The sequence below is a fragment of the Micromonospora sp. CA-269861 genome (assembly GCF_050948505.1).
Classification (GTDB): domain Bacteria; phylum Actinomycetota; class Actinomycetes; order Mycobacteriales; family Micromonosporaceae; genus Micromonospora.
The window spans coordinates 1,426,735-1,542,077 of sequence record NZ_CP192014.1 but is presented as its reverse complement, the minus strand read 5'-3'; the positions used below and the strand labels follow the sequence as shown (position 1 = coordinate 1,542,077).

Sequence of the window (115,343 nt, the reverse complement as noted above, 5' to 3'; positions counted from 1 at the left end):
GAGCACGGACCAGCGCGTCCCGCTCGGCCCCGGCTACCAGGTGCCGCTGGCAGCCCAGATCCGCCGCGAGGCCGGCGTGCCGACCGGCGCGGTGGGCCTGATCGTGGAACCCGAGCACGCCGAGCAGATCGTCGCCACCGGCGAGGCCGACCTGGTGCTGCTGGGCCGGGAGCTGCTGCGCGACCCGTACTGGCCGCGCCGGGCCGCCGCGAAGCTCGGCGTCGCCTACTCCGGGCCCGCCCAGTACGCCCGCGCCTCCTGATCCCGGGCCGGTCGGGTGGCCGCCGCGTGCGCGGCCGCCCGACCGTCGGTCAACCGGCCAGGTGCGACCAGTCGCCCTCCAGGTCCTGCCAGGTGCCCTGGGCCGCCACAGTGCCGCCGAGCAGCACCACCACGTGGTCGGCCCGGACCAACGCGGCACGCTTCGCTGTCGAGCCGACCACTGTCACCCCGTGGCCCCGCAACGCCTGCCACAGCGCCAGCTCGGTGGTGACGTCCAGCGCCGACGACACGTCGTCGGCGACGAGCAGTTCGGTACGCGGGGCCAGCGCCCGAGCCAGCGCCAACCGCTGCAACTGCCCGCCGGAGAGCCGGGTGCCCTTGTGCCCGATGAGCAGGCCCAACCCGCCACCGGCGGCGGCCAGGTCGTGGTCGAGCTGGGCGGTGCTGACCGCCCCGGCCGCGTCCACCTGGTGCCCGAGCGCGATGTTGTCGGCCACCGTGCCGGAGAGCACCCGGGGCAACTGACCGACGTAGCCGACCTGGTTGGGACGCAGGAACAACTCCGGCTCGGTGACCGGGTCACCGTTCCAGGCCAGCTCGCCGGTGTGGTGCACGATCCCGGCCAGCGCCCGCAGCAACGAGGACTTGCCCGACCCCACCGGCCCGACGACAAGCACCAACTGCCCGCGCTGCACGGTCAGGTCCACGTCGCGGACGGCCACCGTGCCGTCGGAGTGCACCACCCCGAAGCCGCGCAGCTCCAGCCGGCGCAGCGGATGCCGGGGCGGCATGGTCGGCGCGGGCGCGGTCCCGGCGGTCAGGTCGACCTCCGGCACCCCCGCGGAGTACGTGCTCACCCCGGCCATCGCCGCGGTGCGCCGGGTCCAGACCCGCGCCGAGGGCAGCTGCGAGATCAACGACGCGGTCGTCCAGGCGAACCAGCGCGCCGCGCCCAGCGTGGAGACGGCCACCAGCACCGCCCCGGCGGAGAGCGACCCGTTCAGGTAGAGCGCCCACGCGCCGATCGGCAGCAACCCGCTGGCCATCGACGGGGTGGAGCGCGCCCACACCTGCACCGAGATCTCCCGCCGCTGCCGGTCGCTGCGCAGCACGTCCAGACCCGCCAGGTGGCGCAGCACCGCCGTGGTCGCGCCGGCGAGCTTCACCGTCCGCGCCGCGGAGAGCGCGGAGACCAGCGCCGTGGCGAACGCGGCCCGCGCCGCCACCGTGGCCCGGGCGGCACGCTCCAGCTTCGGCCCGAACAACGTCGCGGCCAGCCCGGAGACGACCATCGTGCCGAGGAAGAACAGCCCCGGTACGACGCTGCCGGTGACCGCCGTCATGGCGACCACGAGCACCAGCGCCACGGCCTGGTCCAGCACGTTGTCGGCGAGCTGGACCACCCGCTCGGTGTCCCCACCCTGTGCCACCACCTCGGCCGGGGTGTGTGAGCTGACCCGGCGCGGCCCGGTCTGGCCGTGCACCAGGCGAAGGCCGATCCGCAGCATCTGCCGCACCCACCACTGGGGGAACCAGACGTGGGTGTAGAACGGCAGTGGAAGGGTGACCAGCAGCCCGGCGACGATCCCCACCGCCGGCAGGTACGGGTTGCCGGTCCCGTCGACCAGATCCGCCCAGAGCCAGGGCAGCACCGGGCCATCCAGCCCGAGCAGGCTGAGCCCGAGGAACAGCACGATCGCGGCCGCGCCGTACCGGGGATCGTTGGTGCAGAGTCGGAAGATCTCCCGCAGCGTCCGGGCCGGCGGCACCGGCGGCAGTGGCGGCGGGTCGGCGCGGGTCGGCCCGACCGGTACGGCCGGCGCGGCCGGTTCGACCCAGGCGGCCGGCGCGGCCGGCGCGGCCGGCTCGACCCGTGCGGGCACCGGCTCGCTCGGCCAGGCGTCGGCCGGGCCGGGGCCGACCAGCAGGTCGGTGCCGACGCCGGTGCGACCGGCCGGCGCCGCAGTGGCGTACGCGGCCGCGTGGCTGGTCGCCAACAGTTCGGCGAAACGCGTCGACGTCTCCAGCGGACCGGCCTCGACCACCGCACCGTCGGCCAGGACGACCACCTCGTCACAGCGGCGTACTGAGGAGAGTCGGTGCGCGATGACGATGCCGATCCGGTCGCGCAGCAGTCGCTCGGTGGCCCGCTGCACCCGCGCCTCGGTGACCGGGTCCAGGCGTGCGGTGGCCTCGTCGAGGATCACCACATGCGGCTCCCGGACCAGGATCCGGGCGAACGCCACCAGCTGCTCCTGACCGGCGGAGAGCACATGCCCGCCCTCCCCCAGGCGGGTCGTCAACCCGTCCGGCAACTCGGCGATCCACCCGGCCAGGCCCAGCTCGTCGAGGGCCCGAGCCGCCGCGTCGAGCAGCTCCGGGTCGAAGAGCGCGACGTTCTCGGCGAGCGTGCCGGCCAGGATCTCGGTGCGCTGCGGCACCAGCGCCACCCAACGGCGCAACTGCTCGACGTCGAGGTCGCACAGGTCGGTGCCGCCGAGGAAGACAGTGCCCGGCGGCACGTCGACCGCCCGGGTGAGCACCTTCGCCAACGTCGACTTGCCCGAACCGGTCCGTCCGATCAGCGCGTACGAACGACCGCGCGCGAAGGTGAGGCTGAGCCCGCGCAGCGCGGCCCCCCGGCCACCCTCCCCGTACCCGAATGTCAGGTCCCGGATGCGCAGGTCACCCTCGCTCGGGCTGGCCCCGCCGACCGGTTCCTGCCGGGCCCTGGAGAGCAACTGCACCCGAGCCCACGCGCCGAGCGCCTCCTGAATCTCCGGCACCATCCGGCTGACGTGTTCCGCTGTCGCCCCGAAGGCCAGGGCGAGCAGCCAGATGGCGGTGAGCCGGGCAGCGTCGATCCGATCGGTGGCCAACGCCCAGGCCCCGCCGAGCACCACCACGCCGATACCAGCCCGGATCGTCGCGGTGGCCACAGTCGCCACCCGGGCGGACAGCACCCAGACCACACTGCCCCGGGACAGCACGGCAGCGGCCCGCCGGGCGTACAACCGCAGCACGTACGGCCGAGCCAGACTGGTGCGAACGTCGTCCTGGCCGTGCACCGCCTCCTCCATCACGGCGGCCAGGTCGGACCACGCCTCCTCCTCGGCCATCCGGGCCGGGCCGATCCACGCCGTGGGCCGGCGCAGGCCGACCGCGAGGACCACCGTGAGCAGCACCATCGCGACCCCGGCCGGCCACCACACGGCCAGCGCCACGACCATCGACAACAAGCCGACGCAGAGTCCCTGGGCGAGCCGGGTGCCCTGGTTACGAATTGCCGACGCCACCTGATAGACGTCCCCGTCGATCCGGTCCAGCAGCTCGCCAACCGGGGTGGTCTCCAGGGTGGGCAGATCCTGCCCGAGAGCGACGCGGCAGAGCCGGCGACGCACATCGGCGGACCAGTCGGCGGTCAGGCCGGCCATCAGCAGACTCACCGCGAGGTCGCTGAGGACCACGGCCACCAGAGCCGCGGCCAGCACCACGAAGAAGCCAGCCGAACGATGCACCAGCACCGCCCCGGCCAGCGCCGACGCGCCCGCCTGCCCCGCGGCGCCCAACACGATCAAAACGGCCACGATCGTCATACGACGGGTCGAGGTGCCCCACAGATCACGGAGCAGGCGCATGGAAAGTCCTCCGGGACGTGGGTGGCGGAGACCTCAGCCTGCCGGCACCAACCCGCCAACTCAACCGATTTTCCGGCCCTGAGCAGGGCTTCCGTCAGTTCGGCCAGGAGTACCTGACAACCGCTCGGCGCACCCCGTCCGACTGTCGACCAACCTCGGCAACCCGTCCCACACCCACACCTGCCGCACCGCCCGTCGCCCCCCGGCGCGTTGCAGGACACGCGGCACGTCAGCGGGCGTCTGTCCGATCAAGCGTTACTTCGCCGCAGCGCGCCGCGATCGAACTTCTTGATCGACTCGGGTTTCATGACATCGGGGTGTCCGGGCGTCCGGGATGCCCCGACTTCCGTGAACCCGAGTGGATCACCCGGGGTGCGGGGCGATTGGGTGTCGTGGCCCGGTGTGGGGTGGGTGGTTTGTCGGGTTGTGGGTGCTGGTGGGTGGTGACCGGGCGCACTCGTGGGCCGGAATCATGGCCGGGTCGGGGTCGTTACATACCCTGACGATCGCAGCACCACCGACCGCCGCCCTGGTCCTTCGGGGCTGGTCGCGTAGGTGGGAATGCCAGCCACCGCCCGGTCGTTGCAGTCCCCACGACCAACCGCAGGCACCGCCGCGATGTGGGTGCCCGGCAGGTGGGCCTCCCCGGAATGACTTAGGCCCCCCGGGTCGTTACAAGTCCCCACGGACGACCGCCCGTCACCGCCTCGATGAGGGTGCCGGCAGGTGGGCCACCCCGGAATGACCCCGGCCCCCCGGTCGTTACACGTGGACCCGGCGCCACGAGCCCCCCGCTCGCAGGCCGCCGACCTTGAAGACTTCTCCCCTGTTGTTTGTGCAGCGCCGGACGAGGTGCTCACACCCGTCGCCGCCGTTTCCCCGATCGGTGCGTCGCGGGTGTCCTACCCCCGAAGGAGCTTCCCCCATGAACACGATCATCCGTAAGAGCATGCTGTCCGTTGCTGGTCTCGCGTTCGCCGGCGGTGTGTTCGCCGGTCCGATCGCCGCCCACGCCAACCCGGTGGATGCCAAGCCCGTCGCGGTGGCCGTGCAGTCGGCGGCGCCGAAGCCGCAGGGCGACCAGTCCCGCATCAGCCTCAACGACGAGCAGACCGCCAACGTCAAGGCGATCATCGCCGCCACGAAGAAGGCCGGCCTGCCCGAGCGCGCCGCGGTCATCTCGATCGCGACGAGCCTGCAGGAGTCGAAGCTGGAGAACCTCGGCCACCTCGGCGACATGAACGACCATGACTCGCTGGGCCTGTTCCAGCAGCGCCCGAGCTCGGGTTGGGGTACGCCGGAGCAGATCACCGACCCCGAGTACTCCACGACCGCGTTCCTGAAGGGCCTGAAGCAGGTTGACGGGTGGCAGGACATGCCGCTGACCGACGCCGCCCAGACCGTGCAGGTCTCGGCGTACCCGGACGCCTACGCCCAGTGGGAGCAGCAGGCCACCGACCTGGTCGCCCAGCACTGGAACAGCTGACCCACACCAGAACAGCACCACAGCACCCGCACGCCAGCACCACCGCACAGCACAGCAGCACCGCAACCAGCACCACCGCACAGCACCACCCGCACGCCAGCACCACCGCACAGCACAGCAGCACCGCACGACCCGACCGCTGGCCGGCACCCGCAACTCGGGGTGCCGGCCAGCGGCATCTCCCTCGCCGTGCGGGCGAGCGCATGGATGCGGTCCGCTGGCCCCAATTCAGCGCCGCCGGGTGCCTGGCGGAAGCGGATGGCACGGTTCGGCGGGTGGTTGCCCGCAGATCTTGGACAGTTTCCGTTCCCCGCTAACGGAAACTGTCCAAGATCTCGCGGGGATGCTCGGGCCAACTCGTCAGAAGAGGACTGTGGCCAGGGTGCCGATCGGTTGGAAGCCGCAGCGCTCGTAGACGCGGCGGGCCGGGAGGTTGAAATCGTTGACGTACAGGCTGACGGTGGGTGCCACCCGCAGCAGCGCGTCGCGGACCACGGCTGCCATGGCGGCGGTGGCGATTCCCCGGCCTCGCCACTCCGGGGCCACCCAGACGCCCTGGATCTGCGCCGTCCGCTTGGTCACCACGGCCAGTTCCGCCTTGAACACGACCTTGCCGTCGATGATGCGGGCGTACGCGCGGCCACTCCGAACGAGGTCGTTGACTCGCCGGCGGTAGCTGCGGCCACCGTCCTCGACCAGCGGGGAGACGCCGACCTCTTCGGTGTACATGGCGACCGCCGCCGGGAAGAGCCGGTCGACCTCGCCGGAGCGGACCTGGCGGACCTCCGGGTCGGCCGGTACGGGTGGCAGCGTGTCGGTGACCAGCAGTGGCTGATTGGGGCGGACGTCTCGCGCTGGCCCCCAGGTGCCGGAGAGGCGGTCCCACAGCCCGAGGACTGCATCGGCCCGGCCGACGATGGAGGAGCAGAGCCGCTCCTCGCCCGCGAGCAGGTCGGCGAAGGCGGCCACCGCGGCATCGCTGGCCAGCACCGGGGTCAGGTTGCCGCCGAGCCAGCAGAGTGATTCGAGGTTGCGACGGGCTCCGTACCCCAGGATTCTGCCCTCGGCCCGCCACCAGGAGAGTCCGCGCGCGGCGATCCGCTCGGCGACCTGCGCGCCCGCGAACGGGTCATGGTCGAGCAGTCGCTCGACCGCGCGGCGCTCCGATTCCCCCAGTTGGCGTACCGGCACCGTCAGCACGACTATCAGCCTGCCAGATCGACCCCCCGCTCCGCCGGTCGAGTGCCGAGGCCGGCACCTGTTCTGCGAACCCGCTGATCGGCCTGGTCCGTCCGGCCCACCGGACGACCGGGGGCACCAGGGCCCCGAGCAGGAGGAACAGGGCACCGAGCACAAGCCAGCCGGGTACGCCCCAGCCGAGCGCGAGGGTGGTCACCACCACCGGCGCGAGCATCTTGCCCAGTTCGTAGCCCATGCCGTACGCCCCCTGGTACTGCCCCTGGGCGTCCGCCGGTGCCAGCCCGAAGGAGATCCCCCAACCGGCGGCGGAGTGCCACAGTTCCCCGGTGACGTGCGCGACAGCCCCGAGGCCGAGCAGGCCCATCGCGCCGGCGGTGGGCAGCGCGCCGCTGGCGGCGAAGAGTACGCAGGCCAGGGCGATGGCCACGCCCGCTCGACGGGCGGCGCGGGCGGCTGCGGGGAGGGTGGCGGCGGTACGCGCGGCGCGTACCTGGAGGAGAACCACCAGCACGGTGTTGACAAGCGTCAACGCGGAGATCATCCAGGCGGGGGCCCGGGTGTGGCCGGCGATCCACAGCGGCAGGGCGATGGTGAGCAGGCTGAAGTGCATCGACATCAGCCCGTCGACGAGGGTGAAGGCGAGGAACGGGCGATCGCGTAGGGCGACCAGCCGAGGGCCGTGCGTCGGGGCGGCGACCGGGGCGACGGCGGGCAGCCGGAGGAAGACCACCGCTGCGGCCAGTGACGCCGCCGCCGCGGCCAGGATCAACGCGACGTACCCGGTTCGGGTGTCGGCGGCGATGGCGAAGCCGCCCAGGACGGCACCGACGGAGATCCCGACGTTGGTGGTGGCGCGCAGGTAGGCGCGGGTGCGGACCCGCTGGTCGGCCGGGATCGCTCCGGCGATCAGCGCGCCCCAGGCGCCGCGCTCGACCGCGTCGGCGAGCGCGGTGACGGCTCCCACCAGCACGAACGTCGGGAACGACCGGACGGCGATCAGGCCGACGGTCAGGGTGCCGGCGGCGAACAGCGCGCCGACCTGCACGCCGCGTGGGCCGACGCGGTCGGCCAGGTAGCCGCTCGGCGTGCTGGCCAGCACGCCGACCAGGGCCGAGATGGTCAGCCCGATGCCCACCTGCGTGGCCGACAGGCCGACCGACCGGGTGAGGAAGAGCGCGCTGGCGACCAGCCAGAGGCCTCGCCCGACGGTCTTGACCAGGGTGCCGAGGGTGAGGACCCGGGCCGGACCCGGCGGGGGAAGCAGGCGCATGCCCGACACCTTAGCAAGACGTACGTACGGTTTGGTAGATCGGGGTTGTCGGCGATGCATTGCCGATATATCGTTGATGCATCAGCGATAGTCCTACGAGAGGAAGAACCCGATGAGGTTCCACCGACAGCACCACCCGATGCACGAGGCCCGCATGCGGGGGTTCGGCTTCCCGCCGGTCCCGCCCGGTCCGCACGGTCACGGCCACGAGCACGGCGGCCCCTGGGGCGGCCGAGGCCGTGGACGGGGTCGGGGCCGACGCCCCAACGTTCGAGCCTCCGTCCTGGCCCTGCTCACCGAGCGGCCGATGCACGGCTACGAGATGATCCAGGAGATCGACTCCCGCACCGGCGGTGCGTGGCGGCCGAGCCCGGGCTCGATCTACCCGACCCTCCAGCTACTGGAGGACGAGGGCGTGATCGTCGCCAGCACCGAGGAGTCCGGGGGTGGGCGGAAGCGGTTCACTGTCACCGAGGCCGGTCAGGCGGAGGCCACCGAGGCCGCGCAGACCCCGCCGTGGGCGGACGTCGCCCAGGGCTCGGTGAGCAGCTGGCACGACATCCGTGACTCCGGCGCGCAGGCGATGAACGCCCTGCGCCAGGTGATGATGAACGGCACCGACGACCAGCGCGAGCGGGCCGCCCAGGTGCTCGACGAGACCCGGCGCAAGCTGTACGCGATCCTCGCCGAATCCGAGTGAGGCCGGGCCGCGCCAAGCCCACAGCGCCACAGCGCCACAGCGCCACAGCGCCACAGCGCCACAGCGCCACAGCGCCACAGCGCCACAGCGCGAAAAGACCACGAACGCACAGCGGCCGTTCCCCGCACGGGGAACGGCCGCTTCTCCAGATGGAGAATCAGTGCACGGTGACGGTCGGGCCGGTGACCAGCCCGCGCAGCTCCTCGGGGAGTTCGGCACCCATCTCGTCGGCGATCCGCAGCGCCTCCTCGATCAGCGTCTCGACGATCTGCGCCTCGGGCACGGTCTTGACGACCTGCCCCTTGACGAAGATCTGGCCCTTGCCGTTGCCGGAGGCGACGCCGAGGTCGGCTTCCCGGGCCTCGCCCGGACCGTTGACGACGCAGCCCATGACGGCGACGCGCAGCGGCACCGGCAGCCCTTCCAGGCCGGCGGTGACCTCCTCGGCGAGCTTGTAGACGTCCACCTGGGCGCGCCCGCAGGACGGGCAGGAGACGATCTCCAGACCCCGCTCGCGCAGGCCGAGGGACTCCAGGATCTGGTTGCCGACCTTGATCTCCTCGACCGGCGGGGCGGACAGCGACACCCGGATCGTGTCGCCGATCCCCTCGGCCAGCAGCGCACCGAAGGCGACCGCCGACTTGATGGTGCCCTGGAACGCCGGCCCGGCCTCGGTGACGCCGAGGTGCAGCGGGTAGTCGCACTGCTCGGCGAGCTGCCGGTACGCGCGGATCATCACGACCGGGTCGTTGTGCTTGACCGAGATCTTGATGTCGCGGAAGCCGTGCTCCTCGAACAGCGAGCACTCCCACAGCGCCGACTCGACGAGCGCCTCGGCGGTGGCCTTGCCGTACTTGCTCAGCAGGCGCTTGTCCAGCGACCCGGCGTTGACGCCGATCCGGATCGGCACCCCCGCCGCCCCGGCAGCGCGGGCGATCTCCTTGACCTTGTCGTCGAACTGCCGGATGTTGCCCGGGTTGACCCGGACCGCCGCGCAGCCGGCGTCGATCGCCGCGAAGACGTACTTGGGCTGGAAGTGGATGTCGGCGATCACCGGGATCTGCGACTTCTTGGCGATCGCGGGCAGCGCCTCGACGTCGTCCTGGGACGGCACCGCCACCCGGACGATCTGGCAGCCGGACGCGGTCAGCTCGGCGATCTGCTGGAGGGTCGCGTTGATGTCGGAGGTGAGGGTCGTGGTCATCGACTGCACGGACACCGGCGCGCCACCACCAACCGGGACCGAACCGACCATGATCTGGCGGCTGGCCCGACGGGGAGCGAGCGGCGGGGGCGGCACGGCGGGCATACCGAGACTGATAGCTGTCACTTCAGGCACTCACCTTGAGAAGAGCGTGATGGGGTTGACGACGTCCGCGGCGATGGTGAGCAGCGTGAACGCGCCACCGATCAGGATCACCGCGTACGTGAAGGGCATCAGTTTGAGGTAGTCCACCCGGCCGGGGTCGGCCCGGCCGATCCGCGCGTAGACCCAGGAGCGGACCCGTTCGAACCAGGCGATGGCGATGTGGCCGCCGTCCACCGGGAGCAGCGGCAGCAGGTTGAACACGCCGATGAAGAAGTTCAGCGACACGAAGAGCATGAAGAAGACCAGCCAGGCGTTGTTCTCCACCGCCTCGCCGCCGAGTCGACTGGCGCCGACCACGCTGATCGGGGTGTCGACGTCCCGCTCGCCGCCGGTGAGGGCGGTCCACAGGGCGGGGACCTTCTGCGGGAGCCGCTGGAGCGCCTGCACGGTGCCGACGGCCAGTTGACCGGTGAAGTCGGCGGTGGCGCCGAAGGCGCCGACCGGGCCGTACGTCACGCGGGTGGGCGTGCTGGGGACGAGCCCGACGCCGAGCGCGGCCACCGGTGCGGCGGTGCCGGTCGGGTTGTCCAACGGCGGACGCTGGGTCTGCGCGAGCACCGTGCTGGTGGTGCCCGGCTGCCCGTCGCGGACGTAGGCGATCTGCGCGGTGTCGCCCGGCTTGAGCCCCCGCAGCGTGGTGAGCAGGTCGCCGTAGGAGTTGATCGCGGTGCCGTTGATCGACGTGATCCGGTCGCCGTTCTTCAACTGCGCCTGGGCGGCCGGGCTGGCCGCGTCGGCCGAGGTGCACGCCCGCACCGCGTTCTCCGGGACCACGCACTCACTGAGCTGGATGACGGCGGGCTCCTGGCGGGCCTGCGCGTCGGTGGTCGGGAAGTCGGGGTTGGGCAGGCCGGCGGAGACGGCGAGGATCCAGATCGTGATCAGGGCGAGCGCGAAGTGCGTGATCGACCCGGCGGCCATCACGATCGTCCGCTTCCAGACCGGGTAGCGCCACATCACGCGCGACTCGTCACCCGGCTCGACGTCGTCGTCCTGCGGCGTCATCCCGACGATCTTGCAGAAGCCGCCGAGGGGGATGCCCTTGAGGCCGTACTCGGTCTCACCCCGGCGGAACGACCAGATGGTGGGGCCGAAGCCGACGAAGAACTTCGTGACCTTCATCCCGAACGCCTTGGCGGTCAGCAGGTGACCCGCCTCGTGCAGGCTCACCGAGATGAGAATGGCCAGGGCGAAGAGGACCACCCCGAGCAGGTACGACATCAAGCTCCTTCCACCGAACCCGCGATGATCTCCTGCGCGTGCGCGCGCGCCCACGACTCGGCCGTGAGCACGTCCTCGACGGTACCTGGTTCGTCGAAGTCCGGAGCCTCCTCCAACACGCGTTCGAGGGTGTCGACGATGCCGAGGAACGGCAGTCGGCCCGCCACGAACGCCTCCACGCACTCCTCGTTGGCCGCGTTGTAGATCGCCGGGCGGCAGCGCCCGGTCTCCCCGGCGGCCTTGGCCAGGGCGACGGCCGGGAACGCCTCGTCGTCGAGCGGCGCGAACTCCCAGGTGTGCGAGGCCGTCCAGTCGACAGCGGCGGCAGCGCCGGGAACCCGGTCCGGCCAGCCCAAAGCGACAGCGATCGGCAGCCGCATGTCCGGTGGGCTGGCCTGGGCGATGGTCGAGCCGTCGACGAACTCGACCATCGAGTGGATCACCGACGTCGGGTGCACCATCACGGTGATGTCGGCGTAGGGCACGTCGAACAGCTCGTGCGCCTCGATCACCTCAAGGGCCTTGTTGACCATGGTGGCCGAGTTGATCGTGATGACCTTCCCCATGTTCCAGGTCGGGTGCGCGAGGGCCTGCTCGGGTGTGACCTGCGTCAACTCGTCGCGGCGTCGGCCCCGGAACGGGCCGCCACTGGCGGTGACGATCAGCCGGCGCACCTCCGGGCGCGAGCCGGAGCGCAGGCACTGCGCGAGCGCCGTGTGCTCCGAGTCGACCGGCACGATCTGCCCCGGCCGCGTCACCGCGGCCCTGAGCAGCGGGCCGCCGGCCACGAGCGACTCCTTGTTGGCCAAGGCGAGGGTACGACCAGCACCCAGCGCGGCCAGCGTAGGAGCGAGGCCCAGCGAGCCGACCACCCCGTTGAGCACGATGTCGCACGGCCACTGGGCCAGCTCGGTCATGGCGTCCGGGCCAGCCACGATCTTGGGAAGCTTGAAGTCACCGGTGGCCCACCCGCGCCGGCTCGCCTCGGCGTAGAACGCGAGTTGCAGGTCCTGCGCGGCGGACGCCTTGGCCACCCCGACCGCCTCGACGCCCAGTTCGAGGGCCTGCGCGGCGAGCAGCTCGACGTTGCCGCCGCCGGCGCCCACGGCGACCACCCGGAACCGGTCCGGGTTGCGCCGGACGATGTCGATGGCCTGGGTACCGATCGAGCCGGTGGACCCGAGCAGAACAAGGTCGCGGGGGGAAGTCACCCGACCATTCTTCCCCACCCCCGCTGCACGCCCGCTGGGAGCCTCAGCCCTCCAGCTCGGCCGGCTCCTCCTCGTCCAGCAACTCGGCCGGGTCGATGGAGAATTCGAACGGCTCCCGCATCGCGAAGGTGCTGCCCGCCGCGGCGGCGGCCAGCGGCCGGTACTCCCCGTCGGACAGCTCGAACAGCGCCATGGTCGGCACCCGGTTACGCAGGTCAACCCGGAGGAAGAACGGCACCCCGACAGCGGCGTACTCCCTGGGCCGGTCGGTCACGCCCTTGCGCCGATTACCCGGCGAAACAATCTCCCCCAACAACACGGCATGCTCGATGCTCATCGCCGTTCGCCCGCCGCCGGGAACCTTCAGCACGGCGATGTCCGGAATGAAGAGGTCGTCATCCGAGACGACGTCCACCTGATCATCGAACGTCGTTCCGCAACGGAAGCACATCGTTCGTGCAGATCTTGGACAGTTTCCGTTAGGACGTAACGGAAACTGTCCAAGATCTGCGGGCCGCAGCGAAAGTCGGTCAGCGGTGCCGGCGGCCTGACGCACACGACGGACCGTGCGCCGTAGTGCTCTGTACGGAAGTCGGGGTGTCCGCAGCGTGCGGACACCCCGACTTCACCTAGATCGTGTCGATCAGGGGGTGATGACGAACTGCGAGCCCGGCTGGATGACGATGTTGCCGTCGGCCGAGTTCGTGATTGTCACGTTGGTGAGGACGGCGTTGCCGCGCGCGCCGCTCATCGCGAGGATGCCGGCACCGTTGTTGGACTTGTCGATCCGCACGTTGGTGATGGCGACGTTCGGCATGTTGCCGCCGCCGTTCTTGAACTGGATGCCGTCGTACGTGGAGTCGATGATGTCGGTGTCGCGGATCGTGACCCCGACGATGTCCCTGGTGGCCGGGAAGAGGGTGATGGCACCGAACTCCTGGTCCTCGTTCCAGAAGGCGCCGCCGGTGCGGTAGAGGCCGTTGTTGGCGATCAGCGTCGTGCCGGAGAACGGCAGCGGGTCGTGGTCGGTCGCCAGCATGATGCCCGGGTAGTTGGCGGTGTCGTAGATCAGGTTGTTCTCGATCGAGTTGTCGTAGCCGCCGTAGATGGCGATGCCGTTGGCCCGCCAGGGCAGCTGGATGGTGTTGTTGACGAAGTGGTTGTCGTGGGCGATGTCGACGTTGCGGTCCTTGACGTACGGGTTGGCCCAGACGGCGAGCGCGTCGTCACCCGTGGTGCGGAAGGACGAGTTGAACACCCGCGAGTTGCGCGTGCCGTTGCTGAAGTTGATGCCGTCGGCGTACGTGTTGCGGATCCGCATGCCGCTGAAGTCCAGCCCGTCGGCAGGCCCCCACAGGTCGGGGATGTTGTCGTAGTCGCGACCCACCCAGACGCCCACGTTGGCGTGCTCGATCCAGACGTTGCTGATCTTCGTGCCGGTGCCGAAGCGACCGTTCAGACCGACGCCGCCCTCGGCGTTGCCGTCACCGCCGCGGATCCGGCCCGAGCCGAAGATGGCGATGTCGGAGATCTGGGTGTTCTTGTCGATGTCGAAGCCGAAGTTGCCCTCGTGCGGGTGGTTGATGCCGCCCACCACGTTCTGCGGCTCGGTCAGCGTGTAGAGCTGCGAGTGCCACATGCCGGCGCCCCGGATCGTGACGTTGCTGATGCCGACCTGGTTGTGCATGCCCCGGTTCAGCGGGTCGTCGGTCAGGATCTTCTGCTCCTGCCGCCACTGCCCGGCGGGGATCCAGACGCAGCTGATGACACCGTTCTGGTCGTCGGTCACCGCCCGCTGGATGGCGGCGGTGTCGTCGAGCCCGTCGTTCGGGACCGCACCGTACGAGGTGATCGAGGTGCAACCGGCCGGCTGGCTCGCCGCCGGCGCCACCTGCTCCAGATCGATCATGTCGATGACGTAGAAGGAGGCGGTGTCACCCGAGTCGCGCTGCAACTTGAACCGGGTGCCGGCCGGGTAGGACTGTGCCAGCAGCGCGTTCGACTCGTCGAAGAGCCGTCGGGCGTCGGCCTGCGGGGTGTTGGTCAGCGCCTCCGGCCCGTCGGTGTTTCCGTAGAGCCAGCTGTGCTTCGACGACAGGGTCAACTTCCGGGAGAAGACGTCGTTGACGTAGAGGCTGATGGTCGCCTCGATGCCGCCGCCACCCGGCGCGTCCGGGATGGAGTTGCGCACCACTATGGAGTTGGCCTGGTTGGCCGAGGTGAACTCGACGAACTGGCCGGTGCTGGTGAGCCGTACCGACTTGCGCCCGGAGGACTCGCTGGCGAAGTTGGTGTGCCCGAAGGTGCGCAGCGGGTCGGTCTCCAGCAGCGTGCCCTGGTAACGGCCGGCCTCCGCCTCGTAGGAGACGTACGGGACGGCAGCCCCACGGCCCACCACGATCGACTGGCTGAACGCGTTGTTGGTCTCGTTGGTCTCGGTGACCACGTTGGTCGCGTCGGCGGTGGCGGTGATGGTGGCGCCGCCGCTGGTGGCGGTCCAGCTACCGCTGACCGCCACGGTGACCGTCGCGCCGGCGGCGATCGAGGCGGTGTTGGTGTTGAGCGTGGTGCTGCCCGCCACCAGCCGGGTGACAGTTGTCGCGCCGGTCGCGGTGGTGCCCCGGTTGCGGACCGTCACGGTGAAGGTGACGGACGCCCCGACGGCCGGGTTCGGCGGGTTCGAGGCGATGCTGAGCACCTGGAGGTCGGGGCCCGGGGCCTGCGCCACCACCAGCGGCGATGCCGCCGTGAAGCTGTTGTTGCCGTTGTTCTGCTCGAAGATCGTGTTCGCCGGGTCGACCACCGCCGAGACGGCGTAGCTGCCCATCGGCCGCGTACCGGCGTTGAACGACACGGTGGTCGAGGCGCCCGCGGCGAGCGCGCCCACCGAGGCGCTGCCGGCGACCGCGCCGGCCAGGCTGAAGTTCACAGTGGTCGCACCGGCGGCGGCGGAGCCGATGTTCTGCACCACTGCCGAGAGCGTGACCGGCGAGACCTCACTGGGCGACGACGGTGACCAGGTCACTGAGCTGACGACCAGGTCCGGGTTGGGCGCCGGGGTGCCGCACACCTCAAGCTCGGCGACCTGGCCGGACGGGGCACCGGTGTTGCCGGTGAACCGCAACTGCACGTCCGCGGTGGTCGCGCTGACCGGGATGGTCACCACGTTGGTGCCCTGGACGAACTGGTAGGCCGCCGCCGACACCAGGCTGGTGTACGAGGACGACGCCTGGTCGCGGCCGAGGACCTGGATGGTCTGGGTACGGGTGCCCCAGGCCGGGTCCGGGTTGAGCTTCACGGTGACGCCGGAGATGGAGTGGTTCGCGCCCAGCGCCACGGTCAGGTTCTGCGGGTAGCTCGCCGCGCCCTCCCAGTAGGTGGTGAGCTGCCCGTCGTTCGCCTTGTCCGGGGTGAAGCTGAAGGTGGAGCCGCTCGCCGTCATGCTCTTGCCCTGCGCCACGTTGGTGCAGGCGGGCGGGTTGCTGCCGGTCCGGGTGACGGTGTTGCTGTTGCCGGACAGGTTGCCGGCGCCGTCGCGGGCGCGGACGTAGTACGACACGGTCGCCGTCGCCGGTTGGGTGTCCTGGTAGGTGAGGACGGTGCCCAACGTCGCGATCAGGCTGCCGCCCCGGTAGACGTTGTAGCCGGCGAGCCCGCTGCCACCGGAGTCGGTGGAGGCCCCCCAGTTGAGCGTGATCGTGCTGCCCGACGTGCTGTGCGACAGCGTCCCCGGGACGCTCGGCGCGGTGGTGTCACCACTGCCGGTCCGGGTCACCGTGTTGCTGTTGCCGGAGACGTTGCCAGCGACGTCGCGCGCCCGGACGTAGTAGGACACGGTGGCGGTGGCCGGCTGGCTGTCGTTGAAGGTGGTCACGTTGCCGACGGACTGGAGGAACGCGCCGTTGCGGTAGACGTCGTAGCCGGCGATGCCGCTGCCGCCCGCGTTGTCCGTCGACGCGACCCAGTTGAGGCTGATGGTGGTGCCGGACTGGGTGTACGAGAGGTTGCCCGGAACGCTCGGCGCGGTGGTGTCGGGGGTGGTGCCGCCGCTGCCGTACACCTCCAGCTCGGAGAGCTGCCCGGCCGGCCAACCGCTGTTGGCGGTGATGGTGATCCGGACGTAGCGGGTGGAGGCCGAGCTGAAGTTGATCGTGACGGTGCTGCCGCTCGCCGGGTTGAAGGTGTACGTCTGCGACCCGACCAGATCGGTGAAGGACGAACCGTTGGCGCTGCCCCGCACGCTCAGCGTCTGCGTCCGGGTCCCCCAACCGGAGGTCGGCAGCTTCAGCACGACCTGGTTGACGCTCTGCGACGAGCCGAGATCGACCTGCACCCACTGCGGGAACGCGTTGTTGACGCTCTCCCAGTAGCTGCCCGCGTTGCCGTCGACGACCTTCGACGAGTCGTAGACGTCGGCGTGGCCGCTCTCCTGGGTGGGACGGCCCTGGGCGAGGTTGGTGGCCGCCGGGGCGAAGCCGCTGCTCGGTGCGGCCGCCGGGGCGGCGGGTCGGGCGGCGGCGGCCGGGTTCGCGACGGCGGTCGCCCCGGCCGTGGCGATCAGCGCGGCGGCGGCCGTGGCCGCCACCATCCTGAACAGATTCGTTCGTCTCATCACTGTCCTTGTCGTCGGGGGACGGTTGCCGCGGTGGCTGGACCACGGGGTGGGGGTGCGGCGGTGCAGCGCCGGCCGATGCGCGAGGGCCGGGGTCGAGAGAGACGGCTGGTACGGGCGGCGCGGGGGCACCGCTCGTCCTGGAACACAGATGGGTACGACCATCAACGGGCCTCCCGAGGAGGCCCGTTGAATCTTCCGAGAGCATGCGCAGAACCCTGCACACCTTTGTCGAGTTCTTGCGTTACTTTGCCCAAAGGTTACTGACGTGCTACCGGAAGCGTCAACACTTCGACCGCCATGACTATTGACGGACTTATCTGCCCAGACGCGGGGGAAGGTGCCACCTCCTGACGACCGGAGGCGGCACCTTCCCCATGGCTGTACGGATCTTGCGTCAGGTCGTGCGGGAACGATCAGGCATCTGGTGCCGTCAGGACGAAGGTCTCCAGCAGCTCCCCGCCGTACCAGTCGGTGCGCTGACCCACATGGACCATGCCCAGCCTCCGAGCGACAGCCATCGACGGCTCGTTGCCCGGCGACACGACCGCGTAGATCTCCCGGGTGCCGGTGGCCAACTCCCGGGCCAGCAGCACACGAGCGGCCTCGGTGGCGTAACCGTGACCCCACGAATCCGGGTGCAGGTGCCAACCCGTCTCGATGTCCGAGGTACGCACCGCCTCGTCCCGACCCGGCAGCGGCTTGAGCAGCGCCGTGCCCACCACCTGGCCGGTCTCACGTACCTCGACCGCCCAGGTGCCGTACCGGCCACCGTCGTCGGCGTGCCGCTCCTGCCAGATCCGCAGCCGCTCGACCGCCTGGGCCGGGTCGGTCATCGGCAGACCCGGCGAGGCGCCCAGCCAACGGGTGATCTCCGGGCGGCGGTAGATGTCGTAGATCCGGGCCAGATCGGCCGGATCGTCGGTCCAATCACGCAGGATCAGGCGTTCGGTGGTGAGAACAGTCATGACCGGCGATCTTAGGAGTGACGACCGCGACGACAGGGAAGGAGGACCCGATGGGCAACGGATGGCAGCGCGCGAAACGGATCACCAGTGCCGCGTTCCGTCCGGTGCGCGGACGGGACCTGTCGCTGCACGCCGCCGCGATCACCTTCTACGGGGCCATCGCCGTGGTGCCGGTCGCCCTGCTGGCCATCTGGCTCACCGCACTGGTGGCCGGGGCCGACCGGGTACGCCGGCTCACCTCGTACGCCGTGGAGGCCCTGCCCACCGCGATCGGCGCGCCCCGTGCGGTGGACGCGCTCGTCGAAGCCGGGGTCGGGTTGACCCCGCTGCTGGCGCTGGCCTCCCTGCTACCCGCCTCGCTGTACGGCGAGGGCCTACGTCGGGCATTCGTCTCGGTGGCCGCGCCCCGCACCGACGAGCACCTGGTCGGCTGGCGGGGACGACTCCTGCTGCTGCCACTGCTCGCGCCGGCCCCCGCGCTGCTGCTGTCGATCCTGCTGGCGCTCCCGCTCACCACCCGGCTCGTACGCCAGGGTGGTTGGCTCGGCGTGCTCGGCGTGGTGCTGTCGTTCCTGGCGGTCTGGCTGGTGCTCACGCCGGTGCTGGTGTGGGTGTTCCGGGTCGTCGGGCCGGCCTCACCGGACTGGCTCTCCACCCTCGGCATCGGGTCGTTCACCGCGGCGAACCTCTCCGGCTTCCTGCACGGCTTCGTGCTCTTCGCCTCGCTCCCGCTGGATCTGGGCGTACCCTTCGGCGGCTTCGACGACATCGGCGCGGGCGTGGCCGTCCTCCTCTGGCTCTACCTGTTCCACGTGATCGTCCTGGCCGGCTACTCCGCCACCCTGGCCCTCTCCCGCTGGCGCACCACCCCCACACCCCACCCGTGACCCCGGTCGATCATGAAGTTATTGCCACGACACGCCGTGGAGAGTGGCAATAACTTCATGATCAACGCGGGCTGGGGGGGTTAGGGGGTGGCGAGGGCTTCGGTGGGGGTCAGGCGGGCGGCTCGGATGGACGGGTAGACGCCGGCGATCACGCCGACCAGCAGGGCGCCGGCGATTCCGCCGAGCACCGCTGTCGACGGGATGGTGGGTGGCCAGCCCTGATAGCTGGCGTAGCCGACCGTCGCGAGCACCCCGAGGGCTGCCCCGGCGGCGCCGCCGAGCACGCTGAGCAGCACCGACTCGGTGAGGAACTGCACCCGGATCTGGCCCCTGTTCGCGCCGAGCGCCCGGCGCAGGCCGATCTCCCGGCGGCGCTCCAGCACCGAGATGACCATCGTGTTGGCCACGCCGATCCCGCCGACCAGCAGGGCGACCGCCGCCAACCCGAGGAACAGCGCGGAGAAGCTGCTCTCGGTGGCCCGTTTCGCGGCGAGCGCGTCGGAGGGGCGGCTGACCTGGACCAGCCCGGGCAACTGCGGGTTGAGGGTGGCCGGCAGCACGGCGCGGACGTCCTCCAACGCGTCCTCCCTGGCCCGCAGGTAGACGACGGTGGGATGACCGTCGAAGCCGAGCATGGCCTCGGCGGCGTCCCACCCGACAAGCACCGAGCGGTCCAGATCCGGGGAGAGCGGCAACGGGTCCAGGATGCCGATCACGGTGAACCAGCGCTCGCCGATGACCACCTGGGGTGGTTGCCGGGGGTCCACCGTGGCGAAACCGAGCCGGCTCGCCGCGACGTAGCCGAGGACGGCGGTCGGCAGCCGCGCGGTCCCGGCGTCGAGGGCGCGGCCGCTGCGGATCCGGCCGTTGACCGTCCCCAACAGGTCCGGCCGGGACGCGAGCACGCTGAGCCCGGACGTGTCGTACCTGTCCAGTAGGTCGTTGCGGCGTACGGCGGTGTGGGTGTTCGCCACGGCGCTCGCCGCGTGGACCGGCCCGATCCGCGACGCCATGGCAGCGGCGTCCTCGGGCAGGAGGACCGGCGGGTTCTGGTCCGGCACGGGCTCGGCCCGCAGCAGGTTGGTGCCGAGGGCGGAGAGCTGGTCCATCAGGTCGCGCTGGCTGGACGCGGGGATGCCCACCACGACGACCAACGTGGCGATGCCGATGGAGATGCCCAGAGCGGAGAGGACGGCCCGCATCCGACGCGTGGTCAGCCCGAGCAGACCGAGCCGGAGTACGTCGGTCGGGGCGAGCCGGGTCGACCGGGTGTCACCCGGGGACACGCTCATGTCCTGCTCCCGGCGATGGTGTCGGCGACGATCCGGCCGTCGCGGATCTCCACCTGTCGAGGCGTACGGGCGGCGAGATCGCGATCATGGGTGATCACGGCGATGGTGGTCCCCTCCGCGTTGAGGTTCGTGAGCAGGGCCAGCACCGCCTCCCCGTTGACCGTGTCGAGGGCGCCGGTCGGCTCGTCGGCCAACACCAGCGCGGGCTCGTTGACGAGTGCCCGGGCGATCGCCACCCGCTGCCGCTCCCCGCCGGAGAGCTGCTGCGGCAGGTGGTCGACCCGGTGCGCCAGGCCGACCCGGGCCAACGCCTCGATCGCGGTACGGCGACGGCGACGGCGGGGCACCCCGGCGTAGAGCAGGCCGGTGGCGACGTTCTCGGCGGCGTCCAGCCCGTCGGTGAGGTGGAACTGCTGGAAGACGAAGCCGAGCCAGCGGCCCCGCAGCGCGGAGAGCCGACGGTCGGTGAGGGCGGTGACCTCCTGCCCGGCGACGCGTACGCGGCCGCTGGTCGGCAGGTCGAGGGTGCCCATGATGTTCAGCAGGGTGGACTTGCCGGACCCGGATGGCCCGACGATGGCGAGCATCTCGCCAGCGCGCACGGTCAGTGAGACGTCGTCCAGCGCGGTCACCCCGCCGGGATACGTCCTGCTGACCCCCTCGACGTTCAGCACCGGCTCGGCGGTCACGAGGCCGTCACCACGTCGAGGCCCTCGGTCACACCGGTGCCGCTGACCTCGACCAGACCCCTGGCGAACATCCCGGTCTCCACCGCGATCAGCCCGCCATCGGGCAGTTGCAGCGCATGCCCGCCCTCGCGCAGTGCCACCAGCGCGCCGACCGGCACCGCGAGCACGTCCTTGTGGACGGCGGTGGTGAACCGGACCTGCACCGCGGCCGCGTCGAGCTTGGCCACGTCCGCCGCCCGGGTCGGCGCGACGAGGACGTCCACAGTCGGTGGGCTGCCCTGCCCGGTGCCGCCGTCCGGTCCACCGCCGCGCACCGTCTGGGAGATCGAGGCGACAGTGGCCGGGATCTCGGAGCTGTCGGGGAGGGCGACGACCACGGCGGCACCCACCGTGATGGCACCGACCTCGGTGGCCCCGACCGGTACGGTGACCAGCTTGACCTTCTCGGTGACGGCCAGCAGCTCACCGGCGACCGGGTCACCTGGCAGCGTCTTCACCGCGCTGACCCGCGCCGGCCCGGTCAGCACCGCGACCTGCCCAACCCCGATGGTGCCGGTGGGGTCCAGGCCGACGGCCTTCTGCCACTTCTTGATCGCGGCGACGAGGCTCTTCGTGAGCAGGGCCTGACCCGTGCCGATCTTCGTGCCGTCGGTGCCCCGCGACGGCTGCGAGCCGGTCTGGTAGCCCAGCGCCTTCAGGTTGTCCGACACGATCCGTACGTCGCTGCCCACCAGACCGGGCTTGTCGAGGGTGCGGAAGAGTGGGGTCCCGCCGAACAGCACCGGCACCGGTCGGTCGTTGACCCAGTAGAGCGGCTTGCCCCGGGCCACCGGGTCGCCCACCTTCGGCAGGCGGGTGACGACGCCCTCCCCGGCGCCCTTCACCAGCCGCTCCGGGCCGAAGCCGAGCGTCCCGTCGAGCGAACGGGTGTCCGACAGGTCGGCCCGGGCCACCGTCGTCGTGGTCAGCGGCGGCGGGGCACTCGCGACGTCACCGTCGGCGTGACGCCGCAGGGCCAGCACCCCGACGCCGGCACCGACGGCGACCACCAGGGTCACCGTCGCCACCACGATCGCGGTACGCCGGGTGGTACGCCGACCAGGATCGTCGGTGGGTTTACTTCTTGGCACCGAAGATCTCCATCGTGCATCCCCGCTCGGCCTTCTCCATCGCGGGACCCTCGAGTCCGTTGGTCGGGTCGGCGACCCCGTCGTCGTAGGTCCAGCCGGAGCCGTCCGGCAGTGAGTGGATCTTCAGGCCGCGCCCGCGCAGGCACTGGACGTAGTCGTTCCACTGGCTCACGTAGTTCGGGTTCTTCTCCCGATCCAGCTCCGGCGGCTGGAGCGGCAGCTTGTTCGCGCACGCCACGTACGCCGCCTTCGGCTCCCCGCTCTGGTCGAGGGACAGGCCGGTGCCGTCCCCGACCGGGCCGGGTTGTGACCGGCCCTCGTTCAACTTCACGCCGTTCTCATGCAGGCAGATGTTGTACGCCCCCCAGAGCCGCGTCTCCTCCTCGTCGGTCATGTCCAGGCGTAGCTGCGGCCGACCGTTGGCGGCACCTCCGGCGGGGGTGGCGCTCGCCGGGGCGGACGGGGTGGTGAGCGACGCGACGTCACCGCTGGCGGTGCCCTTGTCGGTGCGTGACGCGCCGCCGCCGCAGCCGGCGAGAGCGAGAGCGAGAGCGAGAAGGGTGACCGTGGCGAGTCCGACGGCGACCCGATGGGTTGAGGTGGTCATGGCGTGCAGCTTCACGCCCACCTGTCAGAGACCTGTAAGGAACCGGTCGTCATCCGGTAGTCCCTGCTCAGCGGCACCGCCTGAGCCCGCACGGGCCACGTACAGTCGCTGCCGTGTGTGCGTACGTGCTGGTGGCCGAGGACGACCAGAAGCAGGCGGAGTTGGCGCGCCGATACCTGGAACGCGAGGGGCACGAGGTGGTCGTGGTGGCCGACGGTCGGGCCGCCCTGGAGCAGATCCGTCAGCGGCCCCCGGCGCTGCTGGTCCTCGACGTGATGATGCCGAAGGTCGACGGCCTGGACGTCTGTCGCATCCTGCGCCGAGAGTCCGACCTGCCGGTGCTCATGCTGACCGCCCGGTCGACCGAGGACGACCTGCTGCTCGGCCTCGACCTGGGCGCCGACGACTACATGACGAAGCCGTACAGCCCACGTGAGCTGGTCGCCCGCGCCCGCAGCCTGCTGCGTCGGGTCCAGCGGACGCACACGGACCCGGTGCTGCGGGTCGGCGCCGTGCACGTCGACCCGGTGCGCCACGAGGTACGCAGCGACGGACGCCTCATCGACTGCACACCTGGCGAGTTCCAACTGCTCCAGGCGATGGCCGCCCAGCCCGCCCGCGCGTTCACCCGGGACCAGTTGCTGGGCTACCTGCACGGGTTCGACAGGTACATCACCAACCGGACCGTCGACGTGCACGTCATGAACCTGCGCCGGAAGATCGAGCCGAACCCGCGCAAGCCGGCGCGGCTGGTGACCGTGTACGGCGTCGGGTACAAGCTCGTCGAAGAGTCACCCCGTGTCGCGTGAGGTTCCGCTGCGCCGCAGCCTGCTGCTGCGGCTGCTGGCGCTGGCCGTCCTCATCGCCATCGGCTCGATCGCGGCGACCGCGTGGTTGGCCGTCCGCACCACCACCGGGGCGATCCGGCAGGAGCAGGGGCAGGCGCTCGCCGACGACGCGCGCATCTACGACACGCTCCTCGCGTACGCGGCGACCCACCCCAACTGGGACGGGGTCGACGCCGCCCTCCGGCCGCTCGCGCGGGACGTCGGCCGGCGGATCGCCCTGACCACCGACAGCGGTGCCCCGATCGCGGACTCGGCACCCGACGCGGGCCCGTTGCCGACGACGTCGTCGGCGATCGTCGACGCGCTCGCCGTCGACACCGCCCTGACGCCGGGCACCGCCCCGCCGAGCAGCGGTGACGGCGGCACCAGCCGCATCGACGCGCGCACCACCGGGCCGTACCTGCTCCCGCCCGAGGAGCGCACGGCGCTGCGGGGCAGGGCGGCCGAGGCGGTCCAGTGTCTGCGGCTGCGGGCGCAGATCGACGCCACAGTCGTGGACGGGCCCACCGGCCGCCCACGGATCGAGACCCCCGGCGCCGACCTCGACAGCGCCGTCTGCGCCCAACTGAGGGACGACCTCGCGACCCGCACCGCCACCGAGGGCAAGGCCCTCGCCCAGCTCAACGCCCTGGTGAACACCTGCCTGGCGCGGCGACGCCTGCCCGCCGTACAGGTCGACCTGGACTGGACGTGGACGAGGCAGCCGGCGGCCAGCGCACCCGACTCCCGGACCGCGGCCGCCGTCGACCAGGAGCACAACCGTGCGATCAGCGCGTGCGTCGGCACCAGTCGACGCGAACAACTCCTCCCGTACGTCGCCCCGGCCGCGACCCTCTTCGTCACCGACCCGGGCGGTCGCCCCTCGACCACCTTCGACCTCTCCCCCGCCAACCAGACCCGCATCGTCGCGGTCGCCGGTCTCGTCCTGCTGGTGACGATCGGTTTCACAGTCCTCGCCGGCATCCGGCTGACCCGCCCGCTGCACGCCCTGACCGGTGCGGCCCAGCGGATGCGCGACGGCGACGGCTCCGCCCGGGTCCGGGTGACCGGCCGCGACGAGATCGCCCGGCTGGCCGAGGTCTTCAACGCCATGGCCGAACGGCGTGAACGGCTGGAGCAACTGCGCCGGGCCATGGTCAGCGACATAGCCCACGAGATGCGTACGCCGGTGAGCAACATCCGGGGCTGGCTCGAAGCGGTCGAGGACGGCGTCGCGGCCCCCGACCGCAGGCTGCTCTCCTCACTGCTGGAGGAAGCGACCCTGCTCCAGCACGTGATCACCGACCTGCAGGACCTCGCCGAGGCCGACGCGGGCGCGCTGCGGCTGCACCGCGAACAGGTCTACCTCACCGACCTGCTCGCCCAGGTCGCGGAGGCGCACCGCGCCCAGGCCGACCGGGTCGGCGTGACCATCGCGGTACGCACCGAGGCCGACCCGCAGGTCGACGCCGACCCGGTGCGGCTGCGCCAGGCCGTCGGCAACCTGGTGGCCAACGCGGTACGGCACACCCCGTCGGGCGGGCGCGTGACGATCAGCGCCAGCGCGACCGACACCGAGGTCGTCGTCTCCGTGACCGACACCGGCAGCGGTATCAGCGCCGAGGACCTGCCCCGGGTCTTCGACCGCTTCTGGCGGGCCGAGAAGTCCCGGAGTCGGCAGACCGGCGGCAGCGGCCTGGGCCTCGCCATCGTGCGCCAGCTCACCGAGGCCCACGGCGGCACCGTCAGCGCCATCAGCACCCCCGCCCGGGGCTCCACCTTCACCCTCCACCTACCCCCACCCGCCCCCGGCGAAAGGGGTGACCTGTACGGCGGGGCGGACTAGGCTGCCGCGGCATGAGCAGTGAGATTCCGGCCCGCGCCGACGTCGTGATCGTCGGTGCCGGGCACAACGGTCTGGTCTCCGCGGTCCTGCTGGCCCGCGCCGGCCTGGACGTCCTCGTGTTGGAGGCCGCCGACGTGATCGGCGGGGCCACCCGTACCGAGAACCCGTTCCCGAAGGTGCCGGGGCTGCGCCACTCCACCGGCTCGTACCTGCTCGGGCTGATGCCCCCGGAGCTGCTCGCCACGCTCGACGTACGGATCCCGGTGCTGCGCCGCGACCCGCACTACTTCCTCCCCACCCCGGGCGGCCTCGGCTCGCCGTACCTGCTCTTCGGCAGTGACACCGCCGCCACACGGGCGCAGCTCGCCGAGTTCTTCTCCCCCGCCGACGTGGCCGCCGACGACGCCATGCAGGCCGAACTGGCCGCGCTGCGCGAAGACCTCGCCCCGGCCTGGCTGGCCGAGCCGCTGAGCGTCCAGGAGACCGCCGAGCGGCACGTCCGCCCGGCGCTGCGGCAGGTCTTCGTCGACCTCGTGCAGGGCTCCGTCGCCGACTACCTGGCCCGGTTCGAGTTCCGCTCCGAGCTGCTGGTCAGCATGTACGCGGTCACCGACGGCCTGTCCGGGCTCAACGCCGGCCCGGACGACCCCGGCACCGGCCACAACTTCCTCGTGCACAACATGTGTCGACTGCCCGGCTCCGGCGGCACCTGGATGATCGCCGAGGGTGGGATGGGTACGGTCTCCCGGACGTTCGCCGAGGCCGCGCGCGCCGCCGGAGCAACCATCCGCACCGGTACGCCGGTGCGCGCGGTGACAGTGGACGGCGGCGCGGCCAGCGGAGTCGTGCTGGCCGACGGTCGGGAGGTCGCCGCCCGGGTGGTGCTCGGCGCGTGTGACCCGTACCGGCTGATGGACCTGTTGCCCGACGGCGCGCTCCCGGCGGCACTCGGCGAACGGATGGCGGCGGTCCGCCGGCCCGGCACCACCCTCAAGCTCAACCTGGCGCTCACCGGGCTGCCACGGTTCTCCTGCCTGCCGGATGGCACGCCGAGCCCATTTGGCTCGACCATCCACCTGCTGCCCGGGTCGGCGTCGCTGGTCGGCGGGGCGGAGGCCGCACCGATGACAGCGCTGCGCGCGATGTGGGCGGACGTGCAGGCCGGGCTGCTGCCGGCGGAGCCCACCATCGAGTGGTACCTGCACACCACTGTCGATCCGTCGCTCTCCGACGCCGCCGGGCACCACTCGTCGGCGCTCTTCGTCCAGTCCGTCCCCTACGAGCTGGCCGGCAGCACCTGGGACGCGGAGCTGCCCGGCTACGTCGACCGGCTCATCGGGATCGTCGAGCGGTACGCCCCCGGCACCGCCGACCTGATCGCCGACGCGGTGCCCCTGCCGCCGCCCGGCATCGAGGAGCACTTCGGCATCACCGGCGGGCACATCCACCACGTCGACAACACTGTCTCGTTCACCGACCGGATGCCCTACGCCACCGGCGTCGACGGCGTGTACGCGGGCAGCGCCGGCTGCCACCCGGCCGGCAGCGTCATCGGCGCGGCCGGCCACAACGCCGCCCGCCGGGTCCTCAGCGATCTGGGGCGCTGATCGGCCCCGCGTTGGGCGGGGTGGAGGGCCGGAGGTCACCCGGACCCCCGATCAGGTAGAAGCCGACCAGCAGCAGGTACGCGCACAGGCTCAGGATGGGGTTGACGAAGACGATGGCGAAGGCGGCCAGGTAGAACAAGGGCTTCAGCACTATCCGCCGTGCGATGGTCCGGGCCAGCCGCGGATCCAGGTCGGGGTGGAGCAGTCCGCGCCGACGAGCCCACCACCACGTCAGGTTGACGAAGATCGCCTCACCGAGCACGGTGCCGACGTAGAGAGCGGCGGTCAACCGCTGCTCGGTCGGACTGCCCCGCAGATTGTCCGACAGCAGATCGGCGGTGAACGGGATCGTGGCGATGAAGAGCAACACGAGCAGGTTGAGGACCAGCAGCATCTGGTCAACGCGGACCACGTACCGCCACAGGTTGTGGTGGGCGAGCCACACCTGCCCGGCGATCGCGAAGGTGATCACGTACGCCAGGTAGGACGGCCAGGCGTGGGCCAGGGCGTCCGGAAGCTCTCGACCACTCTCCCTGGCCGGACCGGTCTGGAGCAGTTCGACGGCCATCACCGTCAGCACGACCCCGAAGACCCCGTCGCTGAACGTCTCCACGCGGGCAGCGTCCCGGGTCTTCTCCCGCCCACGCCCGTACCGGTAACCACTCACCCGCGGGCACCCCTCCCGGAGGCGGCCTTCCCTGCGGGCGCCCCTCCCGCGATCTTGCACTTTCCGTCGCGGTTCTGGGGTGATTGTCCCGCTTTGCCGCTACCGGAAGTGCAAGATCGTGGGTTGGTGGGGTCAGATCACGGCTTCGCCCGCCGGGGCGGGGGTCTCCGCGTCCACTCGGTGGGCTCGCACCTTGTGCCCGACGCTGGTGAGGCAGCGGCCGCTGGGCAGGTCGAAGCGCCAACCGTGCAGCTGGCAGGTGAGCTGGTCACCGTCGACGATGCCGAAGCGGGTCAGGTCCGCCTTCAGGTGCGGACACCGCCGCTGCACCACCCAGTCGCCCAACGTGATGTCCTCGGCGTCGGTGCTGCGCTCGTGCTCGTCGTACCAGCCCTCGGCGTACTGGAGCCGCTCCTCGGAGAGGCACTTGAAGAACGCATAGACGAACTCGTTGTACTGGCCGATCCGGGCCGCCGAGAACCGGCAGGACAGGAAGAGCGAGTTGACCCAGTCCACCTCGTCGATGAAGAGCAGGTGCTCGATCAGCGACCGCTCGGTCCGGAACCGGTAGCGCACCTTCTCGTCCGCGTACGACCGGACCTCCTTGCCGGGGAAGTCCACCACGATCGACTCGACGCTCTCGCCGTCGTAGCCGACCAGGTCGAAGCGGACCGGGCCACCGACCCCCTTGGCGAGGTAGATCGACTCGTCGAGCAGGGGCTCGATCCGACGCTTCATCTCGCCGAGCACGTCCACCTCGGGGTGCCGCCAGGACGCCTTCTCCGCCTCGATGATCGGGCGCTTGCGCTCCCGCATCTCCTCCAGGTGAGCGACCTTGTTCGCGAAGAACTCCTCCACCGGCACCGGGTGGGTGGTGCTCGCACCCTCGGTGGTGACCTCGGCGACGCTGCCCGGCAGCAGCACGATCCCGTTGGTGCCGCCGACCTTGGCGTACTCCGACAGGAAGACGGACTGGTCGGGGAAGATGTTGCCCTCGTCGCCGTGGATGTCGTTGAACTGCCACAGGGCGTCGTCGAGGAAGCACGGGGGGCCGGCGATCGGGAAGACGTGCGACGCCTTCAGGTCGTCGATGTAGCGCCAGGTCCGGTCGAACTGCCGGTCACGCTTCTGCTTGCCGAAGGCGGTCTTCGCCGCCTGCGGCAGCTCGTAGACCATCGGATACCAGATCGCGCCGGAGAACTGGAGCAGGTGCGCGTGTACGTGCCCCAGCTCCGCGAAGACGCTCAGGTCGGTGGGGCGGGCGTCGTTCTGGTTGAGCAGCCGCACACCCTCGTACTCGACCCAGAGCGAGGAGTCGCCGATCGGCCCGTCGGTCGGGCTGGTCAACGCCTGAATCATGATCTTCAGGCCGCCGGGCAGCTCCACCACCTGCTCGTTGGGCGCCTTCAGGAACTGGGTGAAGCCCAGCGCCCGGAACTCGTCCTCCATCTCCGAGGTGGGGAACTCGGGGAGCAGGACCGTGGCGTCCTTCGAGACGAAGTCGCGCAGGTGCTTCGCGTCGAAGTGGTCCCGGTGCAGGTGGGAGACGTACAGGTAGTCGACCTGCCCCAGGCTCTCCCAGTCCAGCAGTGAGTTGTCCGGGAACGGGAACCACGACGCGAAGTAGGCCGGGTTGACCCACGGGTCGCACAGGATGCTGCCCGCGGCCGTGTCGATCCGCATGCTGGCGTGCCCGGTTCCGGTCACTCGCACCGCACAGTCCCCCTCAAACAGACAATCAGGTGTACGCCAAACGCTACCGGAGCGAGTCTGACCGCCGCCCCGCGACGCCGGTAGTGCCGTTCAGCCGAGGTGGGCAGTGGCCGATGGCCAGGAAACCCCCACCCCACCGCACCGCGTACGAGGCGTGCCAGACTAACCAAAGATCCGATCGCGAGGGAAGGACCGACAGTGGCAGGAAGCGAGCCGGTAACGTCGCCAGACCAGCACAAGCCCGGGCACCGCAAGGCCGGGCAGATCGGCGCCGTGCTGTCCGCACTGGCGCTGCTGGCGATGATCTGCGGCAACCACGAGGGCAAGGTCGAGGACATCTGGCTGATCGGCCTGGCCGCGCTGCTGCTGATCATTGTGATCGGCGATGTCGTGCTGCGGCGCAGCGGTCTGCGCTCCTGACCCGACCCCACCGCCGGACGACCGGCCGACGTACGCCGAGGGCCCGCCCCCACCCCGGGGACGGGCCCTCGTCCGTACGCGTCGGGGTCAGCGCCCGAAGAGGATGTCCTGCACGTCCTTGAGCGCGGCGTCGACCTCGGCCTCGAAGTAGCCACCCGGCACCAGGCCGAACCGGAGCGTGTCCAGGTCCTTCGGGTCGACAGGCATCGGGTTGCGGCGCTGCATGCCACCGAGCAGGGTGTCGAAGAACCGGTCCACCTGGTCGGGGTCGTACCCGCTGCCGAACCTGCGCACCTGGAAGCTACGGCGGATTTGGTCCACCCGGTACAGGTCGCTGCCGGGCGGACCGGCCATCGGCGGGCCGGCCATCGGGGGACCACCCATGGGCGGGCCACCCATCGGCGGACCGGCCACGGCGGGCGGGCCGGCCATCGGCGGACCACCCATGCCCTGTTGCGGCAGCGGAGGCGGACCGGCCGGGCCACGGCGCATGTCGCGCAGGTCCCGCTCCGGCATCCGGATCTCGGCAGTCATGTCGGCGCGACCGTGCCGCCCCGCCTCGAAGCCGTCGAAGCGCGGCTCCTCCGGCGGCGGCGGATAACCGCCGGGCGCGCGCTGGTCGTCGGGGCCGTACCCGCCGCGCTGATCATCCGGGCCGTACCCACCGGGTGCGCGCTGGTCGTCCGGGCCGTACCCACTGGGGCCGGCGGGCAGGCCGCGCTGCGGCATGCCGTGGCCACCCATCGGGCCGGGACCCATCGGGCCACCGGGACCCATCGGGGGCCGGCCGGGCCACGTGGCGCGTCGTAACCACCGCCGCGGGGGCGTCGTACCCACCGGCGAAGGCGCCGGTCGGCTCGTCGTAGCGGCCGTAGGGCGGGCCGGCCTGCGCGGGCATGGGCCGGGGCGGCATCGGCTGCGGGACCATGCCCCGGTCGTCGCGCATCGGCGGACCCATCCGGTCCGGTGGGCCCATCCGGTCACCCATCCGGGGGTCGCCACCACGCCCGGCGTTGTTGCGCTCCTCCAGCTCGGCCAGCTGCCGCTCGACCCGATCCAGGTGCAGGTCGACCTGCCACTCGTCGTAGCCGTTGAAGCGGACCCGGAAGACGACGTCATGAACCTCCTGGGAGGCCACTGGGGCGCCGACCTGTCGGCCGTCGAGCGTCGCCTCGACCCGGTCGAGGAAGGCATCCACCTCGTCGACCTTGTATCCCCGGCGGAGCGCCTTGCGCCGGAAACGCTGACCCTGACTCGCCACTATGTCTCCTGGTCTCGTTCGCCACGCCCGGTCACGCCGGTGCCTCTCCGGCGCGGTCGGTGTTGGTGTCGTTGTCCTCGGCGGCGGCGAGCTGGCCACACGCGCCGTCGATCTCGCGACCTCGGGTGTCCCGAACGGTGGTGGACACCCCGGCGTCGCGCAACCGCCGGACGAACTCCCGCTCGACCGGCTTCGGGCTCGCGTCCCAGCGACTGCCCGGCGTCGGATTGAGCGGAATGAGGTTCACGTGGGCCAATTTGCCGGCCAGCAGCCGCCCGAGCAGGTCTGCTCGCCACGGCTGGTCGTTCACGTCCTTGATCATCGCGTACTCGATCGACACGCGACGGCCCGTCCGGGCGGCGTAGTCCCACGCTGCGTCCAGCACCTCGGCTACCTTCCAGCGCTGGTTGACCGGCACGAGTTCGTCGCGCAGATCATCATCGGGCGCGTGCAACGACAGCGCAAGGGTCACTGAGAGGTCTTCGCTGGCCAGTCGGTGGATGGCCGGAACCAGGCCGACCGTGGAAACGGTGATGTGCCGCTGGGACAGGCCGAGCCCCTCCGGAGCCGGGCTGACCAGCCGACGGATCGCCGCGATCACCCGGTTGTAGTTGGCCAGCGGCTCGCCCATGCCCATGAAGACGACGCGCGACAGCCGCGGCGGGGAACCCGCGACCACGCCGGACGCCGCCACCCCGGCCATGTACACGGCCTGGTCGACGATCTCCCCCGTCGACAGGTTGCGGGTCAGCCCGGCCTGGCCGGTGGCGCAGAACGGACAGGCCATGCCGCAACCCGCCTGGCTGGAGATGCAGACGGTCACCCGGTCGGGGTAGCCCATCAGCACGCTCTCCACCAGCGCACCGTCGTGCAGCCGCCAGAGCGCCTTGCGGGTCGCGCCGTCGTCGCAGGCCAGCTCACGCACCGGGGTGAGCAGGGTCGGCATCAACTGGTCGGCCAGCCGCTCCCGGGTCGCCGCGGGCAGATCGGTCATCGCCTGCGGGTCGCGGACCAGCCGCCCGAAGTAGTGGTTGGAGACCTGCTTGGCGCGGAAGGCCGGCTCCCCCAGCCCGGTGACCAACGCCTGGCGGCCGGCCAGGTCCAGGTCAGCGAGGTGCTGAGGGGGCATGGAGGCCCGGCGCGCGGCGGGGGCGACCGAGAGGGCGGGGATCAGTGGCAAGCTCGTCATGGCTGGTCCAGTGTGTCACGCCTTCGGCGACGGGTGCCGGTCCGGAGGTGTCGAACGGGCCGCGACCGCCGGAGCCGGATGACCAGGTAGTCGTGATTCATACCTCAGCTCACCACCGGCACGAGGACCGCCAACAGCAGGTAGGCCGTCGGCACCGCGAACAGGATCGAGTCCAGTCGGTCCATCAGACCGCCGTGGCCGGGCAGCAGGTTGCTCATGTCCTTCACGCCGAGATCCCGCTTGATCATCGACTCGGCCAGGTCGCCGAGGACCGCCGCGCAGGAGACGGCCACCCCGAACAGCGCACCCCACCAGGGGGCCACCTCGAACATCAGCCACAGCAGCAACGCGCTGCCCAGGGCCGCCGCGGTGACCGAGCCGGCGAAGCCCTCCCAGGACTTCTTCGGGCTGATCGACGGGGCCATCGGGTGTTTGCCGAAGGAGACGCCGGCCGCGTACCCGCCGGTGTCGGAGAGGACCACCCCGATCAGGGTGGCCAGGATGCGCAGGTACCCGTCCTCGGGGGCCGCCGCCAACAACGCCGCGAAACCGGCGAGGAACGGCACGTAGACGGCGATCAGGGTGGCAGCGGTGAGATCCCGCTGGAAGCCGGCCGGCCCGTCACCCAGCCGCCAGATCATGGTGCCCAGCACGGTGACCAGCAGCCCCAGGCTGAGCGCGTCCGGGCCGGCGAACCAGGCCAGACCCACGGTCAGCACACCCCCGCCGATCAGCGGCACCAGCGGCGGGTGCGCCCCGCTGCGTCGGACCGCGCGGGCCATCTCCCAGATGCCGACGGCCACCGCGGCGGCGATCACCGGCAGGAACGCCAACGGGTAGACGACGAGCGGCACCACGATCAGCGCGCCGAGGCCGAGCCCGACCCCGATCGCCGCGGGAAGGTTGCGCCCGGCCCGCCCGGTGCCCACCTGCTGGGTGGCCGGTCGGTCGATGCTGGCCCGACGTCGCCCCTTCGTCCGTCGACCGGTCGTCGGCGCCTCGTCCGGCGCCACCTCGGCCCGGACGGGCTCCAGCAGCTCGGTCGGGTACCCCGGGTCGTCGAATCGGTCAGGACGGCCGTCGAGGCGGCTCGGCTCGTCAAAGCGCCCACGGTCCGGGCCGTCGTAACGGGGCGGCCCGTCGCCGGCGGCAGGACGGTCCAGGTACCGGTCAGCGCGACCCCGGTCGTCGTACCGGTCCGGCTGGTTGCGGTCGTCCACGTGCCGGTCACGGTCGTCGAAACGATCACGCCGGTCGCGGTCGTCGAAGCGGTCGTCCGGACGGACCGGGCGGCCACGCTCGTCGTACGGGTCGGCGGGGTGCGGGTCGGCGTACGGCCGGGCGTGCGGGTCGGCGTACAGCTCAGGGCCGGCGGCCGGACGGCGGCTCCACTGGCCGGCCTCCAGCTCCTGGTCGGGCCAGGGCAGCGCCACGGGGCGCTCCGGCCGGTCCCAGCCGCGAGGCTCGCTGCCGTAGGGGTCGGGGTGGGACATCACGCACCGCGACGCGGCACGAGAACCACCACATGACGCAAGACCACAAGCATCCCCTACACGTGCGATGTTCCTCCGATTGACCGCCCCGACGGTCGGTCGATCCCCGGTGTTCACCACCCGGTGGCCGGGAATCCTGCCGAGCCTACTGCACACACCGGACCGGCACGGCGGACGAGGCACGCCGACGGACGCCACCCTCGCCGCCAGGCCGCCGACCAGCAACACACACCCATCCGGTACGGCACACCGGCGGCGTCCTCACCTCGGCCACCTTGATGCCGGGGCGCGCGGATCCCCTGCCGACCTACAGCACGAGGCCCGTTCCCGATGTCGGGAACGGGCCTCGAAGCAGGGTTCACACCTCGAGCAGCTCGGTTTCCTTGTGCTTCACCAGGTCGTCGATGCTGGCCACGTACCGCTGGGTCAGGTCGTCGAGTTCCTTCTCGGCGCGGCGGCCGTCGTCCTCGCCCGCCTCGCCGTCCTTGACGATCCGGTCCAGCTCCTCCTTGCCACGGCGGCGGACGTTGCGGATAGCCACCTTGGCCTCCTCGCCCTTGTGCCGAGCCACCTTGATCATGTCGCGGCGGCGCTCCTCGGTCATCTGCGGGAGCAGGATGCGCAGCTGGTTGCCCTCGTTGTTCGGGTTCACCCCGAGGTCCGAGTCGCGGATCGCCTTCTCCATCGCATTGATCTGCGAGTTGTCGTACGGCTTGATGATGGCCATCCGCGGCTCGGGAACCGCGATGGACGCCATCTGGGTCAGCGGCGTGGGCGTGCCGTAGTAGTCGATGATGACCTTGGAGAACATGGCGGCGTTGGCGCGACCGGTACGGATGGCGCCGAACTCCTCCTTGGCGTGCTCAACCGCACGCTCCATCTTCTCCTCGGCCTCGAGGAGGGTGTCGTCGATCACCGGTCTCCTCGCCTCCTTCTGTGCTCGTCGTGGGCTCTGCTGAAAGTCGTCAGACCGCTGCTGTCGCCGCCGTCGGCGGAACTCAGGCGGTGATCAGGGTGCCGATCTTGTCGCCACCCACCGCGCGGATGATGGTGTCGTCACCCTGCGCGCCGAAGACCAGCATCGGCAGGCCGTTCTCCATGCAGAGGCTGAACGCCGCCGCGTCGGCCACCCGCAGGTTGCGGCGCAGCACCTCGGAGAAGGTGATCGAGTCGAGCTTGCTGGCGGTGGGGTCGATCCGGGGGTCGGCGGTGTAGACGCCGTCCACGCCGTTCTTGCTCATCAGCACCACGTCGGCCCGGATCTCCAGCGCCCGCTGGGCGGCCACCGTGTCGGTGGAGAAGTACGGCATCCCGGCGCCGGCGCCGAAGATGACCACGCGGCCCTTCTCCAGGTGCCGGATGGCCCGCAACGGGATGTACGGCTCGGCGACCTGGGCCATCGTGATGGCGCTCTGCACCCGGGTCTCGATGCCCTCCTTCTCCAGGAAGTCCTGGAGCGCGAGGCAGTTCATCACGGTGCCGAGCATGCCCATGTAGTCGGCGCGGGCCCGGTCCATCCCACGCTTCTGCAGCTCCGCGCCGCGGAAGAAGTTGCCGCCGCCGACCACCACGGAGACCTGCACGCCGCGGCGGACCACTGTGGCGATCTGCCGGGCGATGGCCTGGACGACGTCCGGGTCGACGCCGATCGCGCCGCCACCGAAGACCTCACCGGAGAGCTTCAGCACCACCCGGCGGGCACGCCCGGGCGGCGGTGCCGTCGGATCGTCCAGCTCCAGCGTCCGGTCACTCACAACCTGCGTCATCCGCCCCGCCCTTCCCCACGCGCACGCCCCGTGCGGCGCGTACCGCGAACCTGCCGCTGCTGACCCTATGTGACGAGGAGGCCGCGGTGCCTGTCACGTACACCGGCGGCCTCCTCGTTGACGTCTTCTGCCCACGGGCGCGCGCGGCGCCCGACGGCGGCTCAGGCCTGGCCGACCTCGAACCGCACGAAGCGGGTGACCTCGATGCCGGCCTCGGCCAGCAGCTGCTTCACCGACTTCTTGTTGTCAGAGACGGACGACTGCTCGATCAGGACGAAGTCCTTGAAGAAGGAGTTGACCCGACCCTCGACGATCTTCGGCAGGGCCGCCTCGGGCTTGTTCTCCTCGCGGGCGGTCTGCTCGGCGATGCGCCGCTCGGACTCGACGACCTCAGCCGGAACCTCGTCCCGGGTGAGGTACTTCGGCCGCATCGCGGCGATCTGCATGGCCACACCACGGGCGTCGGCGTCGCCGGCCTCGTCGCTCTTGCCGGTGTACGACACCAGCACGCCGACGGCCGGAGGCAGGTCCTGGGCCTTGCGGTGCAGGTAGACAGCGGTGGTGCCCTCGACCCGGGCGAACCGGTTGAGCACCAGCTTCTCGCCGATCTTGGCGGACTGCTCCTGGATCAGGTCCGCGACGACCTTGCCGTCGAGCTCGGTGGCGAGCAGCTCCTCGGCGGAGTTCACGCCGGCGCGCTCACCGTGCTCGACCAGCTGCTGGCCCAGCGCGATGAACGACTCGGTCTTGGCGACGAAGTCGGTCTCGCAGTTCAGCTCCAGCAGGGCCTTGCCGGAGTGGGCGACCAGGCCGTTCGCGGCCGTACGGCCGGCCCGCTTGCCAACGTCCTTGGCGCCCTTGACGCGCAGGATCTCGACGGCCTTGTCGAAGTCGCCCTCGGCCTCGGTCAGCGCCTTCTTGCTGTCCATCATGCCGGCGCCGGTGAGGTCGCGGAGCTTCTTGACGTCCGCGGCGGTGATTTGGGACATGGCTCTCTCTTCGGTGTTGAGACGGCGTGTGGATGGTCAGAGGTGCCGGTTACCCGGATCCGGGCGGATCGTGCCCGGCGTACCGCCGCTGCCCACCGTTCGCAAAAACGGACGGCGGGCAGCGGCGGTGCGATCACTCCGCGGTGGCGGCCGCCGGCTGCTCGGTGGCGGCCTGCGCCGGCTGCTCCGGGGTGGCGGGCTGCTCGGCGGCGGCAGCGGCGGGCTGCTCGGCCGGGGCGGCCGACTCGTCGGCCTTCTTCGGCTCGAGAAGCTCGCGCTCCCACTCGGTCAGCGGCTCGTCGCTCGCGACACCCTCGGGCTTCTCGTCGTTGCCCCGGCGACGGCCGGAACGCGCGATCAGGCCGTCCGCGACGGCGGCGGCGACGACCTTGGTCAGCAGCTCGGCCGAGCGGATCGCGTCGTCGTTACCCGGGATCGGGAAGTCGACCTCGTCCGGGTCACAGTTGGTGTCCAGCACCGCGATGACCGGGATGCCCAGCTTGCGGGCCTCGTCGACGGCGATGTGCTCCTTCTTGGTGTCGACGATCCAGACCGCGGCGGGAAGCTTCTGCATGTCCCGCAGGCCACCGAGGGTGCGGGTCAGCTTGATCTTCTCGCGGGAGAGCTGCAGGGTCTCCTTCTTGGTGTAACCGGCGGCGGTGCCGCTCAGGTCACCCAGGCCCTCCAGCTCCTTCATCCGCTGGAGCCGCTTGTACACGGTCTGGAAGTTGGTCAGCATGCCACCGAGCCAGCGGTGGTTGACGTACGGCTGGCCGACCCGGGTCGCCTGCTCGGCGATAGCTTCCTGGGCCTGCTTCTTGGTGCCGACGAACAGGATGCTGCCACCCTCGGCGACGGTCCCACGCACGAACTCGTACGCCTTCTCGATGTACTCGAGGGTCTGGCGCAGGTCGATGATGTAGATGCCGTTGCGCTCGGTCATGATGAAGCGCTTCATCTTCGGGTTCCAGCGCCGGGTCTGGTGCCCGAAGTGGACACCGCTCTCCAGCAGCTGACGCATGGTCACGACGGCCATGGTTGGGGTACTCCTCAAGGTCCCTGGTTGTCACGCCCGGCCGGTGGCCGGGCGTCCTGGCGCCTGGTCGCCGACCCATGGTGGACCCGATCAAGATCGGGACCAGGGAGGCCGTCGCTCCACGACGATTCGTGAAGAGGGCGCGCGAGGTCGACCGCACGAGGCGGTCGCCAGTTGGCCAGTGTACGCCCCTCACCCGTTCAGCCGCCCCGGGGTGCGCGGGGGGTGCCGCTCCGCCGCTCCCCCGCTCCCGGGTTGCCGGGAAGTCCGCCGCTCCCCCCGCTCCCGGGTTGCCGGGAAGATCGCGCTGGTTCAGGGAAATAGTGGCCTCCGTGTCGCCGGAGGCCACTATTTCCTGGTTGTTGTCCGAATCGCCGGCGCGCGCCGGGCCGGCGGCGGGTCGGGGCCCGGGTCAGCCGGCGGCGAGCGCGGCGGCCACGAAGAGCACCAGGCCGACGGTCAGGTAGGCCGTCGGTGGGCGGAGCCAGCCCCGACCGGTGTCGGCGAGCGCCAGACCTCCGGTTCGTAGCCCGTACAGCCCGGTCGCGAAGATCGGCAGTCCGGCGACCAGGGCGATACCCACCACCACGTTCCCGGCGTCCACCGGGTCGCCGGTGACACCCGCCAGCAGCACCCGCAACGCGGGGACCTCGAAGATCAACACCAGCAGAGCGAAGAGTACGGCCAACACCGGTCGACGGGTCCGATAGACGCCGTCGGCGGCCGGCGGATACACCGGCGGCTCACCTGCGGGCAGGTCAGGCCGGGGGCCGATCCCCGGCATCGGGCCGGTCGGCATCTCCAGCGGGTGGAGCGTGTCGCTGCCGCCCCGGGTCGGCTCGACGATCGGATACCCACCGAGCGGAGCAGGTCGAGCCTGGTCAGCGAGCACACCGGCCGGCGCTGCCGAGGTGTCGCGGCCGGTCTCCGGCGCGGCGCTGGTCACCGGGGAACCCGCCGCTGTCGTCTCCCGGGCGGCGCGGCGTCCGGGCAGCTCACCTGAGGTCTCCGAGGGGTCCCGGTCCGCCCGCCGCGACCGGGTGGCCCGGTAACCGTCCGCCTCCGGCCGCGCGGCGCCAAGCGGGTCCACTGCGGCGAAACGCCCCGAATCAGCCTCACTCGCCCCGAACCGACCGGTCTGATCGTCCAGGGCGGCGAAGCGACCGGAGTCCGCCTCGGGCGCACCGAAGCGACCCGCGTCCACCGCGCTCAGACGACCCGAGTCCGATTCCGGCGTACCGCCGAAGCGACCCGCGTTGACGGCGCCGAAGCGTCCCGAGTCCGGCTCCCGGCGGCGGCCGACGCCGGTGTCCTCGACGGAGCGGCCGTCTTCCGCGTCACGCTGCTCGGGGATCTCGCTGTCCCGGTATCGCGGTTCGCCCGCGCCGCGCCACTCCGACTCGCCGTAACCGCGACCCCGCTCGTCGGGGTACCAGCGCGACTCCTGATCTTCCGGGAAACTCCGTCGTCCGTCCACGTCAGGCACGGTATGCGACCGGCCACGCCCGCGCCATTTCAGCCCGGCGCACACCATTGGCCCTCTGCGCGATCTTGCACTTGCTGTCCCGGCATAGGGCGCATCCCACTCATTTCCACAGCCGAAACTGCAAGATCGGTGCAGTGGGTGTCCTTGGCGATGCTGCGCCGGGTTCGGCTCAACGCCCCTAGCACAGCGCGGGCATGATCGTCCGACTGTCCACAGCGCACCCGTTGTCCACAGGTGGGCCGCCGACGGGTCGCGGCGGTCTCCCTCCGGCGGGCACCGTGCCGGCCATGACGAAGCGGAACCAGGCGGTTGGCGCGTACGGCGAGCGGTGCGCGGCCCGGCACCTGACCGAGGCGGGGCTGCGCCCGATCGCCAGAAACTGGCGCTGCCCGGCCGGGGAGATCGACATCATCGCGTGGGACGGGCCCGTGCTCGCCTTCTGCGAGGTGAAGACCCGCCGCGGTGAGGGTTTCGGCACCCCGGCCGAGGCGGTCGTGCCGGCCAAGGCCCGCCGACTGCGGGGGCTCGCCGCGCGGTGGCTGACCGAGACCGGTACGACCGCCGAGGAGGTGCGTTTCGACGTGCTGTCGGTGCGGCTGCCCGACGTCGGCCCGGCGCAGGTCGACCACCTCAAGGGCGCGTTCTGACATGCGTACCCGGAGGATCGGTGACGCGCCGTGAGCTACGCGAAGGTGCTCTGCGTGGGGTTGGTCGGGGTGACCGGCCACCTCGTCGAGGTGGAGGCCGACCTGGCCGCCGGCCTGCCGGCGGTGGTGATCTCCGGCCTGCCGGACACCGCCCTGCACGAGGCCCGCGACCGGGTCCGCGCCGCCGTGGTCAACTCCGGCCAGCGCTGGCCCAACCGGCGGATCACCCTCAACCTGCTCCCCGCCACGCTGCCGAAATTCGGGTCGGCCTTCGATCTGGCCATCGCCGCCGCGCTGCTGGGCGGCTCGGGTGAGCTGCCGCTGCTCCCGCTGGAGGGGGTGGTGGTCCTCGGCGAGCTGGGCCTGGACGGAACGGTCCGGCCGGTGCGTGGCGTACTCCCGATGGTCGCCGCCGCAGCCCAGGCCGGTGTCACGCGGGTGATCGTCCCGGTCGGCAACGCCGGCGAGGCCGCCGTCATCCCCGGCGTACGGGTGCGAGCGGTGGACACCCTGCACCGGCTCGTCGCCTTCGTTCGCGACGGGACCCCGCTGATCGAACCACCGGCGGACATCCCGGTACCGATGGTGGGTGGGCCGGATCTCGCCGAGGTCGCCGGGCAGCAGATGGGTCGGCGCGCCCTGGAGGTCGCCGCGGCCGGCGGACACCACGTGGCGCTGCTGGGCCCTCCGGGCGCCGGCAAGACGATGCTCGCCCAACGACTGCCGTCGATCCTGCCCGAGTTGGACGACGACGCGGCGCTTGAGGTCACCGCGCTGCACTCGGTCGCCGGGCTGCTGCCGCCGGGTGGTCGGTTGCTGCGTCGCCCGCCGTTCCAGGCGCCGCACCACACCGCGACCGTGCCGTCGTTGGTCGGGGGCGGCTCGGGGTTGGCCCGGCCCGGCGCGGTGTCGCTGGCGCACCGCGGGGTGCTGTTCCTGGACGAGGCCCCGGAATTCAGCAAGGGCGCGCTGGAGGCGCTGCGCCAGCCTCTGGAGCACGGCTGCATCCAGCTGAGCCGCAGCAGGGGCGGCACCGTGTACCCGGCCCGCAGCCAGTTGGTGCTGGCGGCCAACCCGTGTCCGTGCGCCAAGCCGGCGGGTGACGCGCACTGCGAGTGCAGCCCGCTGGTCCGTCGCCGCTACCTGGGAAGGCTCTCCGGGCCGCTGCTCGACCGGATCGACGTCCAGGTGCGGCTGATGCCGGTGCGGGCGGCCGAGTTGATGGCCACCGACGGCGACGTCGAGCCCTCGGCGGCGGTCGCCGCCCGGGTGGTGGCGGCCCGGCAGGCGGCGGCCACCCGTTGGGCCGACCTCGGTCGACGGCTCAACGCCGAGGTGGAGGGCCCGCACCTGCGCCGGCCGCCGTGGCGACTGCCGGCCCGGGTCACCGTCGAGCTGCGTGGCCGGCTCGACTCCGGCTCGCTGTCGGCGCGCGGCTTCGACCGGGTGATCCGAATGGCCTGGACCATCGCTGACCTGGACGGTCGTGACCGGCCGGACCGGGACGACGTCCGGGAAGCGCTCCAACTACGGACGGGGGAGGCGGCGTGAGCGCCGAGGAGGAGAGCAGGCTGGCCCGGGTCGCCCTGACCTGGTTGGCGGAGCCGGGCACGCGCGCGGTGCACCGACTTGTCGAACGGCACGGCCCAGTGGCGACCCTGGAACTGCTGCTCGACGGCGGCAGCCCGGACGGCTGGCTGCACACCACCGTCGCCGCACGCTCGGCGGCCGGCGACGCGCGGGCGGTGGCGGCGGAGGCGCTGGAGCGGGCGGACCGGCTGGGTGCCCGGCTGGTCACGCCGGACGACGAGGAGTGGCCGGCCCAGGTTGCCGGCCTGGCCACGCTGCGTCTGCCGGACGTCAGCCGTCGGGTGGACGGTGAGACCGCCCCGCCGCTCTGCTTCTGGGTACGCGGGGGCTGGCCGCTGGGCGAGGCTCTGGATCGCTCGGTGGCCGTGGTGGGGGCGCGTGCGGCCACCGGCTATGGGCAGCACGTCGCGACAGAGCTGGGGTACGGCCTGGCGGAGCGGGACTGGACCGTCGTGTCCGGTGGCGCCTTCGGCATCGACGCTGCCGCCCACCGGGGCGCCCTGACCGCAGGCGGTCTGACCGTCGCGGTGCTCGCCTGCGGGCTCGACCGTCCGTACCCGATGGGCAACGCCGCGCTCTTCGACCGGATCGCCGAGACGGGGCTGCTGGTCAGCGAATGGCCACCGGGTGCCGAGCCGCTGCGGCCCCGGTTCCTGATCCGCAACCGGGTGATCGCCGGGGGCACCCGGGGCACCGTCGTCGTGGAGGCGTCGGCGCGCAGTGGCGCGACGCAGACCGCGCGGCGAGCCATCCACGCCAATCGGGTGGCGATGGTGGTGCCGGGGCCGGTGACCTCGGCCATGTCCGTCGGCGCGCACGAGTTCCTGCGCGAGAACCCCAAGGCACGGCTGGTCACCGGGGTGGCGCACGTACTGGAGGAGGTGGGCCGGATCGGCGCGGACCTGGCCCCGCTGGCGCGCGGACCACAACGGGCCACCGACGACCTGGACGACGACATGCGGTCACTGCTGGAGGCGCTGCCGCGCCGGGGCGCGATGGGCGTGGACCGGCTCTCCGCCCGCGCCGGTGTCGACGTACGGACCGCGCTGCGCAAGCTGTCGCTGTTGGAGGAGCTGTCCATGGTGGTCCGTCGCGAGGACGGGTACGCCCTCGCCCCACCCGTCAGACCGAAGCGTGCGACGGCGGCGGAGACGTCCGGTCTGCCCGGTACCTGAACGGGTGCGACACAGCTTGCCAGCCGGGGTGGTCGTCCGGCTGCCCGCGCCCTTCGCACTCGGGATCTCCGCCAGCCGGTACTGCCGGTACCGTGCCCGGTCATGGGTTCAATCAAGCCGTGGCACATCAGCGTGCTCTGCTGTCTCGTCGTGACCGCCGTGCTCGTTGTGGGCTTGGTCGTGTTCCTGATCAAGAGGAGCAACCGCCGGTAGTCGGGACGGATACCGGCACCGTCGCGTCCGGTGACGTAGGCGGACCGGCCGTAGGCTGGTGCCGTGCCAGCTGTGAGTGAAGGTGCCTGGGTCGTTGGACCGGCCGGCACGCCGGCGCGGGCCCGATGAGCCGGCCCGACCGGGGCACCCGGGCCATGCACCAGGCACTGCCGCCGGCGCTGCGCGAAGCGGTCGACGACTTCGCCGAGCACCTGTCCCGGGTCCGTAACCGGTCGGCGCACACCGTCCGTGCCTACGTGACCGACCTCGTCTCGCTGCTCGACCACGCCGTCCGGATGGGCTGCGTCGACCTCGCCGAGGTGGACCTGTCGGTGCTGCGCAGTTGGCTGGCGCGGCAACGCACCACCGGTGCGGCCCGCACGTCGTTGGCCCGGCGGGCCGCGTCGGCGCGGGCGTTCAGCGCCTGGGCACACCGGGCCGGGCTGCTCCCCACCGATGTGGGCGCCGCGCTGGCCAGCCCTCGCGCGCACCGGGAGCTGCCCAACGTGCTGCGCGCCGACCAGGCCGCCGCCCTGGTCGAGGCACCGTCCCGGCAGGCACCGCCGCCCAACCCGCCACCCGTGGACCCAGCCCGCACAAACCCGGGCCCCACGAACCCGGGCCCCACCAACCCGGGCCACACGAACCCGGGCCACACGAACCCAGCCCACACGGACCCGGGCCGCACGGACGCCGAGCCCACCGACGCGGCGTTCGGATCAGCTCACATCGCAGCGGGAGGGGCCGAGGCGGTGCCGCTGCGCGACCGGGTGCTGCTGGAGCTGCTCTACGCCACCGGCGTACGGGTCAGCGAGGCGTGCGGGTTGGACGTCGGCGACGTCGACCACGGCCGGCGGGTGATCCGGGTGTTCGGCAAGGGCGGGCGGGAGCGCTCGGTGCCGTACGGGGTGCCCGCCCAGCGGGCATTGGACGACTGGCTGCGCCGGGGTCGACCGGCGATGGTGGGCGCCCGCTCCGGCGACGCGCTGCTGCTGGGTGCCCGGGGCGGTCGGCTCAACCCGACGACAGCGCGTCAGATCGTCGGTGCGTACGCCGAGACCGCCGGCCTGCCTCCGACCAGCCCGCACGATCTACGCCACTCCGCGGCCACCCATCTCCTGGAGGGTGGCGCGGACCTACGCGCCGTGCAGGAGCTGCTCGGCCACTCGTCGCTGGCGAGCACGCAGATCTACACGCACGTCTCGGTCGAGCGGCTGCGCGCCGCCTACCGGCAGGCGCACCCACGCGCCTGATGGCGAGCGGCTGTGCGCCGCCTACCGGTGGCCCCACCTACGCGCCTGATCAAGCGCCGGGGGCGCGAAGGCGCGGCGGTTACGATCATCAAGTGAGCGTCCCGAATCCCCCTGAGCCGATCCCGGGCGCCCGCCTGCTCTTCTCCCTGGACCCGGCGGTCAGCCACCTCAACCATGGCTCGTTTGGCGCGGTCCCGATCGGCGTACAGCGCGCCCAGCAGCGGCTGCGCGACGAGATGGAGAGCAACCCGCTGCGCTTCTTCACTCAAGGGCTGGTCGACCGGATCGCGCACACCCGTCGGCACCTCGCCGGGTTCCTGGGGGCCGACCCGGACGGCAGCGCCCTGGTGGGCAACACCACCACCGGCGTCGCCGTGGTGCTGCAGTCGGTGGGCCTGCGGGCAGGCGACGAGGTGCTGAGCACCGACCACGGGTACGGGGCGGTGAGCCTGTCCATCCAGCGCGAGTGCAGCCGCACCGGCGCGGTCAGCCGGGTCCTGCCGATCCCCCTGGCCGCCACCGACGAGCAGATCGTGCAGGCCATCCGCGCCGGCCTGCGCCCCGGGCGGACCCGGCTGCTCGTCGTCGACCAGCTCACCTCGGCCACCGCCAAGCTCTTTCCGACCGCCGCCATCGTCGGGGTGGCCCGCGAACACGGCGTGCCGGTCCTGGTGGATGCCGCGCACGCCCCGGGCATGTTGCCCACCCCGGTGGCCAGCATCGGCGCTGACTTCTGGGTGGGCAACCTGCACAAGTGGGCGTACGCCCCGCGCGGCACCGCGCTGCTGGCGGTGGCACCGCAGTGGCGGGACCGGATCGAGCCGCTTGTGGTGTCCTGGGAGCAGGAGTCGGGTTTCCCGGCGCGGCTCGAGTGGCAGGCGACTCTCGACTACACGCCCTGGCTGGCCGCCCCGGCGGGCCTGTTCACGATGCGCAGTCTCGGCGTCGACCGGGTGCGGGCGCACAACGCCGCGCTCGCCGCGTACGGCCAGCGGGTGGTGGGGGACGCTCTGGGGGTGGCCCCCGCCGACCTGCCCAACCCCGGCGGACCGGGGGTGGCTCTGCGCCTCATTCCGCTGCCGCCCGGCACGGGCACCACGATCGACGCCGCGCGGGCATTGCAGACGCGGATCGGTGAGCGGCTCGCCGCCGAGGTGGCGGTGATGAGCTGGAACGGCCGCGGGTGGCTGCGGCTCACCGGCCAGGTCTACAACGCCGCCGACGAGTACGAACGGCTGGCCGCACGGCTGCCGGCATTGCTCGCCCAACGCTGACCGGAGGACCGGGAGCAGACGACCGCGGCTGACGGGCCGGAGCTGACGGACCGGGAGCAGGCGCACCGGGCCGAGGCCGAGGAGGGCCAGCGGGTCGAGGTACTCCTCGCCCCGGCGCAGGCCCCAGTGCAGGCACGCCTCGGCCGGGCAACCCGGATGGCCGGGCTGCAGCTCGCCCAGCGGCGCGCCGGCGATGACCGGCTGGCCGGGGCGTACGCCGGGTTGGACCGGTTCGTGGGTGGTCCGCAGCCCGTCGGCGTGCCCCACTGTGACCACCGGTCGACCGGCCACCAGGCCGGCGAAGAGCACGGTGCCCGGCCCGGCGCTGCGGACCACCGCTCCGGCCGGCGCGGCGAGGTCGACGCCGCGATGGCCGGGCAGCCACGGCCGGGGCGGCGGGTCGAACCGGCGCACCGGGCGGGGCGGCCCGTCGAGCGGCCAGCGGAACCGCCCGGCGGGCGCCGGGTCGGCGACCGGCACCGTCACTGCCGCGACCGGCACGGTCGGCGTCGGCGGTTGGCCGGGCACCGCCGCGACCAGCACCGCCAGCCCGCAGAGCTGCACGGTCAGTGCGAGCGGAAGCACGGCGCAGAGCAGCAGCGTGCGGCGGATCGAACGGACGGGTGGCGGTCGCATGACGGCAGCCTCCAGCCAACAGCGGGGCGTCTGCCAGCCCGGCCGACCGGCCTGTGGACAACCGGGCGTGCTGTGGACGACCACCCAACGGCTTCGATGATCTGCTATGCCCCGGGCGGCGAGCCGCTGTCCATAAGCCGCTGCGCCTACGCCGTCGTACCTCCGGTGCCATTTTCGGGCCGCCACCGAGGGCCTAGGCTGGGCCGCGTACGGCGGGTGCCGCCGTCTGTACCGGGGAGGCCCGCATGACCACTCTCGATGACCGCACGCAGTCCCCCACCGGGCCGACGGTGGCCGACGTGAGCGGCCCGTCCCGGCTCGCGGAGCCGGACGAGGCGATCAGCGCCGAGGAGTTGCAGCTCGCGGCCCGCAACCACGGCATCCCGTTGGAGGCGCTGCGCTACGACGTCACCCCGGCCGGGCTGCACTACCTGCTGATCCACTACGACATCCCGGAGCTGGACCCGGCGACGCACACGCTGACCATCGGCGGAGCGGTGGACCGTCCGCTGACTGTCAGCCTCGCCGACCTGCGCGAGCGGCCCCGGGTCACCCGGCAGGTGACCCTTGAGTGCGCCGGCAACGGGCGGGCCCTGCTGCACCCCCGGCCGGTCAGCCAGCCCTGGCTGGTCGAGGCGGTCGGCAACGCCGAGTGGACCGGTACCCCCCTCGCTCCGCTGCTGCGCGAGGCGGGCATCGACCCGGACGCGGTGGACGTGGTCTTCACCGGCGCCGACCACGGCGTGGAGCGCGGGATCGAGCAGGACTACCAGCGGGCGCTTCCGGTCGCCGACGCGCTGCGCGAGGAGGTGCTGCTCGCGTACGAGATGAACGGCGCTCCCCTGCTGCCGCAGCACGGCGCGCCGCTGCGGCTGATCGTGCCGGGCTGGTACGGCATGGCGCACGTGAAGTGGGTCCACTCCATCGAGCTGCGGACCGAGCCGTTCGAGGGGTACCAGAACGCGGTGGCCTACCGGGTACGCCGCGACGCCGACGACCCGGGCGTTCCGGTCACGCGGATCGAGCCGCGGGCGCTGGTCCGCCCGCCCGGCTTCCCGGACTTCATGTCCCGCCGTCGGGTGCTGCGACCCGGCCCGTGCACCCTTGATGGTCGGGCCTGGTCGGGGCACGCGCCGGTGGTCGCCGTGGAGGTGACCACCGACGGCGGGGAGAGCTGGACGCCTGCCGAGCTGGAGCCGGCGGACGCGGGTGATTTCGCCTGGCGGCGCTGGCGGCACGAGTGGGTCGCCACCCCCGGCCGGTACGTGCTCGGCGCGCGGGCGACAGACGCGTCCGGGCGGACCCAGCCGGTCGAGCAACCGTGGAACCGTGGCGGCTTCGCCAACAACATGACGCAGCGGGTCGAGGTCGTGGTGCCGGCCGAGTGAACGGTCGCGGGTGTCACGCCACGGGTGGGGGGGCCCGTGGCACGGCCCGGCGGCTCGGGTGCGGTCAGCCGCCGAAGCCGGAGTCGGCGGGCAGCGAGATGTCGGGCTTCTCCAGCTCCTCGACGTTGACGTCCTTGAAGGTCATCACACGGACGTTTTTCACGAAGCGGGCAGGACGGTACATGTCCCACACCCAGGCGTCGTGCATCTCGACCTCGAAGTAGACCTCGCCGTCGGAGTTGCGCACGTGCAGGTCGACCTGGTTGGCCAGGTAGAACCTGCGTTCCGTCTCCACCACGTAGGAGAATTGGCGGACAATGTCGCGGTACTCCCGGTAGAGCTGCAGCTCCATCTCGGTCTCGTACTTTTCGAGATCTTCCGCGCTCATCGCACTCCGCCTTCCATGGCCACATCTTCCCCCACCGGCGTCGGAGGCCGAGGCTGCTCGCCCAACGCCACGCCGACGGTACCCCCTGACGCCCACGAGCGCTCCATCGGCTCATCCGGGCCGTGGCCGCCGGGCCGTCGGGCGCGCGGCGGCCGGCCGTCGCGGCCGGAGACCGCGGCGACATTGACGTACGAGAACCGGTGCTCCCGGCACGGCCCGTGCTCCCGCAGCGCCGCCGAGTGCTCCGGGGTGATGTAGCCCTTGTGCTCGGCGAAGCCGTACGCCGGGAACACTCCGTCCAGCTCCACCATCAGCCGGTCCCTGGTGACCTTGGCGAGCACGCTGGCCGCCGCCACGCACGCGGCGACCCGGTCACCCTTCCAGACCGCCAGGCCGGGCACACCCAGGCCGTCCACGCCGAAGCCGTCGGTCAGCACGTACTCGGGGCGGGTGGTGAGCGAGGCGAGCGCCCGGCGCATCGCGGCCAGGTTGCACACGTGCAGGCCCCGGGCGTCGACCTCCTCGGCCGGGATGACCACCACGGCGTACGCGAGCGCCCGGTCCACGACCTCCGCGTACACCCGTTCCCGGCTGGCCGGGGTGAGCAGCTTCGAGTCGGCCAGGCCCTCGATCTCGCCGCGCCGCCCCTCGGGCAGCACCGCAGCGGCGGCGACCAGCGGACCGGCACACGCCCCGCGGCCCGCCTCGTCGGCACCGGCGACGTGCCGGAAGCCGCGCCGTTGCAACGCCCGCTCCAGGGCGTACAGGCCGGCCTCGCGGCGCACCACCGTGCGCGGCGGGGTCAGCACGACGCCTCGTCCTGGTCGGCGGGGGTCGACTGCCCCAGCCGGGTCAGCAGGGCGTGCAGTTCGGGGGGGTAGAACCGGTCGCCGCTGGCCACCAACTCGTCCGGAAGCCACCAGCGGTGGTCGGCGATGCTGCGCCGCTCGATGTCGTTGAAGCCCGTGGTGTCCACCCGCCAGGAGTCCACCCGGAGGAGGAAGAAATCCTGCTCCTGGCGGTACCAGATGCCGTCGAAGGAGAACTCGGTGGCGTCGGACCAGACCGGCTCGCCCAACGCGGACGGGTCGACCCGCAGGCCGGTCTCCTCGGCCAACTCCCGGGCCGCGCCCGCCGCCGGGGACTCCAGCGGATCGAGCCCGCCGCCCGGAGTGAACCAGTATCGGTGCCCGGGTCGGGCCGGGTCGAAGCCCTCGAACAGCAGGACCCGGCCGGCCGCGTCGACGAGCAGCACGCGGGCCGCGCGTCGAGGGGTGTAGGCGCGGTCGCCACTGTTCGCGCCTGCGGGGCTCGCCAGCTCACTCCTCGCGCTCACGGTCACCGCACCAGCCTGCCAGACCGAGGACGGATCGCCCACGCCCCGTCGGCCTACGGCTTGGGAATGCCGTCGAACCCGTCGGGCACGGTCAGCCAGGTGGCCCGGTTGACCGGCCAGAAGACGGTGAACGCACGCCCGACCACGTCGTCCTCGGGGATCGTGGCCTCGGTGATGTTCTGCCCGGACTGCTGCCAGTGCTCCAGTGAGTCGCCGGACGCCGAGCGGTGGTCGCCCATCACCCACAGCCGGCCCTTCGGCACGGTGATGTCGAACTCCTGGTCGGCGGCCTTGTCGCGGATCCCGTCCATGGAGAAGATGTACGGCTCGTCCAGCGACTTGCCGTTGATCATCAAGCGCTCCTCCGGGTCGCAGCAGACCACGTGGTCGCCCGGGATGCCGATCACCCGCTTGATGAAGTCCTCACCGTCGGGGTTACCGCTCCACTCGGTCGGAGCCTTGAACACGATCACCTCGCCGCGATGCGGTGACCGGAAGTCGTAGACCAGCTTGTTGACCAGCACCCGGTCATCGATCTTGAGGGTGTTTTCCATGGACGGGGAGGGGATGAAGAAGGTCTGCAGCACGAAGGCGCGGACCAGCACCGCGACCAGGATCGCCACACCCAGCAGGATCGGCAGCTCCTTCCAGAAGGAACTGCGCGGCTTGTCGGTCTGCTCGTCAATCACGCCAAGGAGCCTACGTTGCCCGGCTGGACGTCACCGTCCGGAACGCGCGGGAACCACGTAGCGCGGCTGCCAACGGAAGCATCAGCAGCACACCGCCCTGCGGAGTCGGTCGCGCCGGAGGCGCACCGGGGGACGCCGTGGCCGGCCCGGACACGTCCTCGAACGTCGACGGCACCGACAGCGCGGTCCACCGCGACGAGGGCCAGACCACCATGAAGGCCCGGCCGACCACGTTGTCGATCGGCACCGGCCCCTGGCAACGCGCGTCCTGGGAGACTTCGCGGTGGTCGCCCATCACGAAGATCTGACCGGGCGGCACAACGATCTCGTCGAAGCGCCGGGAGCGACACTCCGCCGGGTTCGGCGGCAGGTCCAGTGGCGAGTCCCGCAGGACGTACGACTCGTTGAGCGGGGTGCCGTTGACCGTCACCCGCCCCTGACTGTCGCAGCACTTGACCCGGTCACCGGGGAGACCGATCACCCGCTTGATGAAGTCCTTCTCACCGGGGCGGCTCACCCCGACCAGGTCACCGACCGTACGGGCGAGCCGGCCGGCGACGCCGGGCTTCGGCTGCTCGTCGACCTGCGGCGCCCAGCGGTCGGTGCCCCGGAAGACCACCACCTCGCCGCGCAGCGGGTCACGAACGTCGTAGACGACCTTGTTGACCAGCACCCGGTCACCGATGAGGAGGGTGTCCTCCATCGAGCCGGACGGGATGAAGAACGCCTGGAGCAGGAAGGTGCGGATCAGCACCGCGAGGCAGAACGCGACCACCAGCAGCAGCGGCAACTCCTGCCAGAGGGGCATCTGCCGGCGGGTGCGGCGAGCCCGTCGGCGCCACGGATCGACGGTGCCGTCCTCGTCAAGCGTCTGCACCACGCCACTCCCCGGTCCGCAGAAACACCACCGCCCGGGAGCCTCGTCGAGGCTCCACGGGCGGTAGTGGACAACTGCCCGCCACGTGGGCGGGACCGCCGCCTCGCTGCGCCCGTACGACCAGGGTAGTGCGCTCTGGTCGGTACGGCATACGCGCAGCTCGGGCGGCGTGGCGAGCGGGAAGTCAGCTGGGCTGCTTCTCCCGCTTCTCCTTGATCTTGGCCTTCTTGCCGCGCAGCTCGCGCAGGTAGTAGAGCTTGGCGCGACGCACGTCACCGCGGGTCACGATCTCGATCCGGTCGATGCCCGGGCCGTTGAGCGGGTAGGTCCGCTCGACGCCGACACCGAAGCTGACCTTGCGGACCGAGAAGGTCTCGCGCAGACCGTCACCCTGGCGGCGGATCACGACGCCCTGGAAGATCTGGACACGGGACCGGTTGCCCTCGACGACGCGGGCGTGCACCTTGACGGTGTCACCGGCCCGGAAGTCGGGAAGGTCGGTCCGCTTCGACTGGGCGTCAAGGGCGTCCAGGATGTTCATCGCTGCGTCCTCGTAAGGCTCACGGCGCACCGTCACTCGGTGCGCGGGTGGGTGATTCTGATTCCCGGGTGGTGATCGGCGAACCGACCCCCGGTCGGGGATCCTCGCAGCCGACCGCGGGCGCGGACGGATGCGGCAACCCCACTACTTTGCCACATCCCCCGGTGGAGGCTGAAATCCGGCCTGGTCCAGGGCCGCGATGTCCCGTTTGTCGAGCCGATCGGCGGGCAGCGCGGCCAGCAGGTCCGGACGGCGGGCGGCGGTCCGCAGCAGCCCCTCCTCGCGCCGCCAGCGGGCGATCTTGCCGTGGTCACCGGAGCGGAGCACCTCCGGCACGTCGTGCCCACGCCAACTCGGCGGCTTGGTGTAGATCGGCGCCTCCAGCAGCCCGTGCGCGTGCGACTCCTCGTCCAGCGAGCCCGCGTTGCCCAGCACCCCGGGCAGCAGCCGGGTGACCGCCTCCAGCATCACCAGGACCGCTACCTCGCCACCGAAGAGCACGTAGTCACCGAGCGACACCTCGGTCACCGGCATCCGGGTGGCGGCGTGCGCCAGGACCCGCTGGTCGATCCCCTCGTAGCGGCCGCAGGCGAAGAGCAGATGCGACTCGGCCGCCAACTCGTACGCCATCGCCTGGGTGAACGGGGCGCCGGCCGGCGACGGCACCAGCAGCCGGGGCGGCGGGGCGTCGACCGGCGCGAGGGCGTCCAGTGCCTCACCCCACGGCTCCGGGCGCATCACCATTCCCGGACCGCCGCCGTAGGGGGTGTCGTCGACAGTGCGGTGCACATCGTGCGTCCAGGTCCGCAGGTCGTGCACGGCGAGCTGGAGTACGCCGTTGGCCCGCGCCCGTCCGATCAGCGACAGGTCCAGCGGTGCGAAGTACTCCGGAAAGATCGACACGACGTCGACGCGCATGCGGGCTGGTCCTAGAGGTCGAGCAGTCCGGCTGGCGGGTCGACGATCACACGTCCGCCGGCCAGGTCGACCTCCGGAACGATCGCCCGGACGAACGGGATCAACGCGGTACGCCCCTCGGGCCGCCGCAGCACCAGCAGGTCGGACGAGGGCGCGTGGTCGATGCGGGCGACCTCGCCCAGGCGTTCGCCGGCCGGGGTCACCACTGCCAACCCGACCAACTGGTGGTCGTGGAACTCCTCCGGGTCGTCCGGTGGGGCCACGTCGGCGCTGTCCACCACGAGCAGCGTGCCCCGCAACGCCTCGGCGGTGTTGCGGTCCAGGATGCCGTCGAACGCGATGAGCACCCGGCCCTGGTGGAAGCGGGCTTCCTCGATGGTCAGCTCCGCCGGAACCCGGAACGGAACGCCGGGCTCATCGGTGGGTGGAGGGGGTGTCGCCCCCGGCTCAGTGCGCAGCACTGTGCCGGGGGCGAACCGTGCCTCGGGTTCGTCGGTCCGCACTTCCACGGTGACCTCACCGCGGACACCGTGCGGCTTGCCGATCCTGCCGACGACGAGCTGCATCAGTACGAGTCGACGATGTCGACGCGAACCCCGCGCCCGCCGATGGAGCCGATCACCTGGCGCAGCGCCTTGGCGGTCCGGCCGGACCGCCCGATCACAGTGCCGAGGTCCTCGGGGTGCACGCGGACTTCGAGCCGCTTGCCCCGACGGGAATCGACCATCCGCACCCGGACGTCATCCGGGTGGTCGACGATGCCCTTGACCAGGTGCTCCAACGCCGGACGCAGTGGCATGTCAGGCCTGCTCACCGGCGTCGGCAGCGGCCGGGGCGGCCTCGGCCGGCGCCTCGGTCTTCGGCGCTTCGGCCGGAGCCTCGGCCTTCGGAGCCTCGGCAGCCTTGGCGGCCTTCTTGGCCGGCTTGGCCGGGGTCTCCGGGGCGAGCCCGGCAGCGGCCTTCGCCTCAGCCTCGTACGCCGCCTTGCGGTCGGCCCGCTCGGGGGCGACCAGGAGCGGCGGCGGGGCCGGCAGGCCCTTGTACTTCTGCCAGTCACCGGTCAGCTCCAGCAGCCGCTGCACCGCCTCGCTCGGCTGAGCGCCGACGGACAGCCAGTACTGGACCCGCTCCGACTTGACCTCGATGATCGAGGGGTCTTCCTTGGGCTGGTAAACCCCGACGAACTCGATCGCCCGACCGTCGCGCTTGGTGCGCGAGTCGGCGATGACGATGCGGTACTGCGGGTTGCGGATCTTGCCCATCCGCAGGAGCCGGATCTTTACGGCCACAGTTGTTTCGCTCCTGTTGCGATCTCACCGGCCCAAACGGGCGGTGTGCATGGGTGAGCGCCGACCGGACCCGTGGGGTTGGGCCGGAGACTACTCGGTGGACTGGCGACGTGCCCGGGTTAGAGGGCGCCGGACACGCGCCGGATACCAGCGACCTATTCTGCCAGATCCGCTGCCGATCGCACGCATCGGACCCGTGCACCGCGTTGTCGGTGACCTGGAACACCCCTCAGCGCACCGGCGGACGGTCCCATCCCGGCGGGAGCTTGTCCGGTACGCCCCACTCTGGCGGGGGCGCGAAGTCGCACCAGGTGCCGTCGAACGGGAACCCGCCGGCCTCGGCGATCGCGATCACCCGCTCCCCCTCGGCGCGGACCGCCTTCTCGTCGGTCACCCAGTAGTCGGCGCCGAAGGCGAGCCGCTCGACGAACTCGCCCTCGTCCTTCCACTCCCAGCTCAGGTCCGGCCGCACCACCACGTCCAGGTCCTGATCCACCACGTCGACGCCGGCCACCGGGCCGTCGTCCCAGCGGACCCCGGGCTCCTCCAGGTTGACGTACCAGTTGGCGAACCGGCCCTGAGCGTCCCGGAACCACCAGACGGAGTGCGCCGCCCCCGTGGGCAGGAACTTCAGCAGCGGCGGGCCGTTCCAGCGTCCGCGCGCCAGCCGGTACGTCGACGAGATCCACTCGGCGAACGGCATCGCCCGCATCCCCAGCCCGGCCTCGGTCACCTCGTGGGCCACCGGCGAGTCCCGGGCGATCCAGACCAGCAACCCCCGATCGTCGTCGCTGACCACGCGGGCCGGCCGGACCCACCCGATCCGGCCGTGCCGCACGTTCCGGTGCATGATCAGCCGGCCCGGCGCGAACCTGTCGACCGGGTTGCCCGCCCGCACCTCAGTAGGCGCGGGCGAGGATGGCGATCAGATCGGGCTCGTCCTCCGAGTCCGGTACCGAACCGTCGGCGCGCAGCAGGCAGCGCACCGTGACGCCCTGACCGTTCGCCTCCGCCTCGCCGGCCACGCCGACCGCCGACCACGGCACCCGCGCCCAACCGGTCGCGGCGGCCTCGATCGCCTCGGCCAGGGTGGCCACCTCCACCGTGCGCGACTCGCGATTGGCCAGCGCCTGGTCGTGCAGCACCTGCTGGTCGGTCTCCAGGGCGGCCAGCACCGCGGTGACCACGTCGGCCACCGGCGTCGGGGTCTTCGAGCCGTCGGTCCGACGCACCACCACCGCGTTACCGGCGGCCAGGTCACGGGGGCCGACCTCGACGCGTACCGGATAGCCACGCAGCTCGGCGTCGACGGCCCGGCGGCCGAACGGGGTGTCGACCCGGTCGTCGAGCGCGACCCGGACACCGGCGTCGCGCAGGCCGTCGCGCAGCTTGGCCGCCGCCTCGCCGACGCCGTCACCATCCTTGACGATCATGACGTACGCCTGGATCGGCGCCAGCCTCGGCGGCACGCGCAGGCCGTTGTCGTCGCCGTGCGCCATGATCAGGCCACCCAGCATCCGGGTGGACGTGCCCCAGGAGGTGGTCCAGGCGTGCTCCCGGCCGCCCTCCTTGGAGGAGTAGCTGATGTCGAACGCCTTGGCGAAGTTCTGGCCCAACTCGTGGCTGGTGCCCAGCTGCAACGCCTTGCCGTCGCCCATCATGCCTTCGCAGGTGTACGTGGCCGTCGCCCCGGCGAAGCGCTCGCGCGTCGTCTTCAGGCCGACCACCACCGGAATGCCGATCACGTTGACCATCAGGTCCTCGTACGCCTCGTGCAGGATCCGCCGCGCGTACGCCCGGGCGTCCTCACGGGTGGCGTGCGCGGTGTGCCCCTCCTGCCAGAGGAACTCGCTGGTACGCAGGAAGATCCGCGGGCGGAGCTCCCACCGGACCACGTTCGCCCACTGGTTGAGCAGCAGCGGCAGGTCCCGGTACGAGTCGATCCACTTGGCCATGAACTCGCCGATGACCGTCTCGCTGGTCGGACGCACCACCACCGGCTCGGCCAGGGGCTTGCCGCCACCGTGGGTGACGACGGCCAACTCCGGCGAGAAGCCCTCGACGTGCTGCGCCTCACGCTTGAGGTAACTCTCGGGGATGAACAACGGGAAGTAAGCGTTCTCCGCACCCGCCGCCTTGATCCGAGCGTCCATCTCAGCCTGCATACGCTCCCAGATGGCGTAGCCGGCCGGTCGGATGACCATGGTGCCGCGAACCGGGCCGTTGTCGGCCAGCTTCGCCTTGGCGATCAGGTCCTGGTACCAGCGGGGGAAATCCTCCGCACGGGGAGTGAGCACGCGTGCCATGACCGCACATCCTATGCGCCGCGCGGGCGGACACCGCGTCCGGGAGTCGCCACGCCGCGCCGTACCCCGCTCCGGGCGCTGGGCCGACCGACGGCCCGCCCGTAGAATTCGACCACCATGGCTACGTCGACGGACTCCCCGCGCCAGCGGCTGCGGGACACGATCGTGGACGCCGCCCGCGCGCGGACCATCGCCGCCGGGTGGGACGCGGTCCGGATGGGCGGAGTGGCCACCACCGCCGGGGTGAGCCGACAGACCGTCTACAACGAGTTCGGCAGCAAGGCGGGTCTCGCCGAAGCGCTCGCCCGCGCCGAGGTGGACCGGTTCGTCGGCGACGTTCGCAACGCGCTGCTCGCACACGGCTCCGACGTACGGGCCGGCGCGTACGCCGCCATCGCGCACACCCTCTCCACAGCGGCGGACAATCCGCTGGTCAAGGCGATCCTGACAAGCGCCCGGGGCGGGTCGGACGAGCTACTGCCGTACCTCACCACCCGCGCCGAGGTGGTGCTCACCGAGGCGTCCGGCGCGCTGCTCGACTGGGCCGGCGATCACCTGCCCGGGGCGGACCAGGCCGCGCTGGCCTTCGCCGCCGACACCGTCGTCCGCCTCGTGGTCAGCCACATCGTGCTCCCCCGCGAACCAATCGAGCAGACCGCGACGGCCCTCGCCGACCTTGCCGTCCACCTCTTCAGCGCCGCCACCCGCCCAGCCCCCTGACCCCGCGCCCCGCGCCCCGCGCCCCGCGCCCCGCGCCAAGATCACCCTCGATCCTTGATGTAGTGGCATCCCCCAACGCCGAGGCCACTACATCCTGGTTCGAGCGCGATCTTGCGCCACACACGGCGGCCCGGTACGGCGCTTGCGGGGGTCAGCGGATGACGCGACCGCGGAGGATCGTGCGGGACGGGGCGCGGACGACGCGCAGGTCGCTACGGGGGTCTTCGGGGTAGACGGTCAGGTCGGCGAGGCCGCCTTCGACCAGGCCGGGGAAGCCGAGCCATTCGCGGGCGCCCCAGGAGGCGGCGGCGAGTACGTCGACGGGCGCCATGCCGGCCCGTTCGTGCAGCAGCAGCATCTCTTCGGCGGCGAGTCCGTGGTCGATGCCGCCGCCGGCGTCGGTGCCCACGTAGATCGGCACGCCCGCCTCGTGCGCGGCACGCACCACCTCGGGGAAGCCGTCGCGCAGCGCGAGCATGTGCTCGGCGTACCCGGGGAACTTGCCCCGCGCCTGTTCGGCGATGCCCCCGAAGGTGGCAATGTTGATCATTGTGGGGATCAGCGCGGTGCCCTGGCGGGCCATCTCGTCGATCAGGTCGAGGCTCAGCCCGGTGCCGTGCTCCACCGAGTCGACGCCGGCCCGCACCATGATCTCGACGGCTGACTCGGAGAAGGTGTGCACCGCGGCGCGTACCCCGGCGTCGTGGGCCGCCCGCACGGCGGCGGTGAGGGTGTCCGCGTCCCAGGCCGGCGCCAGGTCACCGACGCCCCGGTCGATCCAGTCGCCGACCAGCTTGACCCAGCCGTTGCCGGCCCGCGCCTGGGCGGCCACCGTCGCGGCCACGTCGGTGGCGTCGACCTCCACGCCGATGTCGCGCAGGTAGCGCTTCGGCGGGGCGACATGCTGGCCTGCGCGGGCCAGTCGCGGCAGGCCCGGCTCGTCGTCGAGTTCGGGGTACGGGTACGGCGAGCCGGCGTCGCGGATCGCCAGCACCCCGGCGTCCCGGTCGGTGTGGGCCAACTCGCGGGCCTGGTCGAGTGAGGTGATCGGGGCACCACCTCGGGCGATGCCGATGTGGCAGTGCGCGTCGACGAGCCCTGGCAGCACGAAGCCGCCGTCGACGACGGTCTCCGCGCCGGGCACCGGTGTGAAGGTCACCCGGTCGCCGACCAGCCAGAGTTCGCGTACCTCGTCGTCGGGGAGCAGCACGCCGCGCACATGAAGAGCCATGCGCACAGTCCTACCCGATCACCGCTCCTCGCGGGCGAGCAGGGCGTCAGCGCGGGCCCTTGTCTCCGCCCTTGCCGAGCTTGTTGAAGTCGATCTTCGGGAGCTTGAAGCCGGGCGGCAGGCCCTGGCCGCCGGCGAGATCGTTCGGGTCCATCCCCGGCGGGAGCTGCGGCATGCCACCCGGGAACCCGCCCGGAAGCCCGGCGCCGGCCCCGGTACGCGGACGGCCGCCACCCTTGGTGCCCTTGCGCTTGTTCTTCGGCGACTTGGTCGCCTTGCGGCGGCCACCGCCGGGAAGGCCCATCATGCCGCCCATCTGCTTCATCATCTTCTGCGCGTCGGCGAAGCGGTTAAGCAGCTGGTTGACGTCCATCACGGTGACCCCGGAGCCGTTGGCGATGCGCGCCCGGCGGGAGCCGTTGATGATCTTCGGGTTGGTCCGCTCGCCCGGGGTCATCGACCGGATGATCGCGGTGACCCGGTCGAAGTGGCTGTCGTCCAGGTCGGCGAGCTGGTCCTTCATCTGCCCCATGCCGGGCATCATGGCCAGCACGTTGGCGATCGGGCCCATCCGACGCACCGCGATGAGCTGGTCGAGGAAGTCGTCAAGGGTGAACTGCTCACCGCCCATCAGCTTGGCGGTCATCTTCTCCTTCTGATCGGAGTCGAAGGCCTGCTCGGCCTGCTCGATCAGAGTGAGGACGTCGCCCATGCCGAGGATCCGGCTGGCCATCCGGTCGGGGTGGAAGACGTCGAAGTCCTCCAGCTTCTCGCCGGTGGAGGCGAACAGGATCGGCTGCCCGGTGACCTCGCGGACCGACAGCGCGGCACCACCACGGGCGTCGCCGTCGAGCTTGGAGAGCACCACACCGGTGATGCCGACGCCGTCGCGGAACGCCTCGGCGGTGCGGACAGCGTCCTGACCGACCATCGCGTCGATGACGAAGATGACCTCGTCGGGCGAGACGGCGTCGCGGATGTCGGCGGCCTGCTGCATCATCTCGGCGTCGATGCCGAGGCGGCCGGCGGTGTCGACGATGACGATGTCGCGGGCGGCGCGCTTCGCGTGCTCGATCGACGCGCGGGCCACCTGCACCGGGTCACCTGTGCCGTTGCCCGGCTCCGGGGCGTACACCTCGACACCGGCCCGACCACCGAGCACCTGGAGCTGCCCGACGGCGTTGGGGCGCTGGAGGTCGGCGGCGACCAGCAGCGGCTGGTGCCCCTGGCCCTTGAGCCAGCGGGCGAGCTTGCCGGCGAGGGTCGTCTTACCGGAACCCTGGAGGCCGGCCAGCATGATCACCGTGGGCGGCTGCTTGGCGAACTGGAGCCGTCGCCCCTCGCCGCCGAGCACGTTGATCAGCTCTTCGTTGACGATCTTGATGATCTGCTGGGCCGGGTTCAGCGCCTGGGAGACCTCGGAGCTGCGCGCCCGCTCCTTGACGGCCGCGATGAAGCCCTTGACCACCGGCAGCGCGACGTCCGCCTCCAGCAGCGCGAGGCGGATCTCGCGCGCGGTGGCGTCGATGTCGGCGTCGGTGAGCCGCCCCTTGCCGCGGAGCTTGGTGAAGATCCCGGACAGGCGGTCACTCAAGGTGTCAAACACGCGAACATCCCGTTTGTCAGTGTTCCGGCGGGCACAACGCGGCCGGCACTGCGGAGTCCGGCCACCGCTAGGGTAACCGCCCGGCCGTAGGGCCGCTGTCGCCCGGCCCGGGCCTCACCCCGACACCAACCCCGACTGGTACGCGAACACGACGAGCTGGGCCCGGTCCCGGGCTCCCAGCTTGCCCATCGCCCGGCTGACGTGGGTCCGCGCGGTCGCCGGGCTGACCACCAACTGCGCCGCGATCTCCTCGTTGTTCAGGCCCTCACCGACCAGGCCGACGACCTGACGCTCCCGTTCGGTGAGCGCGTCCAGCCTGGGATGCGGACGAAGCACCCGGGACGGCCGGGTGGCGAACTCCCGCACCACCCGCCGGGTCACCGACGGCGACAGCAGCGCCTCCCCCTCGGCGACGAGCCGGATCGCGCGCAGCAGCTCGGCCGGTCGCGTGTCCTTGGTGAGGAACCCGCTCGCACCGTGCCGGAGCGCGTCGAAGACGTACTCGTCCAGCTCGAAGGTGGTGAGCACCACGACCCGCGTACCGGTCAGGTCGGGGTCGGCGACGATACGGCGGGTCGCCTCGATGCCGTCGATGCCTGGCATCCGGATGTCCATCAGCACCACGTCCGGCCGTTCCCGGCGCGCCAACTCGACGGCCCGCAGCCCGTCGGACGCCTCGCCGGCCAGCGCCAGGTCGTCCTCGCTCTCCACGAGCGCGCGCAGCCCGAGCCGGACCAGGTCCTGGTCGTCGGCGATCAGCACCCGGATCACGCGGCCGGCTCCACGGGCAGCCCGGCGTACACCCGGAACCCGCCCCCGGCGCGCGGCCCGGTGGTCAACCGCCCGCCCAGCGCCGCGACCCGCTCGCGCATCCCGGCCAGACCGTGACCGCCCTCGTCGTCGGCCGGAGCTGTCCCGGCCCGGCCGGCGCCCACCCCGTGGTCGGTGACCTCGACTGTCACCTCGTCCGCGCGGTAGTCCACCGTCACCTCCGCGCTCGCCACCCCCGCGTGACGCAACACGTTGGTCAACGCCTCCTGCACCACCCGGTACGCGGCCAGGTCCACCGCGGCCGGCAACTCCCGGGCGTCGCCGACCACGCGCACCTCGACAGCGAGCCCCGCCCCGGCGAGCCGGTCGCGCAGCGCGGGAAGCCGGGCCAGGCCGGGTACCGGCTCGCGTTCGGCACCCCGCCGCACCGCGCCCAGGGTGACCCGCAGCTCGTCCAGCGCCTCGCGGCTGGTCCGGCTGATCGCGGTCAGCGCCACCTCCGCCTGCTCCGGCCGCTTCGGCAGCAGGTGCAGGGCGATCTCCGCCTGCATGCTGATCGCGGCGAGCCCGTGCCCCACCACGTCATGCACCTCCTGCGCGATCCGCAGCCGCTCCTCGTCGGCCTGCCGTCGCGCCTGTTCGGCACGGCTGCGGGCCTCTTCGGCACGGGTACGCGCGGCCGCCTCACGACTCACCCGCACCACCACCCCCACGGCGAACGGTACGACCACCCAGGCCGACGCGGGCAGCACTCCCGTCCAACCCGGTGCCGGCCCCCGGGCGAAGAAGACATGCCCCAACAGCAGGACGAACGCGCCACCGGTGGCGACCGCCGCCGGGCGCACCGGCAGCCACACCGCCACGGTGTACACCGCGACCAGGAACATGAGCAGGATCGGCCCGTACGGATAGCCGATCAGCAGGTACGTCGAGGTGGCCACGGTGACCACCGCGAGGGTGACGACCGGGGTACGCCGCCGGACCAGCAGAGCGAGCGCCGCGACGGCGATCAGCACCCGACTGGCGGCGTCCACCGGCCTCGATCCCGGCTGGTTGTCCCCGGCCAGACCTGTGGCGAGCAACCCGAACAGGAGCAGCACCAGGGCGAGCACGGCATCGGCCGCCACCTCCGGCCACCGCCACCGCCCACCTCGTCGCATGGCCGTCATTCTGCCCGCGCCGACGCCCCACGACGTGCGCCCACGAGCGACACCGCCAGTACGCCCCCAGACGTACCCACGGCCGCAACCCGGCGGCGAGGACCTCGGCCGTGGGTCAGACGGCGGCGAGGACCGCGGCCTCCAGTCGGGCCCTGGTGGCGTCGTCCGGCCAACCGCCGACCAGGTAGAAGGCGTCGACCACGTCGGCGCCGAGGGTGGAGATGCGGGCCGCGCGGACCAGCGCGCCGGCCTCGTCGAGCGCACAGGCGACCCGGTAGAGCAGCCCGGCGGCGTCGGCGGCGCGGAGTTCCAGCAGTACGGCGTCGGTGGCCGCCTCGCGGTGCCAGACCACTCGTGGGGCCGCGCCGCCGCCTCGGCTGGCGAGCGCACGGCCGCGCAGGCGTTGGGTGACGGACACGTCGCCGGCTACCGCCCGGCGCAGGTCGGCGCGGAGCGGGACCGGGTCCGGCGGGAGGCCGTAGCGGGGCTGCACCCGACACTCGACCAGGGCCCGGCCGTCGACGGCGGAGGCGTCCGCGGAGATCACCTCCAGCCGGTGCAGCGCCAGGCAGCCGGCCACCGTGGCGAGCAGCCCCCGCCGGTCGGCCGCCGCGACCGACACCCGGTCGCCGGTCAGGTGGACGACCGGCAGTGGCCCGGCCAGCAGCGCCGGGTCCGGGGCGGGCGGCTCGGGGAGTACGCCGGTGTCCAGCGCGGTGCGAACCCGGGCGACCAACTCGGCGACGAGTCGGCCCTTCCAGTCGGACCAGGCCGCCGGCCCGGTCGCCGCCGCGTCGGCGCGGACCAGCGCGTGCAGCAGGTCGAGGGTGCCGGTGTCACCGACCGCCTCGGCCACCGAGGCGATGGTGACCGGGTCGGCCAGGTCCCGGCGGGTGGCCACGTCGGGCAGCAGCAGGTGCAGCCGGACCAGCTTGCCGATCAGCTCGACCTCCGGGGCGGGCAGACCGGCCCTGGTGGCCACCGCCTGGGCGACCGGCACACCGACGGTGCTGTGGTCACCGGGGAGGCCCTTGCCGATGTCGTGCAGGAGGGCGCCCAGGAGCAGCAGGTCGGGGCGTTCCACCTCGCGGGCGTGCCGGCTTGCCTCGTGTGCGGTCTGCACGAGGTGCCGGTCGAGGGTGAAGCGGTGCACCGGGTTGTGCTGGGGCAGGCTGCGCAGCCGGGTCCACTCGGGCAACCAGCCGTCCACCAGCCCGTACCTGTCGCAGGTCTCCCAGGCCGGCACCAGGCCGGGACCGGCGCCGAGCACTGTGATCAGCGCGGCGCGGGCCTCGGCCGGCCAGGGGGTGGGCAGCGGCGGGCAGTACGCCGCCAGCCACTCGCAGGTGGCCCGCGCGATGGGGATTCGGGTGGTGGCCGACGCGGCGGCCACCCGCAGCGAGAGGCTCGGGTCGGGGCGCGCCCCGATCGCTGTGCGGGCGAGCACCAGTTCACCGTCGTGTTCGACCACGTCGCGGGCGACCGGGCGGCGGGCCGGTCGGCCGTTCCCGCCCCGGGAGCGGCCGGAGCGCAGCCGGTCGGCGGCCCGGAAGGCGTCGTCCAGCGCGTGGCTGACCGTGCGGGCGTCCCCGGCGACCCGACGCAGCAGCGCGTCGCCGTCTTCCAGGTCGAGCAGCCTGGCCACCCCGTCGCGCTCCTGGGCGACCAGGCGGTCGACCCGTCGGCCGACCTGCTGGTGCAGGGCGTCGCGGGTGTCCAACAGGCGCAGGTGGGCGGCGCGTACGGCGGGACGCAGCGCGTCGGTGACGCCGGCGGCGGAGATCCCCCGCAGCAGCCCCACGTCGCGCAGACCACCGGCGGCCTCCTTGAGGTCGCCCTCCAGCAGGAACGCCAGCTCACCGTGGGCCTGCCAGCGGGCTTCGGTGACCTCCCGCAGGCCGGGCAGGTGCCGGACGGCGGTACGCCGCCAGTGATCGGCGGCGGTGCGGATCAGCGCGTCGGCCAGCGCCTGGTCCCCCACGACCAGCCGCGCGTCGAGCAGCCCGAGGGCGACCTTGACGTCGTCCTGGGCCACCGAGAGCGCTTCGGCGACGGTGCGTACCGAGTGGTCGAGCCGCAGGCCGGCGTCCCAGATCGGGTACCAGACCGAGGCGGCCAACTCGTCAGTGCCCGGCACCCCGGCGTGCACCAGCACCAGGTCGAGGTCGCCGTACGGAGCGCACTGCCGCCGACCCAACCCCCCGACGGCAAGCAGCGCCACCCCGTCCCGCTCCGGCAGCAGCCCGCGCAGGAACGAGTCGTACGCGGCGGCCCGCCCCTGCCGAGCCGACTCCCCGATCCCCCCGGGAACGCCGACGACCTCGTTGATCAAGAGGTTCGCGTCACCGCCATCGGCGTTTCCGGACGCGTTCTTCTTGATCAACGAGGTCATGTCAGTCGTGGCCGGGGTCAGAGCGCGTCGAGGCCGCGTTCGCCGGTACGTACCCGGACGACCTCTTCGACACCGGTGACCCAGACCTTGCCGTCACCGATCTTGCCCGTACGGGCCGCCCCGACGATGGCGTCCACCACCTTGTCGACGTCGATCTCGTCGGTGAGCACCTCGACCCGGATCTTGGGCAGGAACTCGACCGTGTACTCGGCACCCCGGTAGACCTCGGTGTGCCCCTTCTGCCGCCCGTACCCCTGAACCTCGCTGACGGTCAGCCCGGCCACCCCGAGGGCGTGCAGGGCCTCCTTCACCGCGTCCAGCTGGTACGGCTTGATGACTGCGGTCACCAGCTTCATGTCCAACCCCTCCATCCCAGGAACGTTAACCGGCGACCTTTTCGCTGACCGGCTCGGCGGGCTCCGCCTCCGGCTTGGCACCACTCGTCGCGCCGCCACCGGGGGTGCCGATGCCGGCCATCGCGAACGCGCTGCCCGTGCCGCCACCGGCCGGGGACAGGTCGTAGCTGCTCTCGGCGTGCTCGGCGATGTCGATGCCCTCGACCTCCGCCTCGCCCTTGACGCGGAAGCCGATCGTCTTCTCGATGACGAAGGCGAGCACCCAGGCGATGCCGAACGACCAGACGGTGACGATCAGGCCGGCGAGGGCCTGCCGTCCGAGCTGGGTCAGGCCGCCGCCGTAGAAGAGACCGTCGGAGGCGCCCACCACGTCGGTGATCGCGGCGTTGACCGAGTTGGTGGCGAAGAGGCCGAGCCAGAGCGAGCCGATCCACCCACCGACGAAGTGCACGCCGACCACGTCGAGCGAGTCGTCGTAGCCGAGCTTGTACTTGAGGCTGACGGCGAGCGCGCAGACGGCACCGGCGATGACGCCGAGCAGGACCGACGCCCAGGGGGCGATGAAACCACAGGCCGGGGTGATGGCGACCAGCCCGGCGACGGCGCCGGACGAGGCGCCGACCATCGTCGGCTTACGGGTCTTGACCCACTCGACAGCGATCCAGCCGAGCACCGCCGCCGCCGTGGCGAGCTGGGTGTTGATGAAGGCAAGGCCGGCGACCGAGTCGACGGTCAGCTCCGAGCCGGCGTTGAACCCGAACCAGCCGAACCACAGCAGACCCGCACCGAGCGCGACCAAGGGGATGTTGTGCGGCTTCATGCCCTCTCGCGGCCAACCGAGCCGCTTGCCGAGCACCAGCACCACGGCCAGGGCCGCCGCACCGGCGTTGATGTGCACCGCGGTGCCACCGGCGAAGTCCAGTGCGTGGATGTCGCCGCCGATGATGCCGCCGCCCCACACCCAGTGCGCGACCGGGAAGTAGACAAGGGTCGCCCAGCCGAACGCGAACAGCAGCCAGCCGGCGAACTTGGCCCGGTCGGCGATGGCACCGCTGATCAGCGCGACGGTGATCACCGCGAAGACCATCTGGAAGGCCATGAACACGTAGAGCGGAACCCCGATGCCGCTGGGGTTCTCCGCCGTGGCACCCCACAGGTCGGTCTCGGCGAGGAAGGTCTTGGTGCCGAGGTACGCGCCCGGGTCGCCCCAGAAGCCGTTCACGTCGGCCCCGAAGGCGACGCTGAAACCGTAGAACCACCACAGAATAGAGATGAGCCCGATAGCGGAGAAGCTCATCATCATCATGTTGAGTACGCCCTTGGCCCGGTTGAGGCCGCCGTAGAACAGCGCCAGTCCGGGGGTCATGAGCAGCACGAGCGCGGTCGAAACCAGCAGCCACGTGGTATTGGCGCCGTCGATCGTCGGTGCTTCAGGCACGCTGGCCTCCTAAAGGGTGAAGTCCTCCTTCGCGGCTTTCCGGGGCAGCGTCGCCCGTAGGCCGGTTGCGCGGAAGCTTCGCGGCCGGCTGTTTCACTTTGGGTCCCGTGCGGGTTTCCGTTTCGTGACGGGTTGTTTCGGACGTGTCACGAACTCCGCACAGTCAGCAGCATGGACGATTGTGGATCGACCGGACGGCGAACGTCGATGGCTGACCGGCCAGACGCATCGACCGGTGCGCGTGACAGGCCCGGCCGAGCATCGACCGACCGACGCTCAGCGGAGGGCGTTCTCCAGAGCGTGCCGCTCGTAGTCGAGCAGCCGCAGGTCGCGCATCGGTCGACGCAGGTGGCCCTTGTGCACGATCCGGACGAACGCCGGCTCACCGGCGGCGGCCATCCGGCGGATCCCCTCGACGTGGTCCACGATCCGTTTGCGGATGGTCCGGATCAGCCGGTGCCGGTCCCGGGGGATCAGCCCGTACGCGTCGGCGAAGAGCCGGAGCCGGCGCGGCCGGTCCGGGTGCTTCCAGCCGAGCGTGATCGAGTCGCGGTCCGCGAAGATCGGCACCCAGGTCCAGGCCGCGTACGCCACGTCGTAGATCCGCGCACCGGGCGAGGCGAGGTCGAAGTCGATCAGCCCGAGGGTGCCGTCCGGCCGCCAGATCACGTTGTGCGGCGCGGCGTCGTGGTGGCAGATCACCTCGGTGTCCGGTGGTGGGGGCCCGAACGAACGCCAGACCGCCGCCTGCGGAGGAGTGAAGCCGTACTGCGCGTCGTGGAACATCCGCAGCATGGTGGCGACGGTGACCAGGGCCTCGTCGGTCACCCAGTGCGGGGCGAGCGGATATTCTCCGCACTCCCCTTCCAGGTACGACAGCACCTCACGGTTGCGCTCGTCCATCCCGAGCGCCCGGGGCGCGCCGGTGAAGCCCACGTACTCGAGGTGGCGCAGCAGCGCGTGCACGGACGGGGTCCACGGCCCGGCGTTGCGCCGGACCGTGTCACCCACGCGGACAACTGTGCTCACGTTGCCGCCGTGCAGCGGGATCTCCTGCGAAGTCACGTACGGTCTCCCGAGGCGCTGCGAAGGATGGCCGGGGTCGCGCCAGCCCGCGTACGCGCGATCGTCAGTGGTCACCCGAGACTACGCGTCCCGGCCGGTGGCCTCGGTCCCCAGCAACGCGTCGACGAACTGCGCCGGGTCGAACGGGGCCAGGTCGTCCTTGCCTTCGCCGAGGCCGACCAGCTTCACGGGGATGCCCAGCTTGCGCTGCACGGCGATCACGATGCCGCCCTTGGCGGTGCCGTCGAGCTTGGTCAGCACCACACCTGTCACGTTGACCACCTCGGTGAAGACCCGGGCCTGCTCCAGGCCGTTCTGCCCGGTGGTGGCGTCCAGGATGAGCAGTGTCTCGTCGATCGGGCCCTGCTTCTCCACCACGCGCTTGACCTTGCCCAGCTCGTCCATCAGGCCGACCTTGTTCTGCAGGCGGCCGGCGGTGTCGATGAGCACGGTGTCCACGCCGGTGTCGATGCCGCGCTTGACGGCGTCGAAGGCGACGCTCGCCGGGTCGGCGGCCTCGGGCCCCCGGACGGTCTCCGCACCGACGCGGGAGCCCCAGGTCTCCAGTTGGTCGGCGGCGGCGGCCCGGAAGGTGTCCGCCGCGCCGAGCAGCACGCTGCGACCGTCGGCCACCAGCACGCGGGCGATCTTGCCGCAGGTGGTGGTCTTGCCGGCGCCGTTGACGCCGACGACCAGGACCACCGCCGGCACGCCGTCCTTGGGGGCGGTCCGCAGCGAGCGGTCCAGGCTCGGGTCGAGCGCGTTGACCAACTCGGCGGCGAGCAGTGCCCGCAGCTCGGAGGCCGAGCGGGTGCCGAGCACCCGGGTGCGCTCGCGGAGCCGGTCGACGATGTCGCGGGTGGCGTCGACGCCGACGTCGGCGGTGATCAGGCTGTCCTCGATCTCCTCCCAGACGTCCTCGTCGAGGTGGTCACGGGCGAGCAGGCCGAGCAGACCCTTGCCGAACACGCTCTGTGAGCGGGACAGCCGCGAGCGGAGCCGGACCAGCCGCCCGGCGGTCGGCTCGGGGACCTCCACCTGCGGTTCGAGCACCGGTGGCGGCTCGACCAGGACGCCGGTGGACAGATCGGACTCCGGTGCCTCGACCGGCGGGCCGGCGAGATCCTCCTCAGCCCTGGTGTCGACCTCGGTGCGCGGCAGCGGGGGCTCGGGCCGCCGCCGCAAGCGCGGCACGACCAGCCCCACTGTGCCGGCGATCAGCACACCGAGCAGGACCAGAGCGAGGACGAGATATTCGGCCATGCCGGAATCCTGTCAGATGCGGGCGACGGCGTCCCAGCCACCGCACCCCGAGCGGTGCCCGGACTCTCAGCTACCGCCCACCGGGTGCGGTGCCCGGCGTCTCAGCCACCGCCCCTTGGTGCGGTGCCCGGCGTCTCAGCCACCGCCCCTTGGTGCGGTGCCCGGCGTCTCAGCCACCGCGCCCGGCCGGTGCCGGCAACCGGCGGTAGGCTCGGCCGCATGCCCGCCGCACACCTCCTCATCGGCCCACTTCTGCGGCGAGTGGTGGACACTCGGGCGACGATCTGGGTGGAGACGGCGGCGCCCGCCGTGGTCACCGTCCGCACCGCCAGCGGCGCCACCGGCACCACGCCCACCTTCTCGGCGTACGACCACCACTACGCCCTCGTGGTGGTGGAGGGGCTCACTCCGGACAGCGAGACCACCTACGAGGTGCTGGTGGACGACGAGATCGTCTGGCCGGTGCCGAGCAGCGGGTTCCCGCCGAGCGTGATCCGCACCCGGGCCGCCGACGACCGGGACCAGCCGGTCAACCTGATCTTCGGCTCGTGCCGGGAGACCACCCAGCACGCCACCACCCGCAAGCTGCCACCTGACGCGCTGGACGCGTACGCCCGGCGGTTGATGGCCGACCCGGAGGCGAACACGCCGCCCGACCTGCTGGTGCTGCTCGGTGACCAGGTCTACGCCGACGTCACCTCGCCCACTGTGCGCCGACTGCTGCGTCGCCGACGCCGGCGGCCGAAGGGCGCCCCGACCGACCAGGTGGTGAGCTTCGACGAGTACACCAAGCTCTACCTGGAGTCCTGGCGTGATCCGGAGATCCGCTGGCTGCTCTCCACAGTGCCGAGCGTGATGATCTTCGACGATCACGAGATCATCGACGACTGGAACACCTCGGCGGCGTGGCGGGCCGAGGTGCGCGAGCAGCCGTGGTGGCAGGAGCGGATCGGCAGCGGGCTCGCCTCGTACTGGGTCTACCAGCACCTGGGCAACCTCTCCCCCGACGAGATCAGCGCCGACCCGGTCTTCGCGAAGGTCGCCGCCGCCGAGGACGCCACGAGTGTGCTGCGCGAGTTCGGCCACCGGGTTGACCAGGAGTCCGACCTGGCGCACGACACCGAGCGCTGGCGCGCGGTGCAGTATCAGTGGAGCTACGCACTGGACCTGGGCCGGACCCGCCTGGTCATGCTGGACAACCGGTGCAGTCGGGTGCTGGAGTCCGGCAGCCGGGCGATGCTGCCGCCCGGCGAGTGGTCCTGGTTCCTCGACCAGGCGCACGGGGTCTACGACCACCTGGTGGTGGGCGCCTCGCTGCCCTGGCTGTTGCCGCAGGGCATCCACCACATCGAGGCGTGGAACGAGAAACTGGCGGACTCGCGCCGGCCGTGGGTGGCGCGCGGGGCGGAGAAGCTGCGCCGCGCCCTGGACCTGGAGCACTGGGCGGCGTTCCGGCGTTCCTTCGAGGCGCTCGCGGAGACGTTCGCCCGCATCGGCACCGGCACGCCGCGGCAGTCCGGCGCGCGGATCGGGGCCGGGCCGGCGTACGCCCCACCGGCGTCGATAAGCGTGCTCTCCGGTGACGTGCACCACTCGTACGTGGCGCGGGCGCGGTTCGCCGACCCGGCGGTGGTCACTCCGGTGCACCAGCTCACCTGTTCGCCGATCCACAACCAGGTGCCGGCGGGCATCCGTCCGTTGATGCGGCTGGGCTGGTCGCCGGGTCCGGCCGGGGCCACCCGGGCGCTGGCCCGTTCGGCGGGCGTACGCCGGCCGGGGGTGCGCTGGCGCAAGCTGGCCGGCCCCTACTTCGGTAACGCGGTCGCCACCCTTACCCATCAGGGGCGCGGGGCCGATGTGGTCATCGAGGGCACCACGAAGGACGGGCACCTACGCCCGGTGATGCGACGCCGACTCTCCGGTGGCGGCGAACCGACCGCGCCGTAGTCTCTACGCCGTGGATGAGCACCTGCCGGAGCCGATCCGGGCGGTTGAGCACGAGTTGACCGCCCTGTTGCGTCGTGGCCGGGCGGTCTCCTGGGAGATCGCCCGGGAGGTGCACCCGAACCTGGAGCCGAACACCTACGGGTTGCTGCTCTGGTTGCGGCGCAGCGGGTCGATCCGGTTGACCGAGCTGGCGGCACGGCTGGGCGTGGGCAAGGGGACGCTGAGCCGGCAGATCAACGCGTTGGAGGTCCTCGGCCTGATCCACCGCGACCCCGATCCGAGCGATCGGCGGGCCGCGCAGATCAGCATGACCGAGGAGGGGCAGCGCCGGTTCGACGTCGCTCGCGCGGCCCGGCTGGGTGAGTTCCTGCGCGCCCTGGACGGCTGGCCGGAGCGGGACGTCGAGGAGTTCGCCCGGCTGCTGGGCCGGTTCAACGACTCCTGGCAGTAGCGCCCTCTGACCGGGGAATACGGCACCGGCCCGACAAGTTGTTGCTTCAGGCAACCAAGGCATACGGTTGCTTCAGGCAACTCTCAGGCGGCCCGTGCGTACCAGCCCCGCCGTTCCACCTCGACTCCGCTCGGAGGCAACAACGATGAGCCAGGCGACAGCGCCTCCCCAGGCGACCGCCGTGACCATGACCCACCGGCAGATCCTGGAAGCACTTTCCGGCCTGCTGCTGGGACTGTTCGTCGCGATCCTCTCCTCCACGGTCATCTCGAACGCGCTGCCGCGGATCATCACCGAACTGCACGGCGGCCAGTCCGCGTACACCTGGGTGGTGACCTCGGCCCTGCTCGCGACCACCGCGACCACCCCCATCTGGGGCAAAATGGCCGACCTGACCAGTAAGAAGACGCTTGTCCAGCTCGCCCTGGGGATCTACGTACTGGGCTCGGTGCTGGCAGGTCTCGCCCAGGGCACCGGTGAGCTGATCGCCTGCCGCGTGCTGCAGGGAATCGGCGCCGGTGGCCTCACCGCGCTCGCCCAGGTGATCCTGGCGACGATGATCGCGCCGCGCGAGCGGGGTCGCTACAGCGGCTACCTCGGTGCCGTGCTGGCCGTCGGCACCATCGGCGGCCCGCTGATCGGCGGAGTGATCGTCGACACCTCCTGGCTCGGCTGGCGCTGGTGCTTCTACGTCGGCGTGCCGTTCGCCCTCCTCGCGCTGGTCGTGCTGCAGAAGACCCTGCACCTGCCGGTGGTCAAGCGGAAGGCGCAGATCGACTGGTGGGGTGCCACGCTGATCACGGCGGCCGTCTCGCTGCTGCTGATCTGGGTCTCGCTCGCCGGTGACCAGTTCGCCTGGGCCTCCTGGCAGAGCGCCGTCATGGTGGTCGGTGCCCTGCTTCTCGGCGCGCTGGCGATCCGGGTCGAGACACGGGTGGCCGAGCCGCTGATCCCGCCGCGGCTGTTCCGCAACCGCACCATCACCCTCGCCGTCGTCGCGAGCATCGCGGTCGGTGTGGGCATGTTCGGCGCCTCGATCTTCCTCGGTCAGTACTTCCAGATCAGCCGTGGCCAGAGCCCGACCATGTCCGGTCTGATGACCCTGCCGATGATCCTCGGCCTGTTGGTCGCCTCCACGGTCATCGGGCGGGTCATCAGCAAGACCGGCCGCTGGAAGCGGTACCTGGTGATCGGCTCGGCGCTGCTCACCATCGGCTTCGCACTGATGGGCACGCTCCGCGCGGACACCAGCTTCACAGTGCTCAGCGTCTACATGCTGCTGATCGGCGTCGGGCTGGGCATGACCATGCAGAACCTCGTCCTCGCCGTGCAGAACACCGTCGGCCCGCACGAGCTCGGCGCGGCCAGTTCGGTGGTGGCGTTCTTCCGCAGCCTGGGCGGCGCGATCGGCGTCTCCGCTCTCGGCGCGGTGCTCGCCCACAAGGTCAGGGACTACACCGCCGACGGGCTGGCCCAGCTCGGCATCCCCGCGTCCAGCTCCGGAAGCGGCGGCGCCCTGCCGGACGTGCACACCCTGCCCGGCCCGCTGCGGGCGGTCGTGGAGGGCGCGTACGGTCACGGCGCCGGTGACATCTTCCTGACCGCTGCCCCCTTCGCGCTGATCGCCCTGATCGCGGTGAGCTTCATCAAGGAGGTGCCGTTGCGCCAGCAGAACGACAACCCGGTTTCCGACGAGGTCGAGCGGGAATCGACTCTCGCTGCCGGCGCCGGCGCAACGGTGATCCGTACCGGTGAGCAGAGGTGAGGTAGAACCATGGGCGTGGGAGCACCGGACCGCGAGGAGTACGGCCCCCGGACCCGACCGTTGCCCTTCGAGCGGGGCACGGACGGCCCTCGGGTGATCATGGTGGGCGTCGACGGCACCCGCACCTCCGAGCGGGCCGGCTCCTACGCCGCGGGCTTGGCCCGCCGCCAGGGCGCAGCCCTGGTGGTGGTCTTCGTCAGCTCGCCGAGCGGGCTGACCGCCCTGGTGCCCGGGATGGACGCCGGCGCGGTGCAGCGCACCCACGACGAGTTGGCCGACGAGCTGCGCCGGGAGTGCCGGCGCGGGGCCGAACAGTGGGGCATTCCGGTGACCCTGCTGGTGCGCCGCGGCGACGCGTACGGCGAGCTGTGCGCGGCGGCCGACGAGTTCCAGGCCGACATGCTGGTGGTCGGCGCCTCCGAGCAGGCCGGGCACCGGCTGGTCGGCTCGGTCGCCACCCGGCTGGTCCGCGCCGGCCGCTGGCCCGTCGTCGTGGTGCCCTGATAACCCGTCGCGGCAGGTCCGAGGCGCCGGGCAGGATGCGCGGCATGACGTGGACCGCACCGGAGATCACCCGGACCCCCGAACCGTACGTCGGCGACGAGCGCACCATGCTCGAAGGCTGGCTCGACTACCACCGACAGACACTGCTGCTCAAGTGCGCCGGCCTGACCGGGGAGCAGTTGCGGACGGCGAGCGTGGAACCCTCCGGGCTGACGTTGCTCGGCCTGGTCCGGCACCTGGCCGAGGTCGAGGCATGGTGGTTCCGGGAGAACTTCGCCGGCCAGCCTGTCGACTACCCGTACTTCACCCCGGAGACGCCGGACGCTGACCACGACGTCAGCGCCGCCGACGCGCCCGCCGACTTCGCCACCTTCCACCGCGAGGTGGCGCTGGCCAGGGAGGCCGCCGCCGGCCACTCGCTCGACGAGACGTTCACCGAGGTCGGCGCGAAGAAGCGCACCTTCAGCCTCCGCTGGGTGTACGTGCACATGATCGAGGAGTACGCCCGGCACAACGGTCACGCCGACCTGATCCGGGAACGCATCGACGGCGTCACCGGCGAGTGACAGGCGCTCAGTAGTCCAGGGCCGCCCGCAGGTAACGCAGATCGGCCTGGCCGCCCCAGCGGTGCGCCGACAGCCCGGCGGCGCGGGCACCCCGCACGGCCCAGTCCTCGTCGTCGACGAAGAGGACCCGGGCCGGCGGGGTGGCCAGGGCCACGCAGGCGGCCTTGAAGTATTCCGGGGCGGGCTTGTGCACGCCGATCACCGAGGAGTTGACCACCACGTCCAGCTCGCCGACCAGGCCGAGCGCGGCCAGGTCGGCGTCGAGCAGGTCGGTGGCGTTGGTGCCCAGCCCGACCCGGACGCCCGCCGCACGGACCTCCCGGACGAACGCGAGCACGTCCTGGTCGACCTCTCCCCGGTAGCTCTGCCACTGCTCCACCGCGGCGCGGGCCCGCTCCGGGTCGCCCACTGACTCGGTCAGGGCGTCCGCCACGCTGCTCATCCACTCGGCGTGGTTGACCTGGCCGGTGAGCACCGGCTGGAGCCGCCCCCACTGCATGGCGATCTCGCCGAGCACCCCCTCGGAGAGGCCGTACTCCCGCTCGACAACGGCGGCCACCGCCGGGTCCCACCGGCGCAGCACGCCATCCAGATCCAGCAGGAGCGCCGTCGCGCGTTCCCGAGCCACTACCCGTTCTCCTCGCCGCGGCCGTGCCGCTGGTCGTCCTCGTCGGCCCGGTTGAGCCGTTGGCTGATCACCTGGGTGACCCCGCTGCGCATGGTCACGCCATAGAGCGCGTCGGCGATCTCCATCGTCCGCTTCTGGTGCGTGATGACGATCAGCTGGCTCTTCTCGCGCAACTGTGCCAGCAACGTGATCAGCCGGCCCAGGTTGACGTCGTCCAGAGCCGCCTCCACCTCGTCCATGATGTAGAACGGGCTGGGTCGGGCGCGGAAGATCGCCACCAGCATGGCCACCGCGGTCAGCGACCGCTCGCCGCCGGAGAGCAGCGACAGCCGCTTGATCTTCTTGCCCGGGGGGCGGGCCTCCACCTCGACGCCTGTGGTGAGCAGGTCGTCCGGTTCGGTGAGGATCAGCCGCCCCTCACCGCCGGGGAAGAGCACTGTGAACACCTGCTCGAACTCCCGGGCGGTGTCCTCGAAGGCGCTGGCGAAGACCTCCAGGATCCGCTCGTCCACGTCCTTGACCACGGTGAGCAGGTCCCGACGGGTGGCCTTGAGGTCCTCCAACTGCTCGGAGAGGAACTTGAAACGCTCCTCCAGCGCGGCGAACTCCTCAAGCGCGAGCGGGTTGACCTTGCCGAGCAGGGCGAGTTCGCGTTCCGCCTTGGCGGCCCGCTTCTCCTGCACCGGCCGCTCGTAGCGCACCGGCTCGGGCACCGGCAGACCATCGCGTTCGGCCGTCGCGAGGTCGACAGGGGTCGGCGGGACGGGCTGCGCGGGGCCGTACTCGGCGACGAGCGTCTCCACGTCCAGCCCGAAGTCCTCGGCGGCCTTCGCCTCCAACTGCTCGATGCGCAGCCGCTGCTCCGCCCGGGCCACCTCGTCGCGGTGCACCTGGCTGGTCAGCCGCTCCAGCTCCGCGCCGAGCCGCTTGGCCGCCCCGCGTACCTCCTGGAGCTCTGCCTCCCGCGCGGCGCGCTCCAGGGCGACCGCGTCGCGGTGCTCCTCGGCCGTCGCGATCGAGGTGGTCAGCCGGGTCAGCGCCTCCCGGGCGCCACCGGCGACGGACCGGGCGATGCCCGCGCCCCGGGCGCGGGCGGCCCGCCGGGCTGCCGCGCGCTCCCGGGCGGCCCGCTCCGCGGTGGCCTGCCGGGCGAGGGAGTCGGCCCGGCCGGCGATCGAGGAGACCCGCTCCTCGGCGGTACGCACGGCGAGCCGGACCTCCATCTCGTTCTGCCGGGCCCGCGGCACCATGGCCGCCAGTTGGTCGCGTTCCTCGGTGGAGGGCTCGGCGTCGACCGGGGTCTCCTCGGCCAGCCGCAGCCGCTCCTCCAACTCGGCGAGGGCGGTGAGGTCCCGTTGCCGGGCGGCCTCGGCGCGGGAGCGGGAGTCGCCGAGCCGGTCGGTCTCGGCCTTCGCGGACCGGGCCGCCGCGCCCAACTCGGCCAGCCGGCGAGCGGCGGCGTTGCGGTGGCTCTCCGCTTCGCGCTTCTCGGCGGCGGCGTGCTGCACGGTCTCCTTGGCGGCGGCCACCTCGGCGCGCGCCTCGACCAACTGATCACGCAGCTCCAGCCCGGCGCGCTCGGCGGTGAGCCGGTTGGCGCGGGCCTCCTCGACGGCGGCCTGCACCTCGATGTAGCTGGGGGCCTTGGCCGACCCGCCCGCCGCCGCGTACGCCCCGACCACGTCACCGTCCGGGGTGACCGCCCGCAGCTCGGGGTTGCTGGCGACCAGCTCGGCAGCGGCGGCGAGATCGTCGACGAGCGCTACGTCCCGCAGGGCCCGGTGCACCGCCGGACGCAGCTCGGCGCTGCACTCCACCAGGTCGGGCGCCCACCGGGCGTCGTCCGGCAGCTTAGGGCGCAGCGCGTCGGCGGAGCCGGTCATGCCGGGCCCGGCCGGGCTGCCGACCAGCAGGCCGGCCCGGCCGGCGTCGGAGATCTTCAGCAGCCGCATCGCCTCGACGGCCTCGTCCACGCCGCTGACGGCGACCGCGTCGGCGAGGCCGCCGAGCGCTGCGGCCAGCGCGGCCTCGTGGCCGGGCGCGACGGTGAGCAGCCCGGCGAGGCTGCCGAGCAGGCCGGGCACGTCCCCGGCGCGGGCGAGCAGCGCTCCGGCGCCGTCCTTGCGCCGCAGCCCCAGCGCGAGCGCCTCCTCCCGGGCCTTCCAGGTGGCGGCGTCCTTCTCCGCGGCCCGCTCGGCGTCGGCAAGCGATCGGACGCTGGCCTGCGCCCGCTCCTGCACGGCTACCGCCTCGGCGTGCCGGGCGTCCAGGTCCGCGTTGTCCCGGTCGGCCTCGGTGGACTGGGCGGCGACAGCGTCCAGGTCGGCCTGCGCCTGCTCGGCGCGGCCCAGCGCGTCGGCGTGCGCGATGGCGAGGCGTTCGATCTCCTCGCCGGCGCTTGTGGTCCGGGCCCGGGCGGAGTTGACCTGGCCGGTGAGCCGGGCCATTCCCTCCCGCCGGTCGGCGATGGCCTTGGCCGCGGCGACCAGCTCCCGTTCGGCGGCGGCGAGCTGCCGCTCCAACTCCTGGCGGTGCTCGACCGCCTCGGCCAGTCGGATCTGGTCGTCGGTGAGCGCGCCGCGCAGCTCCTCCTCCTGCTCGCGGACGCGTTCCGCCTCGGCCTCCAGCTGGTCCGGATCCCGGCCGGGTCGCTCGTCGTCGCCGGTGGCGCTCAGGTGCCGTAGCCGTTCCCGGGCCAACTGCTCGATCGAGCGGAAGCGTTCCTGCAGGGCGGAGAGCTTGTACCAGGTGTCCTGGGCGGCGGCGAGCAGCGGCGCGTCCTCCGCGAGGGCGGCCTCCAACTCGCCGAGCCGGCCCTGCACCTCGGCGTGCTCACCCTCGATCTGCTCGCGCCGCTCGCGCAGCGCGGTCTCGTCGGCGATCTCCCGGTCGAGGGTGGTCCGCAGCGTGGCCAGATCGTCGGCGAGCAGGCGCAACCGGGCGTCGCGCAGGTTGGCCTGGATGGCGGCCGCGCGCCGGGCCACCTCGGCCTGCCGGCCCAGCGGCTTGAGCTGACGACGCAGCTCGGCCGTGAGGTCGGTCAGGCGATTGAGATTCACCTGCATCGCGTCGAGCTTGCGCAGCGCCTTTTCCTTGCGCTTGCGGTGCTTGAGGACGCCGGCCGCCTCCTCGATGAACGCCCGGCGGTCCTCCGGCTTGGCGTGCAGCATGCCGTCGAGGCGGCCCTGCCCGACGATGATGTGCATCTCCCGGCCGATGCCGGAGTCGGACAGCAGCTCCTGGATGTCGAGCAACCGGCAGGTGCTGCCGTTGATCTCGTACTCGCTCTCGCCGGAGCGGAACATCCGGCGGGTGATGGAGACCTCGGTGTACTCGATCGGCAACGCGCCGTCGGTGTTGTCGATGGTGAGGGTGACCTCGGCGCGACCCAGCGGCGCCCGGCCGGACGTGCCGGCGAAGATGACGTCCTCCATCTTGCCGCCACGCAGCGCCTTGGCGCCCTGCTCGCCGAGGACCCAGGCGATGGCGTCGACGACGTTGGACTTGCCCGAGCCGTTCGGGCCCACCACGCAGGTGATCCCGGGCTCCAGCTTCAACGTCGTGGCGGAGGCGAAGGACTTGAACCCCTTCACCGTCAGGCTCTTGAGATACACCTACTCGATCCTCGTCCGGTGGCCGCCGTACCGTCGCCGGCTGTGGGGACCTGGGTGAACTCGCAGACTAACCCGGCGGTGCGAGCGGGCCGGCACGCGACCCGCCCCGCGCCGCGTCGACCGTAGGGCCGCTGCTGTTCCGTCAGCCGCGAGAAAGACAAGCACCTTTCATGATCGGCTTATCTGTCGACGCGCTTTCGGTAACTGTGAGGCGCGCTTCCCACACGATCGATCGCAAGATCATGAATCGTCGGCGTTGAAAAGGTGCCGGACAGTGTTACGCGCCGGCACAGAGGTGTCGGCGCGCATTTTTGCGATGGTGCGATTCAGTTTTTTTACGACCTGAAGATCAGGTCAGCGCGGGCTCGGCCAGACGGAGCAGATCGTCCGCCTCCGCCGCAGCCGCCGCGAGCCGATCATTGTCGGCACGCAGACGCGTGATCTCGAACTCCAGTGCCTGAACCCTGGCACGCAGTCGGGTGACCTCGTCGAGCAGACGCCGGTCGGGCGCTGCACCTACGTGGCCGTAGAGGGCCTTCGCCATGCTGACTCCTTGATATGCGCTGCCGGAAAGGCCGGCCAACGCGCGCCCATTTGTACGCGGCTGTCATTCCAGGCTGTATCTGGGCATGACCGGGCGCGACTGGCGACACCTATATATTGAGCCGCAAACCCCTCCTTCGTCAAGTTCTCGCAGGCCGTAGATCATCTCCACGTCGACCTGTCCACTTGTCGGGGGGGCTGCCGCAAGGCACGGACACTCTCTGTCCGGACTCCTTTACTGTACGCCCGGATCGGCGGAAGTCCGCACCCTGGCGTCCGACTTCCCCTTAACTCTTTCTTAGCCACGTTGCCGCAGGTCGTAGGCGCGCCGTAGCGTCAGCCCGGCTTGCAACCGACCCCTGGAGGCATAGGCGTGTACGGCTGGACCGATCCGATGGACCCGAACGGCGCCCCCCGGCGCGCCGGGGGGCCGACCGACGAGCCGGCCTGGCTGCACGACCGCCCGGAGCCCCGCTCGGCCTATCTGTTCGGCGACGAGCCCGGTCAGCCGGGCGACGAGTGGCACCGGGAGCAGCCCACCGGCGGCTGGCAGCCGGAGGCGGCGACGCCCGCCGAGGCGCACACCGCCGCGTGGCCGGCCCACCAGCCGGACGACGGGGCCGACGGCTGGAGCGACAGCCGCCCGGCGCAGGACACCGCCGAGGGCCGGCGTACCGAGACACCCGGTGGCTGGCACACCGGCACCGACCCGGAGCCCACCGACGGCTGGCGCGGCACCGCCGAGACCGGGCGGCCCGGCGAGGGCGGCACCGCTCCCCACGGCGCTGGCGTCGGCCGCTGATGATCGGGGCGCCGCCGCGGCCGCCACCCTCGTGGTGAGCTTCGGCGTCGGCGCGCTCACCCTGCCCGGCGGTGACGACGGGGCCGCCCAGCCGGCGGCCGTCGACGACGCCTTCGCCGCGTCGGCGCCGCCGACGGAGGAGCCGGCCCTGGACACCCTCGCCGCTCCCTCGGAGTCCGCCACACCGAGCGCGACGCCACCGAGCCCGACGCCGAGCAGGGTCGTCAAGCCCACGCCGGCGTCGTCGCGGAGCACCGCCGCCTCGCGCCGCAGCGTCGAGCGCAGCAGCGCGCCGAGCAACACCGGCAGTTCCACTGGTTCCAGCGGTTCCAACGGCTCCGTCAGCGCCCAGGCCCGCGAGGTGGTGGACCTGGTCAACGCCGAGCGGGCCAAGGCCGGCTGCAAGGCGCTGAGCATCGACGACAAGCTGATGACGGCCGCCCAGCGGCACAGCCAGGACCAGGCCGACCACCAGAACATGTCGCACACCGGCAGCGACGGCAGCAACGCCGGCACCCGGCTGGACCGGGTCGGCTACACCTGGCGCACCTACGGCGAGAACGTGGCCTGGAACCAGAAGACCCCGGCCGCGGTGATGGACGCCTGGATGAACAGCTCCGGCCACCGGGCCAACATCCTGAACTGCGCGTTCACCGAGATCGGCGTCGGCATCGCCAGCAGCAACGGACCGTACTGGACGCAGGTCTTCGCGGCGCCGCGCTGACCGCGCGTCGTTCCCGCCCCCGCGCTCGTTTGACCCGGTGAGGTACGTCGGGCCGGAGCGTGGGGGCCGCGTACCGGTGCGGGCGGCGACGGGCCGTCCGGGACCCGGGAGCTGCCGATGCGGATCCGGCCGCGGCGACGCGTCGCCGTACGCCCACTGCGTCGCGTCCTGTCGGCCGGCGTCGCTCTCGTGCTTGTGGTGCCGGCGTACGGGTGCCGACCCGCACTGACCCCGCCCGGCGCACCCACCGCCTGGCCGGCGGCACAGGCCCGGCACTGGCAGTGGCAGTGGCAGCTCAGCGGCCCGCTCGACCCGGCGGTGGACGCCGATGTCTTCCTGCTCGACCCGGTGGCCACCACCGCCGCGCAGACCGCCGAGCTGCGCTCCCGGGACCGCCGGTTGATCTGCCAGGTGAACGTGGGATCGGTCCGCTCCGACGACCCGGACGCCACCCGGTTTCCGGAGATCGTCCGGGGCACGGCCGGGCGTCGGCCCGACAGCCGGTGGCTGGATGTCCGGAGTTGGGACGCGCTCCGGCCGGTGCTGGCCGACCGGTTCCGGCTCTGCCGGGGCAAGGGCTTCGGCGCGGTGGCGCTCTTCGACGCCGACGGGTACGCGGCGCACACCGGCTTCCCGCTCGACTTCGACGACCAACTGCTGTTCAACCGCCGGCTGGCCGAGCTGGCCCGCTCGCTGAGCCTCTCCCCCGGGCTGGCCAACGACGTGCCGCAGCTCGCCGCGCTGGCCCCGGATTTCGACTTCGCTGTCAACGAGGAGTGCGTCCGGCTGGCCCAGTGCGCCAAGCTGCTGCCGTTCAGCGACGCCGGCAAGCCGGTCTTCCACGTCGAGTACACCGGCTCGACCGACGACTTCTGTGTCACCACCGTCGGCTACGGCTTCGCGTCAATCCGAAAAGACCGCACGTTGGACGCGTCAAGAGAAGCGTGCCCACTCCCCTAACCCACCCCACCCCGCGATCTTGCACTTTCGGTCGTCTATCTGCCGTTTTGATCGCTTTGTTACGACAGAAACTGCAAGATCGGCGGGGTGGGGGTGGCGCTGGCGGTCAGGGCACCGGCACCAGTTCTGGGGCGGGGGCCGGCGGATCGGTGGGGGCGGGCGCGGGGCGTGGGCGCAGGAAGCGCGGGGCCCACCAGTTGGCGTCGCCGAGCATGGTCATCAACGCCGGCAGCACCACTCCCCGGATGATTGTGGCGTCGAGCAGGATCGCCGCCGCCAAGCCGATGCCGAGTTGCTTCATGTCGATCGTGCTCAGCGTGGCGAAGATCGAGAAGACTCCGACCATCACGATTGCCGCGCTCGTCACCACCCCGGCCGACGAGGTGATCCCGTACGACACGGCGTCGCGGTTGGGCATGCCGGACCGCACTGCCTCGCGGATCCGACTGACCACGAAGACGTGGTAGTCCATCGAGAGACCGAACAGCACCACGAAGAGGAACAGCGGCAGCCAGGACACGATCGCGCCCATCGACGTGAAGCCGAGCAGCCCCTGCGCCCACTCACCCTGGAAGATCAGCACCAGCAGGCCGTACGCGGCCCCGGCGGAGAGCAGGTTCAGCGCGATCGAGCTTGCCGCGATCACCACCGACCGGAAGGTGAACGTCATGACCAGGAAGGTCAGCACCAGCACGAAGCCCATCACCAGCGGCAGCTTGTCGCGCACGTGCTGTGCGTAGTCCTCGCTGTCGGCCACGCCCCCGCCCACCGCGTACTCGATGCCGGGGATGCCCCGCAGCTCGGCCGGGACCAGGTCCCCGCGCAGCTTCTCCAACGACTGCACCGACCTGTCGTCCCGACTGGCGTACGGGGTGGCGACCTCCAGCACCGAAACCCGCCGGTCGGCCGACACCTCGATCTTCGGACCGTCCGCCTCGGTCGGGGCGAACAGCGGATCGCCTGCCGCCCGGGTCGACAGGTCGGTGAGGGCGGCACGTACCCGGTCGGCCTGGTCGGCGGGCGCCCGGACGGCCACCACGTGGTTGGTGCCGGTGCTCGGGAAGGCGGCGGTGAGCCGGTCGTACGCCTGCATGGCCGGAGTCGTGCGGGGCAGATCCTCCATGCCGGGGAACTTCAGCTTCATCCCGAGCGCGGGCGCGGCCAGCGCGAGCAGCAGCCCGACCGAGATGACGAGCGTCGCCACCGGCGCGCGCAGCGCGGGCCGGAGCACCGCGGGCCACAGCCGGGGCGCGCGGGGCTCACCGTGTCGGCCGGTACGCGGCGCGGTCAGTCGCCAGAGCAGGGGCACCCGGGGCCGATCCACCCAGCGGCCGAGCCGGGCCAGCAGGGCGGGCAGGACGGTCAGCGAACCGGTCACCGCGACGGCGACCACGAGGATCGACCCGATGGCGAGGGACGAGAAGACCACGTCGCCGGCGAGCAGCAGCCCGGCCATCGAGATGATCACCGCGAAGCCGGAGACCACCACCGCGTGCCCGGAGGTCTCCGCGGCGATCTCCACCGCGTCCAGACCGGACCGGCCCTTGGCGCGTTCCTCCCGCTCCCGACGGACGTAGAACAGCGAGTAGTCGACCCCGACGGCCATACCGATCAGCAGGATCACCGGCGCCGTGGTGTCGGTGGCCGGCACCAGGTGCGAGGCGAGAGTGGACAGACCCATCGCGGCGGCGACCGAGGAGAGCGCCAGCAGCACCGGCACGCTCGCCGCGATCAGCGCGCCGAACGCGATGATCAGGATCGCCAGGGTGACCGGCAGGCTGAGCAGTTCGGCGCGCTTGAAGTCCTTGCCCAGCGTGTCGTCGAGGGCCTGGCCGATCGACGGCCCGCCGACCTGCTCGACGCGCAGCCCGGGGTGCGCGGCCTGCACGCTGGCGGTGGCGTCCCGCAACGGCTGCACCCGCTCCGAGGCCGTCTCCGGGTCACCCGACATGGTGATCGGCAGCAGCAGCGCCGACCCGTCCCGCGCGGTGACCGGCTGGCCCACCCCGGCCACCCCGTCGACAGTACGCAGCCGGGCCGCCGCGTCGTCGGCCGCCGCCTTCGCCGCCGCCTGGTCCAACGCGCCACCCCGGGAGGTGATCAGGACGTTGTCCACGGCCGGGTCGTCGAAGTCACCGGCGTCCACGATCAGACCGGCCCGCCCCGCCTCGCCGATCGCCTGGTCGCCGCTCGTGGCCTCGTTGAGCCCGGCGGCGGTGCCGCCGACGAAGCACACCGCCACGAACACGGCCCACAGTGCGATCGCCCGCCACGGGTGCTCGGCGCTCCACCGCGCCAGCCGCACCGTCACCGGTCTTCTCCCCATCTCGGGTCCCCCTGTCACGTCAACCCCCTGTCAACGGTGCTGACGCTAGGTGCGTGACGAGGCGGTCACATCGGGGATCGACCCCGGCCGACCCTGGAACCACCAGACCGGGAGCGGGGGTGCGTTCGTCGGGCGTCAGCCCGCGATCCGGGCGTACACCGGGGTCCAGCCCGGAGCGACCCGCCGCGACCCGCCGGCATCCCCCCGAGCCCGCTCCGGGTCATCCCCGAAGGGAAACCCGGGGCCGCGGCTGACAGTGCGGGCAGCTGTACGAGGACCGGTTCATGAACGCCTCGCGGCGGATCGGCGCACCGCACCGGCGGCACGGCTCGCCCTCGCGGCCGTAGGCGTTGAGCGCCCGGTCGAAGTAGCCACTCTCGCCGTTGACGTTCACGTAGAGGGCGTCGAAGCTGGTGCCGCCCTGGCTGATCGCCTCGGCCAGCACGTCGCGGACGTGGCCGAGCAGGCGCTGCGCGGCCGGGCCGGTCAGCGCGTCGGTGGGTCGGCCGCCGTGCAGCCCGGCGCGCCAGAGCGCCTCGTCGGCGTAGATGTTGCCCACCCCGGAGATCAGGGTCTGGTCGAGCAGTGCCCGCTTCACCTCGGTGTGTCGGCGACGCAGCGCCGCGACGAACGCCGCGTCGGAGAACTCCGGGTCCATGGGGTCGCGGGCGATGTGCGAGATCTCGTCGGGCAGCTCGGCGCCGCCCTCGCTCACCGCGAGCCCGCCGAACGTGCGCTGGTCGACGAAGCGCAGCTCCGGACCGTCGTCGGAGAACCGGAACCGGACCCGCAGATGGGTCTCGTCAGTCGTGCCGGTCGGCTGGAGCAGCATCTGACCCGACATACCGAGGTGCCCGACTATCGCGTCCCCGCTGTCCAGTGGCAGCCACAGGTACTTGCCGCGGCGGCGGGCGTCGAGCACCGTCCGGCCGGCGAGCACGTCGGCGAAGTGCACGTCGCCCGGGACATGCCGACGGACCGCGCGCGGATGACGAACCTCGACCGAGGCGATCCGCCGGCCGACGACCCACTGGGCCAACCCCTGCCGGACGGTCTCCACCTCGGGCAGCTCAGGCACGTCGCCGCCCGGTCTCGTGGCCGTCGGCACCCCCGGCCGGCAGCGCCTGCGCCAGGTGGTCGGCCTGCTCGGCCTGAGCCGCCCGCTCGGCGCGCTGCAGCGGCCCGAACGGCTCGTCCCGGTCGACCGAGTCGTCCCGGTCGACCGGCTGGTCCTGGCGGTCGTCGCCGGTCCGGCCATCCTTGCCGTCGTCGCCGTTCTGGCCGTTCTGCTCGGCGAGCGTCCGCCAGGCGGCCTCGGCGGCCCGCTGCTCGGCCTCCTTCTTGCTGCGCCCCTCGGCGCCGCCGTACCTGTTGCCGGCCACCACCACCCAGGCGGTGAACGTCTTGAGGTGGTCCGGGCCGGTGCCCTCGATCCGGTACTCCGGAACGCCGAGCCCGAGCGCCGCCGTCAACTCCTGGAGGCTGGTCTTCCAGTCCAGTGCGGCCCCGCGACCGGCCGACTCGGCCATCAGCGGGTCGAAGAGCCGGTGGATGACGATCCCCGTGGTGTCCAGGCCGTACTGGAGGTAGATCGCGCCGAGCAGCGCCTCCAGCGTGTCGGCGAGGATGCTCGCCTTGTCCCGGCCACCCGTCGTCTCCTCACCCTTACCGAGCAGCAGATACGCGCCGAGCCCGTCCGGACCCAGACCGCGGGCCACGTCGGCGAGCGCCCGCATGTTGACCACGCTGGCGCGCAGCTTGGCCAGCTGCCCCTCGGGCAGATCCGGGTGGTTGTGGAAGAGCGCCGTGGTGATCACCACGCCGAGCACCGAGTCGCCGAGGAACTCCAGCCGCTCGTTGGTGGGCAGCCCGCCGTTCTCGTACGCGTACGACCGGTGGGTCAACGCGCGCTGGAGCAGCTCGGGTTCCAGGCTCACTCCGAAGGCGGCTTCCAGGTGACCGACGGACGCCCGCCGCCGCTTGTCGTTGCTCATGTGCGTACCTCGGTGTCGGTGGAGCGATCGGTGCGATCCGTCGCGGCGTCGCGATCGAGCAACGCGGAGACCAGATCGGTGGCGTGCCGCCGCCACAGGTGGGCGGCGAGAGCGATGCCGGAGGCGACGTCGTCGGCGCGGGCGGACCCGTGACACACGACCACCGTCCCCGCGACGCCCAACAGGGCCGCCGCGCGGGGCGCGCCACCCTCGGCAGGTGGGCCGCCGGCCATCGCGTACGCGCCCTCAATGGCCTTGAGCAGCACGTTACCGGTGAAGCCGTCGGTGACGACCACATCGGCGCGCGCGCCGAGGGCCACGTCGTACCCCTCAACCAGACCGACGTAGCGCGCCCCACCGGGCAGCGGTTCGACGGCGAGCAGAGGGTCGGTGGCGCGGCGGATCCGGTCGCCCTTGCCGGCCTCGGTACCGACCGAGAGCAGCCCGACCCGTGGCGCGGCGATCGCGTGGGCCACCGCCGCGTAGGCGGCGCCGAGCACGGCGTGGCGGACGAGGGTGGCCGGGCGGGGTTCCAGGGACCCGCCGACATCGAGCAGCACCACGGGCCCCGCCACGGCGGGCAGGGTGGCGGCCAGCGCGGGTTGGCGGATCTCCGGCGAACGGCCGAGGCCGAGCACGGCTGCGGTGACTGTGGCGCCGGTGGCACCGGCGGAGACCAGGGCGTCGGCGGTCCCGTCGCGGACGGCGGTGACCGCGGCCCGCACGGTGCTCTCGGCACGGGCTGCGCTGGGATGATCGGCCATACCGACGACATCACGGACGGGCCGCACCGTGATCCGGGCTCGTTGCGCCGGATCGAGGGCAGCAATCAACTCGTCGGCGACCTCGGTCGGACCGACGAGGAGCAGATGCAGGTCAGGGTCGGCGCGCATGGCCCGCAGAGCGCCGTCAACCACGACGGCGGGAGCGTCGTCCCCGCCGAGGAGGTCAACGGCGATCCGCGCGGCGCCCGGCTCCACCGGAACGCCGGCCGGAGTGGGCCGGCCGGCGTCGGAGGGAGCCGGAGCGCCGGGCGAATGCCAGGATGCGCGCGCCGCCCGACCTGGGGTCGGGGGTGTCACTCGGCGTCCAGGTCAGACCTCGAGAACCTGGCGGCCGTTGTAGGTGCCGCAGACGGAGCAGGCGGCGTGCGGCAGCTTCGGGGACTTGCACTGCGGGCACGCGACGGTCGCGACCACTGTCGCCTTCCAGTTCGCCCGGCGGGACCGGGTGTTGCTGCGCGACATCTTGCGCTTCGGGACGGCCACGGTTCTTACTCCTCTGTAACGGTCAGTTGCGACAGGCCCGCCCAACGCGGGTCGATCTGCTGGTGACTGTGGTCGGCCGGCAGATCGTCCCAGTGCGCCCCGCATTCGGGGCACAGTCCTGGGCAGTCCTCCCGGCAGAGCGGGTTGGTCGGCAGCGTGAGCACCAACGCGTCCCGCAGCGCCGGCTCCAGGTCGATCAGATCGCCCTGCATCCGGCCCACCTCGTCCTCGTCGGTCGTGGCGTCCGTGGTGCTGTCCTCGTACGCGTACAGCTCCTGGATCGTCACGCCCATCGAGTCGTTGATCTCGCGCAGGCAACGGCCGCACTCGCCCCGGACGGGACCGGTGATGGTCCCGGAGACGAGCACGCCCTCGGACACCGACTGCAACCTCAGATCGAGGTCGAGGTCCGCGCCCTCCGGCACGCCGATCAACTCCACACCGAGGTCCGCCGGTGCCGGCACGACCCGCTGGACCTCACGCAACGCGCCAGGGCGACGCGGCAGGTCCCTCGTGTCGAGGACCAACGGCGACCTGGGGTTGAGTGTCGATGGCGAGTGCTTGGGCATAGTTAGACTCCGGCCGGTGAGAGGCCGACAAAAAAGGTTACCTGGACGACCGCCGGACCGTCGAACCGGGGGCGACGCCCGCCTGAGAAGTCGGCTGGTGAGGTGCCGCTCAGAAGGGTAGCGGGCGTTCCGCCTCATCCCCAGCGAAGGTGCCGATCTCCCGCAGCGCGTGCATCTTGTCCCGGCCGCGCTCTATCGAGGCCAGCGCCCGGGTGAGGAACTGCTCGAAGTTGGCGAGCGCGGTGTCGACGTAGTCGTCGACCTCCTCACGCAGGCGCTGCGCCTCGGCACGGGCCTCGCCGATGATCCGGGCACCCTCGTGCTCGGCCGACACAGTGATCTCGTTCACCGAGACCAGGCGGGCGTGTTCTGCCTCACCCTCGCTGATGATCCGGTCCGCCTCGCGCTTGCCGGCCTCCATGATCTTGTCGCGCTCCTCCAGGAGCGCGGCGGCGCGACGCAGGTCGGCGGGGAGATCGGCACGCATCTCATCGAGGGCAGCGATCATCTCACCCCGGTCGACCATGCAGTTGTTGCGCGACATCGGGACGGAGCGGGCCTGCTCCAGGATGGCGATCAGTTCGTCGATGCGATCGAGCGGGTCCACCGGCTACCTCACTCCTGTCGTTCGTCGGCCGACCTCCATGATGCGGGCTACGGCCGTTCCCCGCGCCACCAATCATGTCGTGCCCGCCCCACCGCCGCCCCACTCGCCCCAACCCGGCGAGTCGCGACATAGTCACCCCCCGCCTCCCCCCACGCCGATCTTGCACTTCCGGCTGCGCCGAACCACCTCAAAAAGGGGCGATTCAGGAACCAGAAGTGCAAGATCGCGGGAGGTGACGGGGGTGAGAGGGTCAGGGGCGGGGGCCCAGGCGGGCCTGGAGGGCTTCGCGAACCGGGTCGGGGACGTGGGCGGAGATGTCGCCGCCCCACTTGGCCACGTCCTTGACCAGGCTCGACGAGAGGAACGAGTAGAGCGGGTTGGTCGGCATGAAGAGCGTCTCGACACCAGCCAGACCGATGTTCATCTGGGCCATCTGCAACTCGTAGTCGAAGTCGCTGACCGCCCGTAGACCCTTGATCAGCACACTGGCCTGCTGGGCCCGGCAGAAGTCCACCAGCAGCCCTCGGAACGACTCGACCCGCACGTTGCCGTACGACGAGGTCACCTCGCGGAGCATTTCGATGCGCTCCTCGACGGTGAACAGGCCACTCTTCGACTGATTCACCAGCACACCGACGATCACCTCATCGAAGAGCCGACTGGCCCGCCCAATGATGTCGAGGTGTCCGTTGGTGACCGGGTCGAACGAACCGGGACACACCGCACGTCTCATGATCGGCGACCGTACCAAAGGGTGGTCTCGCCGTATCGGCGACTGCGCTCGGCGGTGATCCCCTCCACCCAGTCGAACTCCCTGGTACGGCGGGACCGCTCCACCACCACGAGCGCGTCGGACGCCAGCCAGCCGCCGTCGACAAGCGCGGCCAACAGCGCGGTGATCTCCTCGTCCGGCACCGCGTACGGCGGGTCGGCGAAGACCACGTCGTACGGCTCGCCGTCCGGCCCGCCGGCCAGCACCGTCGCCACCTTGCCGGTGACCAGACGGGCCGCCGGTCCGGCGCGGAGGGCCGCCACGTTCTCCCGGATCACCCGGGCCGCCCGCGGGTCGGACTCGACAAGCAACACGTGCCGGGCCCCCCGGGACAGCGCCTCCAGACCGACCGCGCCAGAGCCGGCGTACAGGTCGGCGAAGCGGGCGCCGTCGAGATCGACCTCGGCCTGGACGGCGCTGAACAGCGCCTCCCGGACCCGGTCCGAGGTGGGTCGGGTGCCGGCGCCGGGGGGCGCGGCGATCCGCCGGCCACCGAGCGTCCCGGCCACGATCCGGGTCACCGTTTCCTCCTGCTCATGCCCGCGACGCTACGCGATGGGGCGCGGACCCGGTCCGGACGGCAGGGATCCGAGGAGTTGGCCAGCCGGCGCCGACGCGGAGCACCTGAGCAGCCCCGACGGCGCGGCATCCACGGTGGAACGGCGCGAGGCGGACCGTCCCCAGTGATCGAACCGACACCATCGGTATATCAAAGATCACGAATCGACTACATTGCCCGATGGCAATGATCTGAACTCCCCTCATTAACCACCCATCAGTACAGTCTCCCCCTGTCCCCGCTTTCGCCGCGGGAACACCACCGCGTCGCGCGACGCCCCGGTGAGCAGGTGACTCCCCGGTCACGATGTCTCCCGGCCTCCCGCCACGCGATCCGTACCCCCCTCACCAGGAGCAGGCGTGAACCCTCCCAAGTCTCCGTTCCGGCGCGTTGCGGCCATCGCCGCAGGCGCGTTGATCGGCATCGCCGGCGTCGGCGTCCTCGCGAGCCCCGCGAGTGCCCACCACCCCGAGCCCTCCGGCACCTACTGCCTGACCTCCGACGGCCAGGTCAAGGTGACCTGGACGGTCGGCAACAGCGAGGACATCGACGCGAAGATCACCAAGCTCGAGTCGACCGTCCCGGCCGACTTCACCGGCGGCCTGGCGAAGGACGCCACCCTCCCGGCGAAGGGCGAGGGCTTCCTCAGCGGCACCCAGGCCCACCGCTTCGACCAGAAGCGGCCGACGATCGAGCTGACCGTCGAGGCGCGCTGGGTGCGATCCGACCGGATCGTGACCGAGGAGCGGACCGTGGCCGCCGAGCCGAAGGGCACCTGCGCGGCAGAGGCCACGCCCTCGCCGAGCAGCCCGACGCCGACCGCCACTCCGACGGCGACCCCCACCCCGACCCCCACTGTCGCTTCTCCGTCGCCGAGCCAGCCTCCGACCCAGAGCCCGACCCCGACTGCCACCCCGGCTCCGGCGGAGCCGGTGGGCTCGGTCGAGTCGACCTGCGACAAGCTCACCTTCACGATCGAGAACCCCGCCGACGGTGAGACCGTCACCCTCACCCTGACCCCGAACAAGGGCGAGGTGAAGACGCTTGTCGTCAAGCCGGGCGAGACCGGTTCCGTCTCCTTCGACGCGACCGAGGGTCTCGTCGTCACGCCGGCCGCCGAGGGCCTCGACGACACCGCCCCGATCGCCTGGGAGCAGCCGGCTGACTGCGCCCCGGGTCAGGGTGGCGGCAAGGACGAGCCGGCTCTGCCGCTGACCGGTGCTGCCACCGGCGGCATCATCGCCGGCGCCGTGGTCCTGCTCGCCGCCGGTGCCGCCCTGTTCGTGGTGGCCCGTCGTCGTCGGGTTCGCTTCACCGCCTGAGACAACCCGCTCTGACAACTGAGGGCGCGCCGACCACCCGGTCGGCGCGCCCTCAGCCATGTGATGACCTACGCGGTCAGCCCTTCTCCAGGTACTCCGCGCGGTCCTCGTCCACAAGTGCGGCCACCGAGGCGGCCAGCGCCGGATTGCGTGCCAGCTCCGGGTCGTCCTCGATCAGGGTGATCGCCTCGGCGCGGGCGTCGCGGATCAGGTCGGCGTCGCGTCGCAGGGACAGCAACCGCAGATGCGAGCGGTGCCCGGACTGGGTGGCACCCAGCACATCGCCCTCGCGGCGCTGCTCCAGATCCAGTTCGGCGAGCTTGAAACCGTCGCTCGTGGACGCCACCGCGTCCAGTCGCTCCCGCGCCGACGACCCCTCGGCGGCCTCGCTGACCAGCAGGCAGAGCCCGGCGGCGGCACCCCGGCCGACCCGGCCCCGCAACTGGTGCAGCTGGGAGACACCGAACCGGTCGGCGTCCAGCACGATCATCACTGTCGCGTTCGGCACGTCCACGCCGACCTCGATGACTGTCGTCGCTACCAGCACGTCCAGGTCACCGGCTGCGAAGGACCGCATCACCGCGTCCTTCTCGTCGGCCGGCAGGCGACCGTGCAGCACCCCGATCCGCAGGCCGTGCAGCGGGCCCTCGGCCAGCAGCGGCGCCACCTCGGTCACCGCCAGCGGCGGCCGCCGGCCGTTGTCGTCCTCTGGTGGCGGCTCCTCGTCGGACACCGGCCCGTCCCCGATCCGCGGACACACCACGTACGCCTGGTGGCCGGCTGCCACCTCCTCGCGCAGCCGACGCCAGGCCCGGTCCAGGTAGGCCGGCTTCTCGGCGGCCGGCACCACGTGCGAGGCGATCGGCGACCGCCCCCGGGGGAGCTGGGAGAGGGTGGAGACCTCCAGGTCGCCGTAGACGGTCATCGCCACCGTGCGCGGGATCGGGGTGGCCGTCATCACCAGCACGTGCGGCGGCTGGTCGGCCTTGGCCCGGAGGGCGTCGCGCTGCTCCACGCCGAAGCGGTGCTGCTCGTCGACGACCACCAGGCCGAGGTCGGCGAAGTCGACCCCCTCGTAGAGCAGGGCGTGGGTGCCGAGCACGATGCCGGCGGCGCCGCTGGCCACCTCGCCGAGGGCCCGCCGGCGGGCCGCCGCGCCCAGTGAGCCGGTGACCAGCTCGACCCTTGTGGCGTGCTCGGCGGAGCCCAGCTCACCGGCCCGCCCGAGCGGTCCGAGCAGGTCGAGCATGCCGCGGAAATGCTGGGCGGCCAGCACCTCGGTGGGCGCCAGCAGTGCGGCCTGCCCGCCCGCGTCGACCACCTGGAGCATCGCCCGCAGCGCCACCACCGTCTTGCCCGAACCCACCTCGCCCTGCAACAGCCGGTGCATGGGGTGCGGGGTGGCCAGGTCCGCCGCGACCTCCACACCCACCTCACGCTGACCGGCCGTCAGCTCGTACGGGAGTCGGGCGTCGAAGGCTTCCAGCAGCCCGCCTGGGCGCGCCGGGCGGGGCCGGGCCGGCCAGTCGGCCGCCCGGTGCTTGCGCTGCACCAGGGTCACCTGGACGGCGAAGGCCTCGTCCCACTTGAGTCGCCGCCGCGCCTGGTGCAGCGCCTCCTTGCTGGACGGCCGGTGGATCTCGGTCAGCGCGGCACCCAGCCCGACCAGCTTGCGGCTGGCCCGCACGGTGCCCGGCAGTGGATCGTCCGGCGGGGTGAACGTGTCCAGGACGACGCGCACGCAGCGGGCGATCACCCAGGTCGGCACGGCCGCGGCGGCCGGGTAGACGGGGATCAGCGCCCCGGCGAACTCCTCGATGTCGTCGCTGACCGCCGCCTCGCCGTCGCCGCCCTCGCCGAGCAGGACGTACTCCGGGCCGTTGAGCTGCCGTTTGCCCCGGAACTCGGTGACCTTGCCGGCGAACAGACCCCACCGGCCGGGACGCAGCTCCCGCTCGCGCCACGCCTGGTTGCCGAAGAACGTCAACGTCAGCACCCCGCCGGAGCCGTCGCCGACGGTCACCTCCAGCAGGTTGCCTCGCCGCTGACGCATCGGGCGCACAGTGGTGCGCTGCACCTGGGCCAGCACGGTGACCTGCTCACCGACGTCCAGTGAGCGGATGTCGGTGTGCTCACCACGCTCGTCGTAGCGACGCGGGAAGTGGTAGACCAGGTCACCCGCGGTGTGCAGGTCGAGGTGCGAGGCCAGCGCCTTGGCTGTCTTGTCCCCGACCAGCTTCTTCAGCGGAGTGTCCACCGTGGCTGGTTCGCTCATTCGATCCCTACCAGGAGCGGATAAAACGGCTGGCCGCCCAGGTACGCGTGCACCTCGACGAACGGCCAGCGTCGCGCGACGTGCGCGCGGACGGCATCGGTGAGCCCGGCCGGTGCGTCCACCCCGGTCAGCAGGGTGACCATCTCGCCACCACCACCGAGCATCCGGTCGACCACTGCCGCACAGGTGTCGGTGAGGTCGGTGCCGATCAGGTGCACCTCCCCCTCCACCAGCGCCAGCACGTCACCGGGACGGCACGGGCCGGCCACGGTCAGCGCCTCCCGACTGGCATGGCAGACCTCGGCGTAACGGCAGGCGCCAGCCGCCTCGGCCATCGCGATGACGTCGTCCTCGAAACGGCGGTCACCGTCGCGGACCGCGAGGGCTGCGAGGGCCTGCACGGGCGAGCGGGTCGGCACGACGCTCACCTTGATGCCGTACTGATGGGCCTCGCGGGCGGCCGCGCTCGCCACCGCCTCGGTGTTGGCGTCGTTGGGCAGCACCACCACCCGGGCCGCGCCGGTGCTGCGGACGGCGTCCAGCAACTCACCGGTGGACGGGTTGGCCGGCACCACTGTGGCGCCCTCCGCGGCGAACAGGTCGGCGATGCCACCGCCGGTGGCCACCACCACCGCGGCCCGGCCGGCCACCACCGGGCCGGGGGGCGACGCCGGCTGGTCGGCGAAACGGGTCACCGAGATCCGGTACGGGCGGCCGGCGGCGACACCGGCCTCGACCGCCGCGCCCACGTCGTTGACGTGCACGTGCACGTTCCAGGTGCCTTCCGGCTCGCGCCCGTCGCCGACGACGACGAGAGAATCTCCCAGGGCGTCGAGTGCCCGCCGCAATCCGGCGACCGCCTCGACCCGGGCATCGAGCAGGAACTGCACCTCGTACGCGTACTCGTCGGAACCGGTCTCGCGGGCGACGGTGGCCGCCGGGCGGGCGGAGCGCGGCGGAGGCGCGGGCCGGGCCGCGCTCTCCCCGGTCAGCACCTCGACCAGGGCGTCGAGCAGCACGCAGAGCCCTCGGCCACCGGCGTCGACCACGCCTGCGCGGGCCAGCGCCGGAAGCTGCTGCGGGGTCCGGGCCAGCGCCTCGGCCGCCGCCCGGGCCGCGACGCCGGCCACCGCCGGCAGGTCGTCGCTGTCAGTGCCTTCGGCCGCGGTGGCAGCCGCCGCGACCACGGTGAGCACTGTGCCCTCGACCGGCCGGGAGACCGCGGCGTACGCGGCGGCGGTGCCGGACCGCAGCGCGGCGGCCAGCTCCCGGCCACGCACCGCCGGCACCCCGGCGACCTGGTCGGCGAAGCCACGCAGGATCTGCGAGAGGATCACCCCGGAGTTGCCCCGCGCGCCGAGCAGCGCGCCCTGGGCCATCAGCCGCAGCGCGTGCCCGTGTGCGGTCGGCCCACTGTCGGGGAGAGTGTCCAGATCCATGGCGAGGGCCTGCTGGGCCGAGGTGAGGGTGAGCACCAGGTTGGTGCCGGTGTCGCCGTCGGGCACCGGATAGACGTTGAGCTGGTCGATCTCGCCCTGGTGGCGCTTCAGTGCGGCCAACCCGCTCGCGCACCAGCGGCGGACCGCGGCGGCGTCGAGGGTGTCCAGCACGGGCAGAAGCCTACTGGCGCGCACCGACACCCGTCGGACTCGTCCGGCGTGTCCTCCACGCTCCGGTTCGGCGCTGGCCGTGGCGGGGACGAGCGCCTCCGGTACCCTTGCCGCCGGGCCGGCCCACCGTCGGGCGGACGGGCCCACGACCAGGCGCGAGCCGGGGCACGGACGAGCGCCGGACCGGGCCGGTTGGCCGGGTCGGCACGTCATCGGGTAACCTGACCAGGTTGCCCGGGCAGCACCTGCCGGCGACCTCATGAACGTATCAATCCCAGGAGTATCCCGTGGCTAGCGTGTGCGACGTCTGTGGCAAGGGACCGGGCTTCGGCCACAACGTGTCCCACTCGCACCGGCGGACCAACCGCCGCTGGAACCCGAACATCCAGTCGGTGCGTACCCCGGCCGGTGGCGGCAACACCAAGAAGTTGCAGGTCTGCACCTCGTGCATCAAGGCCGGCAAGGTCACCCGCGCCTGACGCGGTAGCACCAACCTTCTCGTACGGCTCAGCCGGCGGACCCTCGGGGTCCGCCGGCTCTGTCGTGTCCGCGGCGGACACCGAACGCCGACCGTGCCGGGCCCATCGGGCCCGGCACGCAGGTCAGAGGGTGCGGCCGAAGGAGACGCAGCCCTCCGCGTCCTTGTAGAAGCCGAAGTTCGGGATCCGCTCGTACCCGGCCGAGCCGTACATGGCGAGCGCCTCGGGCTGCTTGTCGCCGCATTCCAGGACCACCCGCTTGCGGCCCTGCTCACGGGCTGAGCGCTCGATGGCCGCCAGCACCGCGCGGGCCACACCCCGCCCCCGGGCCGCCGGTGCCGTGTACATCCGCTTCAGCTCCGCGGTGTCCGCGCCGTGGCTGCGCCAGCCCCCGCAGCCGACCGGCTCGCCGGCCAGGTAGGCGACGAGGAACGCGCCGTCGGGCGGCTCGAACTCGGCCGCGTCGACAGGGGTGTCGTCGCCGGAGCCGCCGTAGCGGACACCGAGGTCGGCCAGTGCGGCGTGGATCAGGTGCTGTGCCACCGGTGCGTCGAACCGCACCGCCCGGATCTCGATCTCACTCACGGTATCCAGGGTACGGCGGCGCGCGGGCCTCACCGGAAGTGGTCCCAGCCCACCGGGCCGTCGTAGGCGAGGCCGTCGACAGTCACGCCGGAACCGTCAGTGACCAGGCCGATCGGCCGCCAGCCCGGGGGCAGCGCCACCGCCGGGGGGAAGGTCGCGGCCAGCGCGTGGTCGTCGCCACCGGCCAGGATCCAGGTGTACGGGTCGACGCCGAGTGCCTGCGCCGCATCGGCCATCTGCCGGGGCACCTCGAACCCGTCCCGGCGTACGTCGATCGCCACACCGCTGGCCGCCGAGACGTGCCCGAGGTCGGCGAGGAGCCCGTCCGACACGTCGATCATGGAGGTGGCGCCGAGCTGGGCGGCCTGCGGGCCGGCCTGGTAGGGCACCTGCGGCCGCCGGTACGCCTCGACCAGCAGTCGGGGGGTACGGAAGCCCCGGGTCAGCACGGTCAGGCCGGCCGCCGCGTACCCGGTGCGCCCGGCCAGGGCGAGCACGTCCCCGGGTCGGGCGCCGGACCGCAGCACGGGCGGACGGCCCGCCAGGTCACCCAGCGCGGTGACCGCGACGGTCAGGGTGGGGCTTGCCGACATGTCGCCGCCGACGACACTCGCGCCGACCGTCGCCGCCTCCGCGGAGAGCCCGTCGGCCAACTCCTCCGCCCAGCCGGTGTCCAGGTCCGCCGGCATGCACAGGGCGACAAGCAGGGCGGTCGGCGTGGCACCCATCGCCGCGATGTCCGCCAGGTTGGCCGCTGCCGCCCGGTGCCCGACGTCGCGGGCCGAGGACCAGTCCCGCCGGAAGTGCCGTCCGTCGACGAGCACGTCGGTGGAGGCCGCCACCCGGCCGTCCGGCGTGGCCACCACCGCCGCGTCGTCGCCCGGGCCGAGCAGGGTCGTCGGCCCGTACGACAGCCGGGCGGTGATCTTCTCAATCAGCCCGAACTCCCCGATGCCGGACACACCGACGCCACCGCCGGCGTTCCGCCCGTGCTGCCCGGCTCCGCCGTGCTCGCTCACCGCTGCTCCTTGACCACCGATAGGGATCAGACCTGGTCCGTAAGGTAGTTTCACCCTTCGGGCCGCTCCCGGGCGGCGACGGACGGAGGTCGAGTCGTGGTACAGGCGTACATCCTCATCCAGACCGAGGTCGGCCGCGCACGTGACGTGGCGGGTCTCATCGCGGACATTCCCGGCGTGGTACGCGTCGACGCCGTCACCGGGCCGTACGACGTGGTCGTCCTCACCGAGGCGAACACCGTCGACGAGCTCGGCAAGCTCATCGTCAGCAAGGTGCAGATGGTGCCCGGCATCACCCGCACCCTCACGTGTTCGGTGGTGCGGCTGTAAGTGGACGAGATGACTACCTCCTCCTCTGCCCTGGACGACGACGCGGCGCGCGACGCGGCCGACGGGACGCCCGAGCCGGCTGACGGTAACCGTGAGTCGACCGATCCCGCCGCCGCCGCGCCGGCCGGCCGCGATCGGACCATGCGCGGGGCCGCCCTGCTGGCCACGTTGATCGCGCTGCCGATCACGCTGCTGGTGGCCGTGCTGGCCTTCAGCAAGCTCAGCCCGGGCACGCCGGCCGCCGCGCCGACACCCTCCGCGACCACCGCCCGGGTGCAGTCCACCACCCCTGTGCAGATGGCCGCCCCGGCGCTGGCCGCCCGCCCGGCCACTGTCTGCCGGGCCCTGCTCTCCCAACTCCCGGCGAGCATCCGCGACCTGGCCCAGCGGCCGGTCAGCGCCGGTCCGGAGCAGAACGCCGCGTACGGCGACCCCGCGCTCACCGTGGCCTGCGGCGGCACCGAGCCGGCCTTCCCCAGCACCGACGAGGTCTGGACGGTCAACCGGGTCTGCTGGCACCTGGCCGAGCAGGCCGACGAGGCGATCCTCTCCACTGTCGACCGGGAGACGCTGATCACCGTGCGCGTCCCGCGCTCGTACGAGCAGCCGTTGCAGTGGTTGCCGACGATCTCCAGCACGATCGTGGCGAGCGTGCCCTCCGGCGGCGCCATCCCGTCCGGCTGCCAGCGCTGACCTCGAACCGACTCCGCCCGCGCGGGCTGACCTGCGCGGGCGGGGCCGGACGGCTCAGTGCAGGCCGACGCCGCGCCGCTGGGCGGTACGGATCAGCCGGTTGACCAGCTTCGGGTACTCCAGGCCGGAGGCCGCCCACATCCGCGGGAACATCGACGTCGGGGTGAAGCCGGGCATCGTGTTGATCTCGTTGAGGTAGACGTCCAGCTCGGGGGTGACGAAGAAGTCGGCCCGGGCCAGACCGGCGCAGTCCAGCGCGGTGAACGCGCGGACCGCGTACTCCTGCACCTGGCGGGTCACCTTCTCCGGCAGGTTGGCCGGGATGTCGTACTCGCAGGAGTCGTCGAGGTACTTCGCCTCGAAGTCGTAGAAGTCGTGGTCGGTGACGACCCGCACCTCGGCCAGCACGGACGCCTCGGGCGCGCCACCGGCCTCACCCTCCAGCACACCGCACTCGATCTCGCGGCCGACGATCGCGGCCTCGATGATGACCTTCGGGTCGAACTGCCGGGCGGCGGCGACCGCCGCGTCCAACTGCGCCCAGTCGCTGACCTTGCTGACGCCGAACGACGACCCGGCCCGGGACGGCTTGACGAAGACCGGCAGACCCAGCCGCTCCTTGTCCTGCTCGCTGAGTGTCATCCCGTTGCGCAGCACGGCGTACGTGCCGACCGGGATGCCCTCGACGGCGCAGAGCTTCTTGGTGAACTCCTTGTCCATGGCGGCTGCGGAGGCGAACACGTTCGCCCCGACGTAGGGGATGCCGGCCATCTCCAGCATGCCCTGGATAGTGCCGTCCTCGCCGTAGGTGCCGTGCAGCACCGGGAAGACCACGTCCACGTCGGCAAGCGCCCGGGGGCCCTCGGTCGGGTCGAGCACCATCAGGCCGTTGCCAGTGGGGTCGGCGCGCAGCACGATGTCGTCGCCGGAGTCGGCGGTGATCTCCGGCAGCTGACGGGCGTTGATCGCGAGCTGGGCGGGGTCTCCGTTGGTCAGCACCCACTGGCCGGCCCGCGTGATGCCCACCGGCACCACCTCGAACTCGTCCGGGTCGAGTGCGCCGAACACGCTGCCGGCGCTGACGCAGGAGATGCCGTGCTCCGGGCTGCGGCCGCCGAAGACGATCGCCACGCGGGTCTTGCCTGGGGTGGTCACTCCGGTCACCTCTTCGTACGCGACTGCGGCTGGTCGTGCTCGCCGGTGGCGCTCACCCGGTTGACCTTACTGTGCGTGGCGACAGGGCGAGGCGATACCCGGCGAGCCACGGCACGACACGGCAATCGGTCATCAGAGGATATACGGTGCGTGATCGGACGGTGATGGTGTCGCGGACCGCTGACCTGTGCCCGCGCTCAGTCCCGGGAGTGCCGGCGGCCGACCGCGATCACCTTCACCCGCTGCCGGCCGGCCCGCACCATGCCCAGCGCCATGAACGCTCCGGCGATGCGGTCGGCGGCCTCCCGACTGCTGGCGCCGACGACCTGGCGGCGGCGTTCCGGCGCGACCCGCTCGTTGCGGTTGACGCCCTCGACGGGACGCACGTCGGTGAGCACCACGAGGAAGCGGGTCATCGCGCGCCGCCCGAGGGTACGGCGAGGGGCTCCGGGCGGGTTCGCACGTCGTCTCCTTCCGGCAGGCCGGGATGGAGGGGCGGCACGCGACGATCGGGTACGGGGGAGAAACCCGATCGCCGCGCGCCCCATCCCCTCCGGTCGCTCACCACCGCCGTCGCCACGACAACCGGCGGTGAGGACGCCATAACAGATTGACACGTGTACAGCCGTGAATGCAACTCTCATCGACGTTCTCTCATGCAGACGTTCCCGCAAATGTGTGCGACCATCGATGCATGGCTCCGAAGACCGCCCGTGCCCGCCGGCTCGGCATCGCCCTGCGCCACCACCGGGAAGCCGCCGGGCTGACGCTGGAGACCGCGGCGGATGAGATCAACAGCACCCGCAGCACCCTCTCCCGGTACGAGAACGCCCAGACCCTGATCAGCCCGGCCACCGTGCGCGCCCTGCTCACGTCGTACGGGGTGAGCGCCGAGGAGGTGGCCGCAGCGGTGCAGCTCGCCAAGGACGCCCGCAAACCGGGCTGGTGGGTGTCGTACTCCTACCTGCTGGATCCACGCACCATCGACTTCATCGCGCTGGAGGCCGAGGCGACAGCGATCGCCAACTTCGAGCCCTCGGTGGTGCCCGGCCTGTTGCAGACCGCGGACTACATCCGTGGCGTGATGCGCGGTGGGCCGCACACCCTCGGCGACGACCTGGTGGAGCAGCGGGTCAAGATCCGGCTCGACCGACAACAGCGGCTCACCAGCGACCAGCCGCCCATCCTCGACGCGATCATCGACGAGGGCGCGCTGCTACGCCCGGTCGGTGAGCCGTCGGTGATGAACGGGCAACTGCGGCACCTGGTCAAGATGGCCGAGTTGCCGAACATCAGCGTCCAGGTGATCCCGCTCTCCGCCGGCTACCACCGGGGCACCCGGGGTTCGCTGCACATTCTCGAGTTCGCCGACCCGGAGGACCCGATCATCGCGTCGGTGGAGACCGTCGCGGGTCAGATGATCCTCGACCGCGCCGGCGAGACGCGTACCTGCACCAAGATCATGGAGCATCTCCGAAGCGTGGCGCTCAGCCCGGCGGACAGCCGCGAGATGCTCCTGTCAGTCCTGAAGGGACGGTAGGACCGATGACACCGATGACCACAGCGGCCTTGGCCGCGGCGCCGTGGCGCAAGAGCAGCCGCAGCGGCGACGAAGGCGCCTGCGTGGAGGTCGCCGCCATCCCGCGGCTCGTGGCCGTCCGCGACTCCAAGGACCCGGCCGGACCGGCCCTGCTGTTCCCAACGGCGGCCTGGGCCGCCTTCGCCCAGGCGCCACCCCGGCGCTGACCAGATGTGTCGAGCCGGCGCGGGTCGAGGCCCGCGCCGGCTCAGGCAACCAGCGGGCTCGGCTCCGGAACGGCGCGTAGCGCCTCCAGCGCGGCGATCGCGACGCCTCGGGCACCCGCCATGTCCCGGTCCGGCACCAACGCGAAGGTGGCCACCGCAGCCTGCTCCTCGCGGAGCACTGTGTGCTCGCGGACCGTCGCCAGGAACCAGTCCCGGAACTCCGGCGCCGCCTCCACCACCCCGCCGCCGACGAAGTACGCGTGCGGGTCGGTGAAGTTCGCGGCGACGGTGAACAGCCGCCCCAATGCCATCGCCTGCTGGGTGAAGAGGTCCCGCGCGAGAGCGTCCTCGCGCTCGCCGTACCCCCGGACGAGTTTGGCGGCCCGGGCCACCGGCTCGGCGGTGAGCGGGTGGTCGGGGTACCGGGTCAGCCAGTACGGCAGCAGGTTGCGTTCGATGCCGGTCAGCGAGGCGATGCTCTCGACATCCCCGGTGAAGCCGCAGGCGCAGGTGGGTTCCGGCTGGTCCGGGCCGAGCAGCCCGCTCAGCGGGATGTGCACATGGCCCAGCTCCCCCGCCATCCCGGCGGCACCGGCGATCACCCGACCGCCCTCGACCACACCGCCGCCCAGGCCCGTGCCGACGATCGCGGACACCGACGAGCGGTTCATCGCGTCGGCGCCGAAGTGGACGTGGTGGGCGTAGAGCGCTGCCGCGTTGCCGTCGTTGTGATAGATCACCGGCAGGCCCAGCCGGCGCTCCAGCGCCCCTCGCACGTCGAAGCCGCGCCAGGCCGGTTGGGAGAAGTTGGTGGAGCCCCGCGACGAGATGACACCGTCGGCGCTGGCCGGGCCGGGAGTGTCCAGCCCGACCGCCCGGACCAGGTCCCGCGGCACGCCGGTCTGCGCCAGGGCACCGTCCAGCGCCCGCGCCAACGCCTCGATCGCCGCCTCCGGGCCGGACCGCACCTCGCTGGGGATCTCCAACAGCCCGTCCACCAGGAAGCGGCCGTCCACCGTCAGCACTGTGGCGTTGTTGCTGGTACCGCCGTTGTCCAGCCCGACGACCACCGGCACCCCTGCGCTGCCCACCGATACCGCCTCCCGCCGTCGTGAGTGTGAGCCGAGGCTAGTGCCAACCCCTCTCCCCCGCCACGCCCCGCCCCGCCCTCCCCGCGATCTTGCACTTACTGTCGCGACATAAAGGGCATTGCGCCTCATCTCGGCAACCGAATCTGCAAGATCGCCGGGGGATGGCCGTCAGGGGCGGCGAGCGGTCACCGCTGTGGCGTCCAGGTCATCGTCGTGGCGCACGGTCGGCAGCAGGCCGGCCGCTTCGAAGGCGTCACAGAGCGTGTCGACCTGGGTGGTGCCGGCTTCGACTACCAGGTGGCCGCCGGGGGCGAGCCACCCGGCCGCGTCGGCGCCCACCCGACGCAGCACGGAGAGCCCGTCCGGGCCGCCGTCGAGCGCCACCGGGGCCTCGTGCAGTCGCGCCTCCGGCGGCATCAGCGCGACCGCATCCGTCGGCACGTACGGGGCGTTGGCGACCACCAGGTCCAGCCGACCCCGCCACCGACCAGGTAGCGGCGCGAAGAGGTCACCCTCGTACACCTCGACGTCCAACCCGACGACGTTGCGGCGCGCACACGCCACGGCCGCCGGGTCGATGTCGGCGGCGGCCAGCCAGCGCGGCGCGAGCCGGTGCGCCAGCGCGACGGTGGTGGCCCCGGAGCCGCAGCACAGGTCGACGACTGCCGGCGCCACGCCGGTCAGCTCGGCCGCCACCTCGACCAGCAGGGCGGTCCGGGCACGGGGCACGAAGACGCCCTCATCGACGGCGATCCGCAGGCCGCAGAACTCCGCCCAGCCGAGCAGATACTCCAACGGTTCGCCGGCCACCCGACGGTCGGTCAGGTCGGCCAACGCCGCCGGGCTGCGTGCGGCGGCCAGCAGCAACTCGGCCTCGTCCTCGGCGTAGACGCAACCGGCGGCCCGCAACCGGCCGACCAGAGCGGCCCGGTCGGTGGGGGAAGGAAGCGCCATGGGAGACGTCAGACCGATCCGGCCACATCCAACGCGGCGGCGATGTCGGCCACCAGGTCCGCGGTGTCCTCCGCGCCACACGAGAGCCGGACGAAGCCGGGAGCGGTGTCGTCGCCCCACTGCGCCCGCCGGTCCGCCGTGGTGTGCAGGCCACCGAAGGAGGTCGCCGCCGCCACCAGCCGGGCGGCCTCGACGAATCGGCCCACCCGGTCGGCGTCGCCCAGGTCGAACGAGAGCACGCCCGGTATCCGGCGCATCTGCGCCGAGGCCACCGCGTACGCGGGGTCGTCCGGCCGCCCCGGCCACCGCAGGCCGGACACGTCCGACCGACCGGCGAGCAGGTCGGCGACAGCCGCGGCGTTCGCGCTCTGCCGCGCCAGCCGCAGGTCGAGAGTGGCAAGTGACCGGTGAGCCAGCCAGGCGTCGAACGCGCCCGGCACCGCCCCGGTGGTGGTACGCCAGGTCGTCACCGCGTCGATCAGCTCGGTGGACCGGCTGGCCAGGTAGCCCAGCAGCAGGTCGGAGTGGCCGGTGAGCGCCTTCGTGCCGGAGGCGACCACCAGGTCGGCACCGAGGTCCAGCGGGCGCTGACCCAGCGGGGTGGCAGTGGTGTTGTCCACCGCGAGCAACGCGCCGGCGGCGTGCGCCCGCTCGGCCAGGGCCGCCACGTCGACCACGTCGAGGCCCGGGTTGGCCGGCGTCTCCACAAGCACCAGCCGGACGCCCTCGAACGACGGGTACGGCCCGACGGTCGGCACGAACAGCACCCGAACGCCGATGGCCTCCAGCACACCTGTGGCGAACGCCCGGACCGGGAAGTAACCGTCGGTGGGCAGCACCACCGTGTCGCCCGGCCGCAGCAGGGTCAGCAGCAGGCCGGTGATGGCCGCCTGACCTGTCGCGAACACCCGGCAGTCACCGCCCTCCAACTCGCCCACCGCCGCCTCCAGCAGTCGGCGGGTCGGGTTGTCGGGGCGGCCGTAGCCGTTCGGCGACGCGCCCTGACCCTGGAACGGGTCGAGGTGGTACGGCGCGGCGAAGACCGGCCCGGGCAGGAACGGGTCTCCCGGGGCCGGCTCGGGCAGGCCGGCGCGTACGCAGCGGGTGCCGTCGCCCCACTCGCTCATCGGGTTCCTCACTCGTACGACTCGGGTTTGGCGGTGCGGCTCATCAGGGTCTCCACGGCGAGGCGCGGGTCCATCCCCTCGTGGCAGATCCGCTCGACGTGCTCGGTGATCGGCATCTCCACGCCGTGCGCCCGGGCCAGGTCGCGGATCGCCAGGCAGCTCTTCACGCCCTCGGCGGTCTGCCGGGTGGAGGCCTGCGCCTGCTCCAGCGTCTCGCCCCGGCCCAGATGCTCGCCGAAGGTGCGGTTGCGGGCCAGCGGGGACGAGCAGGAGGCGACCAGGTCGCCCATGCCGGCGAGGCCGGCGAAAGTGATCGGGTCCGCGCCGAGCGCCACGCCCAGCCGGGCCGTCTCGGCCAGCCCACGGGTCATCAGCATGGCCCGCGTGTTGTCGCCGAACCCCATCGCGGTGGCGATGCCGTACGACAGGGCGATCACGTTCTTGACAGCCCCGCCCAGCTCACAGCCGATCACGTCGTCGTTGGTGTACGGGCGCAGGTACGGCGTCCGGATCGACGACTGGACGAGCGTGGCGCGGTCGCTGTTCGTCCCGGCGACCACTGTCGCGGCGGGCTGCTCGGCGGCGATCTCCGGGGCCAGGTTCGGGCCGGACACGACCACCACCCGATCAGCGGCGACCCCGGCGGTCTCCACGATGACCTCGCTCATCCGCTTGGTGGTGCCCAGCTCGATGCCCTTCATCAACGACACCAGTGTGGAATCCGGGTGCAGGTACCGGGCCCATTCGGCGAGGTTGCCACGCAGGGTCTGCGACGGCACGGCCAGCACCACCACCTCGGCGCCGGTGATCGCCTCGGCGGCGTCGGCGGTCGCTGTGACACGGGCCGGCAGCAGCAGGTCAGGCAGGTACTCCGGATTGCGGCGCTCGGCCCGGATGCTCTCGGCGACCGGCGCACGGCGGGCCCACACCGTCACGTCCCGTCCCGCGTCCGCGAGGATCTTGGCGAACGCGGTGCCCCAGGAACCGGCACCGAGCACCGCCACATGACCGCTCATGCCACCGCTCCGCTTCGCTCCGCGGCGACCTGAGCGACACCACTACCGAACCCGATGATTCGCTCGCTCCGCTCGCTCATGCCGCGTCGTCCCGCTGCTCGCGGCCGACGGAGGACCGGGCCGGTCGCTCCCACAGTGGCGGCGGGGTACCGCCACGGATCTCGGCGAGCATGTCCCGCAGCCGCAACATGATGGTGTCCGTCATCTCCTCGAGGGTGGCCCGGGTCGGCTGGGCGTCCGCCCACCGGCTCAGGTCGATCGGCTCCCCGGCGGCAACTGTCACCGGGATCCGGGGGCGCAGGCTGACACGGGTCGTCCGTGGGTCGAAGATCCGTTCCGGCCCCCACATCACCACCGGTACGACCGGGGCGCCGGTGGCCAGGGCCAGCCGGGCCGCACCGGTTTTGGCCTTCATCGGCCAGAGATCCGGCTGTCGCGTGGTGGTGCCCTCAGGGTAGATCACCACCGCGCCGCCCTCCTCGAGCGCGGCGACAAGTGCGTCGAGCGAGCGGACGGCTTCCACGCTGCCCCGGTCGACAGGGATCTGCCGGCAGCGGTGCAGGATCCAGCCGACCACCGGAACCCGGAACACACTGGCCTTGCCCAGGTACTGCGGCCAGCGCCCGGAGTCGTAGATGAAGTGCGCGGACACCAGCGGGTCGGCGTGGGAGATGTGGTTCGCCACGATGATCATGCCGCCGTCGCGGTGGAGATGCTCCTGACCACGCCAGGTACGCCGGGTCCAGACGGTCATCACCGGCTTCACCAGCCCCACGGCGAACCGTTGCCAGAACCCCAGCCTCCGCCGTGCCACTGTGCCTCCTCAACGCGCCCCAACCCCGCCGCGAATCCCGCCAGCGACACCCGCAGCGGAAATCATGCCTGCTCGCCCCCGGTACGGCCAGCGAGGGGCCCGCCGTCCGGCTGGCAGGATTGCGGACGTGAGTCAGCCGAGGTGGGCCGTCGTGGTGCCGGTGAAGCAGCTGACCGCGGCCAAGAGCCGGCTGCGGGGCGCGCTGCCCGGCGTACCGCATGAGGAGCTGGCGCTGGCCCTGGCGGCCGACACGCTCCGCGCGGTGCTGGCCTGCCCGGCGGTCGCCGAGGCCCTGGTGGTGACGAACGACGCACGGGTGGCGGCGGAGGCGCGGGCCGCCGGCGCGCTGGTCATGCCCGACGAGCCGGACGCCGGCCTGAACGCAGCGTTCCGGCACGGGGCGGCCGGGGCCACCGCCGGTTGGGTGGCCGGGATCACCGCGGACGTGCCGGCGTTGCGCCCGGCCGAGTTGGCCGGCGCGCTGCTCGCGGCGCAGAACGGCCGACCCGGGGTACGCCGGTTCCTGCCGGACGCACCCGGCGGGGGCACGGTGCTGCTCACCGCCGGGCCGGGCGTGCCGCTGGATCCGCGCTTCGGGGTGGGCTCGGCGGTCGCGCACGCGGCGAGCGGGGCGTTGCCGCTCGACGGCGACTGGCCCAGCCTGCGCCGGGACGTGGACACCGCCGCGGACCTGGCCGACGCCACCCGGCTCGGGCTGGGGCCGCGCACTGCCGCACTCGTGGCCGCCGGACGCCCCGCCCGCGCCGCGGGCTGAGCCTGACAGCTGGCCCATGCCGGGCGGCGAGCCTGGCCGGCCCGCTCCGCGGCCTGAGCCCCCGGGTGTACGGTGCCAGCATGCAGGGCACGGTGGCCAGCTACGACGCGGCGACGCGCAGCGGTGTCCTGCTGCTCGACGACGGCACCGAGATGCGCTTCCCCGCCCGGGCCTTCGACGCCTCCGGGCTGCGACTTCTCCGGCTCGGCCAGCGGGTTCGCATCGACACCGATCCCGACGGCGAGGTCGTCCGGGTGACATTGCCGACGATGATCTGACCCGGCGAGCCCAAGTTCATTTTGCGTTTACCGTAATCGGGTGATTATGAGCGGGTGAGCACCCCTCGCGAGCAACCAGCCAGCCCGCCCGCCACCGACCTCCGCAACGGATCCCGCACGCGCGGCACCGATGGGCGTTTCCGCCCGTCCCGCGCCGAACGCGCCGGCGCCGCCCGCGCCGACACTCTCGCCGACGATCCCGGCGCCGCCTCCTCCGGGCTGGACGAGGTTCTCGACCCCGCGCCGACGGTCGAGGCGGACGGCCCTGCCGCCGGTGACGTCCACCCCGTCCTTCCGGGCGACCTGCCGACCGACGCCGGGCAGGAGGACGACGACGAGCGCCCGGCGGCCCCGCCCCTGCCGGAGGACCGGTTCCTCAACCGGGAGCTGTCCTGGCTCGACTTCAATGCCCGGGTGCTCGCCCTGGCCGAGGACAAGCGCACCCCGCTGCTGGAACGGGCCAAGTTCCTGGCGATCTTCGCCAGCAATCTCGACGAGTTCTACATGGTGCGCATCGCCGGGCTGAAGCGGCGGCTCTCCGCCGGCCTGCCGGTGCGCGGCGGGGACCGGCTGCCCCTGCGTACGCAGTTGGAGCTGATCGCCGAGCGGACCGCCGCCCTGGGCGCCCGGCACGCCGCCTGCTTCGTCGACGACGTGCTGCCCAAACTGGCCGACGAGGGCATCCGGATCCTGCGCTGGGGTGAGCTGGGCGACGGCGAGCGGGAGCGGCTGCGCACCTACTTCCGGGAGCACATCTTCCCGGTGCTGACGCCGCTCGCGGTGGACCCGGCGCACCCGTTCCCGTACATCTCGGGGCGGTCGCTGAACCTGGCGGTGGCGGTTCGCGACCCGGACGGCGGTTCGGAGCTGTTCGCGCGGGTGAAGGTGCCCAACAACGTCCCCCGCTTCGTCCGGGTTGACCGGGACCAGCCGGGCGTCCGGATGCTGCCGGTGGAGGACCTGATCTCGGTGCACCTGGGGCAGCTGTTCAGTGGCATGCAGGTGGTCGAGTGCCACCTGTTCCGGGTCACCCGCAACGCCGAGGTGGAGGTCGACGAGGACCGCGACGAGGACCTGCTCCAGGCCCTGGAACGGGAGCTGGCCCGACGACGGTTCGGTCCCCCCGTCCGGCTGGAGGTCGCCGCGTCGATCTCCGACCACATGTTGGAGCTGCTCGTCCGCGAGCTGGACATGGACGACCAGGACGTCCTGCGGGTGCCCGGCCTGCTGGACCTGTCCGCGCTGTGGCAGGTCTACGGCGAGGCGGACCGGCCGGACCTGAAGGACCCGCCGTTCGTGCCGGCCACCCATCCCCGGCTCGCCGAGGGTGAGGTGCCGCGCAGCGTCTTCGCCACCCTGCGCGACGGGGACATCCTGGTGCACCACCCGTACCACTCGTTCGCCACAAGCGTGCAGCGCTTCATCGAGCAGGCCGCCGCCGACCCGAACGTGCTGGCCATCAAGCAGACCCTCTACCGGACCAGCGGCGACTCCCCGATCGTCGACGCGCTCGTCGACGCGGCCGCCGCCGGCAAGCAGGTGGTGGTGCTGGTGGAGGTGAAGGCCCGCTTCGACGAGGTGGCCAACATCGGCTGGGCCCGCACGCTGGAACGCGCCGGCTGCCACGTGGTGTACGGCCTGGTCGGCTTGAAGACGCACTGCAAGACCGCGCTCGTGGTCCGGCAGGAGGGCAACCAGATCCGTCGTTACTGCCACATCGGCACCGGCAACTACCACCCTAAAACCGCCCGACTGTACGAGGACTTCGGCATGCTCACCGCCGACCCGGAGATCGGCGCCGACCTCACCGACCTGTTCAACGTGCTCACCGGATACAGCCGGCAGACCGCGTTCCGGCGGTTGCTCGTCGCACCGCAGGGCATCCGCAGCGGCCTCATCGAGCGGATCGAACGGGAGATCTCGCACGTCCGACTGGGTATGCCCGGCCTGGTCCAGTTCAAGGTCAACTCCCTGGTCGACGAGGGGGTGACCGACGCGCTGTACCGCGCCTCCCAGGCCGGCGTCCACGTCGACCTGCTCATCCGGGGCATGTGCACGCTGCGCCCGGGCGTACCGGGGTTGTCGGAGAACATCCGGGTCCGCTCGATCCTCGGTCGGTTCCTGGAACACTCCCGGGTCTTCCGGTTCGGCAACAACGGCGAGGCCGAGTTCTGGATGGGCTCGGCCGACCTCATGCACCGCAACCTGGACCGTCGGGTCGAGGCGCTGGTGCAGGTGAGTGACCCGATCGCCCGCGCCGAGCTGGACCACGTGCTCACCGCCGCGATGAGCCCCGACGTGGACGCGTTCGAGCTGGCCGGCGATGGCACCTGGACCCGGCGTACCGGCGGTGACGATGCCGCCCAGGCCCATCTGCAGGAACTGCTGCTGCGCCGCGTCGGTGGCACGGCCAGCTGACCGCGCAGCGCATAGGCTGAGCTGATGGTCGAGGAGGAGCAGAAGTACGAGGTGGACGACGCCTACGTGCTACCGGACCTGGCCCGCACGGCTCCGGCCGGCGGTCGGGTCCGGGCACTGCCACCGGTGACGCTTGTCGCCCGCTACCTCGACACGGTCGACCTGCGGCTGGCCCGGGCCGGTGCCTCGCTGCGCCACCGCCGGGGTGACGAGCTGCCCTGGACTGTGAAACTCCCGACCGGGACACCCGGCGTCCGGCACGAGATCTCCCGTCCCGGGCCGAAGGGGCAGCCGCCACCGGAGCTGGTGGAGTTGGTCACCGTCCTGCACCGTGGGGCGCCGCTGGCTCCGGTGACCGTGGTCCGGACGGTGCGGCACGCGTACGAGGTGTGTGACCGGGCCGGCACGGTGCTCGCCGAGGTGGTGGACGACCGGGTCACCGTGCTCGACGACGCCGGCACCACCACCGACACGTTCCGCGAGGTGGAGGTGGAGCTGAAGGCCGGCGACCGGAAGCTGCTCGACCGGGTCGGCGGGGTGCTGCGCGGGTCTGGCGCCCAGGGCGGGTCGTTCACGCCGAAGCACGTACGGGCGCTGGGTGCGACAGCGCAGGCCGATCTGGACCTGGTCGCGCCGACCGGGTTGACCGCCGAGCCGAGCGCCGGTGACGTGGTGACCGAGGCCGTACGCAAGGAGATCCGCCGGCTGCTGGCGCACGACCCGCTGGTCCGGCTGCGCGCCCCGGCTGCCGGTGGTGACACCGCCGTCCATCAGATGCGGGTGGCCTGTCGACGCCTGCGCAGTGATCTACGCACCTTCAAACCGTTGCTCCGCAGAACCTGGTCCCGCCCGCTGCGCGCCGAGCTGCGCTGGTTGGCAGGTGTTCTCGGCGCGGCCCGCGACGCCGAGGTGCTGCGCGCGCGGCTGCGCCGGACCGCCGACGCCGATCCGCTCAGCCCGCTGGGTCAGGGCGCGGTGGACCGGCTCGACGAGGTGCTCGCCGAACGGCAGCGGCAGGCCCTCACCGCCATCGACGAGGCGCTGCGCTCCGCGCGTTATGTGGCTCTGGTGGACGCCCTGGTGCTGGCCGCCCGCGCGCCCCGGCTCACCCGCCGGGCGGCCGCCCCCGCCGCGCAGGCGCTGCCCGCGCTGGTGGCGCGCCCCTGGCGGCGGTTGACCGGGCCGGACGGCGTCGACGGGCTCGACGCGCAGTCGCCGGACGACCGCTGGCACGCCGTTCGCAAGGAGGGCAAGCAGGCCCGGTACGCGGTCAACGCGGTGGCCCCGACGGTCGGCAAGGGCGCCCGCCGGCTGTCCCGTGCTCTCGCCCGGGTGCAGGACGTGCTCGGCGAGCACCAGGACGCGGCGGTCGCGGCGGACACCTGGCTGGAGATCGCCGCCGAGCGGCCGGACGACCACGAGCTGGCCGTCACCGCCGGGCGGCTGGCCGAGCGGGAACGCCTGTCGGTCCGCCGGATGCGGGGTCTCTTCCCGGCCGCCTGGCACCGGGCCACCAGGAGACGGCGGACCAGTTGGCTGCCGTGACGGGCATCCGGGCAGCCGGCGGGGTGGCCTGGCGGCCGACCGACGACGGCGTACGCGTCTGCGTGGTGCACCGCCCCCGCTACGGCGACTGGACGCTGCCGAAGGGCAAACTGGAGCCCGGCGAGCATGCGCTGGCCGCGGCGGTCCGGGAGGTGGCCGAGGAGGCCGACGTACGGGGCGTGCCGCAGGTGCGGCTGCCGTCGGTGCGGTACCGCAGCGAGGGGCAGCCCAAGCTTGTCGACTACTGGTCAATGCTCGCGGTGGCCAGCGGTGGTTTCCAACCGGGCACCGAGGTGGACGACATCCGCTGGCTCGCGGTCGACGACGCGATCCGGTTGGTCAGCTACCCGCACGACGCCGAGGTGTTGGCCGCGTTCGCGGCGCTGCCGTCGGTGACGGCGACTGTCGCGTTGGTCCGGCACGCCCACGCCGGCAAGCGGGCCACCTGGTCCGGCCCGGACGTCGGACGCCCCCTGGACGCCGAGGGGTGGGCTCAGGCGAGCGCGCTGGCCGGGCTGATCTCCCTGATCCGACCGGCCCGGCTGGTGTCGGCGTCGCCGCGACGGTGCGTGCAGACACTCGACCCGGTCGCCGCGTTGCTCGACCTGCCGATCGAGGTCTGCGGCGACCTGGACGAGCCACAACCCGGCCAGCAGAGCGACGAGCAGGTCCTGGCCACCGCCGCCCGGCTGTTGGAGCTGGCCGGCACCGGTGGGCAGGCGGTCGTGTGCAGCCAGGGCAAGGTCCTGCCGGGCGCCCTGGAGCGGCTGACCGGCCGCACCGATGAGGACTTCGCCACGCCGAAGGGCAGCGGCTGGCTGCTCGCCTTCGCCGCCGACCGGCTGCTGGCCGCCGATCGCCTGTAAAGCCCGATTCGCGCCGGCCCGGGTTCGTGCGGGCCAGGCTTCGCACGGGCCCGCCTGTGTCAGCGGGGCGGCAGGGTCAGGGTCACCGCGACCGGCAGGTGGTCGCTTGCCGTGCTGCGCGGTGCGACCGGATTGCTCGGGGTCAGGCCGGGCGAGACGAAGATGTGGTCGATCTGCTGGCGTGGATCGTCCGCCGGGCTGGTCGCCAGCGGTCGGGCGGCTGCCAACGCGTCGACCAGGCCGGCGTTGGAGAACTCCGCGAAAGCCTCGTCGCCCGGCTCGGTGTTCAGGTCACCCGCCACCACCAGTGGCCGACCGGCCGCGTACCGGGTGGCGAAGTCGACCACCGCGCGGGCCTGGACCACCGGGCCCTTTCCGGGCGGCGGTTGCAGATGAGTGCTGACCACGGCGGTACGGACACCGTCGCTGAGGTCCAACGTGACGGCGAGGGCCTGCGCTCCGGTGGGCGCGCCGACGGCGGCCAGCGGCACGGTCTGCGGATCGGCCACCGGCCAACGGCTGAGCACCGCGTCACCCCAGACGGGGTCGGCGGCCGGCCCGAAGACGTACGGCATACCGAGCCGGTCGGCCAGCAGGTCCAGGGTGTCGTGCCCGCCGTTGAGCAGCCACGCCCGGTCCACCTCGCTGAGCAGCACCACGTCGGGCCGTTGCCGCTCGACGACCTCGGCGAGGCCGGTCAGGTCGAACCGGCCGTCCAGCCCGAAACCCATCCGGATGTTGTACGCCACCACCGTCAACCGCTCCGGCGGGCCGTCCCGGTTGCTGGCCACCGGCACCTCGTCGGCGAGCACCGGTGCCAGTAGGGCCAGCGCGGTGACCGCGGCGGCGGCCCGGAGCGGCGGAAACGGCAGGGGAAGCCGGTGGACGACGGGCCGGGCGGTGAACGCCACGGCGGCGATCAGCACGGCCACCACCACGGGCACCGCGGCATTGGGGTAGCCGAGGTCGTAGGCCGAGTAGTAGCCCACCGCCCCCAGAGCGAAGACGAGCATCCCGGCGGCGACCGCGTACCCCCGCCGGCCCGCCGCCCTCGTGCTGGTGGCGTCGCCGGCACTGGTGCTCGCGGTGTCGCTGCCCGGGTGGCCGGCGTCGTCGGTCAGGGCGAGGCACGCGCCGAGGCCGACCGCGGCGAGGAAGATGGCCGGGAGGAGCAGGTCACCCCGGTCGAGGGCGAATAGCACCGCGCCGGCGAGCAGCGCCACCGGGCCGTACGCCCGGCCCGGTCCCCGGGGCGGCCGGGTCAACGCGGCGCACAGGAACCCGGCGACAGCCACCGGCACCGGCGCGAGGCCGAACAGCGGCGAACGAGCCACACCATCCCCGGCGAACAGGTACGACATCCCGGTCCGGGCCAGCGCCGGGGAGAGCGCCACCATCCCGGCCAGCAGCAGCGCCGGCCCGGCCAGCAGCCAGGCTCGGCCACCACCAGGGCCGGCAGAGGCGTCAGCGGGGCCGACAGGGCCGTCAGCGGGGCCGTCGACCGCGTCACCCGCACCGCCGCGCCGGCCGGGTTGCGCCGTGCCGACCAGGAACGCCGCCACCGCGACGGCGCTGAGCAGCCAGGCCACCCAGTCACCCCGCCAGACCAGGTCGACGGTGTCCAACACCGCGTGCACTGCCGCGTTGACCGCGAAGCCCAACGCCAGCCCCGGGACGGGTCGGTCGGTGTCGGTGGCGACGCCGACCAGCCAGACCAGCCCGGCGAGCAATCCGGCGGTGGCCACCCAGAGCTGCGTACGCCCGCCAGGGGCAGCGGTGAGCGCGAGCCGGGCGACGGCGAGCAGGACAGCGGCGACGACAGTGACCGGGCGGGCTCCGACCCGGCGAACCACTGTGGGTGCGCCCATCGCGAGCACGAACCAACCGAGGGCGAACGCCCCCATCAGCTCGGCCGGGGTGGACGCCGCCTGACCGAAGATGGTGATGATGCCGGGCAGCCAGACCCGCAGCACGTCGATGAGGAGGAGCACGCCCAGCGCGAGCGTCCCGGTGGTCAGCTGGCGGTAGCGCACCGGCGCCCCATTTCCCGTCGACGGGCCGGCGGAGGGGGGCCGGCACGGCGATTCTGCGCGAGCGAGCCAACCGGGTCAACGGTCCCCCGTACGCCGAAAGACCGTCCCGGTACGCCGCAAGGGCGCCCACCCACGGGTGGACGCCCTTGCGGAGCGGGTCGGTCAGCGCTTGCTGGCCGCCTTCTTGGCCGGAGCCTTCTTCGCCGGCGCCTTCTTGGCCGCCGTGCTCTTGCTCGCCGCCGCGGTGGTCTTCTTCGCCGCGGTCGACCGGGTCGCCGCGGTGGTCTTCTTCGCCGCGGTGGTCTTCTTGCTGGCGGCCGTCTTGGTCGCCGTGGCCGTCTTGCTCGCCTTGGCCGGGGCGGTCTTCTTGCTGGCGGCCGTCTTGGTCGCCGTAGCCGTCTTGCTCGCCTTGGCCGGGGCGGTCTTCTTGCTGGCCGCCTTGGCCGTGGTCGCCTTGGCGCCCGCAGCCTTGGCGCTGGCCGCCTTGGTGCCGGCAGCCTTCGTGCCCGCCGCCTTGGCCGTGGCGGTGCTGGTGGCGGCCTTCTTCGTCGCCACCGTGGCCTTCGGCACCTTGCCGCTGGCCACCATCTCCTTGAACCCGGCGCCGGGGCGGAAGGTCGGGACTGACGTCTTCTTGACCTTCACCGCCTCGCCGGTACGCGGGTTGCGCGCTGTTCGCGCGCCACGCACACGCTTTTCAAATGCTCCGAATCCGGTGATCGCCACCTTCTCGCCCTTGGTGACCGCCGCCTGGACCTCGGTGAGGACCGCGTCGAGCGCGGCCGTCGCCATCTTCCGGTCCCCCAGGCGAACAGCGAGCGCCTCGATGAGCTCGGCCTTGTTCACGACTTCCTCCCGATTGTGCAACTGACTCGTCGCGAGCCATTCTGCGCGCACGGTATGCCCTGTGCTGCCGGGACACAAACATTCGGTAGAAAAAAGCCCTTGTGTCGTAACGGATTCACCCCCACCGGTTGGACCGATGGGGGTGAAATCCGCTGTGCGAGCGGCCTAACGGCTATGCCACGGAGGGCAGGAACGGCAGTCGGCGCGCCTCGTAGGAGTCGATGTCGGCGGCGTGCCGGAGGGTGAGTCCAATGTCGTCGAGGCCCTCCAGGAGACGCCAACGGCTGAAGTCGTCAAGCGGGAACGACCAGCTCGCGTCCCCCGCCCGGAGCTGGCGGGCGGTCAGGTCGACGGTCACCGGAGTGGTCGGATCCGCCTCGACCAGGTCCCACAACTCCTCGACGGCTTTCAATTCCAACTCGACCGGCAACAGCCCTTCCTTGAGGGAGTTGCCCCGGAAGATGTCACCGAAGCGCGGGGCCACCACCGCGCGGAAGCCCCAGTCCCGTAGCGCCCAGACGGCGTGCTCCCGGGAGGAGCCGGTGCCGAACTCCGGGCCGGCGATGAGGATCGACGCTCCGGAATAGTTTTCATCGTTGAGCACGAATGCCGGATCTTCCCGCCAGGCGCTGAAGAGCCCGTCGGCGAATCCCGTCCGGGTCACCCGCTTGAGGTACACGGCCGGGATGATCTGATCGGTGTCCACGTTGGACCGGCGCAGCGGCACGGCGGTGCCGGTGTGGGTGGTGAACTTGTCCATCTCGTCGGTCCCTTCTACAGGTCGGCGGGGGCGGCCAGCCGGCCGACCACGGCGGTGGCCGCAGCCACCGGCGGGGAGACCAGGTGGGTACGCCCACCCCGGCCCTGACGGCCCTCGAAGTTGCGGTTCGAGGTGGAGGCGGAGCGCTCGCCCGGCTTCAGCGTGTCGGGGTTCATCCCCAGACACATGGAGCAGCCGGCGAACCGCCACTCGGCCCCGGCGTCGGCGAAAACCTTGTCCAACCCCTCGGCCTCGGCGGCCTCGCGCACGGCGGCGGAGCCGGGCACCACGAGCATCCGGACGCCGTCGGCGACCCGGTGGCCACGCAGCACGTCGGCGGCGGCCCGCAGGTCCTCCAGGCGGCCGTTGGTGCAGGACCCCACGAAGACCACGTCGATGGGCAGCTCCCGCAGCGGAGTGCCGGGGCGCAGGTCCATGTACTCCAGGGCCCGGCGCGCGGCGGTCCGCTCCGAGTCGGTGGTGAACTCCTCCGGGTCCGGCACCGGAGCGCTCAGCGGCGCGCCCTGCCCGGGGTTGGTGCCCCAGGTGACGAACGGGGTGATCCGGCTGGCGTCCAGGGTCACCTCGGCGTCGAAGCGCGCGCCCTCGTCGGTGGGCAGCGTCCGCCACCACGCCAGCGCCGCGTCCCAGTCCGCGCCCTGCGGCGCGTTCGGTCGACCCTTGAGGTACGCGAAGGTGGTCTCGTCCGGCGCGATCATGCCGGCCTTGGCGCCCCACTCGATGGACATGTTGGCGATGGTCATCCGCCCCTCCATGGAGAGGGCGCGGATCGCCTCGCCGCGGTACTCGACGATGTGCCCGCGACCCCCACCCGTGCCGACCTGAGTGATCAGCGCGAGCACCAGGTCCTTGGCGGTGACGCCGGGCGCGAGGCGGCCGGTGACGTTCACGGCCATCGTCTTCGGTCGGCTCTGCGGCAGCGTCTGGGTGGCCAGGACGTGCTCCACCTCGCTGGTGCCGATACCGAAGGCGAGCGCGCCGAAGGCGCCGTGGGTGGCGGTGTGCGAGTCGCCACAGACGATCGTCAGACCCGGCTGGGTGAGACCGAGCTGCGGGCCGATCACGTGCACGATGCCCTGGTTGTCGTCGCCGAGCGGATGCAGCCGCACCCCGAACTCGGCGCAGTTGCGGCGCAACGTCTCGATCTGCGTACGCGACGTGGGGTCCGCGATGGTGAGCAGGTCACCACGGCGGAGGCGGAACGCCGGGTCGGCGTACCCGGTCGGGGTGTTGTGGTCCTCGGTCGCGAGGGTCAGGTCGGTACGACGCACCCGGCGCCCGGCGAGCCGCAGCCCGTCGAACGCCTGCGGGCTGGTCACCTCGTGCAGCAGGTGCAGGTCGATGAAGAGCAGGTCCGGCTCACCAGCGGCGGACCGTACGACGTGCGCGTCCCAGACCTTCTCGGCCAGGGTCCTCGGCTCAGGAGTGACTCCCACCATCTGGACATCCTAAATTCTGGGAGGTAAGTTTCGGCTTGTGGGACACAGTATGAGCGGTGTCGGCGTTCTCGACAAGGCGGTGGTCATCCTGGCCGCCTGCGTGGACGGCGCCAGCCTGGCCGAACTCGTTGAACGCACCAAGCTGCCCCGGGCCACCGCACATCGGCTGGCCCAGGCCCTGGAGATCCATCGGATGCTGGTGCGAGACACCCAGGGCAGGTGG

At 72.1% G+C, this 115,343-nt stretch carries 105 protein-coding genes and 2 pseudogenes (2 of these 107 only partly in view); 35 read left to right on the top strand and 72 right to left on the bottom strand.

Annotated elements, in window-relative coordinates; translation table 11 throughout:
- Positions 1-262, top strand: the final stretch of a protein-coding gene (locus ACQP0U_RS07115) for an NADH:flavin oxidoreductase/NADH oxidase (protein ID WP_433316853.1). Its footprint begins 806 nt before the window's first position; only the last 262 of its 1,068 coding nucleotides appear in the window; its start codon lies off the left edge, out of view; its stop codon occupies positions 260-262.
- A 49-nt stretch (positions 263-311) separates the two neighbouring features.
- Here the strand turns inward: ACQP0U_RS07115 and ACQP0U_RS07110 are convergent, their stop codons facing one another.
- Complete coding sequence (locus tag ACQP0U_RS07110; RefSeq protein ID WP_433316851.1) at positions 312-3,860, bottom strand: ATP-binding cassette domain-containing protein; 3,549 nt, start codon at positions 3,858-3,860, stop codon at positions 312-314.
- A 925-nt stretch (positions 3,861-4,785) separates the two neighbouring features.
- On the opposite strand from ACQP0U_RS07110, the gene ACQP0U_RS07105 reads away from it, so the two are divergent.
- Positions 4,786-5,346, top strand: a complete 561-nt coding sequence (locus ACQP0U_RS07105; RefSeq protein WP_433316849.1) for a hypothetical protein — start codon at positions 4,786-4,788, stop codon at positions 5,344-5,346.
- Positions 5,347-5,706: 360 nt separating this feature from the next.
- On the opposite strand, the gene ACQP0U_RS07100 is transcribed toward ACQP0U_RS07105, so the two are convergent.
- Together ACQP0U_RS07100 and ACQP0U_RS07095 are read right to left on the bottom strand one after the other, a co-directional pair.
- Complete coding sequence (locus ACQP0U_RS07100) at positions 5,707-6,546, bottom strand: GNAT family N-acetyltransferase (protein ID WP_433316847.1); 840 nt, start codon at positions 6,544-6,546, stop codon at positions 5,707-5,709.
- On the bottom strand, positions 6,476-7,816 hold the full coding sequence (locus ACQP0U_RS07095; protein WP_433316845.1) for an MFS transporter: 1,341 nt from the start codon (positions 7,814-7,816) through the stop codon (positions 6,476-6,478). Before ACQP0U_RS07095 ends, ACQP0U_RS07100 begins: the two co-directional genes overlap by 71 nt.
- Positions 7,817-7,928: 112 nt before the next feature.
- Here ACQP0U_RS07095 and ACQP0U_RS07090 point away from each other — a divergent pair, with 112 nt between their 5' ends.
- On the top strand, positions 7,929-8,516 hold the full coding sequence (locus ACQP0U_RS07090) for a PadR family transcriptional regulator (protein ID WP_433316843.1): 588 nt from the start codon (positions 7,929-7,931) through the stop codon (positions 8,514-8,516).
- A gap of 157 nt (positions 8,517-8,673) precedes the next feature.
- Here the strand turns inward: ACQP0U_RS07090 and ispG are convergent, their stop codons facing one another.
- The 6 genes from ispG to ACQP0U_RS07060 all read right to left on the bottom strand — a co-directional run bounded on the left by ispG (position 8,674) and on the right by ACQP0U_RS07060 (position 17,897).
- Complete coding sequence (ispG, locus tag ACQP0U_RS07085) at positions 8,674-9,846, bottom strand: flavodoxin-dependent (E)-4-hydroxy-3-methylbut-2-enyl-diphosphate synthase (protein ID WP_112588507.1); 1,173 nt, start codon at positions 9,844-9,846, stop codon at positions 8,674-8,676.
- Between the two features lie 9 nt (positions 9,847-9,855).
- Positions 9,856-11,106, bottom strand: coding sequence for a M50 family metallopeptidase (locus ACQP0U_RS07080; RefSeq protein ID WP_433316841.1), 1,251 nt, complete (start codon positions 11,104-11,106; stop codon positions 9,856-9,858).
- Entirely contained in the window at positions 11,106-12,317 is a 1,212-nt protein-coding gene (gene dxr / locus ACQP0U_RS07075) for a 1-deoxy-D-xylulose-5-phosphate reductoisomerase (protein WP_433316839.1), read from the bottom strand. Before dxr ends, ACQP0U_RS07080 begins: the two co-directional genes overlap by 1 nt.
- 43 nt (positions 12,318-12,360) lie before the next feature.
- On the bottom strand, positions 12,361-12,732 hold the full coding sequence (locus ACQP0U_RS07070; protein ID WP_433316837.1) for a Uma2 family endonuclease: 372 nt from the start codon (positions 12,730-12,732) through the stop codon (positions 12,361-12,363).
- Between the two features lie 228 nt (positions 12,733-12,960).
- Positions 12,961-16,929 (bottom strand): CARDB domain-containing protein, encoded by a 3,969-nt coding sequence (locus ACQP0U_RS07065; RefSeq protein WP_433316835.1) that lies wholly within the window; start codon positions 16,927-16,929, stop codon positions 12,961-12,963.
- A gap of 416 nt (positions 16,930-17,345) precedes the next feature.
- Positions 17,346-17,897 carry a GNAT family N-acetyltransferase gene (locus ACQP0U_RS07060; RefSeq protein WP_433316833.1) on the bottom strand — a complete coding sequence of 184 codons (552 nt, stop codon included), beginning with the start codon at positions 17,895-17,897 and terminating at the stop codon, positions 17,346-17,348.
- Positions 17,898-17,947: 50 nt separating this feature from the next.
- Here ACQP0U_RS07060 and ACQP0U_RS07055 point away from each other — a divergent pair, with 50 nt between their 5' ends.
- Positions 17,948-18,784, top strand: a complete 837-nt coding sequence (locus tag ACQP0U_RS07055; RefSeq protein WP_433316831.1) for a YhjD/YihY/BrkB family envelope integrity protein — start codon at positions 17,948-17,950, stop codon at positions 18,782-18,784.
- 80 nt (positions 18,785-18,864) lie between these two features.
- Here ACQP0U_RS07055 and ACQP0U_RS07050 read toward each other — a convergent pair whose 3' ends face one another.
- The 4 genes from ACQP0U_RS07050 to ACQP0U_RS07035 are packed head-to-tail and all read right to left on the bottom strand — an operon-like array spanning position 18,865 to position 22,502.
- A complete protein-coding gene (locus tag ACQP0U_RS07050; RefSeq protein WP_433316829.1) occupies positions 18,865-20,076 on the bottom strand; it encodes an ABC transporter permease in 1,212 nt (403 codons plus the stop codon).
- Positions 20,073-20,765, bottom strand: a complete 693-nt coding sequence (locus ACQP0U_RS07045) for an ABC transporter ATP-binding protein (protein ID WP_433316827.1) — start codon at positions 20,763-20,765, stop codon at positions 20,073-20,075. Before ACQP0U_RS07045 ends, ACQP0U_RS07050 begins: the two co-directional genes overlap by 4 nt.
- Positions 20,762-21,895, bottom strand: a complete 1,134-nt coding sequence (locus ACQP0U_RS07040; protein WP_433316825.1) for an efflux RND transporter periplasmic adaptor subunit — start codon at positions 21,893-21,895, stop codon at positions 20,762-20,764. The genes ACQP0U_RS07045 and ACQP0U_RS07040 overlap by 4 nt, the downstream gene beginning before the upstream one ends.
- The gene (locus ACQP0U_RS07035) at positions 21,882-22,502 is read right to left on the bottom strand and encodes a hypothetical protein (protein WP_433316823.1); all 621 of its coding nucleotides are present in this window, start codon (positions 22,500-22,502) and stop codon (positions 21,882-21,884) included. The genes ACQP0U_RS07040 and ACQP0U_RS07035 overlap by 14 nt, the downstream gene beginning before the upstream one ends.
- 113 nt (positions 22,503-22,615) lie before the next feature.
- Between ACQP0U_RS07035 and ACQP0U_RS07030 the strand changes: the two genes are divergently transcribed.
- The 3 genes from ACQP0U_RS07030 to ACQP0U_RS07020 are packed head-to-tail and all read left to right on the top strand — an operon-like array spanning position 22,616 to position 26,782.
- Positions 22,616-23,311, top strand: a complete 696-nt coding sequence (locus ACQP0U_RS07030) for a response regulator transcription factor (protein ID WP_433316821.1) — start codon at positions 22,616-22,618, stop codon at positions 23,309-23,311.
- Complete coding sequence (locus tag ACQP0U_RS07025) at positions 23,301-25,175, top strand: HAMP domain-containing sensor histidine kinase (RefSeq protein ID WP_433316819.1); 1,875 nt, start codon at positions 23,301-23,303, stop codon at positions 25,173-25,175. Before ACQP0U_RS07030 ends, ACQP0U_RS07025 begins: the two co-directional genes overlap by 11 nt.
- Before the next feature lie 11 nt (positions 25,176-25,186).
- Entirely contained in the window at positions 25,187-26,782 is a 1,596-nt protein-coding gene (locus ACQP0U_RS07020) for a phytoene desaturase family protein (protein ID WP_433316817.1), read from the top strand.
- Here the strand turns inward: ACQP0U_RS07020 and ACQP0U_RS07015 are convergent.
- Together ACQP0U_RS07015 and ACQP0U_RS07010 are read right to left on the bottom strand one after the other, a co-directional pair.
- On the bottom strand, positions 26,763-27,449 hold the full coding sequence (locus ACQP0U_RS07015; protein WP_433316815.1) for a TMEM175 family protein: 687 nt from the start codon (positions 27,447-27,449) through the stop codon (positions 26,763-26,765). The genes ACQP0U_RS07020 and ACQP0U_RS07015 overlap by 20 nt on opposite strands.
- A 132-nt stretch (positions 27,450-27,581) precedes the next feature.
- Complete coding sequence (locus ACQP0U_RS07010; RefSeq protein WP_433316813.1) at positions 27,582-29,162, bottom strand: Rieske 2Fe-2S domain-containing protein; 1,581 nt, start codon at positions 29,160-29,162, stop codon at positions 27,582-27,584.
- Between the two features lie 198 nt (positions 29,163-29,360).
- On the opposite strand from ACQP0U_RS07010, the gene ACQP0U_RS07005 reads away from it, so the two are divergent.
- Positions 29,361-29,582, top strand: coding sequence for a DUF2631 domain-containing protein (locus ACQP0U_RS07005; protein ID WP_433316811.1), 222 nt, complete (start codon positions 29,361-29,363; stop codon positions 29,580-29,582).
- Between the two features lie 87 nt (positions 29,583-29,669).
- On the opposite strand, the pseudogene ACQP0U_RS07000 reads toward ACQP0U_RS07005, so the two are convergent.
- The 8 genes and pseudogenes from ACQP0U_RS07000 to ACQP0U_RS06965 all read right to left on the bottom strand — a co-directional run bounded on the left by ACQP0U_RS07000 (position 29,670) and on the right by ACQP0U_RS06965 (position 38,793).
- Positions 29,670-30,843 (bottom strand): annotated as a pseudogene (locus ACQP0U_RS07000) (DivIVA domain-containing protein).
- A 31-nt stretch (positions 30,844-30,874) separates the two neighbouring features.
- Positions 30,875-32,032, bottom strand: coding sequence for a 23S rRNA (adenine(2503)-C(2))-methyltransferase RlmN (rlmN, locus tag ACQP0U_RS06995; protein ID WP_433316809.1), 1,158 nt, complete (start codon positions 32,030-32,032; stop codon positions 30,875-30,877).
- A gap of 104 nt (positions 32,033-32,136) precedes the next feature.
- Positions 32,137-33,525, bottom strand: a complete 1,389-nt coding sequence (locus tag ACQP0U_RS06990) for a phosphatidate cytidylyltransferase (RefSeq protein ID WP_433316807.1) — start codon at positions 33,523-33,525, stop codon at positions 32,137-32,139.
- A gap of 358 nt (positions 33,526-33,883) precedes the next feature.
- A complete protein-coding gene (gene frr / locus ACQP0U_RS06985; RefSeq protein WP_088946658.1) occupies positions 33,884-34,441 on the bottom strand; it encodes a ribosome recycling factor in 558 nt (185 codons plus the stop codon).
- A gap of 82 nt (positions 34,442-34,523) precedes the next feature.
- Positions 34,524-35,291, bottom strand: coding sequence for a UMP kinase (gene pyrH / locus ACQP0U_RS06980; protein ID WP_030335195.1), 768 nt, complete (start codon positions 35,289-35,291; stop codon positions 34,524-34,526).
- A 161-nt stretch (positions 35,292-35,452) separates the two neighbouring features.
- Positions 35,453-36,280, bottom strand: a complete 828-nt coding sequence (tsf, locus tag ACQP0U_RS06975; RefSeq protein ID WP_433316804.1) for a translation elongation factor Ts — start codon at positions 36,278-36,280, stop codon at positions 35,453-35,455.
- 133 nt (positions 36,281-36,413) lie between these two features.
- Positions 36,414-37,316 carry a 30S ribosomal protein S2 gene (rpsB, locus tag ACQP0U_RS06970; RefSeq protein ID WP_196921541.1) on the bottom strand — a complete coding sequence of 301 codons (903 nt, stop codon included), beginning with the start codon at positions 37,314-37,316 and terminating at the stop codon, positions 36,414-36,416.
- A gap of 412 nt (positions 37,317-37,728) precedes the next feature.
- Positions 37,729-38,793, bottom strand: coding sequence for a hypothetical protein (locus tag ACQP0U_RS06965; RefSeq protein ID WP_433316802.1), 1,065 nt, complete (start codon positions 38,791-38,793; stop codon positions 37,729-37,731).
- 296 nt (positions 38,794-39,089) lie between these two features.
- Here ACQP0U_RS06965 and ACQP0U_RS06960 point away from each other — a divergent pair, with 296 nt between their 5' ends.
- From ACQP0U_RS06960 to ACQP0U_RS06940, 5 genes are all read left to right on the top strand, one after another.
- Positions 39,090-39,449, top strand: a complete 360-nt coding sequence (locus ACQP0U_RS06960) for a YraN family protein (protein WP_433316801.1) — start codon at positions 39,090-39,092, stop codon at positions 39,447-39,449.
- Positions 39,450-39,479: 30 nt separating this feature from the next.
- On the top strand, positions 39,480-41,000 hold the full coding sequence (locus ACQP0U_RS06955; protein ID WP_433316799.1) for a YifB family Mg chelatase-like AAA ATPase: 1,521 nt from the start codon (positions 39,480-39,482) through the stop codon (positions 40,998-41,000).
- Complete coding sequence (gene dprA, locus ACQP0U_RS06950; RefSeq protein WP_433316797.1) at positions 40,997-42,214, top strand: DNA-processing protein DprA; 1,218 nt, start codon at positions 40,997-40,999, stop codon at positions 42,212-42,214. Before ACQP0U_RS06955 ends, dprA begins: the two co-directional genes overlap by 4 nt.
- Positions 42,215-42,552: 338 nt before the next feature.
- A complete protein-coding gene (locus tag ACQP0U_RS06945) occupies positions 42,553-43,680 on the top strand; it encodes a tyrosine recombinase XerC (protein WP_433316795.1) in 1,128 nt (375 codons plus the stop codon).
- 92 nt (positions 43,681-43,772) lie between these two features.
- Positions 43,773-44,954: an aminotransferase class V-fold PLP-dependent enzyme gene (locus ACQP0U_RS06940; RefSeq protein WP_433316793.1), complete on the top strand. Its 1,182-nt coding sequence runs from the start codon at positions 43,773-43,775 to the stop codon at positions 44,952-44,954.
- Between the two features lie 48 nt (positions 44,955-45,002).
- On the opposite strand, the pseudogene ACQP0U_RS06935 reads toward ACQP0U_RS06940, so the two are convergent.
- Positions 45,003-45,590, bottom strand: a pseudogene (locus ACQP0U_RS06935) (murein hydrolase activator EnvC family protein); the annotation flags it as partial.
- 245 nt (positions 45,591-45,835) lie between these two features.
- Between ACQP0U_RS06935 and ACQP0U_RS06930 the strand changes: the two are divergent.
- The gene (locus ACQP0U_RS06930; protein WP_433316791.1) at positions 45,836-46,978 is read left to right on the top strand and encodes a sulfite oxidase; all 1,143 of its coding nucleotides are present in this window, start codon (positions 45,836-45,838) and stop codon (positions 46,976-46,978) included.
- Positions 46,979-47,042: 64 nt separating this feature from the next.
- On the opposite strand, the gene ACQP0U_RS06925 is transcribed toward ACQP0U_RS06930, so the two are convergent.
- The 12 genes from ACQP0U_RS06925 to proS all read right to left on the bottom strand — a co-directional run bounded on the left by ACQP0U_RS06925 (position 47,043) and on the right by proS (position 55,322).
- The gene (locus ACQP0U_RS06925; RefSeq protein WP_007075222.1) at positions 47,043-47,366 is read right to left on the bottom strand and encodes a DUF2469 domain-containing protein; all 324 of its coding nucleotides are present in this window, start codon (positions 47,364-47,366) and stop codon (positions 47,043-47,045) included.
- On the bottom strand, positions 47,363-48,175 hold the full coding sequence (locus ACQP0U_RS06920) for a ribonuclease HII (RefSeq protein ID WP_112699866.1): 813 nt from the start codon (positions 48,173-48,175) through the stop codon (positions 47,363-47,365). The genes ACQP0U_RS06925 and ACQP0U_RS06920 overlap by 4 nt, the downstream gene beginning before the upstream one ends.
- Entirely contained in the window at positions 48,169-48,708 is a 540-nt protein-coding gene (locus ACQP0U_RS06915) for an NUDIX hydrolase (RefSeq protein ID WP_433316788.1), read from the bottom strand. Before ACQP0U_RS06915 ends, ACQP0U_RS06920 begins: the two co-directional genes overlap by 7 nt.
- A gap of 47 nt (positions 48,709-48,755) precedes the next feature.
- A complete protein-coding gene (lepB, locus tag ACQP0U_RS06910) occupies positions 48,756-49,391 on the bottom strand; it encodes a signal peptidase I (protein ID WP_433316786.1) in 636 nt (211 codons plus the stop codon).
- 10 nt (positions 49,392-49,401) lie between these two features.
- Positions 49,402-50,271, bottom strand: coding sequence for a signal peptidase I (gene lepB, locus ACQP0U_RS06905; RefSeq protein WP_433316784.1), 870 nt, complete (start codon positions 50,269-50,271; stop codon positions 49,402-49,404).
- A gap of 181 nt (positions 50,272-50,452) precedes the next feature.
- The gene (rplS, locus tag ACQP0U_RS06900) at positions 50,453-50,809 is read right to left on the bottom strand and encodes a 50S ribosomal protein L19 (protein WP_007456548.1); all 357 of its coding nucleotides are present in this window, start codon (positions 50,807-50,809) and stop codon (positions 50,453-50,455) included.
- Between the two features lie 144 nt (positions 50,810-50,953).
- Complete coding sequence (trmD, locus tag ACQP0U_RS06895; RefSeq protein ID WP_124817732.1) at positions 50,954-51,727, bottom strand: tRNA (guanosine(37)-N1)-methyltransferase TrmD; 774 nt, start codon at positions 51,725-51,727, stop codon at positions 50,954-50,956.
- Between the two features lie 11 nt (positions 51,728-51,738).
- A complete protein-coding gene (gene rimM / locus ACQP0U_RS06890) occupies positions 51,739-52,293 on the bottom strand; it encodes a ribosome maturation factor RimM (protein ID WP_433316783.1) in 555 nt (184 codons plus the stop codon).
- Entirely contained in the window at positions 52,293-52,553 is a 261-nt protein-coding gene (locus ACQP0U_RS06885; protein WP_172862164.1) for an RNA-binding protein, read from the bottom strand. Before ACQP0U_RS06885 ends, rimM begins: the two co-directional genes overlap by 1 nt.
- Positions 52,528-53,016 (bottom strand): 30S ribosomal protein S16, encoded by a 489-nt coding sequence (gene rpsP / locus ACQP0U_RS06880; protein ID WP_433316781.1) that lies wholly within the window; start codon positions 53,014-53,016, stop codon positions 52,528-52,530. Before rpsP ends, ACQP0U_RS06885 begins: the two co-directional genes overlap by 26 nt.
- 229 nt (positions 53,017-53,245) lie before the next feature.
- Positions 53,246-53,866 (bottom strand): DUF402 domain-containing protein, encoded by a 621-nt coding sequence (locus tag ACQP0U_RS06875; RefSeq protein WP_433320658.1) that lies wholly within the window; start codon positions 53,864-53,866, stop codon positions 53,246-53,248.
- A 49-nt stretch (positions 53,867-53,915) separates the two neighbouring features.
- Positions 53,916-55,322, bottom strand: a complete 1,407-nt coding sequence (proS, locus tag ACQP0U_RS06870) for a proline--tRNA ligase (protein WP_433316779.1) — start codon at positions 55,320-55,322, stop codon at positions 53,916-53,918.
- Between the two features lie 117 nt (positions 55,323-55,439).
- Between proS and ACQP0U_RS06865 the strand changes: the two genes are divergently transcribed.
- Positions 55,440-56,042: a TetR family transcriptional regulator gene (locus ACQP0U_RS06865; RefSeq protein ID WP_433316777.1), complete on the top strand. Its 603-nt coding sequence runs from the start codon at positions 55,440-55,442 to the stop codon at positions 56,040-56,042.
- Positions 56,043-56,193: 151 nt separating this feature from the next.
- On the opposite strand, the gene ACQP0U_RS06860 is transcribed toward ACQP0U_RS06865, so the two are convergent.
- The 9 genes from ACQP0U_RS06860 to ftsY form a co-directional block, all read right to left on the bottom strand.
- Complete coding sequence (locus ACQP0U_RS06860; RefSeq protein WP_433316775.1) at positions 56,194-57,273, bottom strand: amidohydrolase family protein; 1,080 nt, start codon at positions 57,271-57,273, stop codon at positions 56,194-56,196.
- Positions 57,274-57,319: 46 nt separating this feature from the next.
- On the bottom strand, positions 57,320-58,879 hold the full coding sequence (gene ffh, locus ACQP0U_RS06855) for a signal recognition particle protein (RefSeq protein ID WP_433316773.1): 1,560 nt from the start codon (positions 58,877-58,879) through the stop codon (positions 57,320-57,322).
- A 114-nt stretch (positions 58,880-58,993) separates the two neighbouring features.
- Positions 58,994-59,650, bottom strand: a complete 657-nt coding sequence (locus tag ACQP0U_RS06850; RefSeq protein WP_433316771.1) for a response regulator transcription factor — start codon at positions 59,648-59,650, stop codon at positions 58,994-58,996.
- Positions 59,647-60,810 carry a sensor histidine kinase gene (locus ACQP0U_RS06845; protein WP_433316769.1) on the bottom strand — a complete coding sequence of 388 codons (1,164 nt, stop codon included), beginning with the start codon at positions 60,808-60,810 and terminating at the stop codon, positions 59,647-59,649. The genes ACQP0U_RS06850 and ACQP0U_RS06845 overlap by 4 nt, the downstream gene beginning before the upstream one ends.
- Before the next feature lie 115 nt (positions 60,811-60,925).
- Positions 60,926-63,202: a [protein-PII] uridylyltransferase gene (locus ACQP0U_RS06840; protein WP_433316767.1), complete on the bottom strand. Its 2,277-nt coding sequence runs from the start codon at positions 63,200-63,202 to the stop codon at positions 60,926-60,928.
- 17 nt (positions 63,203-63,219) lie between these two features.
- Entirely contained in the window at positions 63,220-63,558 is a 339-nt protein-coding gene (locus ACQP0U_RS06835) for a P-II family nitrogen regulator (protein ID WP_172862163.1), read from the bottom strand.
- Between the two features lie 25 nt (positions 63,559-63,583).
- Complete coding sequence (locus ACQP0U_RS06830; RefSeq protein WP_433316765.1) at positions 63,584-64,996, bottom strand: ammonium transporter; 1,413 nt, start codon at positions 64,994-64,996, stop codon at positions 63,584-63,586.
- A gap of 276 nt (positions 64,997-65,272) precedes the next feature.
- Complete coding sequence (locus ACQP0U_RS06825; RefSeq protein WP_181539524.1) at positions 65,273-66,136, bottom strand: phosphotransferase; 864 nt, start codon at positions 66,134-66,136, stop codon at positions 65,273-65,275.
- Between the two features lie 6 nt (positions 66,137-66,142).
- Positions 66,143-67,324, bottom strand: coding sequence for a signal recognition particle-docking protein FtsY (gene ftsY, locus ACQP0U_RS06820; protein WP_334508007.1), 1,182 nt, complete (start codon positions 67,322-67,324; stop codon positions 66,143-66,145).
- 219 nt (positions 67,325-67,543) lie between these two features.
- On the opposite strand from ftsY, the gene ACQP0U_RS06815 reads away from it, so the two are divergent.
- The 5 genes from ACQP0U_RS06815 to ACQP0U_RS06795 all read left to right on the top strand — a co-directional run bounded on the left by ACQP0U_RS06815 (position 67,544) and on the right by ACQP0U_RS06795 (position 72,557).
- Positions 67,544-69,271, top strand: coding sequence for an alkaline phosphatase D family protein (locus ACQP0U_RS06815; protein WP_433316763.1), 1,728 nt, complete (start codon positions 67,544-67,546; stop codon positions 69,269-69,271).
- Between the two features lie 10 nt (positions 69,272-69,281).
- Entirely contained in the window at positions 69,282-69,722 is a 441-nt protein-coding gene (locus ACQP0U_RS06810) for a MarR family winged helix-turn-helix transcriptional regulator (RefSeq protein WP_433316761.1), read from the top strand.
- Between the two features lie 145 nt (positions 69,723-69,867).
- A complete protein-coding gene (locus ACQP0U_RS06805) occupies positions 69,868-71,487 on the top strand; it encodes an MDR family MFS transporter (protein ID WP_433316759.1) in 1,620 nt (539 codons plus the stop codon).
- Between the two features lie 9 nt (positions 71,488-71,496).
- Complete coding sequence (locus ACQP0U_RS06800; RefSeq protein WP_433316757.1) at positions 71,497-71,991, top strand: universal stress protein; 495 nt, start codon at positions 71,497-71,499, stop codon at positions 71,989-71,991.
- Between the two features lie 44 nt (positions 71,992-72,035).
- A complete protein-coding gene (locus ACQP0U_RS06795) occupies positions 72,036-72,557 on the top strand; it encodes a DinB family protein (protein ID WP_433316755.1) in 522 nt (173 codons plus the stop codon).
- A 7-nt stretch (positions 72,558-72,564) separates the two neighbouring features.
- Here the strand turns inward: ACQP0U_RS06795 and ACQP0U_RS06790 are convergent, their stop codons facing one another.
- From ACQP0U_RS06790 to ACQP0U_RS06780, 3 genes are all read right to left on the bottom strand, one after another.
- On the bottom strand, positions 72,565-73,185 hold the full coding sequence (locus ACQP0U_RS06790) for an HAD family hydrolase (RefSeq protein WP_433316753.1): 621 nt from the start codon (positions 73,183-73,185) through the stop codon (positions 72,565-72,567).
- Positions 73,185-76,799 carry a chromosome segregation protein SMC gene (gene smc, locus ACQP0U_RS06785; protein WP_433316750.1) on the bottom strand — a complete coding sequence of 1,205 codons (3,615 nt, stop codon included), beginning with the start codon at positions 76,797-76,799 and terminating at the stop codon, positions 73,185-73,187. The genes ACQP0U_RS06790 and smc overlap by 1 nt, the downstream gene beginning before the upstream one ends.
- Positions 76,800-77,148: 349 nt before the next feature.
- A complete protein-coding gene (locus ACQP0U_RS06780; protein WP_007456482.1) occupies positions 77,149-77,343 on the bottom strand; it encodes a hypothetical protein in 195 nt (64 codons plus the stop codon).
- 372 nt (positions 77,344-77,715) lie between these two features.
- On the opposite strand from ACQP0U_RS06780, the gene ACQP0U_RS06775 reads away from it, so the two are divergent.
- From ACQP0U_RS06775 to ACQP0U_RS06765, 3 genes are all read left to right on the top strand, one after another.
- Positions 77,716-78,144, top strand: a complete 429-nt coding sequence (locus tag ACQP0U_RS06775; protein WP_433316748.1) for a hypothetical protein — start codon at positions 77,716-77,718, stop codon at positions 78,142-78,144.
- A 34-nt stretch (positions 78,145-78,178) separates the two neighbouring features.
- Positions 78,179-78,868, top strand: coding sequence for a CAP domain-containing protein (locus tag ACQP0U_RS06770; protein ID WP_433316746.1), 690 nt, complete (start codon positions 78,179-78,181; stop codon positions 78,866-78,868).
- Between the two features lie 117 nt (positions 78,869-78,985).
- Positions 78,986-79,828 (top strand): endo alpha-1,4 polygalactosaminidase, encoded by an 843-nt coding sequence (locus ACQP0U_RS06765; RefSeq protein ID WP_433316744.1) that lies wholly within the window; start codon positions 78,986-78,988, stop codon positions 79,826-79,828.
- Between the two features lie 106 nt (positions 79,829-79,934).
- Here the strand turns inward: ACQP0U_RS06765 and ACQP0U_RS06760 are convergent, their stop codons facing one another.
- The 9 genes from ACQP0U_RS06760 to rsmD all read right to left on the bottom strand — a co-directional run bounded on the left by ACQP0U_RS06760 (position 79,935) and on the right by rsmD (position 87,885).
- Positions 79,935-82,154: an MMPL family transporter gene (locus tag ACQP0U_RS06760; RefSeq protein WP_433316742.1), complete on the bottom strand. Its 2,220-nt coding sequence runs from the start codon at positions 82,152-82,154 to the stop codon at positions 79,935-79,937.
- Between the two features lie 220 nt (positions 82,155-82,374).
- On the bottom strand, positions 82,375-83,232 hold the full coding sequence (gene mutM, locus ACQP0U_RS06755) for a bifunctional DNA-formamidopyrimidine glycosylase/DNA-(apurinic or apyrimidinic site) lyase (protein ID WP_433316740.1): 858 nt from the start codon (positions 83,230-83,232) through the stop codon (positions 82,375-82,377).
- Positions 83,225-84,148 carry a ribonuclease III gene (gene rnc, locus ACQP0U_RS06750; protein ID WP_433316737.1) on the bottom strand — a complete coding sequence of 308 codons (924 nt, stop codon included), beginning with the start codon at positions 84,146-84,148 and terminating at the stop codon, positions 83,225-83,227. The genes mutM and rnc overlap by 8 nt, the downstream gene beginning before the upstream one ends.
- On the bottom strand, positions 84,145-85,128 hold the full coding sequence (locus ACQP0U_RS06745) for a phosphate acyltransferase PlsX (RefSeq protein ID WP_433316735.1): 984 nt from the start codon (positions 85,126-85,128) through the stop codon (positions 84,145-84,147). Before ACQP0U_RS06745 ends, rnc begins: the two co-directional genes overlap by 4 nt.
- Before the next feature lie 114 nt (positions 85,129-85,242).
- Entirely contained in the window at positions 85,243-85,416 is a 174-nt protein-coding gene (gene rpmF, locus ACQP0U_RS06740; protein WP_030335284.1) for a 50S ribosomal protein L32, read from the bottom strand.
- 5 nt (positions 85,417-85,421) lie between these two features.
- Positions 85,422-85,985 (bottom strand): YceD family protein, encoded by a 564-nt coding sequence (locus ACQP0U_RS06735; protein ID WP_110562455.1) that lies wholly within the window; start codon positions 85,983-85,985, stop codon positions 85,422-85,424.
- Between the two features lie 109 nt (positions 85,986-86,094).
- Positions 86,095-86,592 (bottom strand): hypothetical protein, encoded by a 498-nt coding sequence (locus ACQP0U_RS06730; RefSeq protein ID WP_030335287.1) that lies wholly within the window; start codon positions 86,590-86,592, stop codon positions 86,095-86,097.
- A 250-nt stretch (positions 86,593-86,842) separates the two neighbouring features.
- Positions 86,843-87,325 (bottom strand): pantetheine-phosphate adenylyltransferase, encoded by a 483-nt coding sequence (coaD, locus tag ACQP0U_RS06725; RefSeq protein ID WP_091393067.1) that lies wholly within the window; start codon positions 87,323-87,325, stop codon positions 86,843-86,845.
- Positions 87,322-87,885 carry a 16S rRNA (guanine(966)-N(2))-methyltransferase RsmD gene (rsmD, locus tag ACQP0U_RS06720; RefSeq protein WP_433316732.1) on the bottom strand — a complete coding sequence of 188 codons (564 nt, stop codon included), beginning with the start codon at positions 87,883-87,885 and terminating at the stop codon, positions 87,322-87,324. Before rsmD ends, coaD begins: the two co-directional genes overlap by 4 nt.
- Positions 87,886-88,282: 397 nt before the next feature.
- Here rsmD and ACQP0U_RS06715 point away from each other — a divergent pair, with 397 nt between their 5' ends.
- Positions 88,283-89,245 carry an LPXTG cell wall anchor domain-containing protein gene (locus ACQP0U_RS06715; protein ID WP_433316729.1) on the top strand — a complete coding sequence of 321 codons (963 nt, stop codon included), beginning with the start codon at positions 88,283-88,285 and terminating at the stop codon, positions 89,243-89,245.
- A gap of 76 nt (positions 89,246-89,321) precedes the next feature.
- Here ACQP0U_RS06715 and recG read toward each other — a convergent pair whose 3' ends face one another.
- Complete coding sequence (gene recG, locus ACQP0U_RS06710; RefSeq protein WP_433316727.1) at positions 89,322-91,520, bottom strand: ATP-dependent DNA helicase RecG; 2,199 nt, start codon at positions 91,518-91,520, stop codon at positions 89,322-89,324.
- On the bottom strand, positions 91,517-93,130 hold the full coding sequence (locus ACQP0U_RS06705) for a DAK2 domain-containing protein (RefSeq protein ID WP_433316725.1): 1,614 nt from the start codon (positions 93,128-93,130) through the stop codon (positions 91,517-91,519). Before ACQP0U_RS06705 ends, recG begins: the two co-directional genes overlap by 4 nt.
- A gap of 287 nt (positions 93,131-93,417) precedes the next feature.
- On the opposite strand from ACQP0U_RS06705, the gene rpmB reads away from it, so the two are divergent.
- Positions 93,418-93,609, top strand: coding sequence for a 50S ribosomal protein L28 (rpmB, locus tag ACQP0U_RS06700; RefSeq protein ID WP_007456456.1), 192 nt, complete (start codon positions 93,418-93,420; stop codon positions 93,607-93,609).
- A gap of 123 nt (positions 93,610-93,732) precedes the next feature.
- Here rpmB and ACQP0U_RS06695 read toward each other — a convergent pair whose 3' ends face one another.
- Positions 93,733-94,194, bottom strand: coding sequence for a GNAT family N-acetyltransferase (locus ACQP0U_RS06695; RefSeq protein ID WP_433316723.1), 462 nt, complete (start codon positions 94,192-94,194; stop codon positions 93,733-93,735).
- Positions 94,195-94,223: 29 nt separating this feature from the next.
- Positions 94,224-95,213 (bottom strand): thiamine-phosphate kinase, encoded by a 990-nt coding sequence (locus tag ACQP0U_RS06690; RefSeq protein WP_433316721.1) that lies wholly within the window; start codon positions 95,211-95,213, stop codon positions 94,224-94,226.
- Positions 95,214-95,309: 96 nt separating this feature from the next.
- Here ACQP0U_RS06690 and ACQP0U_RS06685 point away from each other — a divergent pair, with 96 nt between their 5' ends.
- Positions 95,310-95,543 (top strand): Lrp/AsnC ligand binding domain-containing protein, encoded by a 234-nt coding sequence (locus ACQP0U_RS06685; protein WP_030487446.1) that lies wholly within the window; start codon positions 95,310-95,312, stop codon positions 95,541-95,543.
- Between the two features lie 9 nt (positions 95,544-95,552).
- Positions 95,553-96,236 carry a DUF3515 family protein gene (locus tag ACQP0U_RS06680; RefSeq protein WP_433316719.1) on the top strand — a complete coding sequence of 228 codons (684 nt, stop codon included), beginning with the start codon at positions 95,553-95,555 and terminating at the stop codon, positions 96,234-96,236.
- 54 nt (positions 96,237-96,290) lie between these two features.
- Here the strand turns inward: ACQP0U_RS06680 and ACQP0U_RS06675 are convergent, their stop codons facing one another.
- The gene (locus ACQP0U_RS06675) at positions 96,291-97,391 is read right to left on the bottom strand and encodes a D-alanine--D-alanine ligase family protein (protein ID WP_433316717.1); all 1,101 of its coding nucleotides are present in this window, start codon (positions 97,389-97,391) and stop codon (positions 96,291-96,293) included.
- A gap of 197 nt (positions 97,392-97,588) precedes the next feature.
- Positions 97,589-97,807 carry a hypothetical protein gene (locus ACQP0U_RS06670; protein ID WP_030335309.1) on the bottom strand — a complete coding sequence of 73 codons (219 nt, stop codon included), beginning with the start codon at positions 97,805-97,807 and terminating at the stop codon, positions 97,589-97,591.
- A gap of 278 nt (positions 97,808-98,085) precedes the next feature.
- Here ACQP0U_RS06670 and ACQP0U_RS06665 point away from each other — a divergent pair, with 278 nt between their 5' ends.
- Entirely contained in the window at positions 98,086-98,931 is an 846-nt protein-coding gene (locus tag ACQP0U_RS06665; protein ID WP_433316715.1) for a helix-turn-helix domain-containing protein, read from the top strand.
- A gap of 5 nt (positions 98,932-98,936) precedes the next feature.
- Positions 98,937-99,137, top strand: a complete 201-nt coding sequence (locus tag ACQP0U_RS06660) for a DUF397 domain-containing protein (protein WP_433316714.1) — start codon at positions 98,937-98,939, stop codon at positions 99,135-99,137.
- Between the two features lie 41 nt (positions 99,138-99,178).
- Here the strand turns inward: ACQP0U_RS06660 and ACQP0U_RS06655 are convergent, their stop codons facing one another.
- The 5 genes from ACQP0U_RS06655 to ACQP0U_RS06635 form a co-directional block, all read right to left on the bottom strand.
- The gene (locus ACQP0U_RS06655) at positions 99,179-100,228 is read right to left on the bottom strand and encodes an ROK family protein (RefSeq protein ID WP_433316711.1); all 1,050 of its coding nucleotides are present in this window, start codon (positions 100,226-100,228) and stop codon (positions 99,179-99,181) included.
- A gap of 168 nt (positions 100,229-100,396) precedes the next feature.
- Positions 100,397-101,182 carry a putative protein N(5)-glutamine methyltransferase gene (locus tag ACQP0U_RS06650; protein ID WP_433316709.1) on the bottom strand — a complete coding sequence of 262 codons (786 nt, stop codon included), beginning with the start codon at positions 101,180-101,182 and terminating at the stop codon, positions 100,397-100,399.
- 8 nt (positions 101,183-101,190) lie between these two features.
- The gene (locus tag ACQP0U_RS06645) at positions 101,191-102,309 is read right to left on the bottom strand and encodes a cystathionine gamma-lyase (RefSeq protein ID WP_433316708.1); all 1,119 of its coding nucleotides are present in this window, start codon (positions 102,307-102,309) and stop codon (positions 101,191-101,193) included.
- Between the two features lie 8 nt (positions 102,310-102,317).
- Entirely contained in the window at positions 102,318-103,325 is a 1,008-nt protein-coding gene (locus tag ACQP0U_RS06640) for an NAD(P)H-dependent glycerol-3-phosphate dehydrogenase (protein ID WP_433316707.1), read from the bottom strand.
- 76 nt (positions 103,326-103,401) lie between these two features.
- Positions 103,402-104,139 (bottom strand): lysophospholipid acyltransferase family protein, encoded by a 738-nt coding sequence (locus tag ACQP0U_RS06635; RefSeq protein ID WP_433316705.1) that lies wholly within the window; start codon positions 104,137-104,139, stop codon positions 103,402-103,404.
- Between the two features lie 127 nt (positions 104,140-104,266).
- Between ACQP0U_RS06635 and cofC the strand changes: the two genes are divergently transcribed.
- The 5 genes from cofC (at position 104,267) to ACQP0U_RS06610 (ending at position 110,021) form a co-directional block, all read left to right on the top strand.
- Positions 104,267-104,914 (top strand): 2-phospho-L-lactate guanylyltransferase, encoded by a 648-nt coding sequence (gene cofC, locus ACQP0U_RS06630; protein ID WP_433316703.1) that lies wholly within the window; start codon positions 104,267-104,269, stop codon positions 104,912-104,914.
- A gap of 80 nt (positions 104,915-104,994) precedes the next feature.
- A complete protein-coding gene (locus tag ACQP0U_RS06625) occupies positions 104,995-105,192 on the top strand; it encodes a cold-shock protein (RefSeq protein WP_030335323.1) in 198 nt (65 codons plus the stop codon).
- A gap of 54 nt (positions 105,193-105,246) precedes the next feature.
- Complete coding sequence (locus tag ACQP0U_RS06620; protein ID WP_433316702.1) at positions 105,247-107,610, top strand: RNA degradosome polyphosphate kinase; 2,364 nt, start codon at positions 105,247-105,249, stop codon at positions 107,608-107,610.
- Between the two features lie 24 nt (positions 107,611-107,634).
- On the top strand, positions 107,635-109,155 hold the full coding sequence (locus ACQP0U_RS06615) for a CHAD domain-containing protein (RefSeq protein WP_433316700.1): 1,521 nt from the start codon (positions 107,635-107,637) through the stop codon (positions 109,153-109,155).
- Positions 109,143-110,021 (top strand): NUDIX hydrolase, encoded by an 879-nt coding sequence (locus ACQP0U_RS06610; protein WP_433316698.1) that lies wholly within the window; start codon positions 109,143-109,145, stop codon positions 110,019-110,021. The genes ACQP0U_RS06615 and ACQP0U_RS06610 overlap by 13 nt, the downstream gene beginning before the upstream one ends.
- Positions 110,022-110,080: 59 nt before the next feature.
- On the opposite strand, the gene ACQP0U_RS06605 is transcribed toward ACQP0U_RS06610, so the two are convergent.
- From ACQP0U_RS06605 to leuC, 4 genes are all read right to left on the bottom strand, one after another.
- On the bottom strand, positions 110,081-112,054 hold the full coding sequence (locus ACQP0U_RS06605) for an endonuclease/exonuclease/phosphatase family protein (RefSeq protein ID WP_433316696.1): 1,974 nt from the start codon (positions 112,052-112,054) through the stop codon (positions 110,081-110,083).
- A gap of 162 nt (positions 112,055-112,216) precedes the next feature.
- Positions 112,217-112,900: an HU family DNA-binding protein gene (locus tag ACQP0U_RS06600; RefSeq protein WP_433316693.1), complete on the bottom strand. Its 684-nt coding sequence runs from the start codon at positions 112,898-112,900 to the stop codon at positions 112,217-112,219.
- A gap of 172 nt (positions 112,901-113,072) precedes the next feature.
- Entirely contained in the window at positions 113,073-113,660 is a 588-nt protein-coding gene (gene leuD / locus ACQP0U_RS06595; protein WP_433316691.1) for a 3-isopropylmalate dehydratase small subunit, read from the bottom strand.
- A 14-nt stretch (positions 113,661-113,674) separates the two neighbouring features.
- Complete coding sequence (leuC, locus tag ACQP0U_RS06590; protein ID WP_433316689.1) at positions 113,675-115,120, bottom strand: 3-isopropylmalate dehydratase large subunit; 1,446 nt, start codon at positions 115,118-115,120, stop codon at positions 113,675-113,677.
- Between the two features lie 49 nt (positions 115,121-115,169).
- Here leuC and ACQP0U_RS06585 point away from each other — a divergent pair, with 49 nt between their 5' ends.
- On the top strand, positions 115,170-115,343 hold the 5' end (the start) of the coding sequence (locus ACQP0U_RS06585; RefSeq protein ID WP_007456408.1) for an IclR family transcriptional regulator. Its footprint extends 513 nt past the window's final position; 174 of the gene's 687 nt are visible here — the first part of the coding sequence; the start codon lies at positions 115,170-115,172; its stop codon lies beyond the right edge, outside the window.

Coding starts and splice junctions, on each gene's coding strand:
- ACQP0U_RS07110 (WP_433316851.1), bottom strand. CDS start 3,860: ATGCGCCTGCTCCGTGATCTGTGGGGCACCTCGACCCGTCGTATGACG.
- ACQP0U_RS07105 (WP_433316849.1), top strand. CDS start 4,786: ATGAACACGATCATCCGTAAGAGCATGCTGTCCGTTGCTGGTCTCGCG.
- ACQP0U_RS07095 (WP_433316845.1), bottom strand. CDS start 7,816: ATGCGCCTGCTTCCCCCGCCGGGTCCGGCCCGGGTCCTCACCCTCGGC.
- ACQP0U_RS07090 (WP_433316843.1), top strand. CDS start 7,929: ATGAGGTTCCACCGACAGCACCACCCGATGCACGAGGCCCGCATGCGG.
- ACQP0U_RS07080 (WP_433316841.1), bottom strand. CDS start 11,106: ATGTCGTACCTGCTCGGGGTGGTCCTCTTCGCCCTGGCCATTCTCATC.
- ACQP0U_RS07065 (WP_433316835.1), bottom strand. CDS start 16,929: ATGAGACGAACGAATCTGTTCAGGATGGTGGCGGCCACGGCCGCCGCC.
- ACQP0U_RS07060 (WP_433316833.1), bottom strand. CDS start 17,897: ATGACTGTTCTCACCACCGAACGCCTGATCCTGCGTGATTGGACCGAC.
- ACQP0U_RS07055 (WP_433316831.1), top strand. CDS start 17,948: ATGGGCAACGGATGGCAGCGCGCGAAACGGATCACCAGTGCCGCGTTC.
- ACQP0U_RS07050 (WP_433316829.1), bottom strand. CDS start 20,076: ATGAGCGTGTCCCCGGGTGACACCCGGTCGACCCGGCTCGCCCCGACC.
- ACQP0U_RS07035 (WP_433316823.1), bottom strand. CDS start 22,502: ATGACCACCTCAACCCATCGGGTCGCCGTCGGACTCGCCACGGTCACC.
- ACQP0U_RS07020 (WP_433316817.1), top strand. CDS start 25,187: ATGAGCAGTGAGATTCCGGCCCGCGCCGACGTCGTGATCGTCGGTGCC.
- rlmN (WP_433316809.1), bottom strand. CDS start 32,032: ATGACGAGCTTGCCACTGATCCCCGCCCTCTCGGTCGCCCCCGCCGCG.
- ACQP0U_RS06990 (WP_433316807.1), bottom strand. CDS start 33,525: ATGTCCCACCCCGACCCCTACGGCAGCGAGCCTCGCGGCTGGGACCGG.
- pyrH (WP_030335195.1), bottom strand. CDS start 35,291: ATGACGCAGGTTGTGAGTGACCGGACGCTGGAGCTGGACGATCCGACG.
- tsf (WP_433316804.1), bottom strand. CDS start 36,280: ATGTCCCAAATCACCGCCGCGGACGTCAAGAAGCTCCGCGACCTCACC.
- rpsB (WP_196921541.1), bottom strand. CDS start 37,316: ATGGCCGTCGTGACCATGCGTCAGCTGCTGGAGAGCGGTGTCCACTTC.
- ACQP0U_RS06960 (WP_433316801.1), top strand. CDS start 39,090: ATGACGAAGCGGAACCAGGCGGTTGGCGCGTACGGCGAGCGGTGCGCG.
- ACQP0U_RS06945 (WP_433316795.1), top strand. CDS start 42,553: ATGAGCCGGCCCGACCGGGGCACCCGGGCCATGCACCAGGCACTGCCG.
- ACQP0U_RS06930 (WP_433316791.1), top strand. CDS start 45,836: ATGACCACTCTCGATGACCGCACGCAGTCCCCCACCGGGCCGACGGTG.
- ACQP0U_RS06925 (WP_007075222.1), bottom strand. CDS start 47,366: ATGAGCGCGGAAGATCTCGAAAAGTACGAGACCGAGATGGAGCTGCAG.
- rplS (WP_007456548.1), bottom strand. CDS start 50,809: ATGAACATCCTGGACGCCCTTGACGCCCAGTCGAAGCGGACCGACCTT.
- trmD (WP_124817732.1), bottom strand. CDS start 51,727: ATGCGCGTCGACGTCGTGTCGATCTTTCCGGAGTACTTCGCACCGCTG.
- rimM (WP_433316783.1), bottom strand. CDS start 52,293: ATGCAGCTCGTCGTCGGCAGGATCGGCAAGCCGCACGGTGTCCGCGGT.
- ACQP0U_RS06875 (WP_433320658.1), bottom strand. CDS start 53,866: ATGCACCGGAACGTGCGGCACGGCCGGATCGGGTGGGTCCGGCCGGCC.
- proS (WP_433316779.1), bottom strand. CDS start 55,322: ATGGCACGCGTGCTCACTCCCCGTGCGGAGGATTTCCCCCGCTGGTAC.
- ACQP0U_RS06865 (WP_433316777.1), top strand. CDS start 55,440: ATGGCTACGTCGACGGACTCCCCGCGCCAGCGGCTGCGGGACACGATC.
- ACQP0U_RS06860 (WP_433316775.1), bottom strand. CDS start 57,273: ATGGCTCTTCATGTGCGCGGCGTGCTGCTCCCCGACGACGAGGTACGC.
- ACQP0U_RS06845 (WP_433316769.1), bottom strand. CDS start 60,810: ATGCGACGAGGTGGGCGGTGGCGGTGGCCGGAGGTGGCGGCCGATGCC.
- ACQP0U_RS06840 (WP_433316767.1), bottom strand. CDS start 63,202: ATGACCTCGTTGATCAAGAAGAACGCGTCCGGAAACGCCGATGGCGGT.
- ACQP0U_RS06835 (WP_172862163.1), bottom strand. CDS start 63,558: ATGAAGCTGGTGACCGCAGTCATCAAGCCGTACCAGCTGGACGCGGTG.
- ftsY (WP_334508007.1), bottom strand. CDS start 67,324: ATGGCCGAATATCTCGTCCTCGCTCTGGTCCTGCTCGGTGTGCTGATC.
- ACQP0U_RS06815 (WP_433316763.1), top strand. CDS start 67,544: ATGCCCGCCGCACACCTCCTCATCGGCCCACTTCTGCGGCGAGTGGTG.
- ACQP0U_RS06805 (WP_433316759.1), top strand. CDS start 69,868: ATGAGCCAGGCGACAGCGCCTCCCCAGGCGACCGCCGTGACCATGACC.
- ACQP0U_RS06800 (WP_433316757.1), top strand. CDS start 71,497: ATGGGCGTGGGAGCACCGGACCGCGAGGAGTACGGCCCCCGGACCCGA.
- ACQP0U_RS06795 (WP_433316755.1), top strand. CDS start 72,036: ATGACGTGGACCGCACCGGAGATCACCCGGACCCCCGAACCGTACGTC.
- ACQP0U_RS06780 (WP_007456482.1), bottom strand. CDS start 77,343: ATGGCGAAGGCCCTCTACGGCCACGTAGGTGCAGCGCCCGACCGGCGT.
- ACQP0U_RS06765 (WP_433316744.1), top strand. CDS start 78,986: ATGCGGATCCGGCCGCGGCGACGCGTCGCCGTACGCCCACTGCGTCGC.
- ACQP0U_RS06760 (WP_433316742.1), bottom strand. CDS start 82,154: ATGGGGAGAAGACCGGTGACGGTGCGGCTGGCGCGGTGGAGCGCCGAG.
- rnc (WP_433316737.1), bottom strand. CDS start 84,148: ATGAGCAACGACAAGCGGCGGCGGGCGTCCGTCGGTCACCTGGAAGCC.
- ACQP0U_RS06735 (WP_110562455.1), bottom strand. CDS start 85,985: ATGCCCAAGCACTCGCCATCGACACTCAACCCCAGGTCGCCGTTGGTC.
- coaD (WP_091393067.1), bottom strand. CDS start 87,325: ATGAGACGTGCGGTGTGTCCCGGTTCGTTCGACCCGGTCACCAACGGA.
- recG (WP_433316727.1), bottom strand. CDS start 91,520: ATGAGCGAACCAGCCACGGTGGACACTCCGCTGAAGAAGCTGGTCGGG.
- ACQP0U_RS06680 (WP_433316719.1), top strand. CDS start 95,553: ATGACTACCTCCTCCTCTGCCCTGGACGACGACGCGGCGCGCGACGCG.
- ACQP0U_RS06670 (WP_030335309.1), bottom strand. CDS start 97,807: ATGACCCGCTTCCTCGTGGTGCTCACCGACGTGCGTCCCGTCGAGGGC.
- ACQP0U_RS06665 (WP_433316715.1), top strand. CDS start 98,086: ATGGCTCCGAAGACCGCCCGTGCCCGCCGGCTCGGCATCGCCCTGCGC.
- ACQP0U_RS06660 (WP_433316714.1), top strand. CDS start 98,937: ATGACACCGATGACCACAGCGGCCTTGGCCGCGGCGCCGTGGCGCAAG.
- ACQP0U_RS06650 (WP_433316709.1), bottom strand. CDS start 101,182: ATGGCGCTTCCTTCCCCCACCGACCGGGCCGCTCTGGTCGGCCGGTTG.
- ACQP0U_RS06645 (WP_433316708.1), bottom strand. CDS start 102,309: ATGAGCGAGTGGGGCGACGGCACCCGCTGCGTACGCGCCGGCCTGCCC.
- ACQP0U_RS06640 (WP_433316707.1), bottom strand. CDS start 103,325: ATGAGCGGTCATGTGGCGGTGCTCGGTGCCGGTTCCTGGGGCACCGCG.
- ACQP0U_RS06625 (WP_030335323.1), top strand. CDS start 104,995: ATGCAGGGCACGGTGGCCAGCTACGACGCGGCGACGCGCAGCGGTGTC.
- ACQP0U_RS06615 (WP_433316700.1), top strand. CDS start 107,635: ATGGTCGAGGAGGAGCAGAAGTACGAGGTGGACGACGCCTACGTGCTA.
- leuD (WP_433316691.1), bottom strand. CDS start 113,660: ATGGACAAGTTCACCACCCACACCGGCACCGCCGTGCCGCTGCGCCGG.
- leuC (WP_433316689.1), bottom strand. CDS start 115,120: ATGGTGGGAGTCACTCCTGAGCCGAGGACCCTGGCCGAGAAGGTCTGG.